The sequence below is a fragment of the Bradyrhizobium sp. genome, assembly GCF_036735945.1.
Taxonomy (GTDB): Bacteria; Pseudomonadota; Alphaproteobacteria; order Rhizobiales; family Xanthobacteraceae; genus Bradyrhizobium.
The window spans coordinates 1-81,542 of sequence record NZ_DAINNI010000017.1; the positions used below are offsets into that span (position 1 = coordinate 1).

At 64.3% G+C, this 81,542-nt stretch carries 77 protein-coding genes, 1 tRNA gene, 1 other RNA gene and 1 pseudogene; 39 read left to right on the forward strand and 41 right to left on the reverse strand.

The features are described 5' to 3' along the window. Positions 1-96 precede the first annotated feature (96 nt). The 4 genes from rocF to V7E26_RS08630 all read right to left on the reverse strand — a co-directional run bounded on the left by rocF (position 97) and on the right by V7E26_RS08630 (position 5,145). On the reverse strand, positions 97-1,068 hold the full coding sequence (rocF, locus tag V7E26_RS08615; protein WP_324415026.1) for an arginase: 972 nt from the start codon (positions 1,066-1,068) through the stop codon (positions 97-99). Between the two features lie 119 nt (positions 1,069-1,187). Beyond that, positions 1,188-2,006 carry an acyl-CoA thioesterase gene (locus tag V7E26_RS08620; RefSeq protein ID WP_324415027.1) on the reverse strand — a complete coding sequence of 273 codons (819 nt, stop codon included), beginning with the start codon at positions 2,004-2,006 and terminating at the stop codon, positions 1,188-1,190. 95 nt (positions 2,007-2,101) lie between these two features. Beyond that, positions 2,102-4,627, reverse strand: a complete 2,526-nt coding sequence (locus tag V7E26_RS08625) for a glycogen/starch/alpha-glucan phosphorylase (protein WP_442893368.1) — start codon at positions 4,625-4,627, stop codon at positions 2,102-2,104. A 290-nt stretch (positions 4,628-4,917) separates the two neighbouring features. Continuing rightward, positions 4,918-5,145, reverse strand: a complete 228-nt coding sequence (locus V7E26_RS08630; protein ID WP_324415029.1) for a hypothetical protein — start codon at positions 5,143-5,145, stop codon at positions 4,918-4,920. Positions 5,146-5,310: 165 nt separating this feature from the next. Between V7E26_RS08630 and V7E26_RS08635 the strand changes: the two genes are divergently transcribed. Then, positions 5,311-5,742 carry a hypothetical protein gene (locus V7E26_RS08635; RefSeq protein WP_324415030.1) on the forward strand — a complete coding sequence of 144 codons (432 nt, stop codon included), beginning with the start codon at positions 5,311-5,313 and terminating at the stop codon, positions 5,740-5,742. Between the two features lie 17 nt (positions 5,743-5,759). Here the strand turns inward: V7E26_RS08635 and V7E26_RS08640 are convergent, their stop codons facing one another. Together V7E26_RS08640 and pyrE are read right to left on the reverse strand one after the other, a co-directional pair. After that, the gene (locus tag V7E26_RS08640) at positions 5,760-6,560 is read right to left on the reverse strand and encodes a DUF2865 domain-containing protein (RefSeq protein ID WP_324415031.1); all 801 of its coding nucleotides are present in this window, start codon (positions 6,558-6,560) and stop codon (positions 5,760-5,762) included. 159 nt (positions 6,561-6,719) lie between these two features. Next, complete coding sequence (gene pyrE, locus V7E26_RS08645; RefSeq protein WP_324415032.1) at positions 6,720-7,283, reverse strand: orotate phosphoribosyltransferase; 564 nt, start codon at positions 7,281-7,283, stop codon at positions 6,720-6,722. Between the two features lie 218 nt (positions 7,284-7,501). Between pyrE and V7E26_RS08650 the strand changes: the two genes are divergently transcribed. Next, entirely contained in the window at positions 7,502-8,128 is a 627-nt protein-coding gene (locus V7E26_RS08650; protein WP_324415033.1) for a glutathione S-transferase family protein, read from the forward strand. A gap of 56 nt (positions 8,129-8,184) precedes the next feature. Here the strand turns inward: V7E26_RS08650 and polA are convergent, their stop codons facing one another. Beyond that, positions 8,185-11,241 (reverse strand): DNA polymerase I, encoded by a 3,057-nt coding sequence (gene polA, locus V7E26_RS08655; RefSeq protein WP_324415034.1) that lies wholly within the window; start codon positions 11,239-11,241, stop codon positions 8,185-8,187. A 224-nt stretch (positions 11,242-11,465) separates the two neighbouring features. Then, the gene (locus V7E26_RS08660; RefSeq protein WP_324415035.1) at positions 11,466-12,518 is read right to left on the reverse strand and encodes an acyltransferase family protein; all 1,053 of its coding nucleotides are present in this window, start codon (positions 12,516-12,518) and stop codon (positions 11,466-11,468) included. 179 nt (positions 12,519-12,697) lie between these two features. Between V7E26_RS08660 and V7E26_RS08665 the strand changes: the two genes are divergently transcribed. From V7E26_RS08665 to V7E26_RS08690, 6 genes are all read left to right on the forward strand, one after another. Beyond that, on the forward strand, positions 12,698-14,011 hold the full coding sequence (locus V7E26_RS08665) for a UDP-glucose dehydrogenase family protein (protein WP_324415036.1): 1,314 nt from the start codon (positions 12,698-12,700) through the stop codon (positions 14,009-14,011). Positions 14,012-14,132: 121 nt separating this feature from the next. Beyond that, positions 14,133-16,610: an ATP-dependent helicase HrpB gene (gene hrpB / locus V7E26_RS08670; RefSeq protein ID WP_324415037.1), complete on the forward strand. Its 2,478-nt coding sequence runs from the start codon at positions 14,133-14,135 to the stop codon at positions 16,608-16,610. Positions 16,611-16,768: 158 nt separating this feature from the next. After that, on the forward strand, positions 16,769-17,284 hold the full coding sequence (locus tag V7E26_RS08675) for a TIGR02281 family clan AA aspartic protease (RefSeq protein WP_324415038.1): 516 nt from the start codon (positions 16,769-16,771) through the stop codon (positions 17,282-17,284). A 61-nt stretch (positions 17,285-17,345) separates the two neighbouring features. Beyond that, positions 17,346-17,642, forward strand: coding sequence for a nucleotidyltransferase family protein (locus V7E26_RS08680; RefSeq protein ID WP_324415039.1), 297 nt, complete (start codon positions 17,346-17,348; stop codon positions 17,640-17,642). Then, positions 17,632-17,979 (forward strand): HepT-like ribonuclease domain-containing protein, encoded by a 348-nt coding sequence (locus V7E26_RS08685; RefSeq protein WP_324415040.1) that lies wholly within the window; start codon positions 17,632-17,634, stop codon positions 17,977-17,979. The genes V7E26_RS08680 and V7E26_RS08685 overlap by 11 nt, the downstream gene beginning before the upstream one ends. Before the next feature lie 139 nt (positions 17,980-18,118). Then, positions 18,119-19,618 (forward strand): phosphomannomutase/phosphoglucomutase, encoded by a 1,500-nt coding sequence (locus V7E26_RS08690; protein WP_324415041.1) that lies wholly within the window; start codon positions 18,119-18,121, stop codon positions 19,616-19,618. A gap of 45 nt (positions 19,619-19,663) precedes the next feature. Here V7E26_RS08690 and V7E26_RS08695 read toward each other — a convergent pair whose 3' ends face one another. The 6 genes from V7E26_RS08695 to V7E26_RS08720 all read right to left on the reverse strand — a co-directional run bounded on the left by V7E26_RS08695 (position 19,664) and on the right by V7E26_RS08720 (position 24,571). After that, the gene (locus tag V7E26_RS08695; RefSeq protein WP_324415042.1) at positions 19,664-21,133 is read right to left on the reverse strand and encodes a methyl-accepting chemotaxis protein; all 1,470 of its coding nucleotides are present in this window, start codon (positions 21,131-21,133) and stop codon (positions 19,664-19,666) included. 22 nt (positions 21,134-21,155) lie between these two features. Further along, positions 21,156-21,506, reverse strand: a complete 351-nt coding sequence (locus V7E26_RS08700; protein ID WP_324415043.1) for a hypothetical protein — start codon at positions 21,504-21,506, stop codon at positions 21,156-21,158. 68 nt (positions 21,507-21,574) lie between these two features. Next, positions 21,575-22,075: an Lrp/AsnC family transcriptional regulator gene (locus V7E26_RS08705; protein WP_324415044.1), complete on the reverse strand. Its 501-nt coding sequence runs from the start codon at positions 22,073-22,075 to the stop codon at positions 21,575-21,577. A gap of 68 nt (positions 22,076-22,143) precedes the next feature. Beyond that, on the reverse strand, positions 22,144-23,103 hold the full coding sequence (locus V7E26_RS08710; protein WP_324415045.1) for a sugar kinase: 960 nt from the start codon (positions 23,101-23,103) through the stop codon (positions 22,144-22,146). A gap of 93 nt (positions 23,104-23,196) precedes the next feature. After that, positions 23,197-24,147, reverse strand: a complete 951-nt coding sequence (nudC, locus tag V7E26_RS08715) for an NAD(+) diphosphatase (RefSeq protein WP_324415046.1) — start codon at positions 24,145-24,147, stop codon at positions 23,197-23,199. 4 nt (positions 24,148-24,151) lie between these two features. Further along, on the reverse strand, positions 24,152-24,571 hold the full coding sequence (locus tag V7E26_RS08720) for an HIT family protein (protein ID WP_324415047.1): 420 nt from the start codon (positions 24,569-24,571) through the stop codon (positions 24,152-24,154). A gap of 228 nt (positions 24,572-24,799) precedes the next feature. Here V7E26_RS08720 and ffs point away from each other — a divergent pair. The 5 genes from ffs (at position 24,800) to V7E26_RS08745 (ending at position 28,241) form a co-directional block, all read left to right on the forward strand. Further along, positions 24,800-24,896, forward strand: an RNA gene (gene ffs, locus V7E26_RS08725) — signal recognition particle sRNA small type. A 109-nt stretch (positions 24,897-25,005) separates the two neighbouring features. Beyond that, positions 25,006-26,835: a DNA polymerase III subunit gamma/tau gene (locus tag V7E26_RS08730; protein ID WP_324415048.1), complete on the forward strand. Its 1,830-nt coding sequence runs from the start codon at positions 25,006-25,008 to the stop codon at positions 26,833-26,835. 22 nt (positions 26,836-26,857) lie between these two features. Continuing rightward, positions 26,858-27,181, forward strand: a complete 324-nt coding sequence (locus V7E26_RS08735; RefSeq protein WP_324415049.1) for a YbaB/EbfC family nucleoid-associated protein — start codon at positions 26,858-26,860, stop codon at positions 27,179-27,181. Position 27,182: 1 nt separating this feature from the next. Then, positions 27,183-27,788, forward strand: a complete 606-nt coding sequence (gene recR / locus V7E26_RS08740; RefSeq protein ID WP_324415050.1) for a recombination mediator RecR — start codon at positions 27,183-27,185, stop codon at positions 27,786-27,788. A 24-nt stretch (positions 27,789-27,812) separates the two neighbouring features. Further along, entirely contained in the window at positions 27,813-28,241 is a 429-nt protein-coding gene (locus V7E26_RS08745; RefSeq protein WP_324415051.1) for a hypothetical protein, read from the forward strand. A 156-nt stretch (positions 28,242-28,397) separates the two neighbouring features. Here V7E26_RS08745 and V7E26_RS08750 read toward each other — a convergent pair whose 3' ends face one another. Next, complete coding sequence (locus V7E26_RS08750) at positions 28,398-29,753, reverse strand: AmpG family muropeptide MFS transporter (protein ID WP_324415052.1); 1,356 nt, start codon at positions 29,751-29,753, stop codon at positions 28,398-28,400. Between the two features lie 175 nt (positions 29,754-29,928). Continuing rightward, positions 29,929-31,137 carry a DNA recombination protein RmuC gene (locus tag V7E26_RS08755; protein ID WP_324415053.1) on the reverse strand — a complete coding sequence of 403 codons (1,209 nt, stop codon included), beginning with the start codon at positions 31,135-31,137 and terminating at the stop codon, positions 29,929-29,931. 172 nt (positions 31,138-31,309) lie between these two features. On the opposite strand from V7E26_RS08755, the gene def reads away from it, so the two are divergent. From def to truA, 3 genes are all read left to right on the forward strand, one after another. After that, entirely contained in the window at positions 31,310-31,837 is a 528-nt protein-coding gene (def, locus tag V7E26_RS08760; RefSeq protein ID WP_324415054.1) for a peptide deformylase, read from the forward strand. A gap of 82 nt (positions 31,838-31,919) precedes the next feature. Next, positions 31,920-32,852: a methionyl-tRNA formyltransferase gene (fmt, locus tag V7E26_RS08765; RefSeq protein WP_324415055.1), complete on the forward strand. Its 933-nt coding sequence runs from the start codon at positions 31,920-31,922 to the stop codon at positions 32,850-32,852. Further along, positions 32,852-33,589 (forward strand): tRNA pseudouridine(38-40) synthase TruA, encoded by a 738-nt coding sequence (gene truA / locus V7E26_RS08770; protein ID WP_324415056.1) that lies wholly within the window; start codon positions 32,852-32,854, stop codon positions 33,587-33,589. Before fmt ends, truA begins: the two co-directional genes overlap by 1 nt. 63 nt (positions 33,590-33,652) lie before the next feature. Here truA and dapE read toward each other — a convergent pair whose 3' ends face one another. The 10 genes from dapE to rpmH form a co-directional block, all read right to left on the reverse strand. Next, positions 33,653-34,819, reverse strand: a complete 1,167-nt coding sequence (gene dapE, locus V7E26_RS08775) for a succinyl-diaminopimelate desuccinylase (RefSeq protein ID WP_324415057.1) — start codon at positions 34,817-34,819, stop codon at positions 33,653-33,655. A 50-nt stretch (positions 34,820-34,869) separates the two neighbouring features. Continuing rightward, a complete protein-coding gene (gene dapD, locus V7E26_RS08780) occupies positions 34,870-35,715 on the reverse strand; it encodes a 2,3,4,5-tetrahydropyridine-2,6-dicarboxylate N-succinyltransferase (protein ID WP_324415058.1) in 846 nt (281 codons plus the stop codon). 78 nt (positions 35,716-35,793) lie between these two features. After that, positions 35,794-36,486 (reverse strand): pyrimidine 5'-nucleotidase, encoded by a 693-nt coding sequence (locus tag V7E26_RS08785; protein WP_324415059.1) that lies wholly within the window; start codon positions 36,484-36,486, stop codon positions 35,794-35,796. 14 nt (positions 36,487-36,500) lie between these two features. Then, complete coding sequence (locus tag V7E26_RS08790) at positions 36,501-37,550, reverse strand: DUF1036 domain-containing protein (protein ID WP_442893367.1); 1,050 nt, start codon at positions 37,548-37,550, stop codon at positions 36,501-36,503. 32 nt (positions 37,551-37,582) lie between these two features. Further along, positions 37,583-38,479: an acetylglutamate kinase gene (argB, locus tag V7E26_RS08795; RefSeq protein WP_324415060.1), complete on the reverse strand. Its 897-nt coding sequence runs from the start codon at positions 38,477-38,479 to the stop codon at positions 37,583-37,585. Between the two features lie 120 nt (positions 38,480-38,599). Beyond that, positions 38,600-38,971: a DUF423 domain-containing protein gene (locus tag V7E26_RS08800; RefSeq protein ID WP_324415061.1), complete on the reverse strand. Its 372-nt coding sequence runs from the start codon at positions 38,969-38,971 to the stop codon at positions 38,600-38,602. Beyond that, on the reverse strand, positions 38,971-39,621 hold the full coding sequence (gene yihA, locus V7E26_RS08805) for a ribosome biogenesis GTP-binding protein YihA/YsxC (RefSeq protein ID WP_324415062.1): 651 nt from the start codon (positions 39,619-39,621) through the stop codon (positions 38,971-38,973). The genes V7E26_RS08800 and yihA overlap by 1 nt, the downstream gene beginning before the upstream one ends. Before the next feature lie 57 nt (positions 39,622-39,678). Further along, complete coding sequence (gene yidC / locus V7E26_RS08810; RefSeq protein ID WP_324415063.1) at positions 39,679-41,571, reverse strand: membrane protein insertase YidC; 1,893 nt, start codon at positions 41,569-41,571, stop codon at positions 39,679-39,681. Beyond that, positions 41,568-41,951, reverse strand: coding sequence for a ribonuclease P protein component (gene rnpA, locus V7E26_RS08815; protein ID WP_324415064.1), 384 nt, complete (start codon positions 41,949-41,951; stop codon positions 41,568-41,570). The genes yidC and rnpA overlap by 4 nt, the downstream gene beginning before the upstream one ends. Before the next feature lie 25 nt (positions 41,952-41,976). After that, entirely contained in the window at positions 41,977-42,111 is a 135-nt protein-coding gene (gene rpmH / locus V7E26_RS08820) for a 50S ribosomal protein L34 (RefSeq protein ID WP_008542748.1), read from the reverse strand. A 421-nt stretch (positions 42,112-42,532) separates the two neighbouring features. Here rpmH and V7E26_RS08825 point away from each other — a divergent pair, with 421 nt between their 5' ends. Both V7E26_RS08825 and V7E26_RS08830 read left to right on the forward strand, forming a co-directional pair. Next, complete coding sequence (locus V7E26_RS08825; protein ID WP_324415065.1) at positions 42,533-44,011, forward strand: sensor histidine kinase; 1,479 nt, start codon at positions 42,533-42,535, stop codon at positions 44,009-44,011. 245 nt (positions 44,012-44,256) lie between these two features. After that, positions 44,257-44,333 (forward strand) — tRNA-Arg (locus tag V7E26_RS08830). A 72-nt stretch (positions 44,334-44,405) separates the two neighbouring features. Here the strand turns inward: V7E26_RS08830 and V7E26_RS08835 are convergent. Next, positions 44,406-45,485, reverse strand: coding sequence for an acyl-CoA dehydrogenase family protein (locus tag V7E26_RS08835; RefSeq protein ID WP_324415066.1), 1,080 nt, complete (start codon positions 45,483-45,485; stop codon positions 44,406-44,408). A 481-nt stretch (positions 45,486-45,966) separates the two neighbouring features. On the opposite strand from V7E26_RS08835, the gene V7E26_RS08840 reads away from it, so the two are divergent. Both V7E26_RS08840 and V7E26_RS08845 read left to right on the forward strand, forming a co-directional pair. After that, positions 45,967-47,139 (forward strand): ABC transporter substrate-binding protein, encoded by a 1,173-nt coding sequence (locus V7E26_RS08840; RefSeq protein WP_324415100.1) that lies wholly within the window; start codon positions 45,967-45,969, stop codon positions 47,137-47,139. A 57-nt stretch (positions 47,140-47,196) separates the two neighbouring features. Continuing rightward, positions 47,197-49,317, forward strand: a complete 2,121-nt coding sequence (locus V7E26_RS08845) for a HAMP domain-containing methyl-accepting chemotaxis protein (RefSeq protein ID WP_324415067.1) — start codon at positions 47,197-47,199, stop codon at positions 49,315-49,317. A gap of 70 nt (positions 49,318-49,387) precedes the next feature. Here V7E26_RS08845 and V7E26_RS08850 read toward each other — a convergent pair whose 3' ends face one another. From V7E26_RS08850 to V7E26_RS08865, 4 genes are all read right to left on the reverse strand, one after another. Continuing rightward, positions 49,388-50,233 (reverse strand): carbohydrate ABC transporter permease, encoded by an 846-nt coding sequence (locus V7E26_RS08850; RefSeq protein WP_324415068.1) that lies wholly within the window; start codon positions 50,231-50,233, stop codon positions 49,388-49,390. A gap of 1 nt (position 50,234) precedes the next feature. After that, complete coding sequence (locus V7E26_RS08855; RefSeq protein WP_324415069.1) at positions 50,235-51,164, reverse strand: carbohydrate ABC transporter permease; 930 nt, start codon at positions 51,162-51,164, stop codon at positions 50,235-50,237. A 15-nt stretch (positions 51,165-51,179) separates the two neighbouring features. Next, a complete protein-coding gene (locus V7E26_RS08860; RefSeq protein ID WP_324415070.1) occupies positions 51,180-52,205 on the reverse strand; it encodes an ABC transporter ATP-binding protein in 1,026 nt (341 codons plus the stop codon). A 145-nt stretch (positions 52,206-52,350) separates the two neighbouring features. Next, the gene (locus tag V7E26_RS08865) at positions 52,351-53,697 is read right to left on the reverse strand and encodes an ABC transporter substrate-binding protein (protein WP_324415071.1); all 1,347 of its coding nucleotides are present in this window, start codon (positions 53,695-53,697) and stop codon (positions 52,351-52,353) included. A 387-nt stretch (positions 53,698-54,084) separates the two neighbouring features. Between V7E26_RS08865 and V7E26_RS08870 the strand changes: the two genes are divergently transcribed. Then, positions 54,085-54,558, forward strand: coding sequence for a VOC family protein (locus tag V7E26_RS08870; protein ID WP_324415072.1), 474 nt, complete (start codon positions 54,085-54,087; stop codon positions 54,556-54,558). Between the two features lie 128 nt (positions 54,559-54,686). After that, the gene (locus V7E26_RS08875; protein ID WP_324415073.1) at positions 54,687-55,931 is read left to right on the forward strand and encodes an NAD(P)/FAD-dependent oxidoreductase; all 1,245 of its coding nucleotides are present in this window, start codon (positions 54,687-54,689) and stop codon (positions 55,929-55,931) included. Positions 55,932-56,245: 314 nt separating this feature from the next. On the opposite strand, the gene V7E26_RS08880 is transcribed toward V7E26_RS08875, so the two are convergent. After that, a complete protein-coding gene (locus tag V7E26_RS08880; protein WP_324415074.1) occupies positions 56,246-57,721 on the reverse strand; it encodes an amidase in 1,476 nt (491 codons plus the stop codon). Positions 57,722-57,794: 73 nt separating this feature from the next. Beyond that, complete coding sequence (locus tag V7E26_RS08885) at positions 57,795-58,763, reverse strand: VOC family protein (protein ID WP_324415075.1); 969 nt, start codon at positions 58,761-58,763, stop codon at positions 57,795-57,797. Between the two features lie 174 nt (positions 58,764-58,937). Between V7E26_RS08885 and V7E26_RS08890 the strand changes: the two genes are divergently transcribed. The 4 genes from V7E26_RS08890 (at position 58,938) to V7E26_RS08905 (ending at position 61,409) form a co-directional block, all read left to right on the forward strand. Continuing rightward, complete coding sequence (locus V7E26_RS08890; RefSeq protein ID WP_324415076.1) at positions 58,938-59,222, forward strand: hypothetical protein; 285 nt, start codon at positions 58,938-58,940, stop codon at positions 59,220-59,222. Positions 59,223-59,778: 556 nt separating this feature from the next. Then, positions 59,779-60,024 carry a hypothetical protein gene (locus V7E26_RS30010; protein WP_442893369.1) on the forward strand — a complete coding sequence of 82 codons (246 nt, stop codon included), beginning with the start codon at positions 59,779-59,781 and terminating at the stop codon, positions 60,022-60,024. Between the two features lie 222 nt (positions 60,025-60,246). Further along, on the forward strand, positions 60,247-60,813 hold the full coding sequence (locus V7E26_RS08900) for a thiamine pyrophosphate-binding protein (protein ID WP_324415078.1): 567 nt from the start codon (positions 60,247-60,249) through the stop codon (positions 60,811-60,813). Beyond that, on the forward strand, positions 60,810-61,409 hold the full coding sequence (locus V7E26_RS08905) for a thiamine pyrophosphate-dependent enzyme (protein ID WP_324415079.1): 600 nt from the start codon (positions 60,810-60,812) through the stop codon (positions 61,407-61,409). Before V7E26_RS08900 ends, V7E26_RS08905 begins: the two co-directional genes overlap by 4 nt. Before the next feature lie 90 nt (positions 61,410-61,499). Here the strand turns inward: V7E26_RS08905 and V7E26_RS08910 are convergent, their stop codons facing one another. After that, positions 61,500-62,423, reverse strand: coding sequence for a LysR family transcriptional regulator (locus tag V7E26_RS08910; RefSeq protein WP_324415080.1), 924 nt, complete (start codon positions 62,421-62,423; stop codon positions 61,500-61,502). A gap of 165 nt (positions 62,424-62,588) precedes the next feature. Here V7E26_RS08910 and V7E26_RS08915 point away from each other — a divergent pair, with 165 nt between their 5' ends. Then, positions 62,589-63,821, forward strand: a complete 1,233-nt coding sequence (locus V7E26_RS08915) for a rhodanese-like domain-containing protein (RefSeq protein ID WP_324415081.1) — start codon at positions 62,589-62,591, stop codon at positions 63,819-63,821. Between the two features lie 46 nt (positions 63,822-63,867). On the opposite strand, the gene V7E26_RS08920 is transcribed toward V7E26_RS08915, so the two are convergent. Next, positions 63,868-64,587 (reverse strand): DNA-3-methyladenine glycosylase I, encoded by a 720-nt coding sequence (locus V7E26_RS08920; protein WP_324415082.1) that lies wholly within the window; start codon positions 64,585-64,587, stop codon positions 63,868-63,870. A 226-nt stretch (positions 64,588-64,813) separates the two neighbouring features. On the opposite strand from V7E26_RS08920, the gene V7E26_RS08925 reads away from it, so the two are divergent. The 5 genes from V7E26_RS08925 to V7E26_RS08945 all read left to right on the forward strand — a co-directional run bounded on the left by V7E26_RS08925 (position 64,814) and on the right by V7E26_RS08945 (position 69,111). Then, positions 64,814-66,679, forward strand: coding sequence for a DEAD/DEAH box helicase (locus V7E26_RS08925; protein WP_324415083.1), 1,866 nt, complete (start codon positions 64,814-64,816; stop codon positions 66,677-66,679). A 23-nt stretch (positions 66,680-66,702) separates the two neighbouring features. After that, entirely contained in the window at positions 66,703-66,990 is a 288-nt protein-coding gene (locus V7E26_RS08930) for a DUF1330 domain-containing protein (protein ID WP_324415084.1), read from the forward strand. Between the two features lie 222 nt (positions 66,991-67,212). Beyond that, complete coding sequence (locus V7E26_RS08935; protein ID WP_324415085.1) at positions 67,213-67,485, forward strand: hypothetical protein; 273 nt, start codon at positions 67,213-67,215, stop codon at positions 67,483-67,485. A 1-nt stretch (position 67,486) separates the two neighbouring features. Next, a complete protein-coding gene (locus V7E26_RS08940; RefSeq protein ID WP_324415086.1) occupies positions 67,487-67,666 on the forward strand; it encodes a hypothetical protein in 180 nt (59 codons plus the stop codon). 188 nt (positions 67,667-67,854) lie between these two features. Further along, positions 67,855-69,111 (forward strand): aminopeptidase, encoded by a 1,257-nt coding sequence (locus V7E26_RS08945; RefSeq protein ID WP_324415087.1) that lies wholly within the window; start codon positions 67,855-67,857, stop codon positions 69,109-69,111. Between the two features lie 21 nt (positions 69,112-69,132). On the opposite strand, the gene V7E26_RS08950 is transcribed toward V7E26_RS08945, so the two are convergent. Both V7E26_RS08950 and V7E26_RS08955 read right to left on the reverse strand, forming a co-directional pair. Continuing rightward, positions 69,133-70,185 carry an amidohydrolase family protein gene (locus V7E26_RS08950; RefSeq protein ID WP_324415088.1) on the reverse strand — a complete coding sequence of 351 codons (1,053 nt, stop codon included), beginning with the start codon at positions 70,183-70,185 and terminating at the stop codon, positions 69,133-69,135. 56 nt (positions 70,186-70,241) lie between these two features. Continuing rightward, positions 70,242-71,057 (reverse strand): MBL fold metallo-hydrolase, encoded by an 816-nt coding sequence (locus tag V7E26_RS08955; RefSeq protein WP_324415089.1) that lies wholly within the window; start codon positions 71,055-71,057, stop codon positions 70,242-70,244. 200 nt (positions 71,058-71,257) lie between these two features. Here V7E26_RS08955 and V7E26_RS08960 point away from each other — a divergent pair. Then, positions 71,258-72,158: pseudogene (locus V7E26_RS08960) on the forward strand (alpha/beta fold hydrolase). 126 nt (positions 72,159-72,284) lie between these two features. On the opposite strand, the gene V7E26_RS08965 reads toward V7E26_RS08960, so the two are convergent. The 4 genes from V7E26_RS08965 to V7E26_RS08980 form a co-directional block, all read right to left on the reverse strand. After that, positions 72,285-72,680: a type II toxin-antitoxin system VapC family toxin gene (locus V7E26_RS08965; protein WP_324415090.1), complete on the reverse strand. Its 396-nt coding sequence runs from the start codon at positions 72,678-72,680 to the stop codon at positions 72,285-72,287. Then, positions 72,677-72,931 carry an AbrB/MazE/SpoVT family DNA-binding domain-containing protein gene (locus V7E26_RS08970; RefSeq protein WP_324415091.1) on the reverse strand — a complete coding sequence of 85 codons (255 nt, stop codon included), beginning with the start codon at positions 72,929-72,931 and terminating at the stop codon, positions 72,677-72,679. Before V7E26_RS08970 ends, V7E26_RS08965 begins: the two co-directional genes overlap by 4 nt. Positions 72,932-73,019: 88 nt before the next feature. Next, positions 73,020-74,543: a permease gene (locus tag V7E26_RS08975; RefSeq protein ID WP_324415092.1), complete on the reverse strand. Its 1,524-nt coding sequence runs from the start codon at positions 74,541-74,543 to the stop codon at positions 73,020-73,022. Further along, positions 74,540-75,292 carry an ABC transporter ATP-binding protein gene (locus V7E26_RS08980; protein ID WP_324415093.1) on the reverse strand — a complete coding sequence of 251 codons (753 nt, stop codon included), beginning with the start codon at positions 75,290-75,292 and terminating at the stop codon, positions 74,540-74,542. Before V7E26_RS08980 ends, V7E26_RS08975 begins: the two co-directional genes overlap by 4 nt. A 282-nt stretch (positions 75,293-75,574) precedes the next feature. Here V7E26_RS08980 and V7E26_RS08985 point away from each other — a divergent pair, with 282 nt between their 5' ends. The 6 genes from V7E26_RS08985 to V7E26_RS09010 all read left to right on the forward strand — a co-directional run. Next, positions 75,575-76,450: a branched-chain amino acid ABC transporter permease gene (locus V7E26_RS08985; RefSeq protein WP_324415094.1), complete on the forward strand. Its 876-nt coding sequence runs from the start codon at positions 75,575-75,577 to the stop codon at positions 76,448-76,450. Beyond that, entirely contained in the window at positions 76,450-77,601 is a 1,152-nt protein-coding gene (locus tag V7E26_RS08990) for a branched-chain amino acid ABC transporter permease (protein WP_324415095.1), read from the forward strand. The genes V7E26_RS08985 and V7E26_RS08990 overlap by 1 nt, the downstream gene beginning before the upstream one ends. Next, on the forward strand, positions 77,598-78,356 hold the full coding sequence (locus V7E26_RS08995) for an ABC transporter ATP-binding protein (RefSeq protein WP_324415096.1): 759 nt from the start codon (positions 77,598-77,600) through the stop codon (positions 78,354-78,356). Before V7E26_RS08990 ends, V7E26_RS08995 begins: the two co-directional genes overlap by 4 nt. Before the next feature lie 10 nt (positions 78,357-78,366). Continuing rightward, the gene (locus tag V7E26_RS09000; protein WP_065751407.1) at positions 78,367-79,146 is read left to right on the forward strand and encodes an ABC transporter ATP-binding protein; all 780 of its coding nucleotides are present in this window, start codon (positions 78,367-78,369) and stop codon (positions 79,144-79,146) included. 123 nt (positions 79,147-79,269) lie between these two features. After that, on the forward strand, positions 79,270-81,108 hold the full coding sequence (locus tag V7E26_RS09005) for an AMP-dependent synthetase/ligase (protein WP_324415097.1): 1,839 nt from the start codon (positions 79,270-79,272) through the stop codon (positions 81,106-81,108). Between the two features lie 91 nt (positions 81,109-81,199). Continuing rightward, positions 81,200-81,542: ABC transporter substrate-binding protein (locus tag V7E26_RS09010; RefSeq protein ID WP_324415098.1), on the forward strand; the 343-nt coding region annotated here is incomplete at its 3' end.

An 81,542-nucleotide genomic window follows, 5' to 3' on the forward strand; every position in this document is an offset into this window, starting at 1 on the left:
ACAAAAAATCTCAAAATTCGCGTTTTCGGGCGCGAATCCGCGAAGTCGGGTTAAGCGCGCGTGCGGCGAACCGATCGAACCAAAAACCATCACGCTCTAGCCGCCATTGCCCGGTAGCACCGCGTTGCTCGGCGTCCGGCGGTCGGTGATCTGCAGGCCGAACAGGCTGCCGATCAGTTCGACCGCGACGCGCGCGGTGCGGCCGCGCTCGTCGAGAAACGGATTGAGCTCGACGATATCGACCGAGCGCACCAGGCCGGAATCGTGCAGCAGCTCCATGATCAGATGCGCCTCGCGATAGGTCGCGCCGCCCGGGACCGTGGTGCCGACGCCGGGCGCGACCGTGGGGTCGAGAAAATCGACGTCGAAGGAGACATGGAGCACGCCGTTGCGCGCGCGGACGCGCTCGATGACCCTTCGGATCAGCACGCCGACGCCGAACTCGTCGATTGCGCGCATGTCGGCGATCGCGACCTTGCGTTCGAACACCAGTTGCTTCTCCAGCGGATCGATCGAGCGGATGCCGAACAGGTCGAGCTGGTCGGGTCCGATCGACGCGCGCGGTGCGCCGCCGAGCAGGTTGTCGAGGCCGGGCTCGCCGCACAGGAAGGCCGCCGACATGCCGTGCATGTTGCCGGTCTCCGTGGTGTGCGGCGTGTTGTAGTCGGCATGGGCGTCGACCCAGAGCACGAACAGCGGCCGGCCCTGTTCCCGCCAGTGGCGCGCCACTCCGTTCACCGATCCCATCGACAGCGAATGATCGCCGCCCATGAAGATCGGCACGGCGCCGGAGCGCGCCAGCGCATAGGAGCGCTCGCTGAGCGCCCGGATCCAGTTCTTGATGGTGTCGTAATATTTGGCGTTTGGCGGCGGCGGGCCCTCGGCGGTCGTCGCTTCGGGCCTGCCCATGTTGCCGTGGTCCTCCACCGCGAAGCCAAGCTGATCGAGGATGCGGCCGATGCCGGCGGTGCGAAGCGCGTCCGGCCCCATCAAGGTGCCGAGCTGCGAGGCGCCGATTTCGATGGGAACGCCGAGCAGGGCGATGCGGGGCGCGTTGGCGTCGGACATGGGCCGGTGCCTCCGGAAAATCGTGGGGTGGGCAAAGCGCAGCGTGCCCACCATTCAGGATCGCGAGCCGATAGATGGTGGGCAGGTCGCTTGCGCTCCTTTGCCCACCCTACGACTGCTCACGCCTTGAAATAGGCGATTTGCGTCGTGGTTGCGAGCAGGCGCCCGGAGGGCGACCACAATTCGCCGTGCTGGTCGCCGTAACTCCTGTGGAAAATCCGGGCATCGGCCGCCGCGAGCACATGGGTGATGTTCTCGGCTGCGAGTTCCTCAGACGAGGTATGGAAATAGGTCGTAATGGACACCGTGCCGAACGGCACCAGTTCCCGCCGCGCCAGAAACACCCGGCCGAAGAACGCATCCGACATCGACATCAGCGACAGCATGTCGATCGGGCGCGGCACGTGGTCGCCGATCCACTGCTTTGAGGCGGCATCGAGCGGCGATGCGGCGGGCGAGCCATAGAAGCTCGGCTCTCCCTCGACAAAGCGGAAATCATACTGGTGCGTCCAGGTCATCGGCGTGTTCGGAAACCGGCGCGCCTGATCGAACGGCACTGCTTCCGGGCAGGCCATCTGCTGGTGCGACCAGGACGGGCGGCGCTCGGCGAACACGGCGGTCGCCAGCGTCGTGGCCTCGCCACCGCCCTGTGTCATCTCCACGGCCCAGTGCTGGCTGGAACGGTTGGCCTTGATCAGGCGGACGTCGAGATCGAATGCGCCTTCCGCGACCGGTGCGCAGAAATTCACGGTCATAGCCAGCGGATCGCCCGCCCGCTGCGGGTGATCGATCAGCGCGCGCAGGATGGTGGCGGCGGTGCAGCCGCCGAACGGGCCGACAAAGGCCCAGTAGTCCGGGCTGGTCTTGCCCTGCCAGCAGCTATCGCCCGCGGTGACCCGCGTGGCGTCGTCGAAGAGGTGCGGGGATTGGGTCAGCATCAATGCTCTGGGGGTGAGAGGCGCGAGAGGTCAGTATCGCCGCAATCGCGCAGGATTCAATAACGCCTGAGGTAATGGGTTCCGCGTCGCGGGATTTACCCGCTCGCCTCGCGCGCGCTGGCTTCCGGCGCCGGCGCAGCCGCCCGCACCGGCACGTGCCAGATATCCTCGGCGTATTCGCGGATGGTGCGGTCGGAGGAGAACCACGGCATTCGTGCGACGTTGAGGATCGAGGCGCGGGTCCAGGCCGGGACCACCTGCCAGCGCGCGTCGATGCCGCGCTGCGCCTCGTAATAGGAATCGAAATCGGCCGAGACCATGTAATGGTCGAGATAGCGCAGCGCATGGCCGATGGTGGCGAAGCGGGCGGGGTCGTCGGGCGAGAACGCGCCGCTCTCGATCGCGGTGATGGCGCGCGCCAGCCGCGGCGAGCGGTTGATCACGTCGGTCGCATCGAGGCCCTGCTTGCGCCGGATCATGACGTCGCCGGCCTCCATGCCGAAGATCGCAATGTTCTCCGCGCCGACCTGGTCGCGGATTTCGATGTTGGCGCCGTCGAGCGTGCCGATGGTGAGCGCACCGTTGAGCGCCAGCTTCATGTTGCCGGTGCCGGAGGCCTCCATGCCGGCGGTGGAAATCTGTTCGGAGAGGTCGGCGGCCGGAATGATCACTTCGGCAAGGCTGACATTGTAGTCGGCGAGGAAGACGACCTTCAGCTTTCCTGCGATATCAGGGTCGTGGTTGACGATCTCGGCGACGTCGTTGATCAGCTTGATGATCAGCTTGGCGTAGCGATAGCTCGCCGCCGCCTTTCCGGCGAAGATTTTCACGCGCGGCACCCAGTCGCGCTGCGGCTCGTCCTTGATGGCTTGATAGAGCGCAATGGTCTCGACGATGTTGAGCAGTTGCCGCTTGTATTCGTGGATGCGCTTGATCTGGATATCGAACAGCGCCGACGGGTCGGCCTTGATGCCGAGGCGCTCGCCGATCAGCCGCGCCAGCGCGACCTTGTTGTGATGCTTGACGTCGCGAAAGCGCTGCTGGAACGCATTGTCGCTGGCGCGGGCCTCGAGGCGCTCGAACAGCGAGAAATCGTCGAGCACGGCATCGCCGCAGGCCTCGCGCATCAGCGCGGTCAGCTTTGGGTTGGCCAGCATCAGCCAGCGCCGGAAAGTGATGCCGTTGGTCTTGTTGACGATGCGGCCGGGATAGAGCTGGTTGAGATCGCTGAACACGGTCTCCTTCATCAGGTCGGAATGCATCGCCGAGACGCCGTTGATGCGGTGCGAGCCGATGAAGGCGAGCTGGCCCATCCGCACCCGTCGGCCGGACTTCTCGTCGATCAGCGAGACGGAGGCGCGGTATTCGATGTCGCCCGGGAAGCGCTCGTCCGCCAGTGCCAGGTGCGCTTCATTGATGCGGTAGATGATCTCGAGATGGCGCGGCAGCAGCCGTTCGAACAGTTCGACCGGCCAGGTCTCCAGCGCTTCCGGCAGCAGCGTGTGGTTGGTGTAGGACAGCGTCGCCACCGTGATCTTCCACGCCTCGTCCCAGCGGAAATTGTGCAGGTCGACCAGGATGCGCATCAGTTCGGTGACGGCGAGGCTTGGATGGGTGTCGTTGAGCTGCACCGCGGCCTTCGAGGCGAGGCTGCGCAACTGCCCGTCGGACGCGAGATGGCGCTTGACGAGATCCTGCAGCGAGGCCGAGACGAAGAAATATTCCTGCCGCAGCCGGAGTTCGCGCCCTGCAAGGCTCTCGTCGTTCGGATAGAGGAATTTGCAGATCGATTCTGCGCGCGCCTCCTCGGCGACGGCGCCGATATAGTCGCCGGTGTTGAAGACGTCGAGCCGCAGGGGATCGGGCGAGCGCGCCGACCAGAGCCGGAGCGCGTTGACGTGCTGGCCGCGCCAGCCGACGATCGGCGTGTCGTAGGCAACCGCCTGCACGGTTTCGGCCGGCCGCCACGTCGCGCGGTCACGCCCGCGGTCGTCGACATGGTCGACATGGCCGCCGAAATGAACGTGATAGACCACCTCGGCCCGCTGGAATTCCCAGGGGTTGCCGAAGCTCAGCCATTCGTCCGGATATTCCTGCTGCCAGCCCTGCGCGATGATCTGGCGGAACAGGCCGAAATCGTAGCGGATGCCGTAGCCGATGGCGGGAATGGCGAGCGTCGCCATGCTTTCCATGAAGCAGGCCGCAAGCCGTCCGAGGCCGCCATTGCCGAGCGCCGCATCCGGCTCGCATTTGCGCAGCTCCGACAGCCCGACGCCGAGATCGCCGAGCGCGGTCTCGAACTGCGGCAGCAGGCCCATATTGTTCAGGGCGTCCGTGAACAGGCGGCCGATCAGGAATTCGAGCGAGAGGTAATAGACCCGCTTGCTGCCGGCATCGTAGCTCTCCTTCTCCGCCGTCAGCCAGCGGTGCACGATGCGGTCGCGCAGCGCCAGCGCCGCGGCCTTGTACCAGTCCCGCCTGGTCGCCATGCCGGCATCCTTGCCGATGGCAAGGCGGAGCTTGGCGAGGATCGCGCCCTTGATCTCGGCCAGCGCCGGTTCGTCGATCGGCTGGCCAAGGGCCGCGATATTTCCTGGAACTTGTTCCTGCAACACGTCAATCCCTGCAGTTGAAACTCACACCAAGATACTCGCCCCGCACGACCATCGAAACCGCCGGGGCGTTTGTTGTGCACCGCGCTGGTATGTTTTTATGCAAGGACCGGGCCGATTTCGCGGCACGGGGCGACCAGATTTGCTGCTATAAAGGCTATCGTTCTCCAATGAGCGGGAGGTCCCGTCATGAGATTGACGATCGAGATCGTCGCCGCTGCGCTGCTGGTGGTCTGCATCAGCGCGACCAGCGCAGCCTTTGCCGCGGCGATGTGACGGATAGACGGCCCGTCGCGATCCTACATCGCGAGGCCGGTCCAATGCGCGCGTTCCTCGGCGAGGCCGCCTGGATTGCGCAGATAGAGCTTTTGCAGGAAGTGCAGCGCGGACGAAATCTCGTCCAGGGACGTGGCCAGCATGGCTCGATCGTCAACGTCGAGCGTGGCATTGATCAGCCTTGCCCGATCGATTGCGTCCGTTGCTTCCAGCAGCAGTGACCGTATCCGGGCAATTTCAGGCAGGTCCATCGTTTCGATCCTTCGGCAAGTTCGCGTCAACAACCTCTGATAGCCAATATTTCGACCCATCGCCAGAACAAATTAAGAACATTTTAGCAAGTACTTGATATATCATTGTGATTCGGTACGCCGCCGACACAACATCTATGGTCTATCCGAGTTTGCGAGGACTACATGTCCACCATCGCCTTCGATCAGTTCGCTCTCACCCGCATCGCCGACTTCGCGCGCTCGCTGTCGCGCCTGCATCAGGCCTCGCGCCGGCAGGCCGTCGACGACGACGCGATCGACCGTGAGTTCAATGCGGTCTGCATGTCGGTGTGGGGCTACACGACAGATGATTTCAGCGACGAATTGTTCTCGAACGAGGACCACGCCTTTCTCGACGGGCTGGACGAGGCGCAGGCGCGCATCTTCGCGGCCGGGCAGGGCTATGACCTCGTCGACGACCAGGGCATGCTGACGGACTGGTGGGGTTATTGCTGGATGATCCTGGCCGAGAAGCGCGGCCTGCTCACGGCGGAAAACCGCGCCGCGGCACGGGCGGCGATCGAGGAAAAATATCTGTCCGCGCCGAACGTGATCGGCGTGATCGTCGGGCGGTGAATTGGTCGAAGCCGCCCTTAATTCACTTCCGCCCGCTTCGCCGCTTTCGGCGCAGCCGTCTTCGGTATCGATGCGGTCGGCAGGTCGTCGTCGCGCCTCGTCTCGGGCATTGGGGCGCTGCCGGCGACCATCTCGGCGCTGACGGGGGCGACCTTCATTTCGCCGAGCCGGGCGCGGACGTCAGCCGTGAGGCCGGGATAGGACGCGACCGGAGTGAACTCCGCGCTTTGATCCGTACCTAGCCGGACGCCGGTATAGGCCACCAGGCCGTCGGTGGTGGCGACGACGTCGCCGGAGCGCAGCGAAGTGTCGAGCGCGAGATCGACCGGCGCGAGGCCGGACGGATTGCGGCCGTTGCAGGTGCAGTCGGCGCGCAGCGCCTTGCGATAGCCGTAGGCGTTCTCGCTGTCGGCATAGCGTTCGCCATTGCTCGCGGCCGCGCCGTCGATGTTGCTGCCGAAAAATACCTTGGTGACGCTGGCCGGGCAGAAGGCCTGGCACATCTGAACCGGCGTGGCGTTGCCGCGCGTGGTCAGCGGAAAATACTTGCCGTCGCAGCTTCGCACGCAGAAGGCCGGTCCCGAGCCTGCGACGCGCGGCGCCGGCGCGGGATGGGCTGGTTGATTGTTGCCGAACGGATCGGTGAAGAAATTGCCCGGCGCCTGCCGCGACTGCTTTTGAAGGCCGCCGAACAGGAGATCGAACAGGCCTTCGGCGGAAACGCTGCCGGGCAAAAGTGGCAGCGCAGCCGCGAGAGACGCGGCGGCTACAAACGTCGTGCGGCGCCGCACGCGCGAAAAAGCCAACTCGATACGCAACACCAACTCCACCCAACACAACAAACACACCGAAGCGCGACAGGCTTCAGTCGGGAGTAACCTTAACGGCGGATGGTAAAGGAGTGGTATTCGGGGAGCAATGCGTGACGAAAGAAATGTGTTCTCTCCTCTGCACGCTAGCGGGAAGAAGAAGCAGCCTCAGCTCTTCAAAAACTCGCCCGCCTTGTACAGCGAACGGAACTCCAGCCCGGTCTCGGCGAAGGCTTCGGTGGCGCCTTCCTCGCGGTCGACCATGGTCAGCACCAGAACGATGTTGCCGCCGGCTTCGCGCACCGCCTCGACCGCCTTCAGTGCAGAACCGCCGGTCGTGGTGACGTCCTCGACGATCACGATGCGCTTGCCCTCGAGGCTTTCGCCCTTCGCGAGGCCTTCTACCGCGAGACGCGCGCCATGCTCCTTCGGCTTCTTGCGCACGAAGAAGGCGGCGATCGGATGCCCCTTCAGCCAGGAGAGTTGCGCGATCGCGCCCGCCAGCGGGACCGCGCCCATCTCCAGCCCGCCGATGAAATCGAGCCTGTCGTCCTTCAGCGCCTCGTAGGTCAGTTCGGCCAGCAGCGCGGCGCCCTCGGGGTCGAGCATGGTCGGCTTGAGGTTGAAGTAGAAGTCGCTCTTGCGGCCCGAGGCCAGCGTGATCTCGCCGCGGCCGAACGAACGCTTGCGGATGATCTCGGCGAGGCGGGCGCGGGAGGCTGATTTGGACAAGGCGATTTTCCTGAGCGCGTTTTCGGGCGGGGCGCAATCTATCGGCGCCGGGGGCGACATTCCAGCGCCGATCCAGCGCCGTCAACAGGGCACGGTGTCCCGCCGCGGCCCCGGTCGGCGCAGGGACGGCATACGCAAAGGCCGGTTGAAAGGCCCGCCGGTTCCGCGCTACGGCAGGGCAAAAGCTTTGGCGAATTTTCGCTTGGGGGGAAACGTGGATGACGATCGAACTGCACACCTGGAACACGCCGAACGGCCGCAAGATCTCCGTCGCGCTGGAGGAAATGGGCCTGCCCTACAAGGTGATCCCGGTGAACATCAGCAAGGGCGAGCAGATGGCGCCCGCTTTCCTCAAGCTCAGCCCGAACAACAAGATCCCCGCGATCGTCGATCCCGACGGCCCCGGCGGCAAGCCGGTCGGCATCTTCGAGTCAGGCGCGATCCTGCTCTATCTCGGCGAGAAGACCGGCAGGTTCCTGCCCAGGGCCCTGGCCGAACGCATCCCGGTCTATGAATGGCTGATGTGGCAGATGGGCGGCTTCGGCCCGATGCCGGGCCAGGTGCATCACTTCATCGCGCTGGAGAATGAAACCGACCGCGCCTATGGCCTCAAGCGCTACATGGCCGAGACACGCCGGCTCTATGGCGTGCTGGACCGCCGGCTGGAGGGGCGCGATTTCGTCGCCGGCGAGCTTTCGGTCGCCGACTTCGCGATCCTCGGCTGGGCCTGGCGCCACCCGCGCCACAAGGTGGAGCTGAAGGACTTTCCGAATGTCGAGCGCTGGTACAACGCCCTGATGGCCCGCCCGGCCACCAAACGCGGCATGGAAGCGAAGCTGGATTGAGGCGTCGCTATCGCCAGCCACCACTGTCGTCGCCCGGCCGGGCGATGACAGCGCGCCTAATGCGCCTCGTCCCAATTATCGGCGGCGCGTGCGTCGACCTGCAGCGGCAGCGAGAGCAGCACCGCGGGGAACGGCGCGTCCTGCATGACGTGCTGCACGACCGGCAGCGTCGCCGCCACCTCGCTGTCGGGCACCTCGAAGATCAGTTCGTCGTGGACCTGCAGCAGCATCTGCGCCGAGAGCTTCTTCTCCGCCAGCGCGTCTTCCATCCGGATCATGGCGCGGCGAATGATGTCGGCGGCGGTGCCTTGCAGGCGCGCATTGATCGAGGCACGTTCGTTGAACGCGCGCACCGATGCATTGGAGGCCTTGATATCAGGGTAGTACATCTTCCGGCCGAACAGCGTGGTGACATAGCCGTTCCTGCGGCATGATTCCCGGGTCTCGTCCATATAGGCGCGGATGCCCGGGAAGCGCTCGAAATATTTCTTGATGTAGGCGGAGGCTTCCTCGCGGGCGATGCCGAGCTGGTTGGCGAGGCCGAACGCCGAGATGCCGTAGATGATGCCGAAATTGATCGCCTTGGCGCGGCGGCGCACCTCGCCCGGCATGTCCTTGATCGGCACGCCGAACATCTCGGACGCCGTCATGGCGTGAATGTCGAGCCCGTCGCGGAACGCCTGCTTCAGCACCGGGATGTCGGCGATCTCGGCCAATAGCCGAAGTTCGATCTGCGAATAGTCGGCCGACACCAGCTTGTGGCCGGCGGTGGCGACAAAGGCGCGGCGGATCTTGCGGCCGTCCTCGGTGCGCACGGGGATGTTCTGCAGGTTCGGCTCGTTCGACGACAGCCGCCCGGTGGTGGTCGCGGCCAGCGCGTAGGTGGTGTGCACGCGGTGGGTCTGCGGATGCACATAGGTCGGCAGCGCGTCGGTATAGGTCGATTTCAGCTTCGAGACCTGCCGCCATTCCAGGATCTTCTTGGGGAATTCGTGGCCCTGCTCGGCGAGGTCGTCGAGCACCTGCGCCGAGGTCGACCACGCGCCGGTCTTGGTCTTGCTGCCGCCGGGCAGTCCCATCTTGCCGAAGATGATGTCGCCGAGCTGCTTGGGGCTGCCGACATTGATCGGCTCGCCGGCGATTTCCTGGATCTCGGCCTCGACCCGCGCCGCGGTCTGGGCGAAATCCCCCGACAGCCGCGACAGCACCTGGCGGTCGATCGAGATGCCGCGCCGCTCCATCCGCGCCAGTACGCTGATCAGAGGCCGTTCCAGCGTCTCATACACCGTCGTCATGTGCTCGGCCGCGAGCCGCGGCTTCAGCACGCGCTGCAGCCGCAAAATCACGTCGGCGCTTTCGGCCGAATAGGCGGTCGCCCTGTCGATCGTGACCTGGTCGAAGGTCAGCTTGTTCTTGCCGCTGCCGACGAGTTCGCCATAGCCGAGCACCGCATGGCCGAACCAGCGCTCGGAGAGCGATTCCAGGGCATGCGAGTTGCGCCCGGCATCGAGCGCGTAGGACATCAACTGCGCGTCGTCGACGTTGCGCAGCGTGACGCCGTGCTGCGCCAGCACCACGGCGTTGAACTTGATGTTGAAGCCGATCTTGAGCAGGCCTGACGATTCCAGCAGCGGCTTCAGCGCGGCCAGCGCGTCGGCCGCCTTGATCTGGTCCGGGGCGAGGCCGGCGTCGAACAGGCCCGCGCCGCCGCCGGATTGCTTGTGGGCGAGGGGAAGATAGCAGGCATCGTTCGGCCCCAGCGCCAGCGCGATGCCGCAGATATCGGTCTGCATCGGATCGTCGCCGCTCGCCTTGACGTCAACGGCGAAGGCGCCGGCATCATGGGCGCGCGCGATCCAGGCCTTGAGTTCGGCCATCGAACCGATGGCCTGGTACTTGCCGCGATCGACAGGCAGTTTCCGCATGGCTTCGGCGCGCGCTGCGGCAAGCGAGATCGGCGTACCCTTGAGGCTCGCCGCCTTGTCCTGCTTGTCGGTGCCCCTGGCCGGCGCGGCTGCGCTGCCGGCGGCGGGCGAGGCGGGCGCGTCGAACAGCGTCGCGCCTTCCGCATAGCCCTCCGGCTTCCCGCCGGATGGCGGAGCCGAAAAAACGCTGGCGCCGCTCTTGTTGCCCGCGTCCGGCTCGATGTCGGAGGGATCGATCTGCGAATATTCGGCGACCCGGCGGGTGAGGGTGGAGAACTCCATTGCCTTCAGGAACGCGATCAGCTTGCGCGCGTCCGGCTCGTGCACGGCGAGGTCGTCGAGCGGCACTTCGAGATCGACCTTGTCGTCGAGCAGCACCAGTTGCCGCGAGATCCGCGCCTTCTCGGCGTTCTCGATCAGGGCCTGCCGTCGCTTCGGCTGCTTGATCTCGGTGGCGCGGAACAGCAGTTGTTCGAGGTCGCCATATTCCACGATCAGTTGCGCCGCGGTCTTGACACCGATGCCGGGGACACCAGGCACGTTGTCGGTGGAATCGCCGGCCAGCGCCTGCACCTCGACGACCTTTTCCGGCGGCACGCCGAATTTTTCGATCACCTCCGGAATGCCGATGCGGCGATCCTTCATGGTGTCGTACATCGTGACCTTGTCGGTCACGAGTTGCATCAGATCCTTGTCTGAGGAGACGATGGTCGTGGTCGCGCCGCGCTCGTTGCCGAGCCGCGCATAGGTCGCGATCAGGTCGTCGGCCTCGAAGCCGACCTGCTCCAGGCAGGGCAGGTCGAACGCGCGCACGGCTTCGCGGATCAGCGCGAATTGCGGGATCAGGTCGTCAGGCGCCGGCGGCCGGTGCGCCTTGTAGTCGGGATAGAGCTTGTTGCGGAAGGTGATTTCCGACTTGTCGAACACGATGGCGAGGTGGGTCGGCCGGTCATTCTCCGGCATGTCGCGAAGCAGTTTCCACAGCATGTTGCAGAAGCCGAGCACGGCGTTGACCTGCAGCCCGTCGGATTTGCGGCTGAGCGGCGGCAGCGCGTGATAGGCGCGGAAAATGTAGGAGGAGCCGTCGACCAGAAACACATGGTCGCCCTTGCCTGCCTGTTTGGCGGCCTTGGCTGGAACTTTGGCGGGAGCGGGCTTGGCGGCGGCTTTGGGGGCTGATTTCGGCATGGCCGAAATTTAGGGATTTTTGCGCGGATTGACAGCCTTGGGGGCGGGATTTTGGTGGCTACCGCACAGCCAATTGCCGTCGTCCCGGGCAAGCGAAGCGCGACCCGGGACCCATAACCACGGGCGGCCATTGTTGGGCAATCCAGCGGTCCCACCGAGTCCAGCCCTGAGGGCCGGTGGTTATGGTCCCTTGCGTTCGCAGGGACGACACGAAGCGGTGAATCCTACTCCGCCGGCTGCAGTGTCGGCGCGGCCTTCTTCGGCGCGATCCAGAACGCGTCGGGACGCTCGAACAGGAAGTCGGCGCGCAGCGCCAGGGCCAGCCGCCAGATCACGATGGCGCCGGCAACACCGGCCACAGTGACGATCAGGGAGATCGCCCCGATATCGGCGATCACGCCGGTCTTCAGCAGCAGCGTTCGCGTCACCGCCATCGGCAGGAAGAAGGCGAGATAGATGACGATCGAGTGCTCGCCGCAATAGCGCAGGAAGTTCAGCCATTGCATGCGCGCCAGCAGCGTGCCCATCACGATGATGGCGCCGGCCCCGGCAAAGCCGAGCGCCAGCGAGACCAGCGGCAGATGGCTGTAGTCCGCCGTCACGAGGCCGCCATTGACGAGCGCCCACAGCGCCAGCCCCATTAGCGCCAGCCCGGGCCTTGCCCGCGAACGGTCCGACAGCGCGAACACGTAGGATGCGAACAGATAGCCGGAATAGAAATAGACGAAGCGCGCACAGAATTCGTCGATCACCGTCCAGTGCGTCCCGACATGTGCCATCTCCAGCGCGGCGGCGACCAGCCAGATCGCAAGCGGAGGGACACCGCGTGACAGTTTTGTGACGATGAAGAAGATCGGCAACAGATAAATGAACCACAGCGTGCCGAACGGCTCGACGAAGGATTCCAGATAGAGGTAGCCGACATGAGGCCAGCCCTGTTCGGCGGCGAAGCCGGGCGCCTTGAAGCCGAACTGGATTGTCATCCACAAGACGTAAAAATATGCGAAATGCACGACCTTGCGGTCGAGATAGGTGCGCCAGTCGCGGTCGATCACGACTGCGAGAAACAGACCCGAAATCAGGAAGAAGTCCGGCATCCGGAACGGCTGGGCGAACATGACGAACGCATGCATGAACCCGGTATCACCGGCCGCCTTTTCCACGCCCAGCACCGAATGCATCATCACCACCATGACGATGCAGATGCCCTTGGCGTAGTCCACCCAGTCGATGCGGGTGGGACGTCCAGGTACGGGGGATGTGCCGTTTGAAGTCATTGCTGTCCCTTTTCGGCGCGACGTGGCCGCATCTTCGGCCCGAAGCGTTGCTTTCTTCTTTATTCATACAAGGATCGTGCCGGGACCCCTGCGCTTTCCGGTTTCCCTGGGGACGAAAAATGCTCTAAGACGCCCGAAAAATCGAGACTGGCGTTAACCATTCAATACGGATTGTTTCCATGCGAATCGCCATGATTGGCACGGGCTATGTGGGGCTGGTCTCCGGCGCCTGCTTTGCCGATTTCGGTCACCACGTCACCTGCGTGGACAAGGATGCCGGAAAGATCGAGGCCCTGCGCCGCGGCGAGATTCCGATCTTCGAACCCGGGCTGGACGAACTGGTGGCGTCCAACGTCAAGGCCAAACGGCTGGACTTCACCACCGACCTGACTGCGCCGGTTGCCGATGCCGACGCCGTGTTCATCGCGGTCGGCACGCCCTCGCGGCGCGGCGACGGCCATGCCGATCTCACCTACGTCTACAGCGCGGCGCGCGAGATCGCCGCCGCGCTGTCGGGCTTCACGGTGGTGGTGACGAAATCGACCGTGCCGGTCGGCACCGGCGACGAGGTCGAGCGGCTGATTCGCGAGGCCAACCCGTCGGCCGAATTCGTGGTCGCCTCGAACCCGGAATTCCTGCGCGAGGGCGCGGCGATCCGCGACTTCAAATTTCCGGACCGCATCGTGGTCGGCACCTCGGACGAGCGCGGGCGCAAGGTGCTGGGCGACGTCTACCGGCCGCTGTCGCTCAACCAGGCGCCGATGATGTACACCGCGCGGCGCACCGCGGAGCTGATCAAATACGCCGCCAACGCGTTCCTCGCGACCAAGATCACCTTCATCAACGAGATCGCCGATCTCTCCGAAAAGGTCGGCGCCGACGTGCAGGAAGTCGCGCGCGGCATCGGGCTCGACAACCGTATCGGATCGAAATTCCTGCATGCCGGCCCGGGCTTCGGCGGCTCGTGCTTCCCGAAGGATACCCGCGCGCTGGTCAAGATCGCGCAGGACCATGACGTGCAATTGCGCATCGTCGAGGCCGTGCTCGGTGTCAACGACAACCGCAAGCGGGCGATGGCGCGCAAGGTGTCGAATGCCGTCGGAAACCTCCGCGGCAAGACCGTGGCGGTGCTCGGCCTCACCTTCAAGCCCGACACCGACGACATGCGCGAGGCGCCGTCGATCCCGCTGGTCACCGGGCTGCTCGACATGGGCGCAAAGGTCCGCGCGCACGATCCGGTCGGCATCGAACAGGCGCGCAAGGAACTGCCCGACATCGAATATTGCGACGATCCCTATCAATGCGTGAAGGGCGCGGACGCCCTGGTGATCGTGACCGAATGGGTCCAGTACCGCGCGCTCGACCTGGACCGCATCAAGCGCGCGATGGCCCAGCCCGTCGTGGTCGACCTGCGCAATATCTACCGTCCCGCGGATATGGCGGCGCACGGCTTTACGTACGAGAGCGTAGGGCGGACTCAGCCCCGGAAGTAGCCGCAACCACGGTTGTCATACCCCGCGCAGGCGGGGTATCCAGTACTCGCGCTGTTCGCAGTCAGTAACGCCAGCGTTTACTGGATCACCCGCTTTGGCGGGTGATGACGGATCAGAGATATTGCCTCTCACTTTTGATACCCCCCTCCCGATCGATGCGGTGCTCGACGAGCTCGACCGTACGCTCGCGGCCAATAACACCGCGGTGCTGGTGGCGCCGCCCGGCGCCGGCAAGACCACGCGGGTGCCGCTGGCGCTGCTCGATGCGCCCTGGCTGAACGGCAGGAAGATCATCATGCTGGAGCCGCGGCGCATCGCGGCGCGGGCCAGCGCGGAGCGGATGGCGCGAACGCTTGGCGAGCGGGCAGGCGAGACCGTCGGCTATCGCGTGCGCTTCGGCTCGAAGGTTTCGCGCGCGACCCGGATCGAAGTCGTCACCGAGGGAATCTTCTCGCGGCAGATTCTCGACGATCCCGAATTGTCAGGCGTTGCCGCCGTGCTGTTCGACGAATTTCACGAGCGCTCGCTCGATGCCGATCTCGGGCTGGCACTGGCGCGCGACGCGCAGACCGGCCTGCGCGAGGACCTGCGAATCCTCGTGATGTCGGCGACGCTCGATGGCGCACGGGTCGGCAAGCTGCTCGGCGACGCGCCTGTGGTTGCCAGCGAAGGCCGCGCCTTTCCGGTGGAGACGCGCTATCTCGGCCGCAAGGCCGATGCGCCGATCGAGCGGCAGATGGCGGATGCAATCGTATCGGCGCTGCGCGCCGATCCCGGCTCGGTGCTGGCGTTTCTGCCCGGCGCCGCCGAAATCCGCCGCACGCAGAATTTCCTCGGCGAGCGGGTGCACGATCCTGCCGTCGAGATCGTGCCGCTGTTCGGCGCGCTCGATGCCGCCGTGCAGGATCGCGCCATCGCGCCGGCGCCGAAGGGAAGCCGCAAGGTGGTGCTGGCGACGTCGATCGCCGAAACTTCGCTGACCATCGAGGGCGTGCGCATCGTGGTCGATTCCGGCCTGGCGCGGGTGCCGCGCTACGAGCCTGATATCGGCCTGACCCGGCTCGAGACCGTGCGCGCCTCGCGCGCGGCGGTCGACCAGCGCCGCGGCCGCGCCGGCCGCACCGAGCCCGGCGTGTGCTACCGGCTGTGGGACGAGCCGCAGACGGCTTCGCTTGCGGCTTACACGCAGCCCGAAATTCTGTCGGCCGACCTGTCGTCGCTGGTGCTCGATCTCGCGCAATGGGGCGTGCGCGATCCGGCGACGCTGGCATTTCTCGATCCTCCGCCGGCGCCTGCGTTGAAGGAAGCCAATAGTCTGTTACACGAACTCGGCGCGCTCGATCCGGACGGCCGCATCACGTCAGAAGGACAAAGCCTGCGCGCGCTGGCGCTGCCGCCGCGGCTGGCGCGCATGATCGTGGATTCGCATCGGCTGGGGGCGGGCGCGGAGGCGGCCGGAATTGCCGCTGTTCTGACCGAGCGCGGCCTTGGCGGCGACAGCGTCGATCTCGATGTCAGGCTCGACCAGTTCGGCCGCGACCGCTCAGCCCGCGCCGCCAGCGCGCGCAGCCTTGCGCAGCGCTGGGCGCAGCAGGTGGCGGCGACCGAAGGGCCGCCTGCCGAATACAGCTCGCCCTCCACCGGGATCATGCTGGCGCTGGCCTTCCCCGACCGCGTCGCGCGCAACCGAGGCAATGGCAGTTTTGTGCTGGCAAATGGCCGCGGCGCCGCCGTCGAGCAGGCCTCGTCGCTGGCGCGCGTGTCCTATATCGCGGTGGGGGAGTTGACCGGCACCGCCGCGCAGGGACGCATCCTCCTTGCCGCGCCGATCGCGCAGGCCGACATCGAAACGCGCTTCGCCGATCAGATCGAGGACACCGAGGAAATTACATTCGATCGCGGCGCGATGGCGCTGCGCGGACGCCGCAAGCGGACGCTGCACGCGATCACGCTGTCCGAAGCTCCCCTTGCGCTGTCGCCCTCGGCGGAGACCGCGCGCATTTTCGCCGCCGGTCTGGTTGCCGCCGGGCTCGACCGGCTGCCATGGTCCAAGGCGCTGAAGCAGTGGCGCGATCGCGTGATGTTCCTGCGCAAGGCGGAAGGCGATAGCTGGCCCGATCTGTCCGATACGTCGCTCGCCACCGAGGCCGAAAACTGGCTGATGCCGGCGCTCTACGACAAGACCTCGTTGAAGGAAATTTCCGCCGGCGATCTTTCCGAGGCGTTGATGGCGTTGTTGCCGTGGGAATTGCGTTCGCGGCTGGAGCGCGAGGCGCCGACGCATTTCGAGGCGCCGACCGGCACGATGCTGGCGATCGATTACGAAGCCGAGCAGGGCCCGACCATTGCCGTGCGCCTGCAGGAGCTGTTCGGGCTCAACACGCACCCCTCGATCGCCAGGGGCGCGGTGCCGCTGGTGCTGGAATTATTGTCGCCGGCGCAGCGCCCGGTCCAGGTGACACGCGACCTGCCGGGCTTCTGGCGCGGCAGCTATGCCGCCGTTCGCTCCGACCTGCGCGGCCGCTATCCCCGCCATCCCTGGCCGGAAGACCCCGCCAGCGCGCCGCCGACCCGGCGGGTCAAGCCGCGCGGGACGTGAGTTCCTTTTCGCCGCCCTTTCGCGGGGAGAAGCTAAAGAGACCGCGTTAACCCTTCACTCATCCTTTTCGCCAAAATGGCAGCCTCCGCCGCCCCCGTTAGTCGCCGCTTGGCGACTGGCGTGGTGATATCGGCGGTCCGGCAATCGAGTGTGGCGTAATGCGTAACCTGATGATCCTTGCCGCCGTTCTGGTCGGCGCAGGCACCTACATGGCGCAGATGGCGGACCAGATGTCGCCGGCTGCGGCATCCGCCAAGGCGGCACCGAAACCGATGTCCGCCCAGACGGTCGCGCAGGCCTCCGGCCGCAGCTTCGACATTCCCCGTGACGCACGCGGCCATTTCTCGGCCGATGGCCGCATCGAGGGACAGCGCATCAACTTCATGGTCGATACCGGCGCTTCGGTGGTCGCCTTGAACGAGAAATCCGCGGCGCGGTTCGGCCTGCGGCCCTCGCGCAGCGACTACAACGCGACCGTGTCCACCGCCAACGGCACCATCAAGGCCGCGCGGGCGCGGCTCGCGATGATCGAGCTTGGCGGTCTCGTGGTGCGCGACGTCGACGCGCTGGTGCTGCCCGACGAGGCATTGTCCGAGAACCTGCTCGGCCTGTCGTTCCTGTCGAAGCTGAAGCGCTTCATATATGCCGACGGCAAGCTGGTGCTGGAACAGTAAGGCCATCCGTTCCTGGTTGTTGCCTCTCCCGGTTAGCTTGGCGGCATGCTATATTAGTCAAATGAACAGATCCGAAGCCTTGGAAACCCTGCGTCGCTCCGAACACGCCCTGCGCGGGCGTGGTGTGAAGCATGCCGCCTTGTTCGGATCAGTCGCACGGGGCGAAAATCGCTCCGACAGCGATATCGATATCATGATCGAAATCGATCCCGAGGCTCGTATTACGGTCTTCGATTACGTGGACATCAAGGGATACATCGCACAGCTCTTTGACGGTCCCGTGGACGTTGTTAACCGCGAAGGGCTCAAACCTTATGTCCGCCCGGCGGCGATGGCTGACGTGATCTATGCCTTCTGACCCCACGGACGGTGCGCTCCGCGATATCCTCCATCACATCGATTTGGCGACGAACTTCATCGAAGGTTTGAACCGCGAAACGTTCAAGGCGGATTTGCAGGCTTTCTATGCAGTCACCCGTTGCCTGGAGATCATATCTGAAGCTTCGCGGCGTCTACCAAATGAGATTAAGGCGCGCCATCCCATGATTTCCTGGAAGCAAATGGCTGACGCCGGAAACGTCTATCGTCACGACTATGAGGACGTTGCAGCCCAACTGGTCTGGGATACCGTGCAGCAATCCTTGCCGACGTTGAAGGTTGTCATCGGAGCAGAAATTCGGAAATCGGGCGCCTGAGTTGTGAGGTGCTGTTTGCCGTAATTGCCAAATCCGCCGCAAATAGTGGTCACAAGGCGCTGGTCCCGCCTATCGCCCGGCCCGCGTATTCGCTATGGCTGCGGTGTTTCGTTCTGCTTTTTCATGACAAGGCGATTACATGTTTCCAAAGCCCAAATCCGTGCTGGTTCCGAACACCTATGAATTCGAATCCGGACCGATGGTGAAGGCGACCGGCTTTCGCGAATACGACGCACGCTGGCTGTTCGAGAAGGAAATCAACCTGATGGGCGTTCAGGCGCTGGGCATGGGGCTCGGCGCGCTGATCGCGGAACTCGGCGTCAGGCAGGAGATCGTGACCGGCCATGATTTCCGCGGCTATTCGGCCTCGATCAAATATGCGCTGATTTCCGGCCTGATGGCGGCGGGCTGCAAGGTGCACGACATCGGGCTTGCGGTCACGCCGATGGCCTATTTCGCGCAGTTCGATCTCGACGTGCCCTGTGTCGCCATGGTGACGGCCTCGCACAACGACAATGGCTGGACCGGCGTCAAGATGGGCGCCAACCGGCCGCTCACCTTCGGCCCTGACGAGATGACGCGGCTGAAGGAAATCGTGCTCAACGCCGAGTTCAGGAACAGGGCCGGCGGCGCCTATCAATTCCACGAGAATTTTCCGGCGCGCTACATCGCCGATCTCACGAGCCGCCCGAAGCTCAAGCGCAGGCTGAAGGTCGTGGCCGCCTGCGGCAACGGCACCGCGGGGGCCTTCGCGCCGCAGGTGCTGGAAGCGATCGGCTGCGAGGTGATCCCGCTCGATACCGAGCTCGATCACACCTTCCCGAAATACAATCCGAATCCGGAAGACATGGAGATGCTGCACGCGATCCGCGATGCCGTGCTCGAGCACAAGGCCGACGTCGGCCTCGGCTTCGACGGCGACGGCGACCGCTGCGGCGTGGTCGACAACACCGGCGAGGAGATCTTCGCCGACAAGGTCGGCGTGATGCTGGCGCGCGACATGTCGGCGATCCACAAGGATGCGCAGTTCGTGGTCGACGTCAAATCGACCGGGCTGTTCGTGACCGACCCCGTGCTGCAGAAGCAGGGCGCCAGGACCGCCTACTGGAAGACCGGACATTCCTACATGAAGCGCCGCACCCATGAGATGGGCGCGCTGGCGGGATTTGAGAAGTCCGGCCACTTCTTCTTCAACAAGCCGCTTGGCCGCGGCTATGACGACGGCCTGGTCTCCGCGATCGCGATCTGCGAGATGCTCGACCGCGCACCCGACAAGTCGATGGCCGACCTGAAGAATGCGATTCCGAAGACCTGGTCGTCGCCGACGATGTCGCCGCATTGCGCCGACGAGGTGAAGTACGGCGTGGCGGACGCCGTGGTGAAGCACTTCGAGACGCTGCAGAAGAACGGCGAGAAGGTCGCGGGCCAGAAGATCCGCGACCTCGTCACCGTCAACGGCGTGCGCGTCACCGTCGAGGACGGCAGCTGGGGACTGGTGCGGGCCTCATCGAACAAGCCGGAGCTGGTGGTCGTGGTCGAAAGCCCGGTCAGCGAAGCGCGCATGCGCGACATGTTCGAGGCGATGGATGGCGTGCTGCGCACGCATCCCGAGGTCGGCGCGTACAATCAGAAGATTTGAGAGTGAGTATCTCCCCCGCTGAAACGGGGGAGATCGCATCTGCCGTTACGCAACGCGCAGCGAGCCAAGGAACCTGGAGACCTCGGACTTCAGGCGCTCGGACTGCGACGACAATCCGTTGGCGGCATCCTGCAGGCTGGCCGCGGCCTTGCCGGACTGTTCCGACGCCTGGCTGACACTGAGGATGTTGGCGTTGACGTCCCTGGTGCCGTTTGCCGCCTGCAGCACGTTGCCGGCGATCTCGCGGGTCGCCGCGCCCTGCTGCTCGACCGCGGCGGCGATCTGGCTGGAGATCTCGTCGATCTCGGCGATGGTGCCGCCGATGGTCTGGATCGCGTTGACGGCTTCGCCGGTCGCATTCTGGATGTCCTGGACCTGCGCGGAGATTTCTTCCGTCGCCTTGGCGGTCTGGTTGGCCAGTGCCTTGACCTCGCTCGCCACCACGGCGAACCCCTTGCCATGCTCGCCGGCGCGCGCCGCCTCGATGGTGGCGTTCAGGGCGAGCAGGTTGGTCTGGCTGGCGATGTTCTGGATCAGCGTGACCACCTCGCCGATCTTCTGGGTGCCGGCGGCAAGGCCCTCGACCACGGAATTGGTCCGGCGTGCTTCGCCGGCGGCCTTGCCGGCGATCTCCGCCGACCGCGTCACCTGCTGGGCAATGCTGTTGATCGACGCCGAGAGTTCCTCGGTCGCCGAGGCAACCGTTTCGACATTGGATGAAGCCTGGTTCGAGGCATTGGCCGCGGCCGAGGTCTTGCTGATCGTTTCCTCGCTGCTGCCGCTCATGGTCGACGACAGGTTCTGCACCCTGGTCGCCGCGACCGCGACGGCCTCGACGATGCTTCCAACCGTGCGCTCGAACCCGGCGGCCAGTTCGTGCCGCGCGGCGTCACGCTCCTGCTTGGATTTTTCCTCGACGTCCAGCCGCTCGCGGTTGGCGCGGGCTTCCGAAGCGCCGGCCGCCGCGGCTTCCGCGCTCTTCTGGGCCGTCGTCTCGAACAGATGCGAGAGCTTGAACGACAGCCAGCTCAGGACGCCGGCCTCCATCAGCAGGATGACGGCGTGCAGCACCACGCGGCCGAGATCGGCGCCGCCGGGATAGATCGCGGCCGGCAGCAGGAAATTCAGCGCCAAATGATGCAGCGCGACGGCGACGGTGCCGGCAAGGATCGGGCGATAGTCGCAATAGGCGACCAGGCAGGCCAGCGCGGCAAAGAAATACATGTGCATGTCGAGCTGCCAGGCATGACCGGCGAGCTGGTAGGCGAACACCGAAACTCCGCCCATCAGCGCGACGGCAAAGATCAGGCGTGTCGACAGGCCGTTGCCCGAACTCGCCCACGATGCCGTCGCGGCCAGCGCCATGGCTGCCATCAGCGCCGTCGGTCCCATCCAGCCGCTGTCGCGCATCAGGCCGATGGCGAACGCAATGGGAACATGAAGCCAGAGCAGGCCGAGCAAGGCCTTGCTGGTGGTTTCGCGCAAGGCTGCGAGATCGTCGCTTTCATTGATCATTTCATGTCCCCAATATGCAAAGTCATTCCGGAAGGGCGTTCTGTTTGCTGAAACAGGCTGCAATGGCTTGCGGGTCGATCGTGAACCAGGCTCCGGCTTCGTAAAGCCGCGACAGGCCATCGCGGCCGTCGGGTCGCACCACCAGAAGCGATGGGACGGCGGTCATGCGGACGATCGCAGCGTTGGCCGAAGTTACGGCCGACAGGGCCTGCTCGGAATTCCACCAGGCCGGGAATGCCACCGCCACGACTTCAGCGCCGGGACGGGCCTGAAAGGCCAGTCCTGCGATGCAGATGAAGCTGGCAAGCAGCAGCAGCGTGGCGTTGAGCCACGCCGGCCACAGGCGGCTGGCTGGTGCGTGTGTCGGACCCATCCCCTGTGTCTATGGACACAGGGCTAATGTTCGGTGAAAGCTCTGGTCCGTAGAATTGCGGACGTCGCCTACGCCGCCGGCACCGGCAGCGCGGTCACCGACTTGATCTTCTCCATCGCAAAGCGCGAGGTGACGTTCTTCAGCGGCACGGCGCTGATCAGCTTCTTGTAGAAAATGTCATAGCTCGCCATGTCGGCGACCACGACGCGCAGCATGTAGTCGACGTCGCCGGCCATCCGGTAGAATTCCATCACCTCGGGCATGGCGCTGACGGCGTCGGCGAATTTGCGCAGCCAGGCGTCGGAATGGTCGCTGCTCTCGACCGAGACGAACACGGAAATGCCGAGCCCGATCTTGTTCTGGTCGACCAGCGCGACCCGGCGCAGGATCACGCCGTCGGCCTCGAGCCGCTGGATCCGCTTCCAGCACGGCGTCGACGACAGCCCGACCCGGTCGCCGATTTCGGCGACCGACAGCGAGGCATCCTCCTGGAGCACGGTCAGAATCTTGCGGTCGATGGCGTCCAGGCGGCGATGGGCTTCGGGGAGCTGAACGGCTAGATCGGTCATGAGAAAAATGTTCCATAGAATAGGTGTGATATCCTAATATATAGAAAATTCTTCTATAGCAAGCCCCTCTAAGTCTTCACCGTGGCCTGGCCCGCAACCTTGCCGTGGCTCAAAAGCTCTTCAACTTCAGCACGTTGCGGGGCGGCGAAAGCGCCGCCGAAACGGGTGCATTTCAGGGCCGCGGCGGCCGAGGCAAATCGCAGCGCCTGCCGCAACTCCTGCTTCTCGGTGATGGCGAGGGCAAACGCGCCGTGGAAGACGTCGCCGGCGCCGAGCGTGTCCACGGTGTGGACCGGGAAGGCGGGGGTCTCCTGGATCTCGCCCTTCTCGTCGAGCCAGATCGTGCCCCGGGGGCCGCGCGTTCCCGCCAGGAAGGAGGGGGTCAGCCTGGCGATCTTCCTCAGCGCCTGGGCGTCGTCGGTAACATCGGCGGTCTCCTGCAGCGGTTCGCTGGAGAATACCAGGTGCGTCGAGGCGTTCAGCAGGCCCTCGCGCAGCGACATCGCCCGGTCGACGTCGACGATCACGGGAATGCCGCGCCGGACCGCCTCGGCGCAGAGCTCGGTGCAGAATTCAGCGCAGCGGCTCTCGGTGAGAATGGCGGCGCAATCGTCGAGCAGCGTGTCGAAGTCGGGCAATTTCACCTGCCACAGCTTCGGGTCGCGGAAGGTCACGATGGTGCGCTCGCCGGACGGGTCGATCATGACCGCCGAGATCGGCGTCACCAGATCAGGCATGTGGATGAGATGCCTGGTCTCGATGCCCTCATGCGCCATCTGGTCGAAGATGAAGCGGCTCGATGTTTCCCTGGCATCGCCCATCGGCCCGCAGATCGAGGCCCGGCCGCCGAGCCGCACGATGCCGATCGCCGCGTTGAGCGCATTGCCGCCGCAGATTTCGGCGAAGGCGGTGGCGTTCTCCTTGGAACCGCGCCCGGGAACACCCGGCGTGTGAAAGGTGAGGTCACGCACCGGCATGCCGATGCAGAGAATCCGCGGAGCCTTGGGCGCCTTGTCCTGAAAGTTCATTTCCGGAATCCGTCGTGTCCGTTCAAGCCCCAAATCAATCGGGCAGGGTCAATCGAGCCAAGGTCAATCGGGCCGGCAGGCGTCGGTTCCCCGCTATGCGCCGTTGTTGCCGCCGCCATGCAGCCATTGACCGATCAGATGATGCGCAATGGCGAAGGGATGAGCGGCAAACAGGCCGTCGGGGTGCTGGCGCTTGTGCATCAGCGCGAGTTCGGCGCGGTCGAACCAGCGCGCATCCTCGAGTTCGACGCGGTCGACGACGATGTCCTCGTTGATCGCGCGCGCCGTGCAGCCGATCATCAGCGACGACGGATAGGGCCAGGGCTGCGTCATGTAGTAGCTCACGTCGGTCACGCGGATGCCGGATTCCTCCCAGATCTCGCGGCGCACGGCGTCCTCGATGGTCTCGGCTGCCTCGACAAAGCCGGCGAGGCACGAATACATGCCGGGCATGAACTGCTTCTGCCGGCCGAGCAGCGCCTTGTCGCCGAGGCTCACGAACATGATCACGACCGGATCGGTGCGCGGAAAATGCTCCGCCTTGCAGCTGCCGCATTCGCGCTTCCAGCCGCCTTCCCGCATCGAGGTGCGCGCGCCGCAATTGGCGCAAAATCCGTGGCGCTGATGCCAGCCCACCAGCGATTTCGCCATCGCGATGGCGGATAGCTGCTCGAGCGGCAGCACGCCTTGCATCGCCATGCCGCGCAATTCCGTGACCGCGACGTCGCTGCGGCCGACCAGTTTTTCCGCGGCGGCGGGCGCAATGCCCATGCCGAACACCGGCGCACCGTCGCGCAGTCCCAGGAAAACCGTGCCGGGATTGGCGCCGTAATCGAGCGATTCCCTGATCGAGAGCAGCGCGCGGGGGCCGCTCTCCTCCTGCTTCAGGACCAGCGAGTCGCGATAGATCACAAAGGCCCGCGCATTGCTCTGGCCTTCCATCGCAAGCAGCTTGTCGTCGTTGGTGCGCAGATGGGCGGCGCGATCGAGGACGTTGGTAACGAAGGCAGGCTTGCCCAAAGGATATTTGTCGAATGCGGCCATCTGTTCAACCCAACCAGATCTTGCGGCGAAGCGCGTTGATGAAATTCTGAACTTCCTCGGCGTCATGCGCCAGCGGCGGCATCACGCCCCAGACCGGGCGCGGCCAGGCGGCGTCGGTGGTGCGCCGCGCGATGATATGGACATGCAACTGCGGCACCAGATTGCCGAGCGCCGCGACATTGAGCTTGTCGCATTTGGTGATCTCCTTCAGCGCCCGCGAGACCCGGGAGATTTCGGTCATCAATTGCGCCTGCTCGACCTCGCCGAGATCGATGATTTCCACCGCGCCCTCCCGGCGCGGCACCAGCAGCAGCCAGGGGTAATGCGCGTCCTTGATGACCAGCACCTTGCTCAGCGGCAGGTCGCCGATATCGATGGTGTCTTTCGTGAGTTGGGAGTGCAGCGACCAGGCGTCAGAGGGCATGGGAGGTCTATAATCCTTGAAGTGGCCTTGCAGAGGGCGGACCGCGCAACCAACACCCGTCATGCCCGGGCTTGTCCCGGGCATCCACGCCTTTCTTGTGCTGGATCAGAGGAAGCAAGACGCGGATCGCCCGGTCAAGCCCGCCCATGACGAAGGAGGGTAGTTCCGGGCGCATGGCGCCATCAACCCCGCTTGCTTTCCGGGCCTTTTGGCCCCAAATAGGGACCGGGAGATTGGCGGTGGACGAGCCACTCGCCAACCGGGTCAGGTCCGGAAGGAAGCAGCCCTAACGAGGTCCGGATCGGGTCGCTCGTCAGTCTCCTACCTGTTTTTCGAGCAAATCGCGCATGAAAGCGGCTCGCTCCGCCGCCATGCGCTCGATTGCGTCCTGTCCGCAAGCCGGCCCCGAGAGACAATCAATTGCGGATCGATCGATGAGTGATGCTGGCGCTCCCCCCGACAAGTCAGAAGGCCAGGGTGGCCCAGGGCTCGGCAGCGAGGCCGCCAAGCCCTACCGGGTGCTGGCACGCAAATACCGCCCCTCCAGCTTTGACGATCTGATCGGCCAGGAGGCCATGGTCCGCACCGTTTCGAATGCGTTCGAAACCGGGCGAATTCCACAGGCCTGGATCCTGACCGGCGTCCGCGGCGTCGGCAAAACCACCACCGCGCGAATCCTCGCCCGTGCGCTCAACTACGAGAAGCCGGATGGTTCGGTGAAGGGGCCGACCATCCACATGCCTGATTTGGGCGTGCACTGCCAGCCGATCATGGAAAGCCGGCATATGGACGTGCTGGAAATGGACGCCGCGTCGCATACCGGCGTCGACGACGTCCGCCAGATCAATGACAGCGTGCGCTATGCACCCGCCAGCGCCCGCTACAAGGTCTACATCATCGACGAAGTCCACATGCTGTCGACGGCGGCCTTCAACGCCTTCCTGAAGACGCTGGAGGAGCCGCCCGAGCACGCCAAGTTCGTGTTCGCCACCACCGAAATCCGCAAGGTCCCGGTGACGGTGCTGTCGCGCTGCCAGCGTTTTGATCTCCGCCGCGTCGAGGCCGACGTGCTGATGGGGCATCTGTCCAGTATCGCCGGCAAGGAAGGCGTCGAGGTCGAGCCTGAGGCGCTCGGCATCATCGCGCGCGCCGCCGAAGGTTCGGTGCGGGATTCGCTCTCGCTGTTCGATCAGGCGATTGCGCATGCCGCGGGCACCGTGCGTGCCGACGCGGTGCGGCAGATGCTTGGCCTCGCCGACCGCACAAGGGTGATCGACCTGTTCGAGCATCTGGCCCGCGGCGATATCGCCAGCGCGTTCGGCGAATTCCGTTCGCAATATGACGTCGGCGCCGATCCGGTCGTGGTGCTGTCCGACCTCGCCGAATTCGTCAATTTCGTTACCCGCGTGAAGATCGTCCCCGCCACCGCCGACAATGTCGCGTTCGGCGAGACCGAGCGCGTGCGCGGGCGCGAATTCGCCGCCAGGCTGTCGATGCGGGTGCTGTCGCGGATGTGGCAGATGCTGCTCAAGGGCATCGCCGAGGTGCAGACCGCGACGCGTCCGGCGGCGGCCGCCGAAATGGTGCTGGTCCGCATCGCCTATGTCGCCGATTTGCCGACCCCGGACGAAGCAATCCGCATGCTCGACCAGAACGGCGGCGGAGCGCAGATCGCCTCGAACAACTCGGCGCCGTCACGTCCCGCGCCGGCCGCGCCGGTGTCCCAGATGTCAGCGGCGCCGATGCGAACGCCGGCCTCGCCGCGCGCCGGCGCGGAAGCCTCCGCGCGCCCGCAAATGGCAGCGCCGTCGGCCGAGACCAGCTCCGCACCCGTGCTGCGGATCAACAGCTTTCCGCAACTGGTGGCGCTCGCGGGCGAGAAGCGCGATCTCATGACCAAGGCGGCGCTGGAGGCCGATATGCGGCTGGTCCGGTTCGAGGACGGGCGGCTGGAGGTGGCGCTGGAGCGCAACGCGGCGCGGGGGCTGGTCAACGACCTCTCCCGCAAGCTGGAACTGTGGACCGGGCGGCGCTGGACCGTGGTCGTCTCGAATGAAGAGGGACAGCCGACGCTGCGCGCGCAGAACGAGCAGGCGCGGAACGAGCACGCCCGCGCAGCCGAGGCCGATCCGCGCGTGCAGGAGGTGCTGTCGCGGTTTCCCGGCGCCAGGGTAATCGAGGTGCGCCGCCTTGCCGCCGAGCCGCCGGAATCCGATATTAACGCTGAAGACTTGAACGAGAGTTCCGACGGCGACGACGACTGATCGGACTCGAGAGGACGGATCAATGGCTGATTTTCTCGGCATGATGAAGCAGGCGGCGCAACTGCAATCCAAGATGCAGGCGATGCAGGAAGAACTCGGCAATATCGAGGTCGAGGGCATTTCCGGCGGCGGGCTGGTTGCCGTGCGCATGACCGCGAAGATGGAAGTGAAGGGCGTCAGGATCGATCCGTCGCTGATGAAGGCTGAGGAGCGCGAGGTGCTCGAGGATCTCCTGGTCACCGCGCATGGCGATGCAAGGCGCAAGGCGGAAGTGGCGATGCAGGAGAAGATGCAGGCGCTGACCGGTGGCCTCGGCCTGCCGCCCGGACTGCTTGGTCTCGGCTGAAATGGCTGCGAGCGTTGCCGGCCCTGAAATCGAACGCCTGATCCAGCTTCTGGCGCGCCTGCCCGGGCTCGGACCGCGCTCGGCGCGCCGCGCCGCGCTGCATCTGATCAAGAAGCGCGAGGCGCTGATGACGCCGCTCGCCGGCGCGTTGCAGGTCGCGATCGAGCGCATCCAGGTCTGCAAGACCTGCGGCAATATCGACACCAACAATCCCTGCACGGTGTGCACCGATCCGCGGCGCGATCCCTCGACCATCGTCGTGGTCGCCGATGTCGCCGATCTCTGGGCGCTGGAGCGGGCCAATGCCACCAGCGGCCGCTATCACGTGCTCGGCGCCACATTGTCGCCACTTGACGGCGTCGGCCCGCAGGATCTGACCATCGACGCGCTGGTGGCGCGCGCACACGATCCACAGGTCAGCGAGATCGTGCTGGCGCTCAACGCGACGGTTGATGGCCAAACTACCGCCCACTACATCACCGATCTTCTGCAGGACGCCAATGTCAAGGTGACGCGGCTCGCGCATGGCGTCCCTGTCGGCGGCGAGCTTGATTATCTCGACGAAGGTACGCTATCGGCAGCGATGCGGCAGCGAACGCTGTTCTAATCCAACCATACGGAACTGATCGACATGACGAAACGAGGATTCGCCAGGCGCTCCCGCTTTGCGCTGATCATGGTGGCAGCAGCGCTGGCCGCGTCTTCCGCATCGGCGCAGCAAGGCGAGCCCGCGCCGAAGCCCGGCAAGCCGATCCATGCCGGCGACGTGCTGTCCGGCGAACTCAACGCGATGAAGGGCAGCAAGCGGGGCAAGCGCCCGCAGACCTACCAGATCACCAGCGAGCCGCGCCGCCTGCCGCCGCCGAACGGCCTCTGCAATCTCGAAACCGGCCCCGAAACGTTCCAGCTCGTCACCACCAGCGACGCCCAGGCCGCGCAACTGAAGAACTTCATCGGCAAGGAAATCTCGGTCAAGGTCGACGAGGTCGCCTGCGCGCAGGACGCCGGGCAGATGAGCGAAGCCGTCGTCACCAAATGGAGCGTGCTGACGAAGCATTAGGAAGCTTTGGGCTCTTCGTCGTCCCTGCGAACGCAGGGACCCATAGCCACAAATATTCATGATGTGATTACGCTGGAGCTCCAACGCGCTCAACAATCGGGATCGGCGGTTATGGGTCCCGGCGCGCGCTTCGCTTGGCCAGGACGACGGCGAGTTCTAGACCTTCACCGGTCCCAGCTTGTCGAAATGCCCGCGGCGCTGCAGCCAGGCCAGCAGGATCAGGCTCGGGATCGCGACCAGGACGCAGATCGCAAAGAACAGCGGCCACCCGGTCGCCTTCGCCACATAGCCCGCGCCGGAGGATAGATACGTCCGTCCCACGGCGGCGAGCGCGGTCAGCAGCGCGTACTGGGTCGCGGTGTGCAGCGGGTTCTGGCACAGCGCCGAGAGATAGGCGACGAAGATCACGGTGCCGATGGCGCTGGTGAAATTCTCCGCCGTGATCGCAAATCCCAGCGCCCACTGGTTGACGCCGACCATCGCCAGCCACGAGAACGACAGGTTGGCCACCGCCTGCAGCACGCCGCCGATCCAGAGGCTCGCGGCCAGCGAATAGCGCCGCGCCACGAACCCGCCGGCGAAGCCGCCGATCAGGGTCGCGGCGAGCCCGACGCCCTTCACGATTGCGGCGTAGTCGTTGCGGGTGAAGCCGAGGTCGATCACGAACGGCGCGGTCATTGTGCCGGAAAACGCGTCGGTGAACTTGAACAGCACCACAAAGGCCAGCGCCGCGAACGCGTCACGCCTGGTGAGGAATTCCGAGAACGCGCCGATCGCGGCATGCAGCACCCGGGAAAAGGCGCTCTCGCTGCGCGTCGCAGCTTCCGCGCGCGCCGATTGCTCAGGCTCCGTCGCGACCAGCGCCGTGACGGTGCCGACCAGCACCAGCGCGGCCATCACGACATAGCCCCACATCCAGGCTGCGCCGGGCTCGAGGCCGGTGTTCTGGAACCCGGTGACGATGAACAGCGCGCCGGCGGTCGAGACCAGCATGCCGATGCGATAGGCCGCGACATAAGAGGCCATTCCGGCGGCCTGTTCGCTCTCCGGCAGGCTCTCGACGCGAAACGCATCGACCACGATATCCTGCGTCGAGGACATCGTTGCGACCAGCAGGGCGCCCAGCGCCACGAACAGCGGCGAGCGAGCCGGATCGGTGATCGCCAGCAGCAGGATCGATCCGATCAGGAGCAGTTGGGAGAACACCAGCCAGCCGCGCCTGCGGCCGAACGCGCGGGTGAAGAACGGTACGTGCAGCGCGTCCACCAGCGGCGCCCACAGGAACTTCAGGGTGTAGGGCGTGCCCACCAGCGCAAACAGCCCGATCGTGCCGAGATCGACCCCGGATTCCCGCATCCACACCAGCAGCGTCGATCCCGACAGCGCCAGCGGCAGGCCGGAAGAAAAACCGAGCATCATCACGATCAGCACGCGCGGCTGAAGGTACACGGCAAGGCTCTCGCGCCAGGTGGGGGTGGGCGGTGTCTGGGAGCCGGCTTCGGGTGCGGTCATGCAGGGCGTGTTAGCAGATTTCCGTGCTTTCCCTCTCCCCTTGTGGGAGAGGGTGGATCGAATGAGCGGAAGCTCATTCGAGACGGGTGAGGGGTCTGTCTCCGCGGATAGAGACCCCTCATCCGCCTTGCCTTCGGCAAGGCACCTTCTCCCACAAGGGGAGAAGGAAAGATACTCACTCCCCCGCCTGCAGCTTGCGGGGGGCGGGGAACAGTTCGGCTGTTCCGCCCTTGACCACGCGCGGCGCCTCCACCGGCGGGTCCGCCTTGCTGAAATCGAGCTCCTCGATCCGGCCCGCGCGTTTCTCGATCTTGTCGGCCGAGATCAGGATCTGCCGCACGTCCTCGTTGACGTCGCCAAAATGCTTTTGCAGCTTGAGCACGCGGTCGCGCAGGCGGTTGAGGTCGTCGCCGAGGTTGAGCACCTCGGTACGGATCTGGTCGGCGGCATCGCGCATGCGCGCGTCCTTCAGGATCTGCTGCATCACCTGGATCGCCAGCATCAGCAGCGAGGGCGACACCAGCACGACGCGGGCGCGGTAGGCCTTCTGGATCACGTCGTCAAACCCGTCGTGGATTTCGGCGTAGACCGATTCCGACGGCACGAACATCAGCGCGGTATCCTGCGTCTCGCCGGTGATCAGATATTTTTCCGCGATGTCGCTGACATGCTTCATCACGTCGTTGCGCAGGCGCTGGCTGGCGAATTTGCGCTCCTCGTCCGTGCGCGCATCGTGCAGCGCGGTCATCGCCTCCAGCGGAAATTTCGCGTCGATGCAGAGCGGCCGCTGGTCGGGCAGGAACACCACGCAGTCCGGCCGCTTGCCCGACGAGAGCGTGTACTGGAACTCGTAGGAGCCCTGCGGCATGCCGTCCTGGACGATCGCCTCCATTCGTGCCTGGCCGAACGCGCCGCGCGACTGCTTGTTGGCGAGCACGTCGCGCAGCGTGGTCACCTGCGAGGTCAGGTCGGTGAGGTTCCTGTGCGCATTGTCGATGATGCCGAGGCGCTCGTGCAGCACGCGCAGGCTGTCCATGGTGTGGCGCGTCGTCGCTTCCATCGACTGGCCGACGCGATGGGTGACCGAATCCAGCCGCTCGTTGACCGCGCGCGCCATCTCGGCCTGGCGGCCGGCCAGCGACTGCGCCATCGCGTCGACGCGGCCGGTGGATTCGTTCTGGGCGCGCAGCATCTCGCTGACGCGCTCTTCCAGTTCGTCGGCGCGGATCGCCTGCGCCATCGCGACTTCCGCGCCGCGGCGGCCCGAACGGGCGAGGATGATGGCGATGGTCAGCAGCAGCACCAGCGCGAGCGCGGCGAAGCCGGCCAGCGCCTCGCCGACGTGAATCGGCAGTTCGCCGACGATGAAGAGAATTTCGTTCATGGCTCGACTTGTAGCCCGATTCGCTGCCTATCGCGAACGAAGAGAGAACATTTATGGTTAACCAGAGGCTAATTTTCGTGGTTAACGCGGTCTTAAAAATCATGGTTAAGGCCGCCTTAACCGGCGCCCCGGCGCATTGACCCCGGCAAATCAGCAGCTTAAATCGCGCGCTATGGCCTTAAGAGAAATCATCATCCTGCCGGACAAGCAGTTGCGGCTGGTCTCCAAACCCGTCGAGAAGGTGACGGCGGAGATCCGCAAGCTCGCCGACGACATGTTCGAGACCATGTACGACGCGCCCGGCATCGGGCTGGCGGCGATCCAGGTCGCGCAGCCGCTGCGTCTGATAACCATGGACCTCGCCAAGAAGGACGAGAACGGCGAGACCACGCCGAAGCCGCGGGTGTTCATCAACCCGGAGATCGTCTCCGCCTCCGAGGAACTGTCGGTCTACGAGGAAGGCTGCCTCTCGATCCCCGAATATTACGAGGAGGTCGAGCGCCCGGCGCGGGTGCGCATCCGCTTCACCGATCTCGACGGCAAGGTGATCGAAGAGGACGCCGACGGCCTGTTCGCCACCTGCATCCAGCACGAGATCGACCACCTCAACGGCGTGCTGTTCGTCGATTATCTGTCAAAGCTGAAGCGCGACCGCGTGATGAAGAAATTTACCAAGGCCGCCAAGCGCGCGACGGGGTGAGGCTGCCTCTCGTTTCGCCGTGATGCCCGGGCTTGTCCCGGCCATGACGGAGTAAACCAAATCGACCTGGGATTTCCGTTCCATGCCGCTCCGCCTGATCTTCATGGGCACGCCCGAATTCGCGGTGCCGACACTGCTCGAACTCGTGGCCCACGGCCATGAGGTCGTGGCGGTCTATACCCGCGCGCCAAAACCGGCCGGACGCGGCATGAAGATGCAACTGAGCCCGGTCGAGCAGGAAGCACGGCGGCTCGGCATTGCCGTGCTGACGCCTGCGACGCTGAAGACGGCCGAAGCGCTCGCCGAATTCCGCGCGCATGATGCGGATGCCGCCGTCGTGGTCGCCTACGGCATGATCCTGCCGCAGGCCATTCTCGACGCGCCGCGCCATGGCTGCTTCAACCTGCACGGCTCGCTCCTGCCGCGCTGGCGCGGCGCGGCGCCGATCAACCGCGCCATCATGGCCGGCGATGCCGAGAGCGGCGTGATGGTGATGAAGATGGATGCCGGGCTCGATACCGGCGATGTCGCGATGGCCGAGCGGCTGCCGATCACGGACACGATGACGGCGGCCGACCTGCACGACGCGCTGGCGCCGCTCGGCGCCGACCTGATGGTGCGCGCGATGGGCGGGCTGGCGCGCGGCGGGTTGACGCTCACCAGGCAAAGCGAGGACGGCGTGACCTACGCAGCGAAGATCGAAAAAGCCGAGGCGCGGATCGACTGGAAGCGGCCGGCCCGCGAGGTGCTCAGGCACATCCACGGCCTGTCGCCGTTTCCCGGCGCCTGGTGCGAACTGGCAGCGGAAGCGGAGCCGGTGCGCCTCAAGATCCTGCGCTGTGAACTGGTGAACGGCAAGGGTGCGCCCGGCGACGTGCTCGATGACAATCTTGCCATCGCCTGCGGCGAGGGTGCCATCCGCATTGTCGAGCTGCAGCGCGCCGGCAAGGCGCCGATGAAGGCGGCGGAATTTCTGCGCGGCACGGCGCTGAAGCCGCCTGCGCGGCTCAACTGATGCCCCGCTACAAACTCGTCATCGAGTATGACGGCACGCCGTTCTCCGGCTGGCAGATCCAGGATAACGCGCCGACCGTGCAGGGCGCGCTGGAGGCCGCGGTGCAGGCAATCTCTGGCGAAGCGGCGCGGGTCCATGGCTCGGGCCGCACCGATGCCGGCGTCCATGCGCTGGGGCAGGTCGCGCATTGCGATATCGAGAAGCCGTTTCCGCCGGGCCGCCTGCGTGACGGATTGAACGCACATCTGCGCCCGCATCCGATCGGCGTGCTGTCGGCCGATATCGTGGTTGACGATTTCGAGGCGCGCTTCTCCGCCAGGCGGCGGCACTATCGCTATCGGATCACCAACACCAGAGCCAACCTCGCGCTCGACATCAAGCGAAGCTGGAGGGTGCCGCGCCATCTCGACACCGATGCGATGGACGCCGCAGCGAAGCGGCTGCTCGGCAAGCACGACTTCACGACCTTCCGCGATACCGAGTGCCAGGCGAAATCGCCGGAGAAGACGCTCGACCAGCTCGACGTGGTCAGGGAGGGCGACGCGGTTTCGATCCTCACTTCGGCGCGCTCGTTCCTGCACAGCCAGGTGCGCTCGATGGTGGGCTCGCTGGTGTGGGTCGGCGAAGGCCGCTGGAGCACCGACGACCTCGCCGCCGCGCTTGCCGCCCGCAACCGCGCCGCCTGCGGCCCGGTCGCGCCGCCGGAGGGGCTATATCTGGTGCGGGTGGAGTATTAGTGACCCCAATCCCTACTGTGCATGGGGTTGTTTTCGATATTTTTGTCCAGCCACGCGGCTGGATCACGCAAAATATTTGTCCAGCACGCCCCGATAAATCCGGGTCAGCTTCTCCAGATCCGCCACCGGGGTGCGCTCGTCGATCTGGTGCATGGTCTGCCCCACCAGGCCGAATTCGATCACCGGGCAATAGCTCGAAATGAAGCGCGCATCCGATGTGCCGCCGGAGGTCGATAGCTCGGGCTTGCGTCCCGTCACCTCCTCGATCGCGGCGACGGCGAGGTCGGTGAAGGCGCCGGGCTTGGTCACGAAGACGTTGGAGTTGGAATATTCCCAGACGATGCGGGCGCGGATGCGGTTGCCGCAGGCTTTCGCCAGCCGTTCCTCGACGAGTGCGCGCAGCGTCTCCTGGGTGTGGTTGTCGTTGTAGCGGATGTTGAATCTGGCGCGCGCCTGTCCGGGGATCACGTTGCCAGCGGTATTGCCGACGTCGACGGAAGTGAATTCGAGGTTGGAGGCCTGGAACTGCGCGCTGCCGTGGTCGAGCGGCTCGTCGGAGAGCGCCACGATCAGCCGCGAAATATCCGGCACCGGGTTGGAGGCGCGGTGTGGATAGGCGACGTGGCCCTGCACGCCGTCGACATGGAGCGTGCCGGATTGCGAGCCGCGGCGGCCGATCTTGATGCAGTCGCCGAGCACTTCGACATTCGATGGCTCGCCGAGCACGCAATGGTCGAACTTCTCGCCGCGCCCGGCGCACCATTTCAGAAGCTTGATGGTGCCGTTGACCGAGATGTCCTCTTCGTCGCCGGTGATCAGGAACGAGATCGAGCCCCGACCATCCTTTTGCGGCTTCCCGCCGTTGTCGGCGAGATATTGCAGTACCGCGGCGACGCTGCAGGCGATGCCGCCCTTCATGTCGACCGCGCCGCGGCCGTAGAGGAAGCCGTCCTTCACCTCGCCGGAGAATGCGCCCAGCGTCCAGGCGGTTTCGTCACCGGCCGGCACCACGTCGGTATGGCCGGCAAAGCTGATGTGCGGCGCGCTGTCGCCGATGCGGGCATAGAGATTGTCGATATCGGCGGTGCCGGGTTCACCAAAGGTGACGCGATGCACCTCGAAGCCGGCATCCTTGAGAAGACGCTCGAGGACACCGAGCGCACCGGCATCGGCGGGCGTTACGGAGGGGCAGCGGACGAGGTCGCGGGTGATGGAAACGGCATCATTCATGGCCCGGCTTAACACGCCAAACCGACGGCGGGCTAGTGCCGCCGGTTCGATCAGTCCCGCAGCAGTTCGTTGATGCTGGTCTTGGCGCGGGTGCGCTCGTCGACGCGCTTGACGATCACGGCGCAGGCGGTGGAGGGGCCTACCTGGCCGTTCTTCATGGGCTTGCCGGGTAGCGCGCCGGGCACCACGACCGAATATTCCGGGACCTCGCCGATGAAGGTCTCGCCGGTCTCGCGGTCGACGATCTTGGTCGAGGCGCCGAGGAACACGCCCATCGACAGCACCGCGCCCTTGCGCACGATGACGCCTTCCGCCACCTCGCTGCGCGCGCCGATGAAGCAGTCGTCCTCGACGATCACGGGCTCGGCCTGCAGCGGCTCGAGCACGCCGCCGATGCCGACGCCGCCGGAAATGTGCACGCGCTTGCCGATCTGCGCGCAGCTTCCGACCGTCGACCAGGTGTCGATCATGGTGCTCTCATCGACATAGGCGCCGAGATTGACGAAGGAGGGCATCAGCACGACGTTGCGCGCGATGAACGCCGAGCGCCGCACGATGGCGCCGGGAACGGCGCGAAAGCCGGCATCGCGAAACCGGTTCTCGCCCCAGCCCTCGAACTTCGAGGGCACCTTGTCCCACCACGATGCCTTGCCCGGGCCGCCCTCGATCTGGCCCATGTCGTTGAGGCGGAACGACAGCAGCACCGCCTTCTTCAGCCACTGATTGACCTTCCACTTGCCGCTCGACTCGCGCTCGGCCACCCGCGCCTCTCCCTTGTCGAGCAACTCGAGCGCGTGATCCACGGCCTCGCGAACCTCGCCCTTGGTCGACGTCGAAATGCCGTCACGGGCATCGAAGGCGGAATTGAGGGTGGATTCGAGCGCGGACAGGGACATCGGGATTTCCTCGGGCTTTCGGGCGAAGGTGGGAGGCTTTTTCGGGATTTGGGCAGGGAGAGTCAAGGACACAGCGCCTTAGCGGCTATTCAATCGCTGCAAGAACCCGGTCAGGTCATCGGTGACATGATCGACATGGGCGGCATCGCGGCCTTCGAGCTCCCAATCCTCGCGCACCACCTCCCTGACGCCGTCGGGTACCACCAGCACCGTGGTCATGCCGAGCTGATGCGGCACCACGAGGTTGCGGGCGAGATCCTCGAACATCGCCGATTTCGAAGGGTCCACGCCGTGGACGCGCAGGAACTTGTCATAGGTCTGCGGCGCTGGCTTCGGCTCCAGTTCGGCGGCGATGATGTCGAACACCGCCTCGAAATGTTCTGTGATGCCGAGCCGCGCCAGCACCGCGCCGGCATGGTCGGTCGAGCCGTTGGTCAGGATCAGCTTGCGCCCCGGGAGTTTTGCGATCGCAGCCCCCATCACCGGGTTCGGCTCCAGCGGCGAATGATCGATCCGGTGCACGTAGGCGAGATAGTCGTCGGCGCGCACGCCGTGCTCGGTCATCATGCCGCGCATGCTGGTGCCGTAGCGGCGGTAATAGTCCTTCTGGATGAAGCGGGCTTCCTCGGCGGAGATCTTCAGGAAGGTGCTGATGAACTCGCCGATCCGCGCGTCGACCTGCTGCCACAAATTGACGTGGTGCGGGTACAGCGTGTTGTCGAGATCGAACACCCAGGTGTCGATATGTGTGAAGGGGCGGGGTGTCGTCATAAGTTCCTACCTTGTCACGGCATCGCAAATCGCAGCGTCTTGCCGCCGCTCGACATATCCACCGGCGCGAAGCCGATCGGCGCAAGCCCGCGGGTGCCGCAATCGCCTTGTTCCGACACCTCGAACTTGCTCTCGCGCGTGCAGAGTTCCTTCGGTCCGCCCCAGTTCAACGGCCTGTCGCGGTATTTGATGACGCGGTTTTCGCCGTCGACGGCTTCGGCAAAGCTGAAGACATGCCTGGGCTGGCCGGTCACGTCGGGATGCAGGCATTTGCCGGGATCGATGCGGTACCAGCCGCGGCTGGTCACCAGCTTCCCGTCGTCGGTGGCGACCGCCGCCATGATCCGGTGCGGCGTGTCGTTGCACCAGGTCAGGCCCGTGGAGGACGGCTTCTGCACGGCCTCGATCATGGTGGCGAAGAAAGTTGGCGACTGCACGATGTCGGCCGACAGCCCGCGGCTTTTCAGGAACGCGGAAAGCGCGGCCTGGGTCTTCGGCCCGTCGACGCCGTCGATCGGGGCGGCGTCGTAGCCGGCGATCACGAGCAGCCGCTGGATGCCGGCGAGCCGCGCCTGCTCGTCGTCATATTCGGAATCTTCGGCGAGATAGGCGACGAGGTTGCCGTCGTCGGTCCGCGTCGGCGTGATCTGGGTGAACGGCGCCCGCGTCTGGTTGCCGCGGCACTGGCGCGCGGCGGCGATGATGAAATTGTCCGGCGCGATGCACAGCGTGTCGCTGCCGTTCTGCGGGATCGGCGAGGCGCCGTAGACGCCGAGTGCGCGTGCATTCAACAGGATGCGGTCGGCGGTCAGCGCGCCCTGCAGCACCACGCGACAGGCGGCTGGATCGATCCTGAACCAGCCGCGCGTCGCGGTCGCCGCCTTCTCGTCGATACCGATCGCGGCCTCGACCACGTAGCTCATGCGGTTGCAGAGTTTCAGGTCGGCGAATACGGGCAGGCAGGACATGAACAGCGAGATCGCTGCCGCCGGCAGGGAGATCAGGAGACGCGTCAACGCCGGGCGCGGAGGCCGTTCCGTCCTGACCTCGTCAAGCCCGGCCATGACGGCCTCGGTTTGCGTCGCCGCCTGGTGCATCACTTGTGAATCAGCGTGCCCGTACCCTGATTGGTGAAGAGTTCGAGCAGCACCGCGTGCTGCGTCTTGCCGTCGATGATGACGACGCCCTGAACGCCCTGTTCCAGCGCATAGATGCAGGTTTCGACCTTCGGGATCATGCCGCCGGAAATCGTGCCGTCGGCGATCAGCTTGCGCGCGTCCTTCACCGACAGTTCCGGGATCAGCTTCTTCGACTTGTCGAGCACGCCGGGAACGTCGGTCAGGAGCAACAGGCGCTTGGCCTTGAGCGCGCCGGCGACAGCGCCGGCAAAGGTGTCGGCGTTGACGTTGAGGGTATGGCCGTCATGCGATGTCGCAAGCGGGGCCAGCACCGGGATCAGCTCATAGCCGATCAACTGGTTCAACAGCGTCAGATCGACCTTGTCGGGGTCGCCGACGAAGCCGAGGTCGACGGCCTTTTCGATGTTGGAGTCAGGGTCGACCATGGTCCGCGTCGTCTTCGACGCCTTCACCATGTTGCCGTCCTTGCCGCTCAGGCCCACCGCCTTGCCGCCGGCTTCGTTGATATAGCCGACGATCTGCTTGTTGACGGAGCCGGCCAGTACCATCTCGACGATCTCGATGGTGGCGGCGTCGGTGATGCGCAGGCCGGCCGCGAATTCCGACTGGATGCCGAGGCGCTTGAGCATGGTCGCGATCTGCGGGCCGCCGCCATGCACCACGACCGGATTGATCGCGGTCTGCTCCAGCAGCACGATGTCGCGCGCGAACGCCTTGGCGGTTTCCTCCGCGCCCATGGCATGGCCGCCATATTTGATGACGATGGTTTCCTCGTCATATTGCTGCATGTGCGGCAGCGCTTCCGACAGGATGCGGGCCTGATCGAGCGGACTGATATTCTGCGCTGAGGTCATGAAGCCGGGTCTCGCCATTTGCCGATGTCGGGCCGGGTTCTATCCGATTGGCGGGCAGGGCGCAAAGTGGGGGAATTGCGGAGGCTGATGCCCTGGACGCAGCATCCGGTCCTGCGGAATTTAGCCGCTTCTCGGCCAGGCCGCTGCGGCTGCCAGCGCCAGCCAGCTCGCGATCAGCAGCGTCCCGCCGGTCGGCGCGGCCATCGGAAAAAGCCCGCTTCCGGCATAGTGTCGCAGCGTCAGGTCGCCGGCGAACAGGCTCGCGCCGAGAACAAAGCCGGACGCGCCTGTGATGCCGATTTTCGCATGAACGATTGCGCGCTCCGCCAATGCGATGGCGCCCAATACCGCGCAGGCGTGAAACAACAGCATCGACGAGGCCGAAACCAGCCGCGACGCGTCCGTACCATGAGCGGAGGCCGCCGCCAGCATGACGCCGTCGGCGCCCATGATCGCAGCGAGCACGATCAGGATGCGGCCGGCACGAAGCATCAGCTGCGTTCCTTCAACAGCCGCACCATCGCCGCGCGCAATTCAGCCATGCCGGCGCCGGAACGCGAGGATGTTACCAATACTTCCGGAAACGCCGCCGGGTGTTTGGCGAGTGCGGCCGTGGTGTCGGCGATGTTCTTCTGCAGCCCGGCGGGCCTCACCTGGTCCGCCTTGGTCAGCACCACCTGGTAGCTGACGGCTGATTTGTCCAATGTCTTGAGCACGTCCTGATCGGCATCCTTGATGCCGTGGCGCGCGTCGATCAGCACATAGACCCGCGCCAGCGTTGCGCGGCCCAGCAGGAACTGATGGATCAGCCTGGTCCAGGACGCGATCTGCATCTTCGGTGCCGAGGCGTAGCCATAGCCGGGCATGTCGACCAACCGCAGCCCGGCGTTATCAGGCCCTTCGAAGAAGATCAGCTCCTGGGTGCGGCCGGGCGTATGCGAGGTCCGCGCCAGCGCGTTGCGGCCGGTGAGCGCATTGATCAGGCTCGATTTGCCGACATTGGAGCGGCCGGCAAACGCGACTTCCATGCCGGCCATCGGCGGCAGCGTCTCGATCGAGGGCGAGGCCCAGACGAACTTCCATTCGCCGGCAAAGAGCTTTCGCCCTTCCTCGATCAGCTTCGCATCTGTGTCGGCGGTCATGCGAAGGTTCTTTTCATCCGTCATTGCGAGGAGCTCGCAATGACGCGGAGGGCTCGATCACGTCTTTTCGACGGCCTTCTTCGGCATGAACGTTGCCTTGATGTTGTCGAACAGCTCCACCTTCACGCCGTTCTTGCGCATGATGTAGCTCTGCTGCAGCACCGAGAGCAGGTTGTTCCAGGCCCAGTAGATCACGAGGCCCGCGGGGAAGCCCGCCAGCATGAAGGTGAAGATCAGCGGCATCCAGTCGAAGATCATCTTCTGGGTCGGATCCGGCGGCGTCGGGTTCAGCTTCATCTGGAACCACATCGTGATGCCCATGATGATCGGCCAGATGCCGAGCGCGAGATAATGCCCGAACACCGGCACGACAGTCGGATCGAACGGCAGCAGCCCGAACAGGTTGAAGATCGTGGTCGGGTCGGGCGCCGAGAGATCCTTGATCCAGCCGTAGAACGGCGCGTGGCGCATTTCGATGGTGACGAACAGCACCTTGTAGAGCGAGAAGAATACCGGGATCTGCAGCGCGACCGGAAGACAGCCCGCGATCGGGTTGATCTTCTCCTTGCGGTAGATCTCCATCATCTCCTGCTGCTGCTTCTGGCGGTCGTCCGGATAGCGTTCCTTCAGCGCCTGCAGCTGCGGCTGCACCGACTTCATCTTCGCCATCGAGGCGTAGGATTTGTTGGCGAGCGGGAAGAACAGCAGCTTCACGATCACGGTCACCAGCAGGATGGCGAGACCGAAATTGCCGAACAGGTGGAAGAAATAATCGAGCGCCAGGAACATCGGCTTGGTGATGAAGTAGAACCAGCCCCAGTCGATCAGCAGGTCGAAATGGTTCAGCCCGAGCTGCTTGTTGTAGCCGCCATGGCCGGCGAGCGGGAAGTTGATGCCGACGACGCCGGCTTCCTTGGCGCCGGCAAACAGGCGTGCGTTGGCGCTGCCGGTGCCGCCGGGTGCGATGGTCTGCGGGTCCTGGACGTAGTTGGCCTGATAGCGAACCTTGGGGCCCGGGTCCTGGGCGAGGAAGCGGGCCTTGAGTCGCGCCGACGTGTCGGGCAGCAGCGCGGCGGCCCAATATTTGTCCGTTATGCCGAGCCAGCCGTTGGTCACGTTGAATTCGAAGCCGCGATCGCCATTGCCCAGAGCGGGCGCCTCGGAGACCGCCTTGTAGCCGTGCTCCTGCAGGCCCTTCTCACCGAGATAGCCGATCAGGCCTTCGTGCAGGATGTAGTAGCCGGAAACCTCGGGTGTGCCGTGGCGGGAGATGATGGCATAGGGATACAGTGTGATCGGCGCGCTGCCGGCATTGCTGACGTCGTCCTTGATGGTGAAGAGATAGCGGTCGTCGATCGCAATGGTGCGGCGGAAGGTAAGGCCTTCGCCATTGTCCCATTTCAGCGTCACCGGCTTCTCGGGCGTCAGGCTGCCAGTGCCTTCCTGCTCCCACGGCGTATCGCGGTCGGGAACGCGCGCCGTCGAGCCGGTCGCGGCCACCCAGCCGAACTCCGCGTAGTAGGGATGCGCGGTGCCCGAGGGCGAGAACAGCACGATCGCCGGCGATTTCGGATCGACGGTGTCGCGGAACTTCTCCAGTGAAAGGTCATCGATGCGCGCGCCCTTCAGCGAAATGGTCCCGGAAAGGCGGGGCGTCTCGACCTTGATGCGGGGCGACGCCGCAATCGCGTCCGCGCGGCTGACGACCGGCTGGGCGGGCTGGCCGGCGGGCGCGGCGGCGGAGGGCGCCGCACCGGGTTGCGGGGTGGTGGAGCCCGGCGACGTAGTGGAGCCCGGCGCCGACTGCGGTGGCGACTTGTTGAGGTCGGCCTGGGTCTGGGTCTGCGCACGCTGCCGCTCCATCTGCGGCACGTTGTAGAAATACTGCCAGGCGATCAGCACCAGGCCGGAGAGAATGACGGCGAGGATGGTGTTGCGGTTATCGGTCATCGTTTTGGGGTCTCGCCATTCAATGCGGACTGCGGGTCGCGCCGCTGTGGTTTCGGCTGCCGGTCGAGGCGATGCAGCGCCGAGCGGAGATCGTCGAGCATGGTTGCGAAGTCGCGGGTAAGCGCGGCCCGTCGGCCTACCAGCACATAATCATGATGCGGTCGCACGGATGTGACATCGAGCCGCTTCACCAACTCGCGAAGCCGGCGCCGGATGCGATTGCGCTCGGTGGCGGTGCCGTTTTTCCTGGTAACGGTGAAACCGATCCGGATCGGCCCGGCATCGTCGCGCGCCCGGCCCTGCACCACGAAGGCAGCGCTGTTGGCCCGCGTGCCATTGGCAACGGCGAGAAAATCCGCCCGCTGCCTCAGCCGATCCATGAATGAAATCTCCGGAAGATCCGGCTCAGGCGCTCAGACGCTTGCGGCCGCGCGCACGGCGCGCGGCGAGAACCTTGCGGCCGCCGGCGGTGGCGAGGCGGGCGCGGAAGCCGTGACGGCGCTTGCGCACCAGTTTGCTGGGTTGATAAGTCCGCTTCACGGGTAGTTTCTCCGCTGACCGGGCAATTTGCCTGTTGGATTGAGATCAAGTCCGATGATGCGGGGGCCCGAAAAAGAGCCGCTGACGGCCCCAAATGAGCCGCCCCCGGCTGCAGCCGGGCCATCGCGGACAATTCGCGCGGCTTATACGGGAGCGACCTGTTTTCGTCAATGTCAGGGGTCGCCGCAGCGCCCGTTCTTTGAAACGTCGCAATTGTGGCGAATATATCTGTTTTCGCGGGGTTTTTAGTGGTGAGACGGCGGCGTTCCCATACCATCGGAACACCCCGACATTAGCGATCGGTAATTTGACCGGTCGGCGGCCCAACCGCATCCTCCGGAATCACGGTCCGGCCGAAGATTGAGGGCTGGGCGGGGTGAGCCCGACGGGCTCACGAGCAGAGATATCAGGGCAGATATTCGTGTCAGCGACGGACGACCAGCCGACCCCCCAAGCAACGCGGACCTCCGCGCCGCGTCGGCTCGGCCTGTCCGGCAAGCTGCTGCTGCTGACCATTCCGCTCGTGATGATCGCCGGCCTGATGATCTACATCCCCGCGATCGCCAATTTCTGGACCAACCGCCTGAACGACCGCCTGGCGGCGGCCAATACGGCGGCGCTGGTGCTGGACGCGGCGCCGCTCGGCATGGTCCCGGAGTCGCTGGCGCGGCAGATCCTGACCAGCGTAGGTGCGCGGGCGGTCGCCATCAAGATGGGTCAGCAACGCCGGCTGCTCGCCAGCGCCGATCCGCCGGCAGCGATCGACCATGACGTCGACATGCGGACGTTGACGGTGTGGTCCGCGATCGTCGAATCCTTCGAGACCATGCTGGAGCGCGGCAACCAGTCGATTCGCGTGGTGGGGCCGGCGCCCGGCGGGGCGCAGTTCATCGAGGTGGTGATCGACGAACAGCCGCTGCGGCAGGCGATGTACCGGTTCTCCCGCAACCTGGTGCTGGTTTCGCTCGGCATTGCGACGCTCGCCGCGGGACTGGTCTACCTGGCGCTGCACTACCTGTTCGTGCGGCCGATGCGGCGGCTGACCGCCAATCTCGTCGGCTTCCACGAGAACCCGGAAAGCGCGGCGCGCATCATCGTGCCGAGCCAGCGCGGCGACGAGATCGGCGTCGCCGAACGCGAGCTGTCCGACATGCAGCGCGACCTCGTCTCGATGCTCTCGCAGAAGAGCCGGCTCGCCGCGCTGGGCCTTGCCGTGTCCAAGATCAACCACGACCTGCGCAACCTGCTGGCCTCCTCGCAATTGCTGTCGGACCAGCTTGCCAGCGTGCCGGATCCCCGGGTTCAGCGCTTTGCGCCGAAGCTGATGCGCTCGCTGGAGCGCGCCATCGATTTCTGCCAGTCGACGCTGTCCTATGGCCGCGCCCAGGAAGCCGAGCCGGATCGCCGCATGATTCAGCTCGAGCCTGTCGTGACCGAAGTCCGCGAATCCGCCGGCCTCGCCACTGACGCGTCGATCACCTGGATCACCGCGATCGAGCGCGGGATGTCGGTCGATGCCGATCCGGACCAGTTGTTTCGCGTGCTGCTCAACCTGGTGCGCAATGCGGTGCAGGCGCTCGATAGCCGCCCGAAGGGCGACGGCTCGCCGCTGCAGATCCGCATCACCGGCCGCCGCGAGGGCTCGGTCGCCATCATCGAGGTCTCCGACACCGGTCCCGGCGTGCCGGCCAAGGCGCGCGAGCATCTGTTCGAGGCGTTCCAGACCTCCGGCCGGCCCGGCGGCAGCGGGCTGGGGCTCGCGATCGCCGCCGAACTGGTCCGTGCCCATGACGGCGACATCCATCTGGTCGAGGGCACCATCGGCGCCACCTTCCGGATTTCGATCCCGGATCGCCCGGTGGAACTGCAGAGCGTCCGCAACGAGCGGGCGCGGGCGTAGGGGGCCTGGTCCGTCATTCCGGGGCATCGCGCCGCGATGAAGTGCGGAATCCATTGTAACTTAAGAGAAATTTCAGATTTTCGCTCGCGCCATCGCAGCAGGCCGTAGTCGATTGACGGCATCCGATTTGCTCGTACCGGACCTTGCAAAGCAAAGCCGGAGCGGGTAGCTAGAGCGCTCTTTCGCGACCGTCCGTACCTTCGGACGCATCCGGGCCCCTTAAAGCCCAGTGCCAAAGCGAAAACGCGCCCGTAGCTCAGCTGGATAGAGCACCAGACTACGAATCTGGGGGTCAGAGGTTCGAATCCTTTCGGGCGCGCCATTTCGGTACAGAACTGGGCACGCCAAAACCTGCCGGACCCAAGGCGAACATCGATCAAGAGGTCCGAGCGGCTTAATCGGCGAAGCTTGCTTCGAACAGCTGGTTATGGGCAAGCGCCCAGGGCGGACGAAGCAGACCGAGTGCGCGCACATCCTGCGACCATTGCCCGAATGGACTCGACCGGGAATAGCTCGCCCCTCCGATCGCCCTGGAGATCGACAGCAGGGAAGCCTCGGCGAGCTCGGCGATGGCAAGCTTGCCGCGTGGGATGCCGGGTGACGCCGCACCGCTCTCGATCGCGCGTGCCATGCCTTCGAGGGCCTGCTCCGCCAGCCAGATGTCGTTGACGGCCTTGGTCCAGCTCACCCGTTCGAATGCGGACATCCGCTCCATGCGTGGCTGCAGACGCCGCCGGCCCTCGGCCAGCGCAGCATCGAGGATGCCCATGATTACGGAGGAGAACATATAGCCAATGACCGGCAAGACGCGGGGGACCAGCTTGATGGCGCCGCCCAGGTGAGCGTGCCGCCTGACCTCGACGGCGTCGTAGCGAAATGCGTGGCTCTGCGTCGCGGCCATTCCGTGACCGTCCCACGCACGTACCAGGGTGGCGCCGTGTGAGCCGTCCCATGGCAATTCCCTGGTATCGAGCAAGAAGATGTCCGGCGTCGTCTCTCCTTTGGGGACTGCAACGGTCATCATGAAAGAGGTCACGCCCGATCCGCTGCCCATCTGCTTGTCGCCGGTCAGGCGCCAGGTGCCGTCGCGCCCTTGTTCCGCGGTTGCCCGTGTCGCCATCAGGTCACCGCCGCCGCCCGGCTCGGAGGAGATGGTGCCAAACCAATGTCCCGCCTGCGCCGCGGTCAGCACGAGGTCTTGCTGCTCGCGCCAGGCGCTCGGGTCGACCGGCGGCTCGATCGGTTCCTCGAGCCACAACGCCAACACAGTCGGATGCATGGTCGCTACCAACGCGACCGAAGGATCGACCCGGGCGAGGGTGCGAAATATCGCACCGGTCGGGCGCGTTGACCGTGCTCCGCTCTGCCACACCCCTCCCATTCTTTCCGGCACGCCGGTCAGCGTCAGGCCGGCGTCCCGCAACGTCGCAAAATCAAGATTGTCGAGCGCGCGCCGTTCCAGCCTTGCCGCCAATTCGGACGACCATCCGGCTGCGACCTCCGCGACATTTTTCTGGACCCGGCTGATGTCCATATCTCTGTCCCTTGTCCGCGGCCATCATCGTAGTCTCTGGCTTGCCAGGCAACCAGCGGGTTCATGGGAAGGATGTCGCCTGTAGGCCCTTCTCGCCGGTCCCCGGGGGCAATCATTCCCATCGCCCTCAACAAGGGCTGCCACAAAAGGCCGCACCCCAGGACGAGCCTCGATCGGGCCGCCTCCTGCGCCGTATCCCTCTTGCGTCAATAACTTGCGGGCAGGTGGGCCTGGAATTGCTTCGTCGCTGACTGGGTAGTTTTGCGTAGATTCGCGGTCGCAAAGATTAACCCAAAAAACAAGCTTTCACTTGATCGTCGGGGAGCCCGGCACCGGTTTCGCGCGGCGGAGACACGTCGGTCAGTTGCCGCCGGTCCTGCTCAATCGAAGGCTACGAACTGAAAACCAAGGAAACTTCCCAATGCGCGCGTCGCTAAAAATCGGCCCGATTGCGCTGGCTGCATTCATTGCCATTCTGCCTGCGGCCCACGCCGAGGATGGTGTTTCGACCGACAGAATCATACTCGGTCAGGCCGCCGCGCTGTCCGGTCCGGCGGCGGCCCTGGGGCAGAACATGAAGGTCGGACTCGAAGCCGCCTTCGCCGAAGTAAACAAGGCCGGCGGCGTCAAGGGACGCAAGCTCGAACTCAAGAGCGTCGACGACGGCTACGAGCCGACACGCTCGATCGGTGTGGTCAAGACGTTGCTTGAGGAGGACAAGGTGTTCGCGATCGTCGGCACCGTCGGCACGCCGACCGCCGCCGCGATCCAGCCGATTGCGACCAATGCCGGCGTTCCCATGATCGGCGCGTTCACCGGCGTCGAATTCCTCCGCGAGCCCTATAAGCCGTTGGTCATGAACGTTCGCGCCACCTATTATCAGGAGACCGAGGCGATGGTCGAGCATCTCACCAAGGATCTCGGCTTCACCCGCATCGGCATCATGTATCAGGACGACGCCTACGGGCAGGCGGGCCTCGCAGGGCTGCAGCGCGCGCTGGAGAAGCGCAACATGAAGCTCACCGGCGAGGGGACCTACGAGCGCAACACTGTCGCAGTCAAAGGTGCGCTGCTCGCGGTGCGAAAGGCCAAGCCCGAGGCCGTGGTGATGATCAGCTCGTACAAGCCGGCGGCCGAGTTCATCAAGGTGGCGCGCCAGATCAAGTTCGACCCAACCTTCGTCAATGTCTCTTTCGTCGGCTCCGACTCCCTCGCCAAGGAGCTCGGGCCTGCCGGGGCGGGCGTCGTCGTAACGCAAGTGGTGCCGTTCCCGCTGGATGACAAAATACCGGTGGTCGGCCGCTATCAGGCTTCGCTCAAAGCAGTGGCGCCGGATGCGCAGCCCGGCTTCGTGTCGCTGGAGGGCTATCTGGTCGGCCGCACATTGATCGCCGCGCTCGAGAAAATCGACGGAGTGCCTACGCGCAAGGCGTTGATCGAGGCGGTGCAAAAGGCCAGCCCGATCGACCTGGGCGGCTTGAAGCTGTCTTACAGCGCCACCAGCAATCGCGGTTCGGACCAGGTGTTTCTCACGGTGGTCCAGGCTGACGGCAGCTTCAAGGCAGTCGACCGCCTGCCAAAAGCCGGAATGTGACGAGGGGCGCTTCAGCCGATACGGGACAATGGGACCAGCCGAGCTTTGGGGGAAATCATGAAGGCAGCAGCGACGTCGAAATTGCATTTCGGTTTGCGGGGCCGTCTGTTCACGGCGTTCGGATTGGTTGCCGCGCTGACTGTGATCGCAAGCCTCACCGCGATCTTCTCCTATGTCAGCCTTGGTAATTCTCTCGGAGTGATCGCCGAGCACAGTCTGCCCGGAATTACGCGATCCTCAAATGTCATCAAGGCGGCAGGCGATGTCGGTTCGGCCGCGCCGAGCCTGCTTGCCGCGGCAAATAACGCCGAGCGCAGCGACGCTTTCAAGACGCTCGCGACAGCGCGAGAGGAGATGAAACGTGCCCTCGGCTTGCTCGGCGCCGAAGACGCCGCCAAACTCAACATTACTGCGGGCCGCATCCTCGAGAACCTGACGCGGCTCGAGCAATCCGTGACGGAGCGCCAGCGGATCGCCGATGCCCGCATCGCGCTGATCGGCGAACTGCGCAAGACGCATCGGAAACTCGCCGAAAAAATGATCCCGATCGCGGATGATGTCGCCTTTACGCTTACCATGGCGCTGGAGACCGCGGCCGATGGGCAGGATCCCGCGGCCATCCACAAGACCCTGATGGGGCTGGCCGACAACGAGCTCGGCGCGCTGCAGGCAGTGCTGGCCCTGCGTGCCGAATCCAACCTTGCCCTCGGTGTCCTCGTTGAGGCCGCCGACCTGGCAACGGCCGACCTGCTGCCGCCGGTGAAGGACCGCTTCACGGCCGCCGCCAATCACGTCCGCAAGGCTGCTGCGATTCTCAAGGACGCCGAAACGACCAAGCTGGTCGACCAACTGGTCGCCGTTGGGAGCGGCAAGGACAATATCTTCGATCTGAAGCAGAAGGAAATTGCCGCAACCAAGGCCGGTATGAACGTGGTGGCAGAGAACCGCGTGCTGGCAACCGAGTTCGAAAGGGAAGTATCCGGACTTGGCCAGCGCAGCCAGGCCGCTGCTGCAGGCGCGGTGCAGACCTCGCAGGCGGAAATCCGCCAAGGCAGGGTGGTGCTGGTCGTTATCGCTCTTGCGAGCCTGCTCGCGGCGCTGCTGATCGGCTGGTTCTATGTCGGCCGTGGCGTGGTGCGCCGTCTCGTTGGATTGCAGGGCAGCATGAAGGCGATCGCGGCCGGAGACCTCGCGGTCGAAGTCGCCAGCAGGGGCTCGGACGAAATCGCGGCGATGGGCGAAGCGCTTCAGGTGTTCAAGGACAACATGGCGGAATCCAATCGCTTGCGTGCCGAGCGCATCGAACACGAAAAGCGCGCCGCGGCCGAGCGACGAACCGAAATGCATCAACTCGCCGATGAATTCCATGCCGCGGTCGGCGAGATCATACAAACGGTATCGTCAGCCTCGACCGAACTCGAGGCTTCGGCCAGGACGCTGACGCATACCGCGACCAACACCCAGCAATTGTCCGAGATGGTGGAAACCGCGTCGGGCGACGCTTCCCGGAATGTCGATTCGGTCGCCGCTGCCACTGAAGAGATGACAGCATCGATCGTCGAGATCAATCGTCAGGTCCAGGAATCCAACCGCATCGCCTCCGACGCGGTGCACCAGGCCGAAGTTACCGATGCCCGCATCAATGAGTTGTCCAAGGCGGCGACGCGCATCGGCGATGTCGTCAACCTCATTACCAGCATCGCGGAGCAAACCAACCTGTTGGCGCTGAACGCAACCATCGAGGCTGCTCGTGCCGGCGAATCCGGCAAGGGCTTTGCTGTCGTCGCTCAGGAAGTCAAGACACTGGCGACCCAAACCAGCAAGGCAACCAACGAGATCAGCTCGCAGATTGCCGGAATGCAGGTGGCGACGCAGGAGTCGGTCAGTGCGATCAAGCAGATCAGTGTTACCATCGGTCGCATTTCGGAAATTGCCCTCGTCATCGCCGCCTCGGTCGAGCAACAGGGCAGTGCCACCCAGGAGATCGTTCGCAGCGTTCAAGGTGCGGCGCAATCCACCAGCCAGGTGGCTACCAACATCACCGAAGTGAACAAGGGCGCGAACGAAACGAGTTCGGCCTCCTCGCAGGTGCTGTCGTCGGCACAGTCCCTTTCCGGCGAGAGCAATCGCCTCACGCTTGAGGTCGACCGCTTCCTGGAGACCGTGCGCGCCGCGTAAAAGCGGGCGGGAAGCAAGTGTCGCGTGTTGGCTTTTGCCGGAGTGAGATACGCTGCTTGCGAAACTTCACCTATTTGACGGCACCGCCGGTAATGCCCGCAATGAAGCGATCGAGGAAGAAGTTGTAGGCGATCGCCACCGGGATGCTGGCGATCAGCGCGCCGGCCATGATCTCGCCCCAGTAGAAGATGTCGCCGCGAATGAGGTCGGTCGCCACGCCAAGCGTGATCGGCTTCTGGTCTGACGACGAAATGAACGTCAGCGCGTAGACGAATTCCTGCAAGGTCAGGGTGAATGTGAAGATCACCACCGTCAGGATCGCCGGCAGCGACAATGGGATCGCCATTTTGATGAAAGCACCGAACAGGCTGCAGCCGTCGACAATCGCCGCCTCCTCGATCTCGCGCGGGATCGCCTTGAAGAATCCCATCAACAGCCAGGTGCAGAACGGGATCGTGAAGGTCGGATAGACCAGCACCAGCGACCACATCGAATTCTGCAAGCCCAGATCGGCGACGACCCGCGACAAGGGAAGAAACAGGAGTGTCGGCGGCACCAGATAGGTCAGAAAAATGCCGATCCCGAGGGCCTCGCCGTTGCGTCCGGTCATTCGCGCCAGGCTATAGGCCGCGGGCAGCGCGGTGACGAGGGTAATCACGACGACGCAGAGGCCGATGACCAGCGAGTTCAACAGCCAGCGCGTGAACAACGTCTGCTCGAAGAGGTAACGGAAATGCTCGAGCGTGGGCGGTTCGTTGAACCAGAACGGGATATTTGCGACGTTGTAGAGGTCGGCATTGGATTTGAAGGAAGTGATCACCATCCAGTAGAAGGGAAATCCGGCAAGGATGACGAAAAACGCGACCGCGGCGTAGAACGCGGTCTCGCGGAGAACATTGACGACGGCGCGTGGCATGTCAGATCTCCCGTCTCCTGATAAAGCGCAACATTGCCACAACGACGACAAGCAACACCGGCAGCATGAACAGTGAAATGGCCGCGCCATGCGACACGTCGCCGGAAACGATCCCGGTCTGGAAACCCGCAAAGCCCAGCACAGACGTCGCGCCCACAGGCCCGCCCATGGTCATCAGAAAGACAATCGACAGGTCCGTGAACGTGAACACGATACCGAAAATCAGGCCGATGGTTACGATCGGCAGGATCATGGGCACGATGATCTGGTAGTTGCGGCGCCAGAAGCCGGCGCCATCGACCGTCGCGGCGTCGATAACGTCCTGCGGCACCGCGGTGATGCCGGCGAGAAAGATCACGATGGCAAACGGGAAGAAGCGCCAGGCGTTGATGACGATCACGCACGTCATTGCCAGATAGGGATTGCCGAGCCAGTTCGGCGCGTCCGACCGCGCAACGATACCGAGCGCGATCAGCGACCAGTTGATGACGCTGTAGAGCGAATCGAACATCCATTGCCAGGCAACGGTGGCGAGCGCGATCGGCACCGCCCAGGGCAGGATGATCAGCGCGCGGACAAGCTTGCGGCCCGGGAACGGCCGCAGCAGCAGCAACGCGCCAAACTTGCCGAGGAGGAGACCGAGAAATTGGGATCCGAACGTGAAGATGAACGTGTTGGACAGCGTTTGCAGGAACGCGGGATCTTCGACGATCTGCCTGAAATTCTCCAGGCCGACGAAACGCCACGAGGGATCGTAGATCGTGTAGGCGCTGACCGAATAATACACGGCCATCAGGAACGGCACGCCGACCAGCAACAGCACATAAAGAATTGCCGGTGCGACGAAGATCGTGCCGAGGACATCGCGGCGGTCCAGGATGAACCGGAAACGCGAGGCTGGTCTGGGGACTGAATCCGCTATGGCGACCATCAGTGAAAACCCGTTTTAGTGGCGACTGATTCGTTTGCCGTCATTGTCGAAATGGCGCAGGGCGCTGTTGCGCACGGCGAATGGATGCCATTCGCCGGGCCGGATGCTTTCTTCGGCGACATGCGCCGGCGGCAACTTCGCCGTGATCACCTGGTTCGGATCGAAGCTTTCCATCGCGCCGTAAACGATCCGCTCGGACCCGAGGTATTCGGAGCGATCGACGCGGAACGAGAATTCGGTGAACGCGCCATCGTCGATCATGTCCCTGGGCAGGAAGTTTTCGGGACGGAAGCCGAGATAGCCGCCGTTGAGCGCGACGATGTTCATCGGCGGTGTGCCGACAAAGGTCGCGACGAAGCGGTCGGCGGGTTCGTCGTAGATTTCTGCCGGCGTGCCGACCTGACGTATCTGTCCGTGGTCGATGACGGCGATACGATCGCCCATGCTCATCGCCTCGACCTGGTCGTGGGTCACATAAATGGTCGTGATACCGATACGCTGCTGGAACTGCTTGATCTCCAGTCGGGCCGAGGCGCGCAATTTGGCGTCGAGGTTGGAGAGAGGCTCGTCGAGCAGCAGCGCGGTCGGCTCGCGAACGAGCGCGCGCGCAAGCGCGACACGCTGGCGCTCACCGCCCGAGAGCTGGCGTGGCCGCCGACCGAGCAGATGCTCGATGCCGAGCAGTTGCGATGCCCATTCGACCTTCTTCTCGATCTCCGCGCTGGGAACGCGCTGCGTGCGCAGCGGAAAGGCAATATTGTTGCGCACGGTGTAGTGCGGATAGAGGCCATAGCTCTGAAACATCATCGCGACGCCGCGGGCGCGGGGAGGAATGTCGTTGACGACCTTGCCGCCGATAAAAAGGTCGCCGCTCGTCTGCTGCTCGAGCCCGCAGATGATGCGCAGAAATGTCGTCTTGCCGCAGCCCGATGGGCCGAGCAACACCATGAACTCTCCGTCCGGCACGGTCAGGGATATGCCGTTGACGGCGGGAACCTCACCAAATGTCTTGACGATATCCCTGGTCAATACCGCAGCCATTGGACCTCCCAGAATTCAACCTCGGGAATGCATTCGGCTGATCCCGCCATCGGCGGAACATCATTCGTGTCGTCCGCTTTTGGCTGACAGCCAGCGTCGCCGTCGCCCGGACCGCGTGCGAATACGGGGTCCGGGCGCCAGCCCCTCAGGTCTTGCCGGCCCACTTCTTGAAGATGGCCTCGCATTGCTGCGTGGCCGATTTGACCGAATCTTCGGCGCTCAGTTGACCCGTCGCCGCCTTCGCCATCATGTCGTTGATGATGAAGGCGTAGTAGATCTCGTCCGTCGCGGGCGTGGCCGGCCCGGGATAGCCCGGGATGGCGGACCACTGATCCGAGCCCTGCAGTATTTTCAGCTTGTCGCGCGGTGTCGATGTCGAATCGTCCGACAGGATCGGCATCGGCTTGGGCACGAGATTGGCGAAACACGGATTGTTGTAGCCTTCGCTCGCCTTGAAAGCCTCGGGCCAGTGCTCGGAATAGTATTTGAGAAACTCGATCGCCGCTTCCTTGTTCTTGGCGAACTTCCAGATGCCGTAGAATTCAGACGCGGCCCCCATGATCCGGCGGACCGGGCCTTTCGGCGGCTCCGTGACGTAGATGTCGTCAGCCAGCTTCTTGTTGAGCTTCTGGGCCGTCCGATAGGCCGAGATCGGGTTGACGATATACGAAGCGACCCCTGAATCGATGTACTGGTTGTTGCTGGAGTCGTTCCACGACAGGACGTCGGACGTCATTGCCTCCTTGTAAAGGGCCGCGGTGGCCTTGACGGCCTCGACCGTCTCTTTGCTGTTGAGTACGATCTTCTTGCCGGTCTCGTCCTGAATGGCGGCGCCGTAGCTCCACAGCAGGCCGCGCCACGTTGTGCTCGGATCGTTGCTGTGCCCGAGCGAAATGCCGACCGGGTGGCCCTTCGCTTTCAGCTTGGCGCCGCCGATCCGAAGATTGTCCCAGGTGTCCGGCAACATCCCGATCTCGTCCCACAGGCTCTTCTGGTACATGCCCGGGAAGTTGATGTAGAAATCGGGGAAGGCGGACCAGGTGCCGTCGTCGGCGTTGTAGCCGAGCTGCTTGCCGATGACGGATACCTTGCCGTACTTTTTCTCCGTCTCCTTCACGAGATCGGAGACGTCGATAAAGAATCTGCGATAGAGATGCGCGCCACCGGCGCCGTTGAAACCGAAAAGATCGTGCCCTGATCCGGCCGAAGCCTCGGCGGCCGCGCGTGCGGGAACGTTCTGCACGGGAATGTGGTCGACCGTGACCGCAATCTGGTTCTTCTCGCCCCAACTCTTTGCGAAATTGTCGAACCAGGTGTCGTATTCCGGGACGAAGTGACTCCATTGCACAATCGACAACGTCTTGGTGTCGGCCAGTGCCCGCGACAGAAATGGCGCGGATATCAAGGGGGCGGCACCGGCGGCGGCAACGGTGAGGCTCGCTTCCTTCAAGAACCGGCGTCTCGTGACGCGCGGAATTCTGTACGTAATCATCTTGGGCTCCTCCTGATTGATTCTCTCGATGGCTTCTCCTGATTGATTGGCTGCGGTCGGGTGAGGCGAGCCCCGATGAAATGTCAGCCTCGTGCGTAGGTGATTAGAGAGGCTACGGCACGTCCGCCCGAAGGTTCCATGAGACTTTCGGACAAGTTTTTTGCCGGGGCCAAATCCTCGACGATCTGAATTCTCTCGCAGGGCGTGCGTCATTGACATACCCTCATCTGAGGTAGTCGACCGCGACGGTCGGCCTTGCACATTGACGATGCGCAAAGGGATGTCGGAAAGAGACCTCGCCGAACGTCTTCCAGGCTGGAACATCGGGGCTCGCTCAACCGGGTGCGCGCTGATGGTAGATCCAGCCTGGAACTGAAAGGATATGCGATGGCGAAGAACACGATATGCGTCTGGTACGACAAGGATGCCGAGGCTGCCGCCCGTTTCTATGCGGAGACTTTCCCTGACAGCGCAGTGCGCGCTGTGCACCGGGCGCCCAGTGATTATCCCTCCGGCAAGGCAGGTGACGTGCTGACGGTCGAATTCACGGTGGCTGGTGTCGCTTGTCTCGGCCTCAACGGCGGTCCCGCGTTCAAGCATACCGAAGCCTTCTCGTTCCAGATCGCCACCGACGATCAGGAAGAGACCGACCGCTACTGGAACGCCATCGTCGGCAATGGCGGGCAGGAAAGCGCGTGCGGCTGGTGCAAGGACAAATGGGGCATCAACTGGCAGATCACGCCGCGCGTGCTGACCGAGGCGCTGGCGATCGGCGGCGATGAGGCAAAACGCGCATTTGGAGCGATGATGACAATGAAGAAGATCGACGTCACCGCGATCAAGAAGGCGCGGCGCGGGTGAGGCTGCGTTCAGTATCGACGCTTTCTCAGAAAATCTCTGCTCTATAACCGCAGCCACCGGTTCGATATTGCCGCCAGGCACTTGGCCGATCATGATGTGAAATCTGTCGGCAAGTGTCTGGGAGGGCCATGTTGCAAGAGAAAACGGATGTCGTCGTGCTCGGTGCGGGCATCGTCGGCGTATCGACGGCCCATGCGGCGCGGCAGCGCGGGATGTCGGTGGTTCTGATCGACCGCCGCGAGCCGGGCAGCGAAACTTCCTATGGCAATGCCGGCATCATCAGCAGTGGCTCGATCACGCCGCTCAATAATCCGTCGCTCTGGAAGTCGCTGCCGAAATATCTGAGCAATCGCCACGCGGCGTTGCGGTGGAATCCGCTGTGGGCGGTGCAGAACGCAGGCTGGGTCGCACGCTTCCTCGCCGACTCGTCCGCGTCGCGCCTGAGGCCACGCGCGGCTGCGCTGCACGGATTGATCGGTGCGTCGGCGATACTGCATCGCGAATGGATCGTGAAGGCGGGAGCGGGGCATCGCATCCGGGAAACCGGCTGGCTGAAGGCGTGGCGCAGCGATGCTGTCGCCGCGGCGAAGAAGGAACAGGCGCTGCTGGCCGAATATGGCATCGCCAGCGAATTGCTCGACCGCCAGGCCATCTCTGCGCTCGAACCCGATATCGTTCCGGTCTTCAAGACGGGGCTGCTGCACACCGAGACCGCCTCGGTCGATTCGCCCGGGGCGGTGGTCAAGGCCTACGCCCGGATGTTCGCCGGCGCCGGCGGCGATATCAGGCAGGCGGACGTCAAGGCGATCCTGCCGGACGGTGAGCGTTGGCGCGTGGTGCTGGGCAGTGGCGAGATGCCGGCACGCCATGTCGTGGTTGCCCTCGGGCCGTGGTCGGCGGATATCCTGCGTCCGCTCGGCTATCGGGTGCCGCTCGCCTTTGAGCGCGGCTATCACCGCGAGTTCAAGCCGAACCCGGCGCGCACACTGCGGCGGCCGATCTACGACATCGACGGCGGCTTCATCATGACGCCAATGGAGCAGGGCATCCGCGTTACGTCGGGGGTCGAACTGACCGATCGCGACGCGCCTTCTTCGTTCGCCCAACTCGATCAGGTGGTGCCGCTCGCTCGCGGTGTTGTAGAATTCGGTGACGCCGTCGGCGATGCATGGCGCGGCGCGCGTCCGACATTGCCCGACAGCCTGCCGATGATCGGCCCGGCGCCGCGGCATGCCGGGCTGTGGCTCGCCTTCGGCAACCAGCATATCGGCTTCACGACCGGCCCTGCGACCGGCACCGCCATCGCCGCGATGATCGACCGCGCGGCGCCGCCGTACGACGTCACGCCCTTTGCGCCGACACGCTATATTTGACGTGCGCCGGGTCGAATGCCTGCGTTAAAATTGCAGCCTGCAATGGCACACACATTGCATCATCGCGGTAGCCGTCGTCCGATGGAAATCCTTGCAATCGTCGCTTGCATCGGACGACCCTTTGATGACACCGTTGCGATTGCTTCGCTGGCCATGATGCGTGCGGGTTGGCGCTGGAGTTTTGTAGATGTTGCGTCTGATTGCGAGGCGTCTTGCTGGCAAATGGGCTCGCCGATTTGAGCTCAACCCTGCCGCCCGATCCGCCGCCGGCGATGGACGAACCGGGCAAGCAGTGACGGAAGCCGCACGTCGTCTCACTCTGCCGTCACATGCACGCCGGGCTTCTGGCCCGCGTTCCATTTGCCGTCGATCGCGCGCTCGATTTGCGCCGCGAGCTGCAGCAAGAGCCCGTCATTGGCCTGCCTGGCGATGGCCTGGATGCCGAGCGGCAGGCCGTGCTCGTGGGTGGCGAGCGGCAGCGAGATCGCAGGGATGCCGCAGAGATTGGCGAGCGGCGTGAAAGCAAAATTGCGCCAGAGATTGCCGAACCAGTCGAGCACGTCGGGATTGTCGCTGATCGTGAGATATTCTGTGGTGCCGACCTTCGGCGTCGGCAGCGCCGTGATCGGCGTCAGGATGATGTCCCAATCCTCGAAGAACGCGCCGAAGCCGCGCGAGGTCGTGTTGAACACGGCCTGCATCCGCGCCCGGTCGGCGTAGCTCGTATTGCGGCCGTGCTGCCAGATCCGGATGTTGATCGGCTCGATCAGATCTTCTGGCGGCTGCTCGAGACCGCGCGCGGCCAGCATGTTCGAGATGACAACGGCGAAATTGCTGATGTAGCAGGTGGTCTGCGCCGCAAACGCTTCGCCATAGTCCAGATCAGGCAGGGCATAGTCGACGTGATGGCCGAGGCCTTCGAGGAATCGCCCGGCCTTTTGCAGTTCGGCGGCGATGTGCGGCGTTGCTTCGTATTCTCCCCATTTGTGCGAGAGCGCGATCTTCAGCTTTCCCGGATCGCGCGTGATCATCCGCGTGTAAGGCTCCGGCGAGCTCCAGAACGGCATGAATTCGCCCGGCGCCGGGCCGCGGCAGGCGTCGACGAAGGCAGCGGTATCGCGCACCGTGCGCGACTGGCAGCCCTGAATCGACACGAGGCCGCTGAGGTCGGAGAGCAGCGGCGACAGCGAGAATACGCCGCGCGAGACCTTCAGCCCGATATTACCGTTGACGCCGGCGGGAATCCGGATCGAGCCGCCGCCGTCGGTCGCATGCGCGATCGGGACCGCGCCGGCGGCGACCATCGCCGCGCTGCCGGCCGACGATCCGCAGGTGGTGTAGTCGGTGTTCCAGGGATTGCGCGTGACATAGACCGCGGGATTTTCTGCGGAGCTGCAGACGCCGAATTCCGGCGTGGTCGTGCGCCCGATCAGGTTGAGCCCGGCCGCGCGCATCTTCCTGGTCATGAACGTGTCGGCGGTCGCGCGATTGCCGCGCATGTAGCGCGAGCCCATCTCCTGCAGGCGACCCTTCAGGGTCGGGCCGAGGTCCTTCATCAGGAAGGGCAGGCCGGCGAACGGACCATCGAGCGCGGTGCCGTCGGTCGAGGGATCGGCGACCGCATCCTCGAATATCTCGACAACGGCCGAAAGCGGAGGATCGGCCTTGGCGATCCCTGCTGCGGCCTGCGCCGAGAGTTCAGCGGCGGTCAATTCGCCTTTCGCGACACGCGTCGCCAGCGCAACGCCGTCATGTTGCGCCCATTCGTCCCAGCTCATCGGCAAGTTCATTAGATAATCCTTTTCGGGACAGCTTTGACCTCGGCGCACGGGATGCTGTCGCTCGTTCGTTGTCGTCGCGCCGTCAAGCCTTGATGAGCCGTATTTTGGTGCCCCAGGGGTCCGATGTCTCGATGCCCTTCTCGATCGCCGCGGCCGGCGCGCCGGCCTGCTGCAGGCGCTCCTGCAGTGCCTGCAGGATTTCCTGCGTCTGCACTTCCAGCGAAAACCACGCAAGTCCGGCGGCGGCATCATCGCGCCGGCCGGCGCCTGCGCTCTGCCAGACATTGATGCCGAGATGGTGGTGGTATCGTCCCGACGAGAGGAATGCGGCGCCGGTCCGCTTGCGGGTCGGATCGAAGCCGATCGCGCCGCCATAGAAGCGGCCGGCCTGATCGAGATCGCCGACGCGCAGATGCATGTGGCCGATGCGCAGGCCTTCGGGCGCCCCGGCATAGCTGGAGATGCGCGGGTTGGTCAGCGCCAGCAGATTGTCGAAATCGAGCGGGTCGGTCGCCATCGCAACCGTGCCGCCATCCCATTTCCAGCTCTCCGGCGGGCGGTCGGCGTAGACCTCGATGCCGTTGCCTTCGGGATCGTCGAGATAGACGGATTCGCTGACGAGGTGATCGGCGAAACCGGAAAGCGGCACCTTGTTCGCCGCCGCAAACACCAGCCATCGCGCGAGGTCCGAGCGTGTCGGCATCAGGAAGGCGGTGTGGTAGAGGCCCGCGGCATTCCGTGCCTCGGCGGGTGCGTTCGCGCGCCGGGTCAGATCGAGCAGCGGCACGCCGCCCGCGCCGAGACGGGCGCCCGTTGCCGTGCGCTGCATGATGGTGAGCCCGATCGCATCGCGATAGTAGTCGGCGACGAGATCGAGGTTGCGGACGCGCAAGGTCACCATGCCGATCCGCATCGGCGTCTGGCTGGCGAAGGTCGGCCCGCCACCACCGCCCGACGTGCCCTCCGCCCGCGCCGCTGCAGCGGCCGCCGCCGACAGCGAGGCGGCGCCGGCGAGGTGAAGCAGCGTGCGGCGGGTCAGGTCGGCGGTCATCTCGGTTCCTCCAATTCCACCTGCGACGTGTTGTCGTAGGTGGAACGATACGTATCACCCTAGCATACGGCCTTACGGACACCGCTCGCAACGCCGCAGGGCAGCCCCCCGGAACCATCGTTACGGCAGGACGTTTGCCATGCGGCAAGTTATTTCAGGTCTATTGGAGAGAACATGATCCGCCTAGCGGTAGCGTTATTTGCGGCAGCACTGAGCGTCGGCACGGCGTCGGCCCAGTCCAGCGCGGCATCGGGCAACAAGCCGGAAACGGCCTGCACCACGTCGCCTTCCGCAACCGTGGGCCAGGGCGAGGAGAAGACCGCAAACTCGATGGCTATGGAAAAGAGCGCGGTGCTGCCCGATGCCGGTGGCTCCAATTCCGCTGCGCCCACGGTGCAGAGCGGCGGCAAGCCGCTGAAGGTATCCCCGGACTGCCCACCGGATTCCAAGCCGAAGTAATAACGCCGCGTGTGCGGAATTCGTGATCGGCAAGTCCGGGCGCGGCGATCTCGATGATGAAGATGAACCGCGAAATCGACGTGCGGGACGTGCTGCCTTCCATTCGAGTGCCGACACTCATTCTGCACCGTGCGGCGGAGCGCGCGATCGACGTGGCGCACGCACGGTATATGGCGGAGCGCATTGCGGGTTCGAAGCTTGTTGAGCTTGCAGGCGTCGACCATAGCTACCTCGCGGGCGACCGCGATGCGCTGCTGGATGAAGTCGAGGTATTCCTGACCGGTGCGCACCATGTGCACGAGCCGGAACGGGTGCTCGCCACGGTGCTGTTTATCGATATCGTGGGGTCAACGGAGCGCGCCGCAGCGCTCGGCGACAATGCCTGGCGTGAACTGCTTGAAGCATTTTATGCAAAGGCACGAGAGGTCTTGGGCAATACCGCGGACGTGAGGTCAACACATCCGGCGACGGTTTGTTCGCGGCCTTCGACGGGCCTGCGCGAGCGATCCGCTGTGCCGGCGCGATCCGTGATAGGGTACGTTCACTCGGACTGGAGGTGCGATGCGGCCTGCACACGGGCGAATGCGAACTGGTCGGCAAGGACCTCGCCGGAATTGCCGTGCATATTGGCGCGCGCGTTGCCGGCGCCGCCGAACCGGGCGAAGTGCTGGTTTCTCAAACGGTGCGTGATCTAGTGGCCGGCTCTGGCCTGGAATTTGAGGAGCGAGGACGGCGCAGATTGAAAGGCGTGCCGAACGAGTGGCTTCTGTTTCACGCTCTTCCGAATGAACTCGCAGGATGAGTTGCTGAAAAGGTAGTCGACCCGCGCGCCTGATAACTACCGCGGCAGCGAACTGGATGCCTATCCTTCGCGGGGGACGACGAGTCGAGAGAGCCAGGCCGCCCCCAATGAGCCTTTCAATTTTGTGATAGAAGCCATGTCCACATTCAAATTCCTTGAATTCCGCCCGCGCTCTATTCTGCGCGCAACTCAACTCAGGGAATGCAGAGGAAACCGGGCCCGATGGCGGAAGCGGCAAAATCACGTAGCGAAGCGCCTGCGGCGCTGCCGACATGGCCGGACGAGATCTACCGGGTTCTCAAGGACGCCGGCATTCGCCAGGTCGCGATGGTGCCGGATGCCGGCCACAGCCTCCTGATTCGCTCCTTCGAGGCCGATCCCGAAACCCGCGTCGTCACGCTGACCACGGAGGAAGAGGGCGTGGCGATGCTGGCCGGTGCGTGGCTCGGCGGCGAACGCGGCGTGCTGCTGCTGCAGTCGAGCGGCGTCGGCAACTGCATCAACATGCTGTCGCTGCCGGTGATCTGCCACATGCCGCTTCTGATGATCGTCACCATGCGCGGCGATTGGGGCGAGTTCAATCCGTGGCAGATTCCGATGGGGCAGGGCACGCGTCCCTCGCTCGAGGCCATGGGCGTGATCGTCAACAAGGTCGACGATCCCGATCTCGTCGCCTCCACCGTGCAGGGCGCGGCGAACCTTGCCTTCAATACCTGGAAGCCGGTGGCGGTACTGATCGGCCAGCGTGCGCTGGGCGCCAAGAACTTCAAGGAGCTTGCCCGCAAATGAACAATCCGAACTCGCTTCTGCACCGCCGCGACGTCGTCAACGAACTCGTGCGCGACCGTGCCGACCTCCTCGTCATCGCCGGCCTCGGCGCGCCGAACTGGGACGTCTCCGCCGCGGGCGATCACCCGAACAATTTCCCGCTCTGGGGCGCCATGGGCGGCGCCTCGATGATCGGGCTCGGCCTCGCGCTGGCGCAGCCCAGGCGCAAGGTGCTCGTCATCACCGGCGACGGCGAGATGCTGATGAATGTCGGCTCGCTCGCCACGATCGCGGTGGAGGCGCCGAAGAATCTCACGATCGCCGTGCTCGACAACGAGCGCTTCGGCGAGACCGGCATGCAGAAGACGCCGACCGCGTCCGGCGTCGATCTTTCCGCCATCGCCACCGCCTGCGGCATCCGCACCTCGCGGATCGTGCGCACGATGGCTGAAGTGACCGAGCTGCGCGAGCTCGCGCATGGGGGGCGGGGAACGGCGTTCGCGCAGATCAAGATCAACCCGGAGGCGCTGGTGTTCGTGATGCCGCCGGCGGACGGTGTGATCCTGACGTCGCGTTTCAGGCAATCGGTGCTGGGGGACGAAGCGTTGTTTAATTAAGGAGTGGCGCCACGACAAGACTCGTCGTGCCCGGCCTTGTGCCGGATATCCACGTTTTGACCCATGACGCAGAGCGAGTGAGCGGCGGCGCTACGGCGCCATGTTGATCTTCCACAGCCCCTTCCGGGAGAGTTCCTGAACCTCCGATACGATCAGCGTCGCAATCGTCGTCGTGGCGATCGAGGGCGGGTGGGCGACCGGGGAAGCCAGGATCAATTCGCGCGAGACGGATGGGTTGACGGCCGCCATCTCCAGCCGCTTCGCCGCGACCTCGGCGCGGATCGCAGACGGCGGCAGCAGCGTGTAGCCGAGGCCTTCCTCCATCAGGCTGATCTGGGCGCGGTAGGAATCGACCTCGATCATGGCCTCTAACTTCAGCTTCTCGCGCGCCAGCGCCTTCTCCAGCAGCGCCCGCAAGCCGTGCGAGACGCTGGGCAGGATCAGCTTCTGCTTCGCCAGCCACTTCAGATCGACCTGCTTCTTCCGGTTCAGCCCCGATCCCGGCGGCCCGACCGCGACGATATCCTCGCGGCCGATCGACTGGACCTGCAAATGGAGGTCGACCGCGGGCCCGTAGATGATCGCGAGATCCATTTCGCCGCGGTGCAGCCATTCGACCAGGTGTCCGCCATAGCTCTCCACGAGACGCAGCGAAACGTCGGGAAACTCGTCGAGCACGCGGCGCGCAAATCGCCCGGACAATACCGCGCTCACCGTCGGCACCAGCCCGAGGATGACGCGGCCCGACGGGTTGCCATTGGCCGATTTGAGATCGTCGCTGACCTGCTCGATCTGGCGAATGAGCCCGGTGGTGCGGTCGAGCAGCATCCGCCCCGCGCTGGTCAGCAGCATGCCGCGGCCGTTGCGGACGAACAGCTCGACGCGAAGCTCGTGTTCCAGCAGCTTGATGTGCCGGCTGAGCGCGGGCTGGGCGGCGCGCAGCCGGTCGGCCGCCTTGCTCAGGCTGCCGAGCTCGGCGACGGCGCGGAAGGTGCGCAATTGTTTGAGGTCCATCGGGTGCCCGGCTGCTGTTCCTGCGCCATCATATGCCGTTTCGAGCAGGTCGGTGCAATCGGTCCAATGTTCGTGCGTCAAGACGGTTAATGTCGTGCCCGGCGTGACGGGCGTCGCGCGATGCTGCTAAAGGAGGAAGAAATCCTCATCCGGAATTCACGTCGTATGACCATACCGTCCGTAAGTCCCTCGCAGGTCCGCACCGCATTGCTGCTGCGCCAGGAAACCGCGCTGCTCGATGTCAGGCACGAGGCCGTGTTCGCCACCGGCCATCCGCTGTTTGCCGCCAACATGGCGGCTGACCGGATCGCGCTGGAAGCGGAAACGCGGCTGCCGCGCAAGGACGTTGCGATCGTGCTCTATGATAACGGCGAAGGCCTCGTTGCCACGGCGGCGGAGCGGCTCGCCGTGCTCGGCTACAGCAATGTCCGCCAGCTCGGCGGCGGGCTGCAGGGCTGGAAGGCAGCCGGCTATGAGCTGTTCGAGGACGTCAACTCCTATGCCAAGGCGTTCGGCGAGCTGGTCGAAACGCGGCGGCACACGCCCTCGCTGGCCGCGGAAGAAGTCAACGCCCTGATCGCGAGCGGCGCCAACATTCAAATTCTCGATGTCCGCCGCTTCGACGAATACGCGACCATGAACATCCCGGGCTCGATCAGCGTCCCCGGCGCGGAACTGGTGCTGCGCGCCGGCCGCGCCGCGCCCGATCCTGAAACCACCATCATCGTCAATTGCGCCGGCCGCACCCGCTCGATCATCGGCACCCAGTCGCTGATCAATGCCGGCATCACCAACAAGGTGCGAGCATTGCGCAACGGAACGATCGGCTGGACCCTGGCCAAACAGACACTCGAGCATGGCGCCGGCCGGCGCGGCGAGATCGGGGCCATCGCGGGCGGCGAAGCCAATGCGCGCGACGTTGCCTATCGCGCCGGCGTTCGCCAGATCGGTCCTGCGGAAATGGCCGCCCTGCAGGCGCATACCGATCGCACGCTGTATCGCTTCGATGTCCGCTCGGAAGAGGAATATACGGCAGGCCATCTCGCCGGCTTCCGCCATTATGCCGGCGGTCAACTGGTGCAGGAGATCGACATGGCCGCGCCGGTGCGCGGCGCCCGCATCGTGCTAACTGATAACAGGGGCGTCCGCGCCGACATGACGGCATCCTGGCTCGCCCAGATGGGTTGGGAGGTCTATGTGCTCGAAGGCGGCTATGACGGCGCGCTGGAGATCGGGCCGCCGAAGGTGATCCCGAAGCCCGATCCGTCACATCGCTATCGACGTCCTTATGAAGGTACAGACGTCAAGGAAAGCGCGATGCAGGCCTATCTCGACTGGGAATATGGCCTCGTCGACCAGCTCCGCCGCGACGGAACGCATGGGTTCCTTGTCATTTGATGGTGCCGCCGTCGTAGGATGGGTGGAGCGAAAGCGATACCCATCATTATTCGTCGCCGCCCGTCATGCTATCGAGTCTCTCCGCCGAATAATTCTCGCCGATCGACAGCGCGCAGATTCGCGAGATCTGCACATAGGAAAGTCCGCTCTCTGCGGCCCATGCGTTGAACTGTGCCTGCACCTTTGCAAGATCGCGTTTGGAGGTGACGGTCTCCGCGATATCGAGCCCGGCATCGCGCAGGCACAGCACGACGTCACGGGAGGTCACGAACCCGTCCCAGCCAAGGAAGCGCAGCATCATCTGCCCGGTATTGCCGCCGAGCCGGCTGCCGCGCTTGGCCAGTAGTTCCAGCAGTCCGGCTTCGTCAGAGGAGGGCCAGTTCGCCAAAAACTTGCCGAAGCTGCCGTGCTCCCTGGCGATATCACGCACGAAAATGGCATTGGCGCGCACCGACATGATCTTGGCGCCGTTGCGGACGATCCGCGTGTCCTTCATCAACGCGTCCCAGAACTCGTCCGGCTTCAGCGACAGCGGCCCCGGCTTGAAGCCGAGAAACGCCTTCTCGAAGCCCGGCCACTTGTTCTCGATCACGCTCCAGGCAAAGCCCGCCGAAAATACCCGCTTGGTCATTTCGGCGAGGATGCGGTCGTCGCCGAGCCTGGCGAGGGCCTTCATATCAGGCTTTGCGGGCAGCAGCCTGGTGAGCGCTTTGGGCCCGCCCTTGCGCTTCTCGGCGCGGGCGCGAATGGTCTTGAACGCGGTCACTTGTAACGGCCCTCTCCGGCGAATTCCCTGAAAACCAGTCTAGAAGTGATCGGCCAATCTGCAAAGAATGGATGGCGTGCGGGGTGGATTTCGCCTAAAGCATCCCCACCTCACTCACATCCGTCCGGCCGGGCCGCCGCGCGTCGTTTGCGCAAGTTTCGGACCATTTCGGTCTGGGGCGATATTCAACATTCCGGCTGACCAGCCAACCAGGGTCTGATTTCTCGTGACATTCCTGACTACTCATCCGCCGCTCGCGCGAGCTCTGGCGGAGCGCAATTTCGAGCGGCTGACGCCGGTGCAAACGGCCGTGCTGGCCGATGATGCCGAGGGCCGCGACCTGCTGGTCTCGGCGCAGACCGGCTCGGGCAAGACCGTGGCTTATGGCTTGGCGATCGCCAGCGACCTGCTCGAAGGCGCCGAGCGCTTCGCCCAGGCGGCCGCGCCGCTGGCGCTGATCGTCGCGCCGACGCGCGAGCTGGCGCTTCAGGTCCATCGCGAACTCGCCTGGCTCTACCGGCATGCCGACGCCCGCGTGGTTTCCTGCGTCGGCGGCATGGACCCGCGCCGCGAGCAGCGCGAACTGGCCATTGGCGCGCATATCGTTGTCGGCACGCCGGGTCGGCTGTGCGATCATCTGCGGCGCGGCCGGCTCGACGTCTCCGGGCTGAAGGCGGTCGTGCTCGACGAAGCCGACGAGATGCTCGATCTCGGCTTCCGCGAGGACATCGAATTCATCCTGCAGACGACGCCCGAGAGCCGCCGGACGCTGCTGTTCTCGGCAACCCTGCCGGCGGGTATTGTCGCCCTGGCGAAGGAATATCAGCAGGACGCCCTTCGCGTCGAAGTCGCCGGCGACGAGGGCGGCCATTCCGATATCGAGTATCGGGCGATCCGGATCGCCGCGGGCGACGCCGAGCACGCCATCGTCAATCTGCTGCGCTTCTTCGAATCGCCGGGCGCGCTGGTGTTCTGCAATACGCGCGAGGCGGTGCGGCATCTGCAGGCGACGCTCTCGGAGCGCGGCTTCTCCGTGGTCGCGCTGTCGGGCGAATTGACCCAGAACGAGCGGACGCAGGCGCTGCAGGCATTGCGCGACGGACGCGTCCGCATCTGCGTGGCGACCGATGTTGCCGCGCGCGGCATCGATCTGCCGAAGCTCGATCTTGTGATCCATGCCGACCTGCCGAACGATCCGGAAGTCATGCAGCATCGTTCGGGGCGCACCGGGCGGGCCGGCCGCAAGGGCGTCAGCATATTGCTGGTGCCGTCAGCCCGGCGCCGCCGGGCCGACATGCTGCTCAAACTCGCCGGCATCGATGTAGCCTGGGGCATTGCCCCGCAGCCCGATGAAATCCGCAAGCTCGACCAGGAGCGGCTGCTGCGCGACGACGTATTTGCCGCGGAGACGGCGGCCGACGATCAGGCGCTCGCGCAGGCGCTGCTGGCGGAGCGGTCGGCGGAGGAAGTGGCCATCGCACTGGCGCGGCTCTACCGCGCGCGTCTGCCTTCGCCCGAAGACATCGTCGATCCCGGCGAGGATCGCGTCAGATCGCGTGCCGAGCGGGCGCGGGAGCGGGCGGATCGCGAGGCGGAACGCGGAGCGAAGCCCGGGAAATCCTCGGCGCGCCATCGCATGGCGGAAGACAGCGTTTGGTTCACCGCTGCGATCGGTCGCCGCAATAATGCGGACGCGCGCTGGTTGCTGCCGATGCTGTGCCGCCGCGGCAGCATCAAGAAGGAAGAGCTCGGCGCCATCCGCATTCTCGATGAGGTTACCGAGTTCGAGGTTGCCGCGCGCGTCGCCAGTCGATTCGCCGCGCGCATTCGCCGTCCCGACAAGCAGGACAACATTCGCATCGAGGCGATGCAAGATGCGCCGCGCCACGAGCGGCATGAGCCGCGGATGCCCAAGCCCGGCAAAAACGCAGAGCGCTCTGACGTAGTGAGGTTTGACAAGAAGGCACGTTACGATACCAGGAAGCCGAACCGGGAGAAGGCCGCGCACGTTGCCAGGCAGGCACACGTAAAGGCACCGGCTATGCCTGCGTTCGGCAAAAAGAAGAAAAAGAACAAGAAATTTCGCGGCTGAACGCGTGCAGCGAGGAAACAGTCATGGCCGTTTACATCATCGCGCAGTTGAAATTCACCCGCCGCGAACTCTACGACCGTTACCAGGCGCGCTTCATGGGCGTGTTCAGCAGATTTCGCGGCAAGCTGCTGGCGGCGGATGCGCATCCGGTCGTGCTCGAGGGCGAATGGCCACGCGACAAGGTGGTGATCATGGAATTTCCCGACGAGGCCGCGGCAGAGGAATTTCAGAATTCGCCGGAGTATCTGGAAATATCCGTTGACCGTAAGGCGGGCGCCGATGCCATCGTGCTTACGGTGCGTGGACTGTGACTTGCCAACGCGCGGTCGTTTCCCGGGGGCGATAAACACCGCTGCCTGCGCCGAGGATGACGCCAGCGCGCCCCGCATCAAGCAGGTCTCAAGGAAACCTCAAGGTCCCTCACACCCATTTGTCCCGCACCGCGCAACGCCTGTGAACTATCTCACAGGCGTTTTTTGCCCGCGCTGACATCTTGCCGCGCGACACAGACACCGACACGCGGGGTACCGGCGATGCGCATTCACTGCGTTGAAGGAGTGCCCGGGCAGCACAGGAAACACATGGGATTCTTTGCGCGCATTCTCGAGGCGCTTCATCGCTCCCGGCGCCGCGAGGCGATCAGGGTGCTGCGCCGCTACCGGCATTTGGCGGCCGGGCAGGCGCAGGTTCGTCCCGCGCAGCAATCGAAAGACACCGGAAAGAGCCGTCGAAATGCCCACCAGGATTACACGCCCGCCCACGCCCATCGCAGGACAGGTGAGAACCGCGAGACCTGGTTCGCGTGAGATGACGTCGACGAGCGTCACGGCGCTCGCCATCATCGCAGCCCTGATACTGGTTCTTCATATTGCCGCAGGCACGGTGCTGGCTCACCCGCCGACGAATCCGTCGCCGGATATGCTGACCGATGACGCGACTTGCCCGGGCGAAGCCAAGCCGCCGGTATCGTCATCGCCGTTCGACTAGCTGGTCCTTTCCGCGTTAGCCGGTTCCGTGCGCGGCAGTGTTGCATTCCGGAACCTCGACGAGATCGGGTTTCGCCGGATCGTTCTTGTGCTATTGCTGCTGCCAGGCGCTTCGCTCGCATTGGCTCGATTTCAGGATCGGCCGAGGGCGGCGAAGCCTCGGATCCAGCAGCATTGGCCGAAAGAATCATGACCGCACATCAGCGCAACGTTTCCGCCTCGATCGATCCCGTGAAGCTCGATCGCCTCGCCGAAGTCGCAATCAAGGTCGGCTTGCGGCTGCAGCCGGGACAGGACCTGCTGCTCACCGCGCCCTCGGTCGCGCTGCCGCTGGTGCGGCGGATCGCCGAACACGCCTACAAGGCCGGCGCGGGTCTGGTTACCCCGTTCCTGTCGGACGAGGAGATCACGCTGGCGCGGTACCGCTACGGCCACAACGAGAGTTTCGATCGGGCCGCCGACTGGCTCTATGAGGGCATGGCGAAGGCGTTCAGCGCCAACACCGCACGCCTCGCCATCGTCGGCGACAATCCGATGCTGCTGTCGGGCGAGGACCCGTCCAAGGTGGCGCGTGCCAGCAAGGCCAATTCGATGGCCTATCAGCCGGCGCTGGAGAAGATCGTTAATTTCGAGACCAACTGGAACATCATCGCCTATCCGAGTCCGTCCTGGGCGAAGCAGGTGTTTCCCGATGTATCAGAGGACGTCGCGGTGGCGAAACTGGCCGACGCGATCTTTGCGGCGTCGCGCGTCGATCAGGATGGCGCTGTCGCCGCATGGGAGAAACATAACGCCGTGCTGCGCGAGCGGACCGAGTGGCTGAACGGCCAGCGTTTCCACGCGCTGAAATATTCCGGACCCGGCACCGATCTGACCATCGGCCTCGCCGATGGCCATGAATGGGAAGGTGGTGCGTCAACGGCGAAGAACGGCATCACCTGCAACGCCAATATCCCGACCGAGGAAGTCTTCACCACGCCGCATTGCCGGCGCGTCAGCGGCCACGTCGTCTCCTCCAAGCCGCTGTCCTATCAGGGCACCCTGATCGACAACATCCAGGTCAGGTTCGAGGAGGGCCGCATCGTCGAGGCAAAAGCCTCGCGCGGCGAGGAGGTGCTGAAGAAGGTGCTCGAGACCGACGAGGGCGCGGCCCGCCTCGGCGAAGTGGCGCTGGTGCCGCATTCCTCGCCGATCTCAAAAAGCGGGCTGCTGTTCTTCAACACGCTGTTCGACGAGAACGCCGCCTCCCATATCGCGCTCGGGCAGTGCTATTCGAAATGCTTCGTGAACGGCGACAAGCTGACGCCGGAACAGATTGCGGCCCAGGGCGGCAACAAGAGCCTCATTCATATCGACTGGATGATCGGCTCGGCCGAAACCGACATCGACGGCATTCATGCCGACGGAAGCAGCACACCGGTATTCCGCAAGGGCGAGTGGGCGTGAGGCCCACTCGCGGAGCTGCGATCAGTCGTATCTGAGCTTGTAGACGTCCGTCGCCGTCCTGGAGAACAGCGCGGTCTTCTCCGCCTCGCTGTACTGCGCGGCCAGCCGCTTGAAAGCGTTGAAGATGACCTGATAGCTGCACTGGCCTTTGTCCGGCGGGAAATTGCTTTCGAACATGCACCTGCCAGGGCCGAACGCCTCGATGCAGGTTTCGATATAGGGCCGCCACGTGGCTGCGGCCTCTTCCGATGAGGGCGGCCTGGGCCGCTGATGAAAATCATAGCCAAGCAGGCACATCGCCAGCCCGCCGAGCTTGACGACGACGTTCTCGCATCGCGCGATTTCCTGGATCGAGGCCTTCCACTCCGGAAAGACCTGCTCGCGCCGGCCGGCAAAGCGGCCGATGCCGACCGGGCCGCCGCAATGGTCGAGCACGATCCTGGTATCCGGGAAGGCGCGGGCGAGATCGGTGAGCTCGCCGATCTGCGGATGAAACAGCCAGGCATCGAAACTCAGGCCGAGCGGCGAGAGGCAGGCAAAACCCTTGCGAAACGTGCTGTCGAGCAGCAGCCCCTTCGGCCGCGTCGCATACATGCCGGCGACATCAGGATCGGCGTCCCAGGCCGAGGAGTGGCGAATGCCACGGAAGCGGCCGTTACCTGCGGCAATCTCCGCTTCCAGCACGGCCTTCGCGCCATCGCCGAGCAGGAGATTGACGTGGCTGACGATGCCGGCGCAGATCGCGGCGCTGCCGTAGCCACCGCTTGCCGACATCGCCGCGACGCCGTTGGCGAACTCGACTTCGCCGACGGGGCGGAATTCTTCGGGGCCGTGCTTGCGATACATCGAGCGGCAATCGACATAGACGGTCGCGATGATGTTATGGCCGGATGCGATATCCTCCACCATCTCCTCGATCATGTAACGCAGGCCGCCGCGGTCCCATAGATGATGATGCGGATCGACGATCGGACGGGCGGGATCGATGATTTCCTCGGTGTACTGCGCCAGCCAGTCTTCCCGTGGATTGGCATAAAGTCCGCTGCTGGAGGCGGGTGCAGTGCTGGCGGCCATGAGTTTCACTCCCTTGTTTGTTGTTGATTGTTGCCGTCATTGCGAGCGTCTGCGTTTCACACCCCATCCAGAATGATCACCGTCGGCGCGCCCGGCAGCGTTTCTCGCGAGATCTTCAGCGTCCGCTCGTTGCGCTGGTCGATGGTGAATTGCTGGCCGATCAGGCGCATGAATTCGTCGAGCGGGGTGGCGAAGCGGTGCATCGGCAGCACCACGGACGAGCGCAGGCGCTTTGTGATCTCGGAGACGCCGTCGAGCGACATCGTATAGGTGCCGTCGATCGGCACCATCACGATGTCGAGCCGGCCGATCGCCGCGAAATGTGTCTCATCAAGCTTGTGATGCAGATGTCCGAGATGGCCGATGCAGAGGCCGGCGACCTCGAAGATGAAGATCGAGTTGCCGTCCTTGACCATCGCGCCGGAACCCTCGCCGTAATAGCGGCGGATGTCGGTCGGCACGTTGCGGATATAGACGTCACCGACGCGGGTCGAGATATGCGCGGCCTGTCCATTCCCGCCCCATCCATGCAGGACGTGCGGAATTTTCGGGTCGGGGAACAGCGTGTAGTGCGTCGAATGCGCGCGGTTCATGGTGATGACGTCGGGCAGCCGCCCGGTCCGATAGGCGCCGTTGAAGTCGGTCGCGATCCGCACCCCCTCCGGCGTGTCGATGTAATAGGTGGAGTGCCCGACATAGGTGATCGCAACCTCCTGCGACCTGGCGGCGACGCGCTGGAAGCTGGCCGGGATCGCGCGGGGCGGCGCATTCGCCATCGCGAGGCACTCGCTGCGCAATGGCTGCTGCTGCGCAACCGCAGGCGCAATCAGCGAGCCGAGGAGGGTGATGGCGACGGCAAGGAATCGCAACATGGCATGACCCGTCTGCGGCAAAGGCCGCTTGCTGCACTGTATCGCCGAAATCCGCGGTCGTCATGATGAGATTCGCGCAACAGCTATTCGCCGCACCTGCTTCATCCGTAGGCAGCTCTGTCCTAGTCTGCGTTTCAACGAGGGAGATTGTCTTGACCGAGAAAGCCGCAACCGATTCCTCCGTGCGCGCGCCGTCGTCCATGCGGCTGGAGCCGCTGCGCCAGGTCGACGCCGGCGTCCTCAACATCGGCTATTACGAGGCGGGCCCCGCCGATGGACCGGCGGTGATGCTGATGCACGGCTTCCCCTACGACATCCATTCCTATGTCGACGTCGCGCCGCAACTTGTCGCCCAGGGTTGCCGCGTCATCGTTCCCTATCTGCGCGGCTATGGCCCGACCCGGTTCCGCGATGCGAAGACGCCACGCTCCGGTGAACAGGCGGCGATCGGCGCCGACATGATGGCGCTGATGGATGCGCTCGGCATCGAGCGCGCGGTGTTCGCCGGCTATGATTGGGGCGGGCGCGCGGCCTGCGTTGGTGCGGCGCTATGGCCGGAGCGCTGCATCGGCCTCGTCTGCGGCAATGCCTACCTGATCCAGGATATCGCCAACGCCATGGTCCCGATGCGTCCCGAACGCGAGCTGCCGCTATGGTACCAGTATTACTTCCAGCTCGAGCGCGGCCGCGCCGGGCTTGCCGCCAACCGGCGCGAGATCGCGAAGATATTGTGGAAGCAATGGTCGCCGAGCTGGGCGTTCGATGATGCCTGCTTCGAGCGCACAGCCGTGGCCTACGACAATCCCGATTACGTCGACGTTGCGATCCACAGCTACCGGCATCGCTTCGGGCTTGCCGAAAGCGATCCGCACTATGCCGACATCCAGCGCAGGCTCGCGGCGTTGCCGGTCATCACGGTGCCGTCGATCACGATGGATGGCGCGGACGATGGCGTGATCGCACCGAATGATGGCGCGGCCAGCGCGTCGAAATTTGCCGCACATCGCGCCCACCGGATGATTCCGCGCGCCGGATATAATCTTCCGCAGGAAGCGCCCGGGGGCGTTTGCGACGGCAGTGATGGAGCTCGTTCGCGGATAAGTCGACTTTGCCGCATGGGCAAGCTGCACCGAAAACGATCATCTTCCCTTCATCGAAAAGCAGATCAAGCGCCGGCGCGACCTGATCGAGCGGGAGGGGCTGGGGAAGCAGTAGTCATCGTGCAATTCAGGACAGCAGCCGGACGGACTGGCCACGCGCTTGCATCAGTTTGACAGCCGCTTTGTCGAACGAGACGAAAGTGTCGGCACCAAGCCAGCTGCCTTCATAAGCGATGACGCCATCTGCAAAATCTCCGCCCGCATCAAGCTGAGCGAGTCCCGCCTCTGCCGCCTGTCGATTTACCGCAACATTGGAGGCATTCAGCAAGTCCCGGATCGTCGTCGCGATGTCGGTTGAGCGGATCTTGTAACTTCGCAATACCCAGACCAACTCGCAGAGCGTCGGCATCGTCAGTGCCACCAACTCGGCCTTGTCTAGCGCCCGTTGAGCAGCTCTGCTTTGGTCGGGATGATCTTCAGTTAGTGCGCGCACCAGAGCGTTGCTATCCGCAGTGACTTTCATCGCTTGCGAGCCCATCCCCGAGCGATGATGTCATTCATATCCTCGATTGAAAGAGGCTTGCCCTTTCGCCTGGTTTTCAAGGAGCCGAAAACATCCGAAATCTTCCCCGTCGGCCGTGCGGCGCTGACTTCGATCCTGCCATCGGGAAGCTTGTTCACCGTAATCTTCTCGCCTGGATGCACACCCAGGTGCTCCAGCACGTCCTTGCGCAATGTGACCTGGCCTTTGGCGGTAACGGTGAGTGTGCTCATGACGTTGTTTCTGGCGAGTATGCATACCTGTAAGGCAAAAACGCCTTACATTCAAGTTCCCACCCTCATAAGGAGTAGAGCCGCCCGTTCACCCCCGCCGTGGGCTAATCTTCCACGTTGCGGCGAGGATAGCAGCGGTGAGCGCGCCACTGATCACGGCGGCGACCGGGATCGCGACGGCCAGCGCCGCGGTCGCTGCCCAGCCGATTGAACAAAAAGCTTCCGCGAAGGTCGCCAGCCGTGACGAGGTCTGGCGGCGGCGGAACTGGCTGCGTCTGGCCTGCACGCGGAACCAGAGCTGGATCGCGGTGGCCGAGACGGTGGCGACAAGCACGCCGAGCGCGGTGACGATCGCCTGCACCGGGGAAGCGAATGCAAGCGCGGCGATCAGCGGCGCGAAGATGATGCCGATTGTCAGCAGCACCACTTCGATCTTGGCGCGGGTCACGCGCGAAGGCGGCAGCGGCGCGGTAGCGACGAGGTCGGCGGCGTCCTCGCCGGAGATCGTCAGCCAGGCAAGGCCGCCGGCAAGCTGGCCCGCCGCCATCACGATGACTGGTGTGATCAGCACGATCGCCGTCGAGCTTTCGGAAAAGCTCCGCCACAGCATCAGGGCCGGCGGCACCAGATAAAGCAACTGCATCAAGGTTTGCGACAGCAGCCACGGGTCGCGCCGCAGCAGCAGGAATTCCTTGGTGCGCAGCGCCTGCTGCCGCGAGCCGCTGCGGAATCCCTTCGCGCTGACATCGCGGCGGACCGACCGGGCGGTTGCAGCGACCCTGACGACGGTCTCGGCAAATTTCGGCGAGAAGGTCGCCATGACGATGCCGAGCAGCAGGAGTCCGCCGGACAACAGCCAGGACAGCATCATGCCGTCGCCGACCGCAGCGCGCGCCGGCCACCACAGCGGACTGTCGAGGTCGGGCGCATAGGCTGACGCCGCATCCGACGTCAGCACCGCAAAGCGCGACAGGGTGCCGTAGGACAGGATGGCTGCGACCTGCAGCGCGATGACGAAGCCTGCGCCGATGACGGCGGCGACGATCTGCGCGACAAGGCGGGTGCGGCCCGGCCCGATCAGCCTGAACAGCACCACGGTGATCGCAATCGCCGCGGCCGCCGCCGACAGGCCGATCGCGACGACGAGCCCGAATGCCGCCAGCCACCGCGCGCCGCCGCCGATCACGAGCACATCGACAAAGGGCGTCGACAGCAGCAGCGCCATCCCGGTCACCGAGAGCGCGATCGCCACGATCCGCACCGAGAACACGTTGGCGAGATTAGCCGGCGAAGACATCAGCAGGTCGAGATCGGCGCGGGCATAGAATACCCGCGTCACCGATTCGATGGCCTGCGACAACATCAGCGCCCAGGCGAGAAAGATCGTCGCGGTGATGACGATCAGTTCCGGCTTGCCGAGCGGAAACTGTAGATCGGCGAAGCGGCCGATCACCGCATAGGCCGGCAGATGCATGACGGCGGCAAACACGATCAGCGCGATGATCGCGCGCTTCCGCTTGCCGCGGCTGCCGGTCATCATCGCCAGCCATTCGCGCCAGGCGAGGCGGATTTCGTGCCGGGCAAACCAGGAGAGGGCCGCGGCAGAACTCATGCGGCGGCCGCGCTGGTGTCGACGAGGGCGATGAACATGTCTTCAAGGCTGGTGTCGCCGCGGCCGTTCTGCTGCCGCAGTTCGGTGAGCGTGCCTTCGGCCACCAGCCGGCCCGTGGCGATGACGCCGATCCGGTCGGCCATCCGCTCGGCCACTTCGAGAATATGCGTCGTCATGATCACGGTGCAGCCGGAACGGACGCGTTCCTGCAGCAATCCCTTGACGTGGCGCGCCGACAGCGCATCCAGCCCGGTGAGCGGCTCATCGAGGATGATCAGGCGGGGATCGTGAACCAGCGCGCCGGCCAGCGCGACCTTCTGGCGCATTCCTTTGGAAAATCCCTCGCAACGTTCATGCAGATGCGGCTCCAGTCCGAGCGACACCAGAAGCCCGTGTGCGGAGGGACCGGAAACGGCGGGATCGACGCCCCAAAGACCGGCGACGAACTCCAGATATTCCAGCGGCGTCAGCTTGTCGTAGATCATCGGCTCGTCGGAGACCCAGGCCATGATCTGCTTGGCAGCGACGGGATCGGCCAGCGCATCGACGCCCAGGATGGAAACCGAGCCGGCATCGGGCTTGAGCAGGCCGGCGACCATGCGCAAGGTCGTGGTCTTGCCGGCGCCGTTGGGGCCGAGCAGGGCGTAGAACTCGCCGGTCCGGACGGTGAGGTCGAGCGCGTCGACCGCCGGGCGGTCAAAACGCTTCGTTAACCCTCGCACTTCGAGCGCCGATACATCCGGTTTCATGATTTCGAGCGATCCAGTTGTTCATCAAGGACCATGAACCGAAGAACTTTCGGCACGGTGAATCCTGCACGCCAAATCGCAGCGAAGCCCGCAACTTCCCGGACTGCGGCATTTCTCCGCAATTGTTAACGGCGCCGCATGCAGCGCTTTGTTGACAGGGCTTGGCGCTTTGGTACTCAATGCAGCGGGACATGTGCCGCTGCCGTGGAATACCACGCAGCGTGTAGACACAAGATGCGGTAAGGCGGTCGACAGAATCGCCTGGCATCGGGGAGGGAGATGATGCTGGACTTTGTTCAGCAGCTGGTGAGTGGCATCGCGCTCGGCTGCGTCTATGGCCTGATCGCGCTCGGTTTTGTGCTCGTCTACAAGGCAACCGAGGTCGTCAATTTCGCCCAGGGCGATCTGATGATGCTGGGCGGTTTCTTCGCCTTCACCTTTATCGGCATGCTTGGCCTCAATTACTGGCTTGGATTCGCCGGCGCGGTCATCGCGATGGCGCTGTTCGGCATGCTGGCCGAACGCGTCGTGGTCCGTCCGATCCTCGGCTATCCGCAGTTTTCCATCATCATGGCAACCATCGGGCTCGGGTATTTCCTGCGCTCCGTGGTCGGCATGATCTGGGGCACCGACGATTTCAAGATCGAGACGCCGTTCAGCCACGGCGTGCTGCGGCTGGGTTCGCTGGTGCTGGCCTACGACAAGCTCTCGGTGATCGCCGCGACCATCATCCTCTGCGCGTTGCTGTATCTCTTTTTCAACCGCACCACGCTCGGCACCGCGATGCGCGCCAGTTCGGAGAACATGCTGGCTGCCTACTACATGGGCATTCCGGTCAAGCGCGTGGTGTCGATCGTGTGGGCGATCTCGGCTGCGGTCGCGACCGCGGCGGGCGTGCTGCTGGCGCCGATCACCTTTATTCACTCCAATGTCGGTCTCGTGCTGGGCCTGAAAGCGTTTCCGGCCGCGGTCCTCGGCGGCTTCGGCTCCATTCCGGGCGCGGTGGTGGGCGGCGTGCTGATCGGCGTGATCGAGAGCATGGCGGGCTTCTACCTGCCGCAGGGCTGGAAGGACGTCGCGCCCTACATCGTCCTTCTGGTGGTGCTGCTGCTCAAGCCCGAAGGCCTGTTCGGTGTTCATACGCGGAAGAAGGTCTAATGCGATTTCTCTTCAAAACCGACTATGAAGACGACATCAGGCTGCTTCCGCACAGCGGCTACGTCGTTTCCTACGGCATCCTGCTGGCGCTTCTTGTGATCGCGCCGTTCGTACTGTCGAGCTATCTGGTCAGCCAGTTGGTGTTCGTCTGCATCTACGCCACCGTCGGTGTCGGCCTGATGATCCTCACCGGTTTCACCGGCCAGGCCTCGCTCGGCCATGCAGCTTTTCTCGCGATCGGCGCCTATACGGCCGGGTACCTGCAGCAATACAACGTTCCCTTCCCGGTCTACTTCCTGGCCGGCGGCTTGCTGACCGGCGTGGTCGGCGCGCTGGTCGGATTTCCGGCGCTGCGGCTGACCGGCATCTACCTCGTCATCGCCACCATCTCCTTCGCCTTCATCGTCGAGGAAATCCTGGCGCGCTGGGAGAGCGTGACCAACGGCAACGAGGGGATGCGGGTCAAGACGCTGAGCCTCTTCGGACAGGCGGTACCGCAAAACGGTCCAGCCTTCTATTTCCTCTGCCTCGGCGTATTGATCCTCACCATCGTCGGCACGCTCAACCTGCTGCGTTCGCCGACGGGACGCGCCTTCGTTGCGATCCGCGACAGCGAAACGGCGGCGCGCAGCATGGGCGTCAACGTCTCGCTCTACAAGGTGAAGTCGTTTGCGATCAGCGCCGCGATCACGGGCCTTGCCGGCGTGCTGTTCGCGCACAAGCTCTCCTTCATCTCGCCGGAAATGTTCACGCTGCAGCTCTCGATCGAGTTCATCATCGTGATCCTGATCGGCGGCACCTTCAGCCTGCACGGCGCGGTGCTCGGCGCCATCTTCCTGGTGATGATCGATCCGTTCCTGACCTACCTGAAGGACGACATTCCCGGCGTCATCGCCGGCATCGCCTCGACCTTCGGCGCCGACAGCGCGACGGCAGGGAAGATTCAGAGCAATGCCGCCGCCATTGCCTCCGCCAACGGCCTGAAGGGCGCGATCTACGGCGTGATCATCGTGCTGTTCGTGCTGTTCGAGCCGCTCGGTCTCTACGGGCGCTGGCTGAAGATCAAACTGTTTTTCCAGCTATTCCCGCTCTACAAGCGCGCGACCTTCAAGCGTCAGAAGATCTACGTCAAATCGGAGCGGAACCGATGAGCTATTTCCGCGCGGAGAACCTGTCTTTGCATTTCGGCGGCCTGAAAGCGGTCGATTCCGTCAGCTTCGCGGTGGAGAAGGGCGAGATTCTCTCGATCATCGGCCCGAACGGCGCCGGCAAGAGCTCGATCTTCAACCTGATCTCGCGGATTTATTCGCCGACCTCAGGCAGGATCTTCTTCGAGGACCAGGACATTACCGAGCAGCCGGCCTACGACATCGCCGGTCTCGGCATCGCGCGCACCTTCCAGAACATCGAGCTGTTCGAGAATGCGACCATGCTGAGCAATTTGCTGGTCGGCCGCCACCGCCATTCCACGACGCAACTCTGGCAGGAACTTCTGTTCCTGCCGAGCGTGCGGGCCGGCGAAAAGATGCATCGCCGCCGCGTCGAACAGGTGATCGAATTTCTCGATCTCGAAGCCTATCGCGACAAGCTGATCTCGGGGCTGCCGTATGGGGTCCGCAAGGTGATCGAACTGGCGCGCGCGCTGTGCTCGGAGCCGAAACTGATCCTGCTGGACGAGCCGTCGTCCGGGCTCAATGTCGAGGAAACCGAGGACATGTCGTTCTGGATCCGCGACATGAAGACCGAGCTCGGCATCACCGTCCTGATGGTCGAGCACGACATGACGCTGGTCAACCGCGTCTCCGACCGCGTGATCGCGCTCAACTACGGCCGCGTGCTGGCGATGGGCTCGCCGTCCGAGGTGCAGCGCCATCCCGACGTCGTCGCCGCCTATCTCGGTGCATGAGGATGATGCCATGAGCGCTTCCGACATCATCCTCAAGCTCAGCAACATCGAGAGCTATTACGGGCCGATCATGGCGATCAGGGGCATCAGCCTTGAGGTGCCGCGCGGCCGCATCGTCACGCTGCTCGGGGCCAACGGCGCCGGCAAGACCACGGTGCTGAAGACCATTTCCGGCATTCTCGATCCGCAGAAGGGCTCGATCGAATTTCTGGGCAAGCCGATCCAGCGCATGGAGGCCGACAAGATCGTGCGGCTGGGCTTGAGCCATGTGCCCGAGGGACGCGAGGTGTTCCCGTTCCTTTCGGTGCGCGAAAATCTGATGATGGGCGCCTATCCGCGCAAGGATCGCGACGGTGTCGCTGAGGATCTCGATCGTGTCTACGGCTATTTCCCGCGGCTGAAGGAACGCATCAACCAGCCAGCGGGCCAGCTTTCCGGCGGCGAGCAGCAGATGCTGGCGATCGGGCGGGCGCTGATGAACCGGCCGACCCTGCTACTTCTGGATGAGCCGTCGCTTGGCCTGTCGCCGATCCTGGTGAAGGAGATCTTTACCATCATCAAGCGCGTCAACGAGGAGCAGGGCATGTCGATCCTGCTGGTCGAGCAGAACGCCAAGGTGGCGCTGGAGACCGCGCATTACGGCTACGTGCTGGAAATCGGCCGGGTCGTGATGAACGACACCTGCGAGCGGCTGATGAATTCAAAGGACATCCAGGAATTCTATCTCGGCGCCAAGGAAGAAGGCGCCCGCGGCGAACGGCGCTGGAAGAAGAAGAAAACCTGGCGCTAAACGTCGCATCTAAGGTCTTGGCATTACGAGAGAATTTGAGCTAGATTTGAGGCCTGCCACTAAACCAGGACCGGCACTCAAGACCGGTGGTTGGGGCAGGCGACAGAGGGAGGAAGGAAGCGCATGGCCAGACCGGCAGTGCTGACAGTCGCCGACACGATCGCGAGGAGCTTTCTGAAATCCGTGGAGACCCGCGGCGACCGCCCGGCGATCCGCGAAAAGAAGTTCGGCATCTGGCAGCCGACCAGTTGGCGCGAGTGGCTGCAGATCTCGAAGGACATCGCCTTCGGCCTGCATGCGGTAGGATTCCGGCCCGGCGACGTCGCCTCGATCATTGCCAACGCGGTGCCCGAGTGGGTCTACGCCGACATGGGCATCCTCTGCGCCGGCGGCGTTTCCTCCGGCATCTATCCGACCGACTCCTCCTCGCAGGTCGAATATCTGATCAACGATTCCTCGACCCGGGTGGTCTTCGCGGAAGACGAAGAGCAGCTCGACAAGATCCTGGCCTGCCGTTCGCGCTGCCCGACGCTGCAGAAGATCGTCGTGTTCGACATGGAAGGCCTGCACGGCTTCAGCGATCCGATGGTCTTGTCGCTGGCCGAGTTCACGGCACTGGGGCGCAACCACGAACAGGGCAACGAGGCGCTGTGGGACGAGATGATCGGCAGCCGACGTGCGGAGGATCTCGCCATCCTCGTCTATACGTCCGGCACCACGGGCCCACCCAAGGGCGCGATGCATTCCAACCGCAGCGTGACGCACCAGATGCGGCACGCCAACGACCTGTTTCCGTCGACCGATGCGGAGGAGCGGCTCGTGTTCCTGCCGCTCTGTCATGTCGCCGAGCGGATCGGCGGCTACTACATCTCGCTGGCGCTGGGATCGGTGATGAACTTCGCCGAAAGCCCGGAGACCGTGCCGGACAATCTGCGCGAGGTGCAGCCGACCGCCTTCCTCGCGGTGCCCCGGATCTGGGAAAAATTCTATTCCGGAATCACCATCGCGTTGAAGGACGCGACCACGTTTCAGAACTGGATGTACCGCAACGCGCTCGCCATCGGCAACCGGATGACGGAGTACAAGCTGCAGGGCGATACGCCGCCGCTGTCGCTGCGGATGGCGAATCGCGCCGCCTATTGGCTGGTGTTCCGCAACATCCGCCGCATGCTCGGGCTCGACCGCTGCCGGCTGGCCTTTACGGGTGCTGCGCCGATCGCGCCGGATCTGATCCGCTGGTATCTCGCGCTCGGCCTCGACATGCGCGAGGTCTACGGCCAGACCGAGAATTGCGGCGTCGCCACGATCATGCCGCCCGAGCGCATCAAGCTCGGTTCGGTCGGCAAGGCGGCGCCCTGGGGCGAGGTCGCGATCTCCCCGCAGGGTGAAATCCTGATCCGTGGCGATTTCCTGTTCATGGGCTACCTGAACCAGCCGGAGAAAACCGCCGAGACCATCGACGCCAGGGGATGGCTGCACACCGGCGACGTCGGCTCGATCGACAATGAGGGCTTTGTCCGGATCACCGACCGGATGAAGGACATCATCATCACGTCGGGCGGCAAGAACATCACGCCTTCGGAAATCGAGAACCAGTTGAAGTTCTCGCCCTATGTTTCCGATGCCGTGGTGATCGGCGACAAGCGGCCGTTCCTGACCTGCCTCCTCATGATCGACCAGGAGAATGTCGAGAAATACGCGCAGGACAACGACATCCCCTTCACCAACTATGCCAGCCTGTGCCGCGCGCAGGAGATCCAGGACCTGATCCAGCGCGAGATCGAGACCGTCAACGTCAACTTTGCGCGCGTCGAGACCATCAAGAAGTTTTATTTGATCGAACGTCAGCTCACGCCCGAGGACGAGGAACTGACGCCGACCATGAAGCTGAAGCGCAGCTTCGTGAACAAGCGCTATGCGGCCGAGATCAACGCCATGTATGGCGAACGGGCGGTGGCATAGGCGGATATTTCGGACCAGACATTTGAAAACGGCGAAGGATCGAGAAGGCCCCACCCTTCGCGCAACACGGGCCAAGGAAGAGGAGACTGCAATGTCGAAATCGTTCAAGGTGCTGGGCCTGGCGGTGAGCGCCCTTGCGCTGACCCAATTGCCGGCCGCGGCGCAGACCAAGGTTACCGATCAAGGCATCTCGGCGAACGAGATCGTCGTCGGCACCCATCAGGATTTGTCCGGCCCGATCAAGGTCTGGGGTGTGCCGGTTTCCAACGGCATGAAGATGGCGACTGAGGAAATCAACGCTGCCGGCGGCATCCATGGCCGCAAGATCAAGCTGATCCTGGAGGACTCTGGCTACGACCCGAAGCGCGCCGTGCTGGCGTCGCAGAAGATGGTCGAGCGCGACAAGGTGTTCGCCATGGTCGGTCCGATGGGCT

Excerpts from the sequence above, each read along its gene's own strand:
- rocF (WP_324415026.1), bottom strand. The coding sequence starts at position 1,068 with ATGTCCGACGCCAACGCGCCCCGCATCGCCCTGCTCGGCGTTCCCATC.
- V7E26_RS08620 (WP_324415027.1), bottom strand. The coding sequence starts at position 2,006 with ATGCTGACCCAATCCCCGCACCTCTTCGACGACGCCACGCGGGTCACC.
- V7E26_RS08630 (WP_324415029.1), bottom strand. The coding sequence starts at position 5,145 with ATGGACCTGCCTGAAATTGCCCGGATACGGTCACTGCTGCTGGAAGCA.
- V7E26_RS08635 (WP_324415030.1), top strand. The coding sequence starts at position 5,311 with ATGTCCACCATCGCCTTCGATCAGTTCGCTCTCACCCGCATCGCCGAC.
- V7E26_RS08650 (WP_324415033.1), top strand. The coding sequence starts at position 7,502 with ATGACGATCGAACTGCACACCTGGAACACGCCGAACGGCCGCAAGATC.
- polA (WP_324415034.1), bottom strand. The coding sequence starts at position 11,241 with ATGCCGAAATCAGCCCCCAAAGCCGCCGCCAAGCCCGCTCCCGCCAAA.
- V7E26_RS08660 (WP_324415035.1), bottom strand. The coding sequence starts at position 12,518 with ATGACTTCAAACGGCACATCCCCCGTACCTGGACGTCCCACCCGCATC.
- V7E26_RS08665 (WP_324415036.1), top strand. The coding sequence starts at position 12,698 with ATGCGAATCGCCATGATTGGCACGGGCTATGTGGGGCTGGTCTCCGGC.
- V7E26_RS08675 (WP_324415038.1), top strand. The coding sequence starts at position 16,769 with ATGCGTAACCTGATGATCCTTGCCGCCGTTCTGGTCGGCGCAGGCACC.
- V7E26_RS08680 (WP_324415039.1), top strand. The coding sequence starts at position 17,346 with ATGAACAGATCCGAAGCCTTGGAAACCCTGCGTCGCTCCGAACACGCC.
- V7E26_RS08685 (WP_324415040.1), top strand. The coding sequence starts at position 17,632 with ATGCCTTCTGACCCCACGGACGGTGCGCTCCGCGATATCCTCCATCAC.
- V7E26_RS08690 (WP_324415041.1), top strand. The coding sequence starts at position 18,119 with ATGTTTCCAAAGCCCAAATCCGTGCTGGTTCCGAACACCTATGAATTC.
- V7E26_RS08695 (WP_324415042.1), bottom strand. The coding sequence starts at position 21,133 with ATGATCAATGAAAGCGACGATCTCGCAGCCTTGCGCGAAACCACCAGC.
- V7E26_RS08700 (WP_324415043.1), bottom strand. The coding sequence starts at position 21,506 with ATGGGTCCGACACACGCACCAGCCAGCCGCCTGTGGCCGGCGTGGCTC.
- V7E26_RS08705 (WP_324415044.1), bottom strand. The coding sequence starts at position 22,075 with ATGACCGATCTAGCCGTTCAGCTCCCCGAAGCCCATCGCCGCCTGGAC.
- V7E26_RS08710 (WP_324415045.1), bottom strand. The coding sequence starts at position 23,103 with ATGAACTTTCAGGACAAGGCGCCCAAGGCTCCGCGGATTCTCTGCATC.
- nudC (WP_324415046.1), bottom strand. The coding sequence starts at position 24,147 with ATGGCCGCATTCGACAAATATCCTTTGGGCAAGCCTGCCTTCGTTACC.
- V7E26_RS08720 (WP_324415047.1), bottom strand. The coding sequence starts at position 24,571 with ATGCCCTCTGACGCCTGGTCGCTGCACTCCCAACTCACGAAAGACACC.
- V7E26_RS08730 (WP_324415048.1), top strand. The coding sequence starts at position 25,006 with ATGAGTGATGCTGGCGCTCCCCCCGACAAGTCAGAAGGCCAGGGTGGC.
- V7E26_RS08735 (WP_324415049.1), top strand. The coding sequence starts at position 26,858 with ATGGCTGATTTTCTCGGCATGATGAAGCAGGCGGCGCAACTGCAATCC.
- recR (WP_324415050.1), top strand. The coding sequence starts at position 27,183 with ATGGCTGCGAGCGTTGCCGGCCCTGAAATCGAACGCCTGATCCAGCTT.
- V7E26_RS08745 (WP_324415051.1), top strand. The coding sequence starts at position 27,813 with ATGACGAAACGAGGATTCGCCAGGCGCTCCCGCTTTGCGCTGATCATG.
- V7E26_RS08750 (WP_324415052.1), bottom strand. The coding sequence starts at position 29,753 with ATGACCGCACCCGAAGCCGGCTCCCAGACACCGCCCACCCCCACCTGG.
- V7E26_RS08755 (WP_324415053.1), bottom strand. The coding sequence starts at position 31,137 with ATGAACGAAATTCTCTTCATCGTCGGCGAACTGCCGATTCACGTCGGC.
- def (WP_324415054.1), top strand. The coding sequence starts at position 31,310 with ATGGCCTTAAGAGAAATCATCATCCTGCCGGACAAGCAGTTGCGGCTG.
- fmt (WP_324415055.1), top strand. The coding sequence starts at position 31,920 with ATGCCGCTCCGCCTGATCTTCATGGGCACGCCCGAATTCGCGGTGCCG.
- truA (WP_324415056.1), top strand. The coding sequence starts at position 32,852 with ATGCCCCGCTACAAACTCGTCATCGAGTATGACGGCACGCCGTTCTCC.
- dapE (WP_324415057.1), bottom strand. The coding sequence starts at position 34,819 with ATGAATGATGCCGTTTCCATCACCCGCGACCTCGTCCGCTGCCCCTCC.
- dapD (WP_324415058.1), bottom strand. The coding sequence starts at position 35,715 with ATGTCCCTGTCCGCGCTCGAATCCACCCTCAATTCCGCCTTCGATGCC.
- V7E26_RS08785 (WP_324415059.1), bottom strand. The coding sequence starts at position 36,486 with ATGACGACACCCCGCCCCTTCACACATATCGACACCTGGGTGTTCGAT.
- V7E26_RS08790 (WP_442893367.1), bottom strand. The coding sequence starts at position 37,550 with ATGGCCGGGCTTGACGAGGTCAGGACGGAACGGCCTCCGCGCCCGGCG.
- argB (WP_324415060.1), bottom strand. The coding sequence starts at position 38,479 with ATGACCTCAGCGCAGAATATCAGTCCGCTCGATCAGGCCCGCATCCTG.
- V7E26_RS08800 (WP_324415061.1), bottom strand. The coding sequence starts at position 38,971 with ATGCTTCGTGCCGGCCGCATCCTGATCGTGCTCGCTGCGATCATGGGC.
- yihA (WP_324415062.1), bottom strand. The coding sequence starts at position 39,621 with ATGACCGCCGACACAGATGCGAAGCTGATCGAGGAAGGGCGAAAGCTC.
- yidC (WP_324415063.1), bottom strand. The coding sequence starts at position 41,571 with ATGACCGATAACCGCAACACCATCCTCGCCGTCATTCTCTCCGGCCTG.
- rnpA (WP_324415064.1), bottom strand. The coding sequence starts at position 41,951 with ATGGATCGGCTGAGGCAGCGGGCGGATTTTCTCGCCGTTGCCAATGGC.
- V7E26_RS08840 (WP_324415100.1), top strand. The coding sequence starts at position 45,967 with ATGCGCGCGTCGCTAAAAATCGGCCCGATTGCGCTGGCTGCATTCATT.
- V7E26_RS08845 (WP_324415067.1), top strand. The coding sequence starts at position 47,197 with ATGAAGGCAGCAGCGACGTCGAAATTGCATTTCGGTTTGCGGGGCCGT.
- V7E26_RS08850 (WP_324415068.1), bottom strand. The coding sequence starts at position 50,233 with ATGCCACGCGCCGTCGTCAATGTTCTCCGCGAGACCGCGTTCTACGCC.
- V7E26_RS08855 (WP_324415069.1), bottom strand. The coding sequence starts at position 51,164 with ATGGTCGCCATAGCGGATTCAGTCCCCAGACCAGCCTCGCGTTTCCGG.
- V7E26_RS08860 (WP_324415070.1), bottom strand. The coding sequence starts at position 52,205 with ATGGCTGCGGTATTGACCAGGGATATCGTCAAGACATTTGGTGAGGTT.
- V7E26_RS08865 (WP_324415071.1), bottom strand. The coding sequence starts at position 53,697 with ATGATTACGTACAGAATTCCGCGCGTCACGAGACGCCGGTTCTTGAAG.
- V7E26_RS08870 (WP_324415072.1), top strand. The coding sequence starts at position 54,085 with ATGGCGAAGAACACGATATGCGTCTGGTACGACAAGGATGCCGAGGCT.
- V7E26_RS08875 (WP_324415073.1), top strand. The coding sequence starts at position 54,687 with ATGTTGCAAGAGAAAACGGATGTCGTCGTGCTCGGTGCGGGCATCGTC.
- V7E26_RS08880 (WP_324415074.1), bottom strand. The coding sequence starts at position 57,721 with ATGAACTTGCCGATGAGCTGGGACGAATGGGCGCAACATGACGGCGTT.
- V7E26_RS08885 (WP_324415075.1), bottom strand. The coding sequence starts at position 58,763 with ATGACCGCCGACCTGACCCGCCGCACGCTGCTTCACCTCGCCGGCGCC.
- V7E26_RS08890 (WP_324415076.1), top strand. The coding sequence starts at position 58,938 with ATGATCCGCCTAGCGGTAGCGTTATTTGCGGCAGCACTGAGCGTCGGC.
- V7E26_RS08900 (WP_324415078.1), top strand. The coding sequence starts at position 60,247 with ATGGCGGAAGCGGCAAAATCACGTAGCGAAGCGCCTGCGGCGCTGCCG.
- V7E26_RS08905 (WP_324415079.1), top strand. The coding sequence starts at position 60,810 with ATGAACAATCCGAACTCGCTTCTGCACCGCCGCGACGTCGTCAACGAA.
- V7E26_RS08910 (WP_324415080.1), bottom strand. The coding sequence starts at position 62,423 with ATGGACCTCAAACAATTGCGCACCTTCCGCGCCGTCGCCGAGCTCGGC.
- V7E26_RS08915 (WP_324415081.1), top strand. The coding sequence starts at position 62,589 with ATGACCATACCGTCCGTAAGTCCCTCGCAGGTCCGCACCGCATTGCTG.
- V7E26_RS08930 (WP_324415084.1), top strand. The coding sequence starts at position 66,703 with ATGGCCGTTTACATCATCGCGCAGTTGAAATTCACCCGCCGCGAACTC.
- V7E26_RS08935 (WP_324415085.1), top strand. The coding sequence starts at position 67,213 with ATGCGCATTCACTGCGTTGAAGGAGTGCCCGGGCAGCACAGGAAACAC.
- V7E26_RS08940 (WP_324415086.1), top strand. The coding sequence starts at position 67,487 with ATGACGTCGACGAGCGTCACGGCGCTCGCCATCATCGCAGCCCTGATA.
- V7E26_RS08945 (WP_324415087.1), top strand. The coding sequence starts at position 67,855 with ATGACCGCACATCAGCGCAACGTTTCCGCCTCGATCGATCCCGTGAAG.
- V7E26_RS08950 (WP_324415088.1), bottom strand. The coding sequence starts at position 70,185 with ATGGCCGCCAGCACTGCACCCGCCTCCAGCAGCGGACTTTATGCCAAT.
- V7E26_RS08955 (WP_324415089.1), bottom strand. The coding sequence starts at position 71,057 with ATGTTGCGATTCCTTGCCGTCGCCATCACCCTCCTCGGCTCGCTGATT.
- V7E26_RS08965 (WP_324415090.1), bottom strand. The coding sequence starts at position 72,680 with ATGAAAGTCACTGCGGATAGCAACGCTCTGGTGCGCGCACTAACTGAA.
- V7E26_RS08970 (WP_324415091.1), bottom strand. The coding sequence starts at position 72,931 with ATGAGCACACTCACCGTTACCGCCAAAGGCCAGGTCACATTGCGCAAG.
- V7E26_RS08975 (WP_324415092.1), bottom strand. The coding sequence starts at position 74,543 with ATGAGTTCTGCCGCGGCCCTCTCCTGGTTTGCCCGGCACGAAATCCGC.
- V7E26_RS08980 (WP_324415093.1), bottom strand. The coding sequence starts at position 75,292 with ATGAAACCGGATGTATCGGCGCTCGAAGTGCGAGGGTTAACGAAGCGT.
- V7E26_RS08985 (WP_324415094.1), top strand. The coding sequence starts at position 75,575 with ATGCTGGACTTTGTTCAGCAGCTGGTGAGTGGCATCGCGCTCGGCTGC.
- V7E26_RS08990 (WP_324415095.1), top strand. The coding sequence starts at position 76,450 with ATGCGATTTCTCTTCAAAACCGACTATGAAGACGACATCAGGCTGCTT.
- V7E26_RS08995 (WP_324415096.1), top strand. The coding sequence starts at position 77,598 with ATGAGCTATTTCCGCGCGGAGAACCTGTCTTTGCATTTCGGCGGCCTG.
- V7E26_RS09000 (WP_065751407.1), top strand. The coding sequence starts at position 78,367 with ATGAGCGCTTCCGACATCATCCTCAAGCTCAGCAACATCGAGAGCTAT.
- V7E26_RS09005 (WP_324415097.1), top strand. The coding sequence starts at position 79,270 with ATGGCCAGACCGGCAGTGCTGACAGTCGCCGACACGATCGCGAGGAGC.